The 115,343-nt window shown below is 51.0% G+C and carries 92 protein-coding genes (2 of these 92 running past the window's edge); 78 read left to right on the top strand and 14 right to left on the bottom strand.

The genetic code is table 11. The annotated features are described in order from the left end of the window. Both sufB and BUB30_RS04710 read right to left on the bottom strand, forming a co-directional pair. On the bottom strand, positions 1-666 hold the beginning of the coding sequence (sufB, locus tag BUB30_RS04715) for a Fe-S cluster assembly protein SufB (protein ID WP_073131528.1). 780 nt of this gene lie to the left of the window's left edge; only the first 666 of its 1,446 coding nucleotides appear in the window; the start codon lies at positions 664-666; the stop codon falls past the left edge of the window. A 109-nt stretch (positions 667-775) separates the two neighbouring features. Continuing rightward, positions 776-1,240 (bottom strand): Lrp/AsnC ligand binding domain-containing protein, encoded by a 465-nt coding sequence (locus BUB30_RS04710; protein ID WP_073131526.1) that lies wholly within the window; start codon positions 1,238-1,240, stop codon positions 776-778. Between the two features lie 618 nt (positions 1,241-1,858). On the opposite strand from BUB30_RS04710, the gene BUB30_RS04705 reads away from it, so the two are divergent. The 4 genes from BUB30_RS04705 to BUB30_RS04690 all read left to right on the top strand — a co-directional run bounded on the left by BUB30_RS04705 (position 1,859) and on the right by BUB30_RS04690 (position 6,573). Beyond that, positions 1,859-3,547, top strand: a complete 1,689-nt coding sequence (locus tag BUB30_RS04705) for an AMP-binding protein (RefSeq protein ID WP_073131524.1) — start codon at positions 1,859-1,861, stop codon at positions 3,545-3,547. A gap of 160 nt (positions 3,548-3,707) precedes the next feature. After that, the gene (locus BUB30_RS04700; RefSeq protein WP_073131522.1) at positions 3,708-4,139 is read left to right on the top strand and encodes a TerB family tellurite resistance protein; all 432 of its coding nucleotides are present in this window, start codon (positions 3,708-3,710) and stop codon (positions 4,137-4,139) included. A 230-nt stretch (positions 4,140-4,369) separates the two neighbouring features. Next, complete coding sequence (locus BUB30_RS04695; RefSeq protein ID WP_073131520.1) at positions 4,370-5,803, top strand: nicotinate-nucleotide adenylyltransferase; 1,434 nt, start codon at positions 4,370-4,372, stop codon at positions 5,801-5,803. Between the two features lie 236 nt (positions 5,804-6,039). Next, positions 6,040-6,573 carry a Uma2 family endonuclease gene (locus tag BUB30_RS04690; RefSeq protein WP_073131518.1) on the top strand — a complete coding sequence of 178 codons (534 nt, stop codon included), beginning with the start codon at positions 6,040-6,042 and terminating at the stop codon, positions 6,571-6,573. Positions 6,574-6,661: 88 nt separating this feature from the next. Here the strand turns inward: BUB30_RS04690 and BUB30_RS04685 are convergent, their stop codons facing one another. Continuing rightward, complete coding sequence (locus BUB30_RS04685) at positions 6,662-7,672, bottom strand: agmatinase family protein (protein WP_317044191.1); 1,011 nt, start codon at positions 7,670-7,672, stop codon at positions 6,662-6,664. A 76-nt stretch (positions 7,673-7,748) separates the two neighbouring features. Further along, the gene (gene sixA, locus BUB30_RS04680; RefSeq protein ID WP_073131515.1) at positions 7,749-8,252 is read right to left on the bottom strand and encodes a phosphohistidine phosphatase SixA; all 504 of its coding nucleotides are present in this window, start codon (positions 8,250-8,252) and stop codon (positions 7,749-7,751) included. A 227-nt stretch (positions 8,253-8,479) separates the two neighbouring features. On the opposite strand from sixA, the gene topA reads away from it, so the two are divergent. The 4 genes from topA (at position 8,480) to BUB30_RS04660 (ending at position 14,328) form a co-directional block, all read left to right on the top strand. Next, entirely contained in the window at positions 8,480-10,990 is a 2,511-nt protein-coding gene (gene topA, locus BUB30_RS04675; RefSeq protein WP_073131514.1) for a type I DNA topoisomerase, read from the top strand. A 141-nt stretch (positions 10,991-11,131) separates the two neighbouring features. After that, on the top strand, positions 11,132-11,824 hold the full coding sequence (locus tag BUB30_RS04670) for an SIR2 family NAD-dependent protein deacylase (RefSeq protein WP_073131512.1): 693 nt from the start codon (positions 11,132-11,134) through the stop codon (positions 11,822-11,824). Between the two features lie 64 nt (positions 11,825-11,888). After that, positions 11,889-13,529: a CotH kinase family protein gene (locus BUB30_RS04665; protein WP_178377026.1), complete on the top strand. Its 1,641-nt coding sequence runs from the start codon at positions 11,889-11,891 to the stop codon at positions 13,527-13,529. 31 nt (positions 13,530-13,560) lie between these two features. Continuing rightward, complete coding sequence (locus tag BUB30_RS04660) at positions 13,561-14,328, top strand: type III pantothenate kinase (RefSeq protein WP_073131509.1); 768 nt, start codon at positions 13,561-13,563, stop codon at positions 14,326-14,328. 14 nt (positions 14,329-14,342) lie between these two features. Here the strand turns inward: BUB30_RS04660 and BUB30_RS04655 are convergent, their stop codons facing one another. Together BUB30_RS04655 and BUB30_RS04650 are read right to left on the bottom strand one after the other, a co-directional pair. Beyond that, the gene (locus BUB30_RS04655; RefSeq protein WP_084137903.1) at positions 14,343-14,693 is read right to left on the bottom strand and encodes a hypothetical protein; all 351 of its coding nucleotides are present in this window, start codon (positions 14,691-14,693) and stop codon (positions 14,343-14,345) included. A gap of 6 nt (positions 14,694-14,699) precedes the next feature. Further along, a complete protein-coding gene (locus BUB30_RS04650) occupies positions 14,700-17,162 on the bottom strand; it encodes a penicillin acylase family protein (protein ID WP_073131508.1) in 2,463 nt (820 codons plus the stop codon). Positions 17,163-17,281: 119 nt separating this feature from the next. Between BUB30_RS04650 and BUB30_RS04645 the strand changes: the two genes are divergently transcribed. The 43 genes from BUB30_RS04645 (at position 17,282) to BUB30_RS04430 (ending at position 66,191) form a co-directional block, all read left to right on the top strand. Continuing rightward, on the top strand, positions 17,282-17,821 hold the full coding sequence (locus BUB30_RS04645; RefSeq protein WP_073131507.1) for a KdsC family phosphatase: 540 nt from the start codon (positions 17,282-17,284) through the stop codon (positions 17,819-17,821). A 9-nt stretch (positions 17,822-17,830) separates the two neighbouring features. Beyond that, positions 17,831-18,661, top strand: coding sequence for a 3-deoxy-8-phosphooctulonate synthase (gene kdsA, locus BUB30_RS04640; protein WP_073131505.1), 831 nt, complete (start codon positions 17,831-17,833; stop codon positions 18,659-18,661). 171 nt (positions 18,662-18,832) lie between these two features. Then, a complete protein-coding gene (cysC, locus tag BUB30_RS04635) occupies positions 18,833-19,426 on the top strand; it encodes an adenylyl-sulfate kinase (protein WP_073131503.1) in 594 nt (197 codons plus the stop codon). A 64-nt stretch (positions 19,427-19,490) separates the two neighbouring features. Further along, positions 19,491-20,396, top strand: coding sequence for a sulfate adenylyltransferase subunit CysD (gene cysD / locus BUB30_RS04630; RefSeq protein ID WP_073131501.1), 906 nt, complete (start codon positions 19,491-19,493; stop codon positions 20,394-20,396). Positions 20,397-20,596: 200 nt separating this feature from the next. Then, a complete protein-coding gene (gene cysN, locus BUB30_RS04625; protein WP_073131499.1) occupies positions 20,597-21,853 on the top strand; it encodes a sulfate adenylyltransferase subunit CysN in 1,257 nt (418 codons plus the stop codon). Positions 21,854-21,953: 100 nt separating this feature from the next. Further along, positions 21,954-22,235, top strand: a complete 282-nt coding sequence (locus BUB30_RS04620; RefSeq protein ID WP_084137902.1) for a GxxExxY protein — start codon at positions 21,954-21,956, stop codon at positions 22,233-22,235. Between the two features lie 37 nt (positions 22,236-22,272). Then, a complete protein-coding gene (gene cysQ / locus BUB30_RS04615) occupies positions 22,273-23,061 on the top strand; it encodes a 3'(2'),5'-bisphosphate nucleotidase CysQ (protein ID WP_073131496.1) in 789 nt (262 codons plus the stop codon). Positions 23,062-23,251: 190 nt separating this feature from the next. Beyond that, positions 23,252-24,199 (top strand): GDP-L-fucose synthase, encoded by a 948-nt coding sequence (gene fcl, locus BUB30_RS04610; RefSeq protein WP_073131494.1) that lies wholly within the window; start codon positions 23,252-23,254, stop codon positions 24,197-24,199. 36 nt (positions 24,200-24,235) lie between these two features. Beyond that, on the top strand, positions 24,236-25,354 hold the full coding sequence (gmd, locus tag BUB30_RS04605) for a GDP-mannose 4,6-dehydratase (RefSeq protein ID WP_073131493.1): 1,119 nt from the start codon (positions 24,236-24,238) through the stop codon (positions 25,352-25,354). A gap of 114 nt (positions 25,355-25,468) precedes the next feature. Further along, entirely contained in the window at positions 25,469-26,263 is a 795-nt protein-coding gene (locus tag BUB30_RS04600) for a polysaccharide biosynthesis/export family protein (protein ID WP_073131491.1), read from the top strand. Between the two features lie 2 nt (positions 26,264-26,265). Next, positions 26,266-28,698 carry a polysaccharide biosynthesis tyrosine autokinase gene (locus BUB30_RS04595; protein ID WP_245804030.1) on the top strand — a complete coding sequence of 811 codons (2,433 nt, stop codon included), beginning with the start codon at positions 26,266-26,268 and terminating at the stop codon, positions 28,696-28,698. A 36-nt stretch (positions 28,699-28,734) separates the two neighbouring features. After that, complete coding sequence (locus tag BUB30_RS04590) at positions 28,735-29,592, top strand: ABC transporter permease (protein ID WP_073131488.1); 858 nt, start codon at positions 28,735-28,737, stop codon at positions 29,590-29,592. Positions 29,593-29,601: 9 nt separating this feature from the next. Beyond that, positions 29,602-30,927, top strand: coding sequence for an ABC transporter ATP-binding protein (locus tag BUB30_RS04585; protein ID WP_084137901.1), 1,326 nt, complete (start codon positions 29,602-29,604; stop codon positions 30,925-30,927). After that, complete coding sequence (locus BUB30_RS04580; protein ID WP_073131484.1) at positions 30,917-31,909, top strand: NAD-dependent 4,6-dehydratase LegB; 993 nt, start codon at positions 30,917-30,919, stop codon at positions 31,907-31,909. Before BUB30_RS04585 ends, BUB30_RS04580 begins: the two co-directional genes overlap by 11 nt. A 72-nt stretch (positions 31,910-31,981) precedes the next feature. Beyond that, positions 31,982-33,010, top strand: a complete 1,029-nt coding sequence (neuB, locus tag BUB30_RS04575; RefSeq protein WP_073131482.1) for an N-acetylneuraminate synthase — start codon at positions 31,982-31,984, stop codon at positions 33,008-33,010. Further along, positions 33,003-34,178 (top strand): UDP-N-acetylglucosamine 2-epimerase, encoded by a 1,176-nt coding sequence (gene neuC, locus BUB30_RS04570; protein WP_073131481.1) that lies wholly within the window; start codon positions 33,003-33,005, stop codon positions 34,176-34,178. The genes neuB and neuC overlap by 8 nt, the downstream gene beginning before the upstream one ends. A gap of 5 nt (positions 34,179-34,183) precedes the next feature. Then, on the top strand, positions 34,184-35,620 hold the full coding sequence (locus BUB30_RS04565; protein WP_073131479.1) for an MBOAT family O-acyltransferase: 1,437 nt from the start codon (positions 34,184-34,186) through the stop codon (positions 35,618-35,620). A 9-nt stretch (positions 35,621-35,629) separates the two neighbouring features. Further along, positions 35,630-36,751 carry a hypothetical protein gene (locus BUB30_RS04560; protein ID WP_073131476.1) on the top strand — a complete coding sequence of 374 codons (1,122 nt, stop codon included), beginning with the start codon at positions 35,630-35,632 and terminating at the stop codon, positions 36,749-36,751. Positions 36,752-36,779: 28 nt separating this feature from the next. Next, complete coding sequence (locus BUB30_RS04555) at positions 36,780-37,820, top strand: sugar phosphate nucleotidyltransferase (RefSeq protein ID WP_073131474.1); 1,041 nt, start codon at positions 36,780-36,782, stop codon at positions 37,818-37,820. Then, a complete protein-coding gene (locus tag BUB30_RS04550) occupies positions 37,817-38,521 on the top strand; it encodes an acylneuraminate cytidylyltransferase family protein (RefSeq protein WP_073131472.1) in 705 nt (234 codons plus the stop codon). Before BUB30_RS04555 ends, BUB30_RS04550 begins: the two co-directional genes overlap by 4 nt. A gap of 53 nt (positions 38,522-38,574) precedes the next feature. Then, positions 38,575-40,155: a capsular polysaccharide export protein, LipB/KpsS family gene (locus tag BUB30_RS04545; RefSeq protein WP_178377025.1), complete on the top strand. Its 1,581-nt coding sequence runs from the start codon at positions 38,575-38,577 to the stop codon at positions 40,153-40,155. Positions 40,156-40,167: 12 nt separating this feature from the next. Next, the gene (locus tag BUB30_RS35875) at positions 40,168-40,710 is read left to right on the top strand and encodes an acyltransferase (protein WP_084137900.1); all 543 of its coding nucleotides are present in this window, start codon (positions 40,168-40,170) and stop codon (positions 40,708-40,710) included. A gap of 1 nt (position 40,711) precedes the next feature. Continuing rightward, complete coding sequence (locus tag BUB30_RS04535; protein ID WP_073131469.1) at positions 40,712-41,527, top strand: FkbM family methyltransferase; 816 nt, start codon at positions 40,712-40,714, stop codon at positions 41,525-41,527. 16 nt (positions 41,528-41,543) lie between these two features. Then, positions 41,544-42,761 carry a glycosyltransferase gene (locus BUB30_RS04530; protein WP_178377023.1) on the top strand — a complete coding sequence of 406 codons (1,218 nt, stop codon included), beginning with the start codon at positions 41,544-41,546 and terminating at the stop codon, positions 42,759-42,761. After that, positions 42,762-43,565, top strand: a complete 804-nt coding sequence (locus tag BUB30_RS04525; RefSeq protein WP_073131465.1) for a glycosyltransferase family 2 protein — start codon at positions 42,762-42,764, stop codon at positions 43,563-43,565. Continuing rightward, positions 43,481-44,500, top strand: a complete 1,020-nt coding sequence (locus tag BUB30_RS04520) for a glycosyl transferase (RefSeq protein WP_143164761.1) — start codon at positions 43,481-43,483, stop codon at positions 44,498-44,500. The genes BUB30_RS04525 and BUB30_RS04520 overlap by 85 nt, the downstream gene beginning before the upstream one ends. A 26-nt stretch (positions 44,501-44,526) precedes the next feature. Further along, positions 44,527-45,417, top strand: a complete 891-nt coding sequence (locus BUB30_RS04515; RefSeq protein ID WP_073131462.1) for a glycosyltransferase family 2 protein — start codon at positions 44,527-44,529, stop codon at positions 45,415-45,417. Between the two features lie 3 nt (positions 45,418-45,420). Continuing rightward, positions 45,421-46,542, top strand: a complete 1,122-nt coding sequence (locus BUB30_RS04510; RefSeq protein ID WP_073131461.1) for an acyltransferase family protein — start codon at positions 45,421-45,423, stop codon at positions 46,540-46,542. Continuing rightward, positions 46,542-47,372, top strand: a complete 831-nt coding sequence (locus BUB30_RS04505) for a glycosyltransferase family 2 protein (RefSeq protein WP_073131459.1) — start codon at positions 46,542-46,544, stop codon at positions 47,370-47,372. The genes BUB30_RS04510 and BUB30_RS04505 overlap by 1 nt, the downstream gene beginning before the upstream one ends. After that, complete coding sequence (locus tag BUB30_RS34515) at positions 47,372-48,859, top strand: glycosyltransferase (protein WP_084137897.1); 1,488 nt, start codon at positions 47,372-47,374, stop codon at positions 48,857-48,859. The genes BUB30_RS04505 and BUB30_RS34515 overlap by 1 nt, the downstream gene beginning before the upstream one ends. Then, positions 48,860-49,996, top strand: coding sequence for a glycosyltransferase family 4 protein (locus BUB30_RS04490; RefSeq protein WP_073131457.1), 1,137 nt, complete (start codon positions 48,860-48,862; stop codon positions 49,994-49,996). Further along, positions 49,993-51,081, top strand: coding sequence for a glycosyltransferase (locus BUB30_RS04485; RefSeq protein ID WP_073131455.1), 1,089 nt, complete (start codon positions 49,993-49,995; stop codon positions 51,079-51,081). The genes BUB30_RS04490 and BUB30_RS04485 overlap by 4 nt, the downstream gene beginning before the upstream one ends. Then, on the top strand, positions 51,078-52,202 hold the full coding sequence (locus BUB30_RS04480; protein WP_073131453.1) for a glycosyltransferase: 1,125 nt from the start codon (positions 51,078-51,080) through the stop codon (positions 52,200-52,202). Before BUB30_RS04485 ends, BUB30_RS04480 begins: the two co-directional genes overlap by 4 nt. A gap of 92 nt (positions 52,203-52,294) precedes the next feature. Continuing rightward, positions 52,295-53,281, top strand: coding sequence for a GNAT family N-acetyltransferase (locus BUB30_RS04475; protein WP_073131451.1), 987 nt, complete (start codon positions 52,295-52,297; stop codon positions 53,279-53,281). A 3-nt stretch (positions 53,282-53,284) separates the two neighbouring features. Further along, on the top strand, positions 53,285-54,514 hold the full coding sequence (locus BUB30_RS04470) for a hypothetical protein (RefSeq protein WP_073131449.1): 1,230 nt from the start codon (positions 53,285-53,287) through the stop codon (positions 54,512-54,514). A gap of 61 nt (positions 54,515-54,575) precedes the next feature. Next, positions 54,576-55,571 (top strand): polysaccharide deacetylase family protein, encoded by a 996-nt coding sequence (locus BUB30_RS04465; RefSeq protein ID WP_073131447.1) that lies wholly within the window; start codon positions 54,576-54,578, stop codon positions 55,569-55,571. Then, positions 55,564-56,760 (top strand): glycosyltransferase family 4 protein, encoded by a 1,197-nt coding sequence (locus BUB30_RS04460; protein ID WP_073131445.1) that lies wholly within the window; start codon positions 55,564-55,566, stop codon positions 56,758-56,760. The genes BUB30_RS04465 and BUB30_RS04460 overlap by 8 nt, the downstream gene beginning before the upstream one ends. Before the next feature lie 312 nt (positions 56,761-57,072). Beyond that, on the top strand, positions 57,073-57,975 hold the full coding sequence (locus BUB30_RS04455; protein WP_084137896.1) for a helix-turn-helix domain-containing protein: 903 nt from the start codon (positions 57,073-57,075) through the stop codon (positions 57,973-57,975). An 85-nt stretch (positions 57,976-58,060) separates the two neighbouring features. Next, positions 58,061-59,044: an aldo/keto reductase gene (locus tag BUB30_RS04450; RefSeq protein ID WP_073131443.1), complete on the top strand. Its 984-nt coding sequence runs from the start codon at positions 58,061-58,063 to the stop codon at positions 59,042-59,044. A gap of 222 nt (positions 59,045-59,266) precedes the next feature. Further along, on the top strand, positions 59,267-60,715 hold the full coding sequence (locus BUB30_RS04445; RefSeq protein ID WP_178377022.1) for a TolC family protein: 1,449 nt from the start codon (positions 59,267-59,269) through the stop codon (positions 60,713-60,715). 2 nt (positions 60,716-60,717) lie between these two features. After that, positions 60,718-63,945, top strand: a complete 3,228-nt coding sequence (locus BUB30_RS04440) for an efflux RND transporter permease subunit (protein WP_073131439.1) — start codon at positions 60,718-60,720, stop codon at positions 63,943-63,945. After that, entirely contained in the window at positions 63,942-65,093 is a 1,152-nt protein-coding gene (locus tag BUB30_RS04435) for an efflux RND transporter periplasmic adaptor subunit (RefSeq protein ID WP_143164760.1), read from the top strand. Before BUB30_RS04440 ends, BUB30_RS04435 begins: the two co-directional genes overlap by 4 nt. Before the next feature lie 48 nt (positions 65,094-65,141). Beyond that, positions 65,142-66,191 carry an NAD(P)-dependent alcohol dehydrogenase gene (locus BUB30_RS04430; RefSeq protein WP_073131435.1) on the top strand — a complete coding sequence of 350 codons (1,050 nt, stop codon included), beginning with the start codon at positions 65,142-65,144 and terminating at the stop codon, positions 66,189-66,191. A gap of 138 nt (positions 66,192-66,329) precedes the next feature. Here BUB30_RS04430 and BUB30_RS04425 read toward each other — a convergent pair whose 3' ends face one another. Beyond that, on the bottom strand, positions 66,330-67,640 hold the full coding sequence (locus tag BUB30_RS04425) for a cytochrome P450 (RefSeq protein WP_073131433.1): 1,311 nt from the start codon (positions 67,638-67,640) through the stop codon (positions 66,330-66,332). A gap of 693 nt (positions 67,641-68,333) precedes the next feature. Between BUB30_RS04425 and BUB30_RS04420 the strand changes: the two genes are divergently transcribed. From BUB30_RS04420 to BUB30_RS04395, 6 genes are all read left to right on the top strand, one after another. Next, positions 68,334-69,710 (top strand): alginate export family protein, encoded by a 1,377-nt coding sequence (locus BUB30_RS04420; protein ID WP_084137894.1) that lies wholly within the window; start codon positions 68,334-68,336, stop codon positions 69,708-69,710. Positions 69,711-69,727: 17 nt separating this feature from the next. Further along, positions 69,728-70,975 (top strand): CmpA/NrtA family ABC transporter substrate-binding protein, encoded by a 1,248-nt coding sequence (locus BUB30_RS04415; RefSeq protein ID WP_073131432.1) that lies wholly within the window; start codon positions 69,728-69,730, stop codon positions 70,973-70,975. A 52-nt stretch (positions 70,976-71,027) separates the two neighbouring features. Next, positions 71,028-71,900: a nitrate ABC transporter permease gene (ntrB, locus tag BUB30_RS04410; protein ID WP_073131430.1), complete on the top strand. Its 873-nt coding sequence runs from the start codon at positions 71,028-71,030 to the stop codon at positions 71,898-71,900. A gap of 11 nt (positions 71,901-71,911) precedes the next feature. Then, positions 71,912-72,733: an ABC transporter ATP-binding protein gene (locus BUB30_RS04405; protein WP_073131428.1), complete on the top strand. Its 822-nt coding sequence runs from the start codon at positions 71,912-71,914 to the stop codon at positions 72,731-72,733. Positions 72,734-73,211: 478 nt separating this feature from the next. Continuing rightward, on the top strand, positions 73,212-73,580 hold the full coding sequence (locus BUB30_RS04400) for a nuclear transport factor 2 family protein (RefSeq protein WP_073131426.1): 369 nt from the start codon (positions 73,212-73,214) through the stop codon (positions 73,578-73,580). Positions 73,581-73,734: 154 nt separating this feature from the next. Next, on the top strand, positions 73,735-75,735 hold the full coding sequence (locus tag BUB30_RS04395; RefSeq protein ID WP_073131424.1) for a WG repeat-containing protein: 2,001 nt from the start codon (positions 73,735-73,737) through the stop codon (positions 75,733-75,735). Positions 75,736-75,978: 243 nt separating this feature from the next. Here the strand turns inward: BUB30_RS04395 and BUB30_RS04390 are convergent, their stop codons facing one another. The 3 genes from BUB30_RS04390 to BUB30_RS04380 all read right to left on the bottom strand — a co-directional run bounded on the left by BUB30_RS04390 (position 75,979) and on the right by BUB30_RS04380 (position 79,722). After that, on the bottom strand, positions 75,979-78,351 hold the full coding sequence (locus tag BUB30_RS04390) for an ABC transporter permease (protein ID WP_073131422.1): 2,373 nt from the start codon (positions 78,349-78,351) through the stop codon (positions 75,979-75,981). A 161-nt stretch (positions 78,352-78,512) separates the two neighbouring features. Further along, on the bottom strand, positions 78,513-79,124 hold the full coding sequence (locus BUB30_RS04385; protein ID WP_073131420.1) for a hypothetical protein: 612 nt from the start codon (positions 79,122-79,124) through the stop codon (positions 78,513-78,515). A 58-nt stretch (positions 79,125-79,182) separates the two neighbouring features. Beyond that, positions 79,183-79,722 (bottom strand): hypothetical protein, encoded by a 540-nt coding sequence (locus BUB30_RS04380; RefSeq protein WP_073131418.1) that lies wholly within the window; start codon positions 79,720-79,722, stop codon positions 79,183-79,185. 286 nt (positions 79,723-80,008) lie between these two features. Here BUB30_RS04380 and BUB30_RS04375 point away from each other — a divergent pair, with 286 nt between their 5' ends. The 10 genes from BUB30_RS04375 to BUB30_RS04325 all read left to right on the top strand — a co-directional run bounded on the left by BUB30_RS04375 (position 80,009) and on the right by BUB30_RS04325 (position 97,598). Continuing rightward, complete coding sequence (locus BUB30_RS04375) at positions 80,009-81,925, top strand: helix-turn-helix domain-containing protein (protein ID WP_073131416.1); 1,917 nt, start codon at positions 80,009-80,011, stop codon at positions 81,923-81,925. A 60-nt stretch (positions 81,926-81,985) separates the two neighbouring features. Continuing rightward, the gene (locus BUB30_RS04370; RefSeq protein ID WP_073131414.1) at positions 81,986-82,840 is read left to right on the top strand and encodes a CPBP family intramembrane glutamic endopeptidase; all 855 of its coding nucleotides are present in this window, start codon (positions 81,986-81,988) and stop codon (positions 82,838-82,840) included. 164 nt (positions 82,841-83,004) lie between these two features. Next, positions 83,005-83,652 (top strand): hypothetical protein, encoded by a 648-nt coding sequence (locus BUB30_RS04365; protein WP_143164759.1) that lies wholly within the window; start codon positions 83,005-83,007, stop codon positions 83,650-83,652. Between the two features lie 1,401 nt (positions 83,653-85,053). Beyond that, complete coding sequence (locus BUB30_RS04355; protein ID WP_073131408.1) at positions 85,054-88,110, top strand: SusC/RagA family TonB-linked outer membrane protein; 3,057 nt, start codon at positions 85,054-85,056, stop codon at positions 88,108-88,110. A 31-nt stretch (positions 88,111-88,141) separates the two neighbouring features. Then, the gene (locus tag BUB30_RS04350; protein WP_073131406.1) at positions 88,142-89,746 is read left to right on the top strand and encodes a RagB/SusD family nutrient uptake outer membrane protein; all 1,605 of its coding nucleotides are present in this window, start codon (positions 88,142-88,144) and stop codon (positions 89,744-89,746) included. Between the two features lie 13 nt (positions 89,747-89,759). Next, entirely contained in the window at positions 89,760-91,379 is a 1,620-nt protein-coding gene (locus BUB30_RS04345) for a cadherin repeat domain-containing protein (RefSeq protein ID WP_073131404.1), read from the top strand. A 426-nt stretch (positions 91,380-91,805) separates the two neighbouring features. Then, a complete protein-coding gene (locus BUB30_RS04340) occupies positions 91,806-94,634 on the top strand; it encodes an alpha-amylase family glycosyl hydrolase (RefSeq protein WP_073134783.1) in 2,829 nt (942 codons plus the stop codon). 23 nt (positions 94,635-94,657) lie between these two features. Then, entirely contained in the window at positions 94,658-96,526 is a 1,869-nt protein-coding gene (locus BUB30_RS04335; RefSeq protein WP_245804029.1) for a glycoside hydrolase family 13 protein, read from the top strand. A gap of 418 nt (positions 96,527-96,944) precedes the next feature. Further along, entirely contained in the window at positions 96,945-97,397 is a 453-nt protein-coding gene (locus BUB30_RS35920) for a DUF6934 family protein (protein ID WP_394333993.1), read from the top strand. Positions 97,398-97,412: 15 nt separating this feature from the next. Next, a complete protein-coding gene (locus BUB30_RS04325; RefSeq protein WP_073131400.1) occupies positions 97,413-97,598 on the top strand; it encodes a hypothetical protein in 186 nt (61 codons plus the stop codon). Positions 97,599-97,737: 139 nt separating this feature from the next. On the opposite strand, the gene BUB30_RS04320 is transcribed toward BUB30_RS04325, so the two are convergent. Further along, the gene (locus tag BUB30_RS04320; protein ID WP_073131398.1) at positions 97,738-99,060 is read right to left on the bottom strand and encodes a vanadium-dependent haloperoxidase; all 1,323 of its coding nucleotides are present in this window, start codon (positions 99,058-99,060) and stop codon (positions 97,738-97,740) included. A gap of 292 nt (positions 99,061-99,352) precedes the next feature. On the opposite strand from BUB30_RS04320, the gene BUB30_RS04315 reads away from it, so the two are divergent. The 6 genes from BUB30_RS04315 to BUB30_RS04290 all read left to right on the top strand — a co-directional run bounded on the left by BUB30_RS04315 (position 99,353) and on the right by BUB30_RS04290 (position 103,325). Further along, positions 99,353-100,081: a LytR/AlgR family response regulator transcription factor gene (locus tag BUB30_RS04315; RefSeq protein ID WP_073131396.1), complete on the top strand. Its 729-nt coding sequence runs from the start codon at positions 99,353-99,355 to the stop codon at positions 100,079-100,081. Positions 100,082-100,501: 420 nt separating this feature from the next. Beyond that, a complete protein-coding gene (locus tag BUB30_RS04310) occupies positions 100,502-101,107 on the top strand; it encodes a sugar transferase (protein ID WP_073131394.1) in 606 nt (201 codons plus the stop codon). After that, positions 101,094-101,714: an acetyltransferase gene (locus tag BUB30_RS04305; RefSeq protein ID WP_073131392.1), complete on the top strand. Its 621-nt coding sequence runs from the start codon at positions 101,094-101,096 to the stop codon at positions 101,712-101,714. The genes BUB30_RS04310 and BUB30_RS04305 overlap by 14 nt, the downstream gene beginning before the upstream one ends. Beyond that, positions 101,711-102,337: an acetyltransferase gene (locus BUB30_RS04300; RefSeq protein ID WP_073131390.1), complete on the top strand. Its 627-nt coding sequence runs from the start codon at positions 101,711-101,713 to the stop codon at positions 102,335-102,337. Before BUB30_RS04305 ends, BUB30_RS04300 begins: the two co-directional genes overlap by 4 nt. A 41-nt stretch (positions 102,338-102,378) precedes the next feature. Next, complete coding sequence (gene xrtF, locus BUB30_RS04295; protein WP_073131388.1) at positions 102,379-102,921, top strand: exosortase family protein XrtF; 543 nt, start codon at positions 102,379-102,381, stop codon at positions 102,919-102,921. Beyond that, positions 102,918-103,325, top strand: coding sequence for an exosortase F system-associated membrane protein (locus BUB30_RS04290; RefSeq protein WP_073131387.1), 408 nt, complete (start codon positions 102,918-102,920; stop codon positions 103,323-103,325). Before xrtF ends, BUB30_RS04290 begins: the two co-directional genes overlap by 4 nt. 54 nt (positions 103,326-103,379) lie before the next feature. Here BUB30_RS04290 and BUB30_RS04285 read toward each other — a convergent pair whose 3' ends face one another. Together BUB30_RS04285 and BUB30_RS04280 are read right to left on the bottom strand one after the other, a co-directional pair. Beyond that, positions 103,380-104,783, bottom strand: coding sequence for an FAD-binding oxidoreductase (locus BUB30_RS04285; RefSeq protein WP_073131385.1), 1,404 nt, complete (start codon positions 104,781-104,783; stop codon positions 103,380-103,382). Positions 104,784-104,907: 124 nt separating this feature from the next. Beyond that, positions 104,908-105,990 carry a nickel-binding protein gene (locus tag BUB30_RS04280; protein WP_178377021.1) on the bottom strand — a complete coding sequence of 361 codons (1,083 nt, stop codon included), beginning with the start codon at positions 105,988-105,990 and terminating at the stop codon, positions 104,908-104,910. A gap of 618 nt (positions 105,991-106,608) precedes the next feature. Between BUB30_RS04280 and BUB30_RS04275 the strand changes: the two genes are divergently transcribed. From BUB30_RS04275 to BUB30_RS04260, 4 genes are all read left to right on the top strand, one after another. Beyond that, positions 106,609-108,360, top strand: a complete 1,752-nt coding sequence (locus BUB30_RS04275; RefSeq protein WP_073134779.1) for a cellulase family glycosylhydrolase — start codon at positions 106,609-106,611, stop codon at positions 108,358-108,360. Positions 108,361-108,896: 536 nt separating this feature from the next. Beyond that, positions 108,897-109,358, top strand: coding sequence for a (2Fe-2S)-binding protein (locus BUB30_RS04270; RefSeq protein ID WP_073131381.1), 462 nt, complete (start codon positions 108,897-108,899; stop codon positions 109,356-109,358). An 8-nt stretch (positions 109,359-109,366) separates the two neighbouring features. Beyond that, the gene (locus BUB30_RS04265; protein ID WP_073131379.1) at positions 109,367-111,544 is read left to right on the top strand and encodes a molybdopterin cofactor-binding domain-containing protein; all 2,178 of its coding nucleotides are present in this window, start codon (positions 109,367-109,369) and stop codon (positions 111,542-111,544) included. Between the two features lie 184 nt (positions 111,545-111,728). Next, entirely contained in the window at positions 111,729-113,516 is a 1,788-nt protein-coding gene (locus BUB30_RS04260; protein ID WP_073131377.1) for a DUF885 domain-containing protein, read from the top strand. 66 nt (positions 113,517-113,582) lie between these two features. On the opposite strand, the gene BUB30_RS04255 is transcribed toward BUB30_RS04260, so the two are convergent. Continuing rightward, on the bottom strand, positions 113,583-114,746 hold the full coding sequence (locus BUB30_RS04255) for an FG-GAP repeat domain-containing protein (RefSeq protein ID WP_073131375.1): 1,164 nt from the start codon (positions 114,744-114,746) through the stop codon (positions 113,583-113,585). A 141-nt stretch (positions 114,747-114,887) separates the two neighbouring features. On the opposite strand from BUB30_RS04255, the gene BUB30_RS04250 reads away from it, so the two are divergent. Continuing rightward, positions 114,888-115,343 carry the 5' portion of an NAD-dependent epimerase/dehydratase family protein gene (locus BUB30_RS04250; RefSeq protein ID WP_073131373.1) on the top strand. Its footprint extends 210 nt past the window's final position, so 456 of the gene's 666 nt are visible here — the first part of the coding sequence; it begins with the start codon at positions 114,888-114,890; its stop codon lies beyond the right edge, outside the window.

Genomic DNA, 115,343 nt, shown 5'->3' with positions numbered 1-115,343 from the left:
TCTTTCGAACTGACCTGTGTTGGCGGCATTGATGCGGAAGTACGTCGACAATTCCATCGGGCAGCGCACACCTTTGGGGATGTAGCAGAAAGATCCGTCTGTGAATACCGCAGAATTCAGTGCGGCGAAATAGTTGTCGTTCACAGGGACCACAGATCCCATGTATTTCTTCACCAATTCAGGATGTTCCTGAACGGCTTCACTGAAAGAGCAAAAGATGATGCCCAGCTCGGCGAGTGTTTCCTTATAAGTAGTAGCGACGGAAACGCTGTCGATCACGGCATCTACCGCGATACCGGTAAGGCGTTTTTGCTCCGTCAAAGAAATGCCCAGCTTCTCGAAAGTTTTGATCAACTCAGGGTCGACATCTTCGAGATTTTTGGCTTTTGCTTTTTGTTTGGGAGCAGAATAGTAAATGAGGTCCTGGTAATCGATGGGAGGGTAGGTCACGTTGGGCCATTTGGGCTCCTTCATCTTGGTCCACTGGCGAAAAGCGCTCAAACGCCACTCCAGCAACCATTCAGGCTCGTTCTTTTTGGTGGAAATAAACCGTATGATACTCTCGTTGAGACCCTTAGGCGCCGAATCGGTTTCTATATCTATAGTCCAGCCATGTTCGTACTCCTTCGAGGTCAACTCCTCTAAAACCTGATTGTCTTTACTCATAGCAGTCTATTTAGACTAATTTTAAACAACCTACAAAAGTATAACAAAAATGCCATTTTTAGGTTCTTTGAGGCCCAGAAGTTTTCGTTATGAGGAGTACCAACCACCGTCAGGTGAGGTTCAAACTCCTGTCCAGGCTCTCTTCCAACGATATCATGGTCTCCGTCCGTTCGATGCCTTCCACTTGCTGGATCTTGTCGTGTAACACCTGTTTGAGGTGATTGGTGTCCTTGCAGTGGATCTTTGTGAACATGCTGTAGTTTCCGGTGGTGTAGTGGATGTTCGTGATCTCGGGGATGGCTTTGAGTTTGGCCATCACCTGGTCATAGAGGGCGCTCTTCTGAAGGAAGATGCCAATGAAGGCTGTGATGTCGTAGCCCAGCTTGGCATAGTTCACTTTCAGGGTTGTTTTCTCGACAATACCGGCTTCTTCGAGCTTATTCATGCGGACGTGGACGGTGCCCCCGGAGACAAATGCTTTCTTGGCTACTTCCGTATAAGGCTTTTTGGCGTCTTGCATGAGGATTTCGAGGATCTTCAGGTCGACATTGTCAACTTTATAATTTTCGGCCATGTAAAATTTGAGTTTTGACTATAATTCAAAAATATGAAATTAAATTAAAAAATATACAATTATTCAAATGTTTCATTGTTTAGCATAGCAGCTTTTGCGTTACTTTGTTAAAGATTTTACAACGCACACACATTTATCACACAACAAAACACAACTTGTAGGGTGTTGAAATTTGGCAGACAAGCCCTCCGGTCTCGGGGGTGGAGACAACGGGATAAAGTCCAGCCTTTGGCGACCTAACTGCTCCGTGGAGGTTCGAACCCTCCCTCTACAGCAACCACACACGCACACACACAACAACATTGTAGGGTGTTGAAATTGGCAGACAAGCCCTCCGGTCTCGGGGGTGGAGAGTACGGAAGAAAGTGTAAGCACCCTGATCCCAGTAACTACTACCAGGATCAGGTCTGTCACCTAACCGCTCCGTGGAGGTTCGACTCCTTCCTCTACAGCTAGCTCAGTTTAGGTTAATGAGTTATTCAGAGCTGCCCGTCCCGGTTTCGGGGCGGGTTTTTTATTTTATTCCTTTCGCATATTCGCTATTGATTTGCTGGCAAACAATCGTTTGCTTTGAATCTGATAAAAATTGAAGGATTTCCCATTTTTTAGTCCCTGTCTATGAAAGATTTCCCCTGGTTCAAAAATTACCCGGAAGGCGTTGCTCGCGAAATAAAATTATACGACTATCCTTCACTGCTGGCCTTCTTCGACGCCGGTTTCAAAAAATACAGCGACCGCGTAGCCTATGAAAACATGGGCGTGACAATGACTTACCGCCAACTGGACGAGCTTTCCACCAACTTTGCCGCCTATCTGCAGCAAGACCTCGGTTTGAAAAAGGGTGAACGCATCGCGATCCAGATGCCCAATATGCTGCAATTCCCTGTGGTCTTCATCGGTGCCTTGCGCGCAGGGCTTATCGTGGTGAATACCAATCCCTTGTACACCCCTCGGGAGATGGAGCACCAGTTTAAGGATGCGGAGATTTCGGCCATTGTCATCGTCTCCAATTTTGCCTTCCACCTGGAAAAGGTATTGACCACCACGAAAATAAAACACGTCATCATTACGCAGCTTGGCGATATGCTGGGCGGCTTGAAGGGAGCGCTGGTAAATTTTGTGGTGAAGAACATTAAGAAGATGATCCCGGCCTACAATGTACCCCAGGCCATTGCTTTCAAAACGGCCATGAAGAAAGGCGCTTCGCTGAAACTGAAACCGGTGGAAGTCGATCTGAAAGACATTGCCGTGCTTCAATACACAGGAGGCACAACCGGCATTGCCAAAGGCGCTCAGCTTTCACACGGAAACCTGATCGCCCACAATTCCATGATCACCGAGTGGTTTAAGCCCTACATGAACAAGAACGCCGACAACCTGATCGTGACCGGCATTCCGATGTACCACATCTTCGCCCTGAGCGTGAACGGGTTGCTGATGTTTAGCACCGGTGTGAAGAATGTGCTCATCACCAATCCCCGCGATATGGAGGGATTTTGTAAGGAATTGAAGAAACATAAGTTTACCATCCTCACCGGCGTGAACACGTTGTTCAATGGCATGTTGAACAATCCGCATTTTAAAGATTTGGATTTCTCCCACTTGCATGGTGCGGTTGGCGGCGGCATGGCCGTTCAGGATGTTGTAGCGAAAAAGTGGAAAGAGGTGACCGGCACCGCCCTCGTAGAAGGGTATGGCCTCAGTGAGACTTCGCCGGTGCTGTGCTGCAATCCGCTGGACGGCAAACACCGACTGGGTACGATCGGTCTGCCGGTGCCCAGCACTGAAGTGGCGGCGTTTGATGAAGCGGGCAATCAGTTGCCCCAGGGCGAAACCGGCGAACTTTGCGCGCGTGGCCCGCAGGTGATGTCGGGCTATTGGAAAAAAGACAATGAAGGTGTTTTCTTCCCCGGCGGCTGGTTCCGCACGGGCGATATAGGCCTCATGGATGCCGACGGATTTTTCAAGATCGTGGATCGCAAGAAGGACATGATCAAGGTTTCCGGCTTTAATGTGTTTCCCAACGAGATCGAGAATGTGGTGGCGGGCCATCCCAAGGTGTTGGAAGTGGCGGCCATTGGCGTGCCCGATGCGAAGTCGGGGGAGGTGATCAAGATCTTTGTGGTGAAGAAAGACCAGAGCCTCACGGAAGAGGAGTTGATAAAATATTGTCATGAAAACCTGACAAACTATAAGGTCCCCAAGCACGTTGAATTCCGGAAGGAGCTCCCGAAGACCAACGTGGGTAAAATTTTGCGGAGGGCCTTGAAGGAGGAAGAAGAAGCAGCCCACCACGCGGTGGCATAACGCGCGTTTCTTTGCGCCTCCGCGCCTGCCGAAGCTTTAGCGAAGGTGAGGCGTTGAAAATTTTACCGTCAGGTTGCAAAAGCACAAAGTCTGAAACAAAGACGTTTTTTATTCGGGCAGAGTTCGGTATTTTAGTTTCTGATCCTTAATTCTACTGTATATGATTGGCTTTTTCGAACATCAGTACCTCTCGTACAAAAAAAATCACATTAAGAACCTCCTTGCCCTGGCCAAGGCAGATGGGCACATGCACCCCAAGGAGGAGGCTTTGCTGTACAAGATCGCGAAACGCTATGGGTTGAAAGACCGCCAGGTGCGGGAGCTTTCGGAAACGGAGGAGAGATTTGAGGTGAATGTTCCGGATAATCACAACGATAAAATGAACCTGCTTTACGATCTCATCCTGATGGTGTATGCCGACGAGGTGGTGGACCAGCACGAGATCGAATTCTGCGAAGACGCGGTGACGCGCTTTGGTATGAAGAAAGAATTGGTTGGATGGTTATTGCAGGAGTTCGAAAGAGGCACACCTCCGCCCCCTGAAGAGTGGGAGGAGATCAAGCGCGAGGCGAAAGCGAACTTTGTACTGTAGGTACCTTCACCGTTGCCGGGTTGGGTTGAACACTAAATGTGCGCCGGTAATCGTTTGAATTTTATGAAAATCACTGCCCGATCCTGAAGGGAACCTTAATGGCTTGGAATGCATTTAAATCTTGCACACCCGAAATGCGGGAGCCCCAGTTTGTCGGAAGATTTAAATGTTATTACCTTTCAACGATTGGACGATTAACGGTAAATTGAGGAGGAAAGCAGTAGCAGGTTATGGATGAATACAGAAAACTCACTACCCAGGAGAAAGCCCTTCGTATCAACCTAAGCAGAGCCATCTATGGGTCTTTCGCCGAGATCGGCGCAGGACAGGAAGTAGCAGCCAATTTCTTTAAAGTAGGAGGAGCCTCCGGAACGGTGGCCAAAACCATGTCGGCCTACGACATGAAGTTCAGCGACGCCATCTACGGCGTGGGCGATCGCTATGTTTGTGAAGAGCGACTGATCCGCATGTTGGATCACGAATACGTGCTGCTCCCCGAGCGGCTACCACACCGCATCGAGACCACCCGCTTTTTTGCCTTTGCCGACACCGTAGAGGTGCTCAACTACGACCGCACCAACCAAGGTCACGGCTGGATGGGATTGCGTTTCCAACTCACCCCCCAGAGCGAGCCAAACGATTGCGTGCTGCACTTGAAAATGCACGACAACGATCCCCTGCAACAGCAATATGCGCTGGGCATTGTGGGAGTGAACATGCTGTATTCCTGTATGTTCCTGAATAACCCCGAAGAGATCCTGATGTCGCTGATCGACGGGTTGACCGCGCGACGGATCGAGATCGATATGTTTCGCCTGAATGGACCGGATTTCAAACACGTCGACAACCGGCTCATGGCATTGAAGCTCGTGAAGAACGGCCTCACCAAAGCCGCCATGTTCGGCCCCGACGGCAACGTGATGCAGCCTTCGGATGAACTTTATAAAAAGAATGTATTGGTATTGCGCGGCCGTTTCCGTCCGCCCACCCACGTGAACGTGGATATGCTGTTGGCTTCGCGCCGGCATTTCAAGCATGAATCGGATGTGGATCGCTCCAATATCGTTTTGATCTCGGAACTGACGCTCAACGACCTTAGCCCCGACGGCAAGATCGACGAACGAGACTTCCTGCACCGTGCCGACATTTTGTGTTCGCTGGGACAGAACGTGCTGATCTCCAACTATTTTGAATATTACCGCCTGGTAGAATACCTGTCCAAGATCACACGAGGGAAGAAGATCGGCATCACCATGGGAATCTTTGCGTTGCAAAAGGTTTTTGAAGAAAAGACCTACGAAAATCTTCGCGGCGGAATCCTGGAATGCTTTGCGTCGTTGTTTGGCACCAATGTGAAGCTATACATTTACCCGGCGTGGCAGAACAACGAGCTGTTCACCCTGAAGAACTTCGAACAAACCCTGCCGCCAAACCTGAAAAACCTTTTCCGCTTTCTGATGGACAACAACAAGCTGGAAGAGATTCAGGAAGCCAACGTGAAAAACCTGCACATCATTTCCGACAATGTCCTGGCCATGATCAAGAAAGGCGAGCCGGGCTGGGAAAAATTTGTGCCCCACAAAGTGGAAGAGGCCATTAAGAACTTTGGCTTGTTCGACTATCCCAAAGAGCAGGCCACCAACCAGGTTTCGGTGGGCGGTTAGCATTCGATTCCATCTCACGGTAAGAGGATTTCCCCGTCCCTGTAGTCCAAATTGACAGGATTATTTTGCAACGTTATGGCTACGCTCCATGGCAAATTCAATTTTTATTTCTAAAGAATAACTGGCAAGACGGTGTACAACGGCTGGGGTGGCTGTTTTGTACTTGAGATAAGCATTTAATTGAAATTTGGTGGCGTGTTTGTTTGGTGATCTGGGGGAAAAGAGTAGCTTTGGATATGCAACGACGGGAGGAAGAATTGATGACAACGATGGAGCTATACAAAATGCTCCCGGAAGGATTGCGTGCAGAGATTATCGATAGCCAAATTTATATGTCACCCGCTCCGTTTATGATACATCAACGGATCCTCAACAAAATCAATAACAAACTTTTCAACTACCTGGAAGAAATGGGCCACGGTGAAGTCGTGATTGCACCCATGGATGTGTTCTTTGAGGAGGAGAAAACGTCTGTTCAACCCGACCTGGTGGTTTTGTTAGACACGAACCCTGCCGTTCGGGAAAATTTCGGACATATTCATGGAACGCCGGACTTGCTGGTAGAGGTGCTTTCGGACGGAAGTCAGGCCTATGATCTCATCCTGAAGAAGGAACTCTACGAACGCTTTGGTGTGAAGGAATATTGGGTTGTTGACCCCTTTTCGAAGCGGGCCCACGTGTTTCAATGGATCGATGGCATCTTTGTGTTGGCGGGCGATCGGATCGGTCACATTTATTCGCCGTTGCTGAAAATTGATCTGAAGTTTTAAATCACCGGATTCTTTCCGTCTACGTCCAATCACTACGGCTGGAAAATTTGTCGTCACGATCGCGCCGCTGATTAGGTATTTGCTGCTATTACGATTTGCGTAGTGCAAGCTTTCCTTGGGAGGCGCCCATCCAGTGGCAAAGTTGATAGAGCAGGCGTGCGCCGACATTAGCGTCCCAGTCGTCGTTGCCGGGGGCCACTTCGTTCAGGTCGAAGCCGATGATCTTTTTTCCGGAGAGGACCAGTTTTTTTAGAAGATATGTTACCTGTTGAAATTCCAGGCCGCCAGGGACCGGCGTTCCCGTGTTGGGGCAGAGTTTAGGGTCGAGACCGTCGATGTCGAAACTGATGTAGACCAGGGGAGGAAGTTGTTTGATGATCTCGTCACATTGGGCGTACCAGGTTTTTCCCTGGTAGGCATAGGCCTTGAGGTCGTCGTCGAAAAAAGTGGTGATGCGTCCCATAGCCCGGTGGATAACATCCATTTCTTCGGCGCAATAATCGCGCACTCCCACTTGAACGAGCTTTCCGACGGCGGGAATTTTCAATGCGTTGTACATGATGGAGGCGTGCGAATGGGTGAAGCCTTCATAGGATCTGCGCAGATCGGCGTGGGCATCGATCTGGAGGATGCCAAAGCGGGGGTGTTGTTCACTCAGGGCTCTAAGAAAACCCAAGGGTGTGCTGTGGTCGCCGCCGACCAAGGCGACGAGCTTTCCTTGTTTCAGATAACCTTGTGTGACCGACTTGATGTAGATGTTGAAGTTTTCGCAAGCTTCGTTGATTTTTGAGAGTACGACATCGTCGGGCGAAATGGTTTCGCCGTTTTCAATGCGGGCGAGGTGTTCGCGTGACCAATTGCGCAGCTTTTTGTTTTCTTCCAGCATGTCGGCAGGAATAGGGAGCATGCTTACGCCGAGTTTCCAGGCGTCGGGGATGTCTTGGAGGAAATGGTCCACTTGAAGGGACGCATCCAGGATGGCTTGCGGTCCGTTCGCCGTCCCGTCATGATAGGAAACGGTGACTTCCCAAGGTGCGGGAACGAGGATGAGTTCCGCGTTGTCGGGAGAAAAGGGGAGACCGAAAATATTCCCTTTCATTCCGGGACCGTTTGGGTCGAAACGTTGTATGGCTTCTTCTTTGGAGAGCATGGACGGCAAAAAAATTAAGAGACGATCAATCCGGTTGTAAGATGCCGGGGTGGGTGTAGTTTTCAAGTTCGCCGTTCCCCTGGCTCACTTCTTTCCAGGAATGAATGTTGAATTTAATGACCGCCACGCCGCCGGTGGCCATGTCGCCGATCTCGGATTGTGTGAGGTACTCGGTCACGTAGGTGATGACGGGATTGTGGCCGACAATTAATATAGTGTTAAACCGGTCGTCGAGGCCGCTGAGAAACTGGAAGAACGTGCGCGACGAAGCTTCGTAGAGTTCTTCGACGACGGAAATCTTCTCGGTGTCCATCTTCATGGCGTCGGCCACGAAGCGTGCGGTGTCTTCGGCGCGTTGTGCTGCGCTGGTCAGTATGCAATCGAAGGAGATGTTTTGCTGATACAGGTGGGTGCCGATGACAACACATTCGCGCAGGCCACGGGGCGTCAGCGAGCGGTCTTTGTCGGACTGGCCAGACTGTTTTTCGGCACTTTCAGCATGGCGCAATAAATAGAGGTGTCGTGTCATACCGGGGTCAGAATAGCAGTATGGTTGGGCTAATCGCTTCAATATTAAGCAGCCTAAATTAAAAAAGTTGAAAAAGAATGTTGAAAATATGCTAATCACGTGAAGGTCAGCCTCTAAATAATAGCGCGCAGACCATCCGTTCATCCCCGTTTGGGGCGTGGAAGGAGGGGTCAAATTTGATTTTTTAAAAATTTACTGATATTTGAACCTCTTGAAAGTTAAGCAGCATGTCAAAAAATCTAGTAATAGTTGAATCTCCGGCGAAAGCAAAGACCATTGAAGGTTACCTGGGTAAGGACTTTAAGGTGGCGTCGAGCATGGGACACATTCGCGATTTGCCGAAGGGAAGTGGGGCCATCGACATCGAAAATAACTTCGAGCCCACCTATGAGGTGAGCGCCGATAAAAAGGATATTATCTCCAAACTCAGAAAACTTGCCGACGACGCCGATATGGTTTACCTGGCGAGCGATGAGGACCGCGAGGGGGAAGCCATTTCCTGGCACTTGAAGGAAGTGCTGGATCTGACCGACGCCAAGACGCGGCGCATCGTATTCACAGAAATAACCAAGAAAGCGATCCTCAACTCGCTGGAAAGCCCTCGCGGCATCGATATTGACCTGGTTAACGCGCAACAGGCCCGTCGTGTACTTGACCGGTTGGTTGGTTACGAGCTGTCGCCCATTCTCTGGAAAAAAATCAAAACGGGTTTGTCGGCCGGCCGCGTGCAGTCGGTGGCGGTGCGTCTGGTGGTGGAGCGCGAACGCGAGATCACGGAGTTCAAGGCCAAGTCGTCCTTCAAAGTGAACGCACTTTTCGACCTGGGCAAGGGAAAAAACCTTGTCGCAGAGCTCTCGGAGCGTTTCGATTCTGAAGAAGAGGCCATGGCCTTCCTGGAATCGTGCAAAGGAGCAAAGTTTTCGATCGCCGATTTGCAAACGAAGCCCTCCAAACGTTCACCGGCACCTCCCTTCACCACGTCGACCTTGCAACAGGAAGCGGCCCGCAAGCTGGGCTTCTCGGTGGTCCAGACCATGATGGTGGCGCAGAAGTTATACGAGGCCGGTAAGATCAGCTACATGCGTACCGACTCTGTGAACCTTTCTGACGAAGCGCGCAACGGTGCTCAGAAACAGATCACGTCAGCGTTTGGCAAAGAATTTTTTCAATCGCGTGTTTATAAAACCAAGTCGTCGTCGGCACAGGAAGCTCACGAAGCGATCCGCCCGACGGATTTTTCGGTGAACGATCCCGGCATGGACCGGAATGCACTCCGCTTGTACGACCTCATCTGGAAACGTGCGATTGCATCGCAGATGGCCGACGCAGAATTGGAGAAGACGACAGCGACCATCAGCATTTCCACCAACCCCAGAACCCTGATCGCATCGGGAGAAGTGATCAAGTTCGAAGGATTTTTGAAAGTATATATGGAGTCGGGCGACGACGACGATGAGGAGGAGAACAGCAAAGTGCTGCCGCCCCTCACTATCGGCCAGCAGTTGACTTTGGATGAGCTTGTGGCCAAGCAAGTATTTACCCGCCACCCGCCCCGTTACACGGAAGCGAGCCTCGTGAAAAAACTGGAAGAGCTTGGCATCGGCCGGCCTTCCACCTATGCGCCCACCATCACCACCGTGCAAAAGCGCGGCTATGTAGTGAAGGAGGCCCGCGAAGGTGTTGAAAGAAAATATACCGTACTTTCCCTGAAGTCGGACGACATCTCACGTGTGGTCGAAACGGAAATTACCGGCGCAGAAAAGAATAAGCTTTTCCCCACCAACACCGCCATGGTGGTGAACGATTTCCTGGTGGATCACTTTCCCGACATCACCGATTTTTCATTCACCTCGGAGATCGAACAGGAGTTCGATGAGATCGCCGATGGCAAGCTGGACTGGAAAAAGATGATCGACAACTTCTACCGTCCCTTCCACAAAAAAGTGGCGCTGACGGAAAAAGTGGAACGCTCGTCGGTTGGTAAAACAAAAGAATTGGGTGTCGATCCAAAGACCGGCAAGAATGTGTATGCGAAGCTGGGAAAATTCGGCGCCTATGTTCAGATCGGCGAGAACCCCGACGACAATGGCGGGGAGAAACCAAAGTTTGCCAGTCTTCGTCCTGGCCAGTTCATCGAGAACATCACGATGGCAGACGCGATGGAGCTTTTCAAAATGCCCCGCGACCTGGGCTTGTTCGAAGAAAAACCTGTAGTGGTGAGCATCGGCCGGTTTGGGCCGTACGTGTTGCACGACAAGAAGTTCGTGTCGATACCCAAGGACATCGACCCTTATACCATCACTCCCGAGAGAGCCGTCGAGCTGATCGAAGCCAAGCGCATTGCCGACGCCAACAAGACCATCAAGCTTTTTGCGGAAGATCCCGAGATACAGATCCTCAACGGTCGCTTTGGTCCCTACATCAAAGCGGGCAAGAAGAATGTGAAGATCCCGAAAGACAGAGAGCCCGCCTCCCTCACGTATGAAGAATGTGTGGCCCTTGCCGCGGACGCACCGGAGCGAAGAGGAAGATTTGGCCGCAGAGCGCCTGCCGAGACGGCAACAAAAACGGCCGCCAAAACGGCGACCAAAACCGGGGAAGCACCCAAGAAGACTACAAAAGCAACGGCCGTTAAAAAAACTGCGCCGAAGAAAGTGGCCGCAAAGAAAACCGCTGCCAAGAAAACTGCCGCGAAAAAGACAGCTGCAAAAAAAGCGGCTCCTAAAAAGAAGAAATAATCTATCCATCGAAGTCACGCAAAGAAAGCCCAGCGCTTTCTTTGCCCTGACTTTGCTCTCCGTGCCCTTGCTGTAAAAAAGCGGATCTCCGTTCAGATCCATCGCACAAAATCGTATTTTCGTCCTCATCCTTTTTATTTTATGAAAAAGAAACTGGTGGTGCTTAGCGGTGCCGGCATCAGCGCCGAGAGCGGAATACCTACCTTTCGCGATTCGGATGGCCTATGGGAAGGTCACAACGTGATGGACGTGGCTACGCCCGAGGGATGGCAGAGAAATCCCGCCCTTGTGCTGGACTTCTACAACCAACGCCGCAAGCGCGCCCTCGAAGTGAAGCCCAACCGTGGACACGAGATCCTGGCGGAGTTGGAAAATTATTTCGACGTTACCGTGGTGACTCAGAATGTTGACGACCTGCACGAGCGCGCCGGCTCTTCGCACGTGATCCATCTTCACGGCAGCTTGTTTGAATCTCGCAGCACCAAGGACGAGACGTTGGTCTATCCCATCCGGGGCTGGGAGCTCAACCTGGGCGATGTATGCGCTAAAGGTTCACAGCTCCGGCCGAACATCGTGTGGTTTGGCGAGATGGTGCCTCTCATGGAAGTAGCGGCAGACCACGCCGCCAATGCCGACTTCTTTGTGGTGGTGGGCACGTCGATGGTGGTGTATCCTGCCGCGGGCCTGATCAGTTATGTTCCGCACGATGCGTTGAAGTTTGTGGTGGACCCCAAGCTTCCGGAGATGGGGAACATCCCCAGCCTGCAGATGGTTGCCGAAAAGGCGAGTACGGGCATGGAGAAGGTGAAGCAGGCGTTGATGGGTTTGGCCTGAGCGATCGGCACCCGTTTTAATTTTACCTGGAGGAATGGTAGATTCGGGTAAACTTAGACCCGACATGCTGCGAACGATCCTATTTCTTATAGTGCTCTGCGGAGCCGGACAATCCATCATCGCCCAAGACAACATCGTTGCGTTCACGACGTCCAATCTTCCCGTGATCGTCATCCAGACTCATGGTCAGGACATCCTGGACGATCCCAAGATCGAGGTCGACCTGGGGATTGTCGATAACGGTGTGGGTATGCAAAATTCCGCGACAGATGCTTTCAATGTATACGACGGCAAGATGGGTATCGAGATCCGCGGTTCGTCGTCGCAGATGTTCCCTAAAAAGCAATACGGTGTGGAGCTTCACGATGATCTGGGCAAAGACAATGAAACCGCGTTGTTTGGTTTTCCCAAGGAAGAAGACTGGGTGTTTTTTGCGCCCTACAATGATAAAAGCCTTATGCGTGACGTGCTGGCCTACAAGATGGGTCGCGACCAGGGACGCTATGCGCCGCGAACAAAGTATTGCGAGTTGGTTTTGAATGGAACGTATATGGGTGTGTATGTCGTGATCGAGAAGATCAAGCGCGACAAAGGTCGTGTGAACATCAACAAGCTCGATCCCGAAGAGATCAGTGGCGACAACCTTACCGGGGGCTACATCATCAAGATCGATAAGTCGACGGGGGATGGCGATGGGGGATGGTACTCCGCCCACAAGCCGTATCCGAGCGCCTGGCAAAGCACCAACTTTCAATACGAAGAACCCGCATACGACGACATTGTTCCCGAGCAAAAGACCTATATCCAAAACTACATCGCGCAGTTCGAAGGCGCGCTCGCCGGCGATGGCTTCAAGGATCCAGTCAACGGCTATGCTAAGTATATCGATGTAAATTCCTTTATCGACTACATGTTGATCCAGGAGGTGACCAAGAATGTGGATGGCTACCGGCTCAGCACTTTTTTCTACAAACAGCGTGATTCCGATGGTGGCAAACTATCGATGGGTCCCATCTGGGATTTCAACCTCGGTTTTGGCAATGCCGATTATTGCACCGGTGGCACGCCCGACGGCTTCGTCTTGGGTTTCAATGCGGTTTGTTCCGACGACACGTGGCAAATCCCCTTCTGGTGGACACGGTTGCTGGAAGACGAGGACTTCAAACAAAAATTAGCCGCGCGCTGGACGGAGTTGCGCGCCGGAAAGTGGCAAGAGCCTGTTTTGTTGGCGTATGTTGATTCAGTTGCCAACGTGCTCAACGGGGGAGCCCAACAGCGCAACTTTGAAGCGTGGTCAGTGCTGGGAAAAAAGATATGGCCCAATTTCTTTGTCGGCAATACCTACAAGCAAGAGGTCGACTATTTGAAGAACTGGATCAGCGACCGGCTCGCCTGGCTTGACCAGAACCTTCCGCAGTTGGTTACAGACGCGGAGCAACCCCCCCTAAACCAAGCCGAAGTGAAACTTTACCCGAACCCTTTCCGGTCTGCACTCACGCTGGAATACACGCTTCAGAAACCGGGCCAAGTGAATCTTCAGCTTTACGATGGGTTGGGCCGGGCTGCACAGAGCATCACGCTGAAGTCGGAACAGGCCGGTCATTATCAATACACCTGGCAGGTGGATGTGCCGGGAGGTTTTTATTATTACCGCTTGCAACAAGGTGCCAGCGTGCTGGGACATGGCAAGCTGAACAAACAGTGAAGCAATCGATTTTTTTTCAATACAGTGAATTATGGTATTAGCGTTCGACATTGGTAACTCCGACATCACGATAGGATTGTACAAAGACAGCGCCTGGCAGCACACGTGGCGTGTGCCCTCGCAGGCTGACTTGCCGGAAATGTTCTATGCGATGAAAGTGCGCGACTATTTCCTGGAGAGCCGGATCGGGCTGGACGAGGTGAGCCGTGTAGCGATCAGCAGCGTGGTGCCCGATCTCACGGGAAAGCTGGTGCATGCCGCGCGGACGTTGTTTGAAAAGGATCCCCTCGTGCTGGGACCAGCGGTGTACGAAAAGTTGCCGATAAAAATATTGCGTCCCTATGAGATTGGCTCAGACCTGGTTTGTAACGCTTTTGCAGCCTACACTTTTTTTAAACGCAGTTGTGTCGTGATTGATTTTGGAACGGCCCTGACCTTCACCACCCTGTCGCAGGATGGGGAGATATTGGGAGTGTCGATAGCGCCGGGGTTGAAGACGGCCATCAAGTCGCTGTCACAAAATACCGCGAAGTTGTTCGACGTTCCCTTGATTATGCCAACGTCGGTTTTAGGAAGAGGGACCGTGCATGCTATTCAGGCGGGCGTGTTGGTGGGGTATGAAGGCATGGTGAAACATATGCTGCAGCGGATTCGCACGGAGCTGAATGATGATAGCCTGAAGGCTGTTGCCACCGGTGGGCTTTCGTCTATCATTCCCTCGCTAAAAGAAACGTTCGACCACATCGATCCAAACTTAACCTTAAATGGACTGAGATTGATAGGCGAGGTATTTGCGTGAAGTGGACGCGGGGCTTAATACCACCGCATCTTCCGCTTGTACTTTAACAAGGCTCCCGTCAGCGTAGCAAACCCACCGACCAATCCACCGATCAGGGCCGTCACCAGCATCAGCACGAGTTTACTTTTAACGGTGAGGATTGTAGCCACGCGGGTGGACAGGTCAGACACGGTGTGCGCATCAGCCCACCAGGCTTTCAGGAACCACAACAGTGCGATGGCCAGGAATCCCGCCAGGAAATTTGCATTCGACTTGAAAAAATATCCCATGGCCAATGCCACCACGGCAAGGCTATACCATGGCAGGAACAGTTGGACGATAAACGCGGAGACCAGGATGGCAAGGAATTGTATAACGAACTTCATAAATGGTTACGGATGGAGTTGAGTTGAATATTTGATTCTGCCGTCGCGGGGGTCGCGCAGGAAGGGGATCGAGAAGTATTGACCATCCACCCAAGGCTGAAGCATATCGACATAGTGGGCGCTGCCCAGGTTGCCCGATTGACCTCCGGGATACACGGCCCACATCTTGACCCCGGATTTCTCCAGGCTCACGATCATGCGCCAGGACGGCCCGTGTGTACGTGAATGCGCGTTCACAATGTCACGATTGCCACCAGCCTTTATATATACACGCAAGGGCTCCAGGCGAGTGAGATGTCCCACATAGCCGTCTTTGTATTCGCCCCACGCCGCAGTGGTTTGTCCATGATCACTCTTCCACTTCTCCATCGACGCCACGCTTTGTGAAAACGCTTTACGGATCACTTCGGTAGCCGTTTCTTTTTCAGGCGTCTTCACGATGTCGAAAAAAGAGAACGTAGGGTTCTCCTTCAGCAGGTAGATCGTGTTGAAGGTGGTGGGGATTTCCAGCGTGTGGCCGGCCATCTCATCCCAGATCAACGGCATCAGGCTGTTCCACCAGGCTTCGTAATAGGAAGCTCCTTCGGAAGCCTTGTCGTTGTAGCGATTCCACGAAACCAATATTTGCCGGGCTTTTTGTTCTGCTGGCGTGAGCGAGGCCGAGTCCAGTGCTTTTAGAAAATAGGGGAGGCTTTCTTCGGCTTTCAGGTTGAAATTGTCGGTTTGCAATTTCATCATGTCCTCCGGGCGGATGTGGTCCAGACCGGCGAGCGTTTGGTTGATGCGGCGGTTGCGATAGGCCTCGAAGCTGGAGGCGGTGATGTAGTACGGGTAAGTGCCATCCACGGGGTATTGATTGGCGGAGCTCACAAATCCCCGTGCCGGATTTTTGTCCATGATATTTTGATCGTTGGGAATAAACGCGTTCCACCCGTTGGAGCTTTTGCTTCCGTCGAGCAGAAACTTCCCTTCCTGTTGGCGGCGCACCGGGAATTTTCCCTGGACGCGCATGGCGATGTCGCCAGCGACAGAGGCAAATACAAAATTTTGAGCGGGCGATTCATATAAATCCAAAGCCTCCATGTAGTCGTGGTGGTTCTTGGCGCGGTTGAGTTTATAGAACGCGAGGAATTCGTTTGAAGGATCGTGCGAGATCCAGCGGAATGCATAGTATTTTGGATTGCCTCGTTCGCCGAAAGTGTCGTCGTAAGTCACCGGTCCCCAGTGCGTGTAGAGCACCGTATCGTAGTAAGCGGGGCCATCTTTCACCACGAATTTCTCAACCGTTCTCTTTGTGTCCACCCACTGGCCGTCGAGCAGGTATTTGTCATGCTTGTTGTCCTGGAAAGAAACTTGGTACCAATCCACCAGGTCGCGCTGCGCATTGGTCACACCCCATGCGATAGAATCGGTACAGCCGATAATGATGCCAGGGGCACCTGGAAGGGAAGCGCCCATTGTGTTGACGCCGGGGGCGTGGAGTTGAAGGGCATACCACAAAGACGGAAGATTCAATCCGAGGTGAGGATCGCTGCAGAGGACGGGAGATCCCGTAGCGGTTTTGCTGCCGCTCACCGCCCAGTTGTTGCTCCCGGTGGTGGGGTCGGAGCTGGGAAGTTTTTTGACTTTGATCGGTTCGGCGGGAAGTTTTTTGAGTTGGACCAGTTCGTCGGGAAGCGCCAGTGGCACCGTGTCGAGGGTTACCGGTTTGAATTTCCAGCCGTTTGGCTTGTCTACGATCGGGTCGCTCACGGGCTCACGGTCGGGGTAGAGCGCCTGCAGCACATCGAAGCCGAACATTCTCAAGGCGTTTGTCATTTCCATGTCCTTGTCGCGCATGTTCAGGGTCTGGGCCATGCTTTTGAGGAGCAGCGCGCATTTTAGCGGCGTCCAGGGCTCGGGTTTGTAGTGCAGGAGCTTGTATTCGAAAGGCAGGGTTTTGTAGTCGAGTGTCTGGATATAGGCATTGACGCCTTCCGTATATTTTTCAACTATTTTGTGCGTCACGGGATCGCTTTCCAAGGATTTTAAGGCGTGTTCGGCTGCAAAGGCCAGGCCCAGTCGTCGCTGGCCGCGATCGTAGTTCAGGACGGCGTCGCCAGGGCCACGACCGATGATCTCGGTGAGGCGGCCGGCGGCGGCATGGGTTTGGAATTCCATTTGCCAGAGGCGGTCGTGGGCGGTGATGTAGCCTTGCGCGAAGTAGAGGTCTTCTTCGTTTTGGGCAAAAATGTGGGGCATGGCCAGGCTATCGAACAGCACGTTCACCTTGTCGTGCAGGCCTGGGATGGGCATTGCATCGGCGATTTGGGGACCGGAATCCTCCAGGTTTGCCCAGAATCCCTGAAAAGGGTCCAGGAAACGGCCCACGGGAGGCACCGGCGCATTCTTGATGGTCCAGGGACGATCCAACGCATAAACAAGCCCTACGGTGATGGCCAGGCAAAGAAAAAATTTGAAGACACGCATAATCCGGGATTAACGGCTTGCATCCAGAGGAGAGGTTCGGGGAATGCAGCGGAAACAGGGAGGTAAAATAAAAAGCTTTTCCTAATTTTCGGAACACATCACCGAAAATTAACAAACGTTTGAAACTCATCTTATCCCCCTACAGCAAGGAACTCATCAAAAAGGCCGGCAACATCAAGGCCATTTTCTTTGATGCCGATGGCGTGTTGAGCGATGGCAAGATCATCTACGACGAAAACGGCAAGGAGACCAAGAACTTCAACGTGAAGGACGGATTCATCATCACGCACCTGAAAAAAGCAGGCATTCTCACCGGTATTATCTCCGGTCGCGATTCCGGCGCCACCGCCAAGCGGGCCGTTGAATTGAAACTGGACTTCTGCCACCAGGGCATCCTCGACAAAGCTTCCGTGTTTGAAAAACTGGTGAAGCACTATAAACTCAAAATGAAAGAAGTGGCCTACATTGGCGACGACATCAACGACCTGCCTGTGCTGCGCCTCGCCGGCCTCAGCGTTTGCCCCAGCGACACGTTCGACTACATGAAGCAGGAAGTGGACCTGGTGACGCGCGCCGGTGGCGGACAAGGCGCCTTGCGCGAAGTGGCCGACCTGGTGCTGGCCGCCCGCGGCGAAATGGAAAAAATTATAAGAGGATAGACCATGAGAATGAATACGTTTGAAGAAACCGTGAAGGTGACCGACACCATCACGCTGGGAGGTGACCGCATGGTTTTGTTCAGCGGGCCTTGCGTGGTCGAAAGCTACGACCTCTGCCTGGAGACCGGCACGCGCATGAAGGCCATCTGCGAAGAACTCGACATCGACTACGTTTTCAAATCCTCGTTCGACAAAGCGAACCGCACCGCGTCTACCTCGTATCGTGGCCCGTCGCTGGAAGGCGGACTGGAAATACTGTCGCGCGTGAAGCAGGCGCTTCATGTGCCGATCGTTACGGACGTCCATGAATCGTATCAATGCGCCGAGGTGGCCACGGTGGTGGATGTGCTGCAAATACCGGCTTATCTGTGTCGCCAAACTGACTTGCTCAAGGCTGCGGCCCGCACGGGCAAGGCCGTGAAGGTGAAAAAAGGACAGTTCATGGCGCCGGAAGACATGAAGTATGCTGTGGACAAAGTGCGCAACGAAGGCAACCCCAACGTCTTTTTGACGGAGCGTGGCAGCAGCTTTGGCTATCACACTTTGGTGGTAGACATGCGTGCCCTGCCGATCATGCGCAAGTTCACGCCCGTGGTTTTCGATGTGACCCATTCCATCCAACAACCGGGTGGAAGAGGATCGACCTCTGGCGGGCAACGAGAGTTTGCACCCTTCCTGGCTCGCGCAGCAGCCGCAGCCGGTGTGGACGGATTTTTTATTGAAACGCACCCTCACCCGGAAAAGGCCCTCAGCGACGGACCCAACATGATCCCCTTGCGGGAGATGGAAGATTTTTTGAGGATGCTGCAGCGCTATTGGAAAATGGGACGTGAAGAATAGAAAAAACACATCATGCACTGCAACGGTTGCCAGACGGTTTTGCGTTTGCCAACAAGCGTTAGTGAGAGATACTTTTCAAAATCCTCACCTTGTAGTTTTATCCATTACTTCTACCTTTGTCCGAAATACGCTATAGGATAAGTAGACTTTGGCGTAGACCAGCTCAGTCCCATGAATCATCTGTATCCCATTAAGACGAAAGTCAGCAAACACCAGCGCGAGCAGGTATTGAACCAACGTGCCTCTGTGATCTGGTTTACGGGTTTATCCGGATCGGGGAAGTCGACGCTGGCTGTGCAATTGGAGGCACAGCTCCACGCTTTGGGATTTAAGACCTATTTGCTGGACGGCGACAACATCCGCACCGGCCTCAACAAAGACCTGACCTTTACCGACGAAGGCCGTGTGGAAAACATCCGTCGCATCGGCGAGGTATCCAAATTGATGACCGATGCGGGTATCATCGTGCTGTCGGCCTTCATTTCGCCATTCAATGCCGACCGCGACCAGGTGAGGGACATTGTGGGAGTCGAAAACTATATCGAGATCTTTGTCGATGCCCCGCTGGAAGTGTGTGAGCAACGCGACGTGAAAGGATTGTATAAAAAAGCGCGGGCAGGGGAGGTGAAGAATTTCACGGGCATCGATTCGCCGTATGAGACACCTGTCCATCCCGATCTGACCGTTCCTACCGGCGAATGGAGCGTGGAGGAGTCGATCGGGAAGCTTATGGCGTTTATTTTACCACGTGTAAAATTGAGGTAACGGGAAATGTCATGAACGCGTAATAGCAAGAATGAAAGAACAGAATTTTGTAATAACACCAGGAATGAGCCAATATTATTTAAGTCATTTAAAAGAGCTGGAAGCGGAAGCGATCTTTGTGATCCGTGAAGTGGTGGCGCAGTTTGAGAAACCGGCGTTGTTGTTTTCCGGAGGCAAGGACTCCATCGTGCTGGCCTTTCTGTCGCGCAAAGCTTTTGCCCCTGCGCGCATACCCTTTCCGTTGGTTCACATCGACACCGGTCATAATTTTCCGGAGACTATGGAGTATCGCGACTGGCTGGTGAAAGAGCTGGATGTGAAGCTCGTGGTCGGCTCCGTTCAGGAAAGCATCGATAAGGGCAGGGCGAAAGAGGAGACCGGCTTCAATGCCAGCCGCAATGCCCTGCAGACGGTTACCTTGCTGGATACCATCGAACAAAATAAATACGATGCCGCCATGGGTGGTGCGCGTCGGGATGAGGAAAAGGCCCGTGCAAAAGAACGCTTCTTCTCCCACCGCGACGAATTCGGACAATGGGATCCGAAGAACCAGCGTCCTGAACTCTGGAACCTGTTCAACGGCCGCAAACACATCGGCGAGCACTTCCGGGTGTTTCCCATCAGTAACTGGACCGAGATGGATGTGTGGCAATACATCCAGTCAGAAAACATTCCCATCCCCAGTCTCTATCTGTCGCACGAACGGGAAGTGGTTGAGCGCGATGGTGCCATCCTTTCCATATCGCCGTGGTTGAAATTGAAAGACCATGAAGTGCCAACGCGCAAAGTCGTGCGCTTCCGCACGTGTGGTGACATGCCGATCACAGGGGCGGTGGAGTCATATGCGGACACCGTCGAGAAGATCATTGAAGAGATTGCTGCTTCCCGTAAAACCGAGCGGGGTACGCGTCATGATGACAAGCGTTCGGAGACGGCGATGGAGGATCGGAAAAAGAGTGGATATTTTTAAGAGACTTTGCGATAAAAATAATTTTAACCGCCTTGCTTCGCTGAAGTTCGGGCGGGCCCTCCTTCGCTGAAGCTTCGGCGGGCCCTCCTTCGCTAAAGCTTCGGCGGGCCCTCCTTCGCTAAAGCTTCGGCGGGCAAAGCAAGCAAGCAAGCAAGTAAGTAAGCAAAGTCAATACAAAGTTTTTAAAGGCATTAAGGTTTATGAGTAACGTGAATAATCAGCTTCTTCGGTTTACAACGGCGGGTAGTGTGGATGATGGAAAGAGTACCCTTATCGGGCGCTTGTTGTATGATAGCAAATCGATTTTTGAAGATCAGTTGGAGGCCGTGGAAGCTTCCAGCGCGAAGAAAGGATTTGACTATGTTGACCTTTCGTTGCTGACGGATGGGTTGAAGTCGGAGCGGGAGCAAGGCATCACGATCGATGTGGCGTATCGCTACTTTGCCACGCCGAAACGCAAATTCATTATTGCCGACACCCCGGGCCACATCCAGTATACCCGCAACATGGTGACCGGCGCCTCAACGGCCAACCTGGCCCTGATTCTCATCGATGCGCGCAAGGGCCTGGTGGAGCAGACCCATCGCCACTCGTTTATTGCGTCGTTGTTGAAGATCCCTCACGTGATCGTGTGTGTGAACAAGATGGACCTCGTGAATTATGCCGAGGACGTTTACGATAAGATCGTTGAAGACTACAAAGCCTTCTCTTCTAAACTGGAGATCTCCGATATTCAGTTTGTTCCCATCAGCGCGCTGGTTGGCGACAACGTCGTGCACCGTTCTGAAAATATGGAGTGGTATCAGGGCGCTACCTTGATGCACATGCTGGAGACTGCGCACATTGAAAGCGACTACAATCATATCGACAGCCGTTTCCCCGTGCAATATGTGGTGCGGCCGCAGTCGAAGGAGTATCATGATTTCAGGGGTTATGCAGGCCGCGTGGCCGGGGGAATATTCAGACCCGGTGAAGAGGTGGTGGTGCTTCCGTCCGGATTCACCTCGAAGATCAAATCCATTTCTTTGGGGAATGAGGTACTGGAAGAAGCCTTCGCGCCCATGTCCGTGACCATGACCCTGGAAGACGAGATCGACATCAGTCGCGGCGATATCATTGCCAAGCCCAACAATCACCCGCATGCCGATCAGGACATCGACATGATGTTGTGCTGGATGAACCAGCGACCGATCAGCCTGAACACAAAACTCTACGTGCGCCACAACACCAAGGAAGTGCGTGGCGTGTTGAAGGAGATCCAATACAAGCTTGACATCAGCACCTTGCACCGCATCGAGAACGTAGATCAATTGACAATGAACGAAATCGCGAGAGTGAAGATTCGTACAGCGCAGCCGTTGGCCTTTGATAGTTACCGGCGCAATCGGATCACGGGTAGCGTGATTTTGATTGATGAGGGAACGAATGAGACGGTGGCGGCGGGGATGATCGTGTAGGCGACGGAATTTTTAACCGCCCTCCTTCGCTGAAGCTTCGGCGGGCAAGCAAAGTTAACGCAAGGAAATGTCTTTGCGTTTTTTTTTTTTGCCTTAGCTCCTGGCATGCGTTGTTCCAATTGTATGCAGGGACCAGATTTTGAATAAAAATTATGTTATCGATATCCTTGTTGAAGACGAAATAATATTGGAGTTAAAAGCTGTGGCAGACGTTCTGCCGATCTACGAAGCTCAACTCATCAGTTATATGAAACTTGCTCAAAAGAGGTTAGGATTTCTTATTAACTTTAACGTCCCCTTGCTAATGCAGGGCCTCAAAAGATTCGTAAACAAACCTCTAGTCGTACAAACTGTCAAAGTGCCAAAGCACCCTTTGCGTTAACTTTGCGCCCTTTGCTTCTTTGCGGTTAAATTTGACTATGCACGCACCCACTTTACTAGCCGCCGCCATCGATGCCGCAGAAAAAGCCTGCGCCGAGATACTGAATGTCTATCACTCTAGCGACTTCCAAGCCGAAGCCAAAGGCGATAACTCCCCACTAACCCTCGCGGACCGAAAAGCGCACCAAGCCATCACTGCCATCCTCCAGGCCTCTTCAACCTATCCCATCCTCAGCGAGGAGGGCCAGGCCATTCCCTATGCCCAACGCAAAGACTGGGACTACTTTTGGATGGTGGACCCCCTGGATGGCACGAAGGAATTCATCAAACGCAACGACGAGTTCACCGTGAACATCGCCCTCATCCACCAGGAACGGCCCGTGCTGGGCGTAGTGGCCGTGCCCGTCACCGGCGACGTTTTCTATGCGGCCGAGGGCCAGGGCGCGTTTGTGAAAAGGAATGGCGCCGTGGTGTCCCTTCCCCGCAGGCCAACGCCTGACCTTCATCAGCCGGGATTGCGGGTAGTGGCCTCCCGGTCGCACATGAGCCCCGAAACGGAGGCTTTTATGGAAAGGCTCACGGCCCCCGAGCTGGTTTCGGCTGGGAGCAGCCTGAAATTTATGCTGCTGGCCGAAGGAAAAGCAGATGTCTATCCCCGTTATGCACCCACGATGGAGTGGGACACCGCAGCAGCGGATGCCATTGTGCGCGAAATTGGGTTGGTGGTTAGGAGTCAGGAGTTGGGTGGGGGTGTTAAAGCGGGGATGGAGCGCCCGTTGAGGTATAATAAGGAGAACCTGTTGAACCCTTCTTTTTTGGTGTGCTGATTTTTCAGGGCATTTATTACCTGTTTTCTGCCAAAAGCGTGTCCTGGTGAATGAGCGCGGAGATCTTTATTGGCGGTGGAGAGACGGGTTTTTCTTCAAAGTGTGGTCCCGGAATGGCGTTTTGGGGTGGTAAAATCTTACAAGGCTGGTATATTTGCACCGGAATTAACTTAAGAGGAAATACCTTAACATGGATAAGAATGCAAAGATATATGTAGCCGGACACCGGGGCATGGTGGGGTCCGCCATCTACCGGAAGCTGCAGAAGGAAGGCTATACCAACCTTTGTGCGGCAACTTCAAAAGAGCTCGATTTGAAGGACAAGGTCGCGGTAGACCGTTTTTTTGAAAAGGAGCAACCCGAATATGTGTTCCTGGCCGCTGCCAAAGTGGGCGGTATCCTGGCCAACAATAACTTTCCCGCCGATTTTTTGTACGACAACCTGATGATCCAGAACAACGTCATCGAAGCGTCGTTCAGGAATGATGTAAAAAAACTTTTGTTCCTCGGCTCATCCTGCATTTATCCCAAGTTTGCCCCGCAGCCGATCCACGAGGAAAGCTTGCTCACCAGCCCCCTGGAACCTACCAACGAGGCTTACGCCATTGCTAAAATTGCCGGCGTGAAGCTTTGCCAGGCTTATTTCAAGCAACATAACCGCCATTTTATATCCGTGATGCCCACGAACCTTTACGGTTACGGCGACAACTACCATCCACAAAACTCGCACGTGCTGCCGGCCTTGCTGCGCCGTTTTCATGAAGCCAAAGAGCAGGATTTGGATGAGGTGGTGATCTGGGGCTCGGGCACACCCCTCCGGGAATTTATGTTTGCCGACGATCTGGGTGCGGCGTGTTTGTTCCTGATGCTGCACTACGATCAGCCCGATATCGTCAACGTGGGTACCGGCGAGGAAGTGTCCATCCTGGACCTGGCCCATACCATCGCCGAAGCGGTGGGCTTCAAGGGCCGCATCGGTTTTGACAAAACCAAACCCGATGGCACACCCCGGAAACTTATGGATTCGGAGCGGTTACACAAACTCGGCTTCCGGCATCAAGTCAATTTAAAAGAAGGCATCCGGATCACTTATCAGGATTTCCTGGAGAAGATAGCATCCTATAGTCTTGTGAAATAAACTATACCCGACGGGTCAACCTTAACTTATTGCAAAGTGAAAAAAGCATTTATAACCGGCATCACCGGCCAAGATGGAGCCTATCTGGCGGAGTTCCTTCTCGAAAAAGGCTATGAAGTTCATGGCTTGAAAAGAAGATCGTCTCTTTTCAATACCGCCCGCATCGATCACATCTACCAGGACCCGCACGACAAGGGTGCGCGCATGAAGCTCCACTTCGGCGACCTCACCGATTCGACCAACCTGATCCGACTGATCCAGGAGATACAGCCCGATGAAATTTACAACCTGGGGGCTATGAGTCACGTGCGTGTGAGCTTTGAAATGCCCGAGTATGTAGCCAACACCGATGCCATCGGCACCCTGCGTATCCTGGAAGCCGTGCGTTTGCTGGGCCTCTCGGAAAAGACCCGCATCTACCAGGCCTCCACGTCGGAGCTATACGGTAAGGTGCAGGAAATCCCACAGTCGGAGAGAACCCCTTTCTATCCACGTTCGCCCTATGCTGTGGCTAAAATGTACGCCTATTGGATCACGGTGAACTATCGCGAGGCATACAACATGTATGCCTGTAACGGGATCCTGTTCAACCACGAGTCGCCCTTGCGTGGCGAAACGTTTGTGTCGCGCAAGATCACGCGCGCCGTTGCGCGTATGGTGTTGGGCCTGCAACAGAAAGTATACATGGGCAACATCGACGCCAAGCGCGATTGGGGCCATGCCAAGGATTATATCGAGGCCATGTATCTCATCCTTCAGCAACAAAAAGCCGATGACTATGTTATTGCCACGGGCGAAACCACATCGGTTCGCGATTTCATGGTGCGCGCCTTTGCACACGTGGGCGCGTCGCTCGTCTTCAAAGGTCAGGGTGTGAAAGAAGTAGGCATCATCGATGAAGTAAAGAACGTCGTAGAGGGCAATAGCCTGAAAGCCGGAGATGAAGTGGTGGCCATCGACCCCCGCTACTTCAGGCCTACGGAAGTAGACCTGCTGCTGGGCGACCCGACCAAGTCCAAGAGCATACTGGGTTGGAAGCCGAAATACGATGTGAACGCGCTGCTGCGTGAAATGGTAGACGCTGATTTGGATTTGATGCGTGGGGAGAGCCATTTGAAGCAGGGTGGATTTAGGGTGTATAATTTTCACGAGTAGGAGATAGGCGGGGCTAATGGCCTGCTGAAGCCTGCCAATGGTCGCAGGCCGGGCCTATAGTTTGGACTTTTGTAAAGTATATTTGCCGTCACTGGCGGTTTAAAAACAGAATAAATGACCCGTAATTGGCTCCTTTTTGGACTTGCCCTTATTTTTTTCAGCGCTTGCGTCCCCAACAAAAAGCTGGTGTATTATCAGAAGGATGATTTGAAGCATCGGAAAAATATTCCGCGGGATACGGTATTGCGAAAACATACCCTGAACATCCAGGAGTACCGTATTCAGCCGCTGGACATGGTAAGCGTAAGCTTTGAGACCTTGACCGATGAAAATGACACATTTGATTTTCTTGGGAAGCTCTCTCCACAAACCCGTATGTCAGGTGGGGTAAACTCAGCGCAGATGGGTGGTATTCTGGTTGACCGGGAGGGCTATATTGAATATGCCGTTTTAGGGAAGATCAAACTTGCCGGTCTTACGCCGTTTCAGGCCGAAGATTCCATTCGGGCGGTGGCATCAAAGTATTTGCCCAACGTGATCGTGAGGTTGCGATTGCTCAACTTTCGTTTTACTGTGCTCGGAGAGGTTAGCAAGGAACAGACGGTGGTGTCTCAAAATACCAGACTCACCATCAGTGAGGCGCTAGGCTTGGCGGGAGGACTTTCCGAACTTGCCGACCGGACGCTGGTGAAGGTGATCCGACAACGAGAGGGGATAACCGAGGTATACTATATCAACTTATTGGAGGAGGAATTTATAGAGTCTCCGCATTACTATGTGCAACAGAATGACGTGATCGTCGTGCCGCCGTTGAAGCAGCGCACATTCAGAAAGTATTTTACATCCAACCTTGCCATCATTACGACGGCGATTTCTTTTGGTCTACTTATTCTTACCCTTACACGATAACGTTGAATACAAGTCAATCGACATCTGATTTTCCCGGAATGGACCCTGCCGGCGCTAAGGAAGAAGGCGGGGGGATTTCGCTTAACATCAAGCGTGTGCTGGAGCGGATTCTCCGGTTCTGGTATTTCATTGTGCTATCATTGGTGGCGGGGCTTACCGTAGCTTTTATTGTTAATCGCTACAGCGCGCATATTTACCCGGTCAAAGCGTCTATCATTATCAAAGAGAATGAAGAAAACGCAGGCGCGAAATTCCTATATAACAATGCACTGATCAACCCGCACCGGAATTTCTTAAACGAAATTTATATCATGAAATCCTTTCCACTGTTGCAGGAGGTATTGGAAGATCTACGGTTTGATGTTTCGTTTTACAGAGAAGGAGATATCCTGACCACCGAATATTATGACCCGAATTTTCCGGTTGTAATTTCCATTTTGCCCGGAAGCAAAAGGCCGTATGGCAAGTCTATGTACTTCCAGGCGATGGATCAGCATTCGTTTTCCTTACAATATATCACGTCCGACGATGATCACGGTGGGAAGGAATTTGCCCCGTTGGCTTTCAACGATACCATTGCCATCAATGGTTATCAACTGTATGTAAAATTAACGGGATCCGTTGAGGCCCTCATCGATAAGAAATTTGTAGTCCAGTTCAACGATCCGCTCGGGTTGGCGAAACAATATTCCAGTAAGTTGAATGCAAACTGGGCGGCGGTAGGTGCTTCGGTAGTAGATCTTGAGATCAAAGGGCCTGTTGCCCAGAAAGAGATTGATTTTCTGAATAAATTTATTGAGCGGTATCAGTTTTATGATATAGAAAATAAAAATAAAGTGGCTACGATGGCTATCCACTTTTTAGATGAACAATTGTTGGCTATCGGGGATTCACTGAGACACTATGAAGATCAGGTGGAGGATTTTAAACGTAGAAATATTATTACCACCCTGGAAGAGGAGACGAACCGACTCTATGCGAAAATCAAGGACTACGATGAAAAGAAATTCCAACTGAAGCTAATTGATAACTATTACACGTATATCTCCCAACTTTTAGAAAATGATCAATACGATGGTGTATTTACACCCGCCAGTGTTGGCATAACCGATAACATCGTGGTTGGTTTGATTACTCAAATTATCGAACTACAGACTCAGGTTAATATCTATAAGAGTAACCTGGATAAAGGGGTTGACAAACTTCAGGACAATCCACGCCTTGCGGAAAAACTGGCACGCATCGAGTACCTGAAAAGGGATGTTCTGAAGACCATCGCCAATAGCCGTGCGACCCAGGACATCAATGTCAAATTTATCGATAGACAGATCGGGTTGGTGAACGACCAACTGTCGAAACTACCCAGTACGCAACGCGAGCTAGTCACCATAAAACGGAACTATTCGCTGAAGGAAAATCTATACGTTTTTCTGTTGCAAAAGCGCACAGAAGCCGGGCTGTCGAAAGCGTCCACAACATCCGATATTGTTGTCGTTAACCCTCCGATGGCCGGTGGTTCAATCACGCCCAAGGTGGGGCAAAATTATGTTTTTGCTGCCGTAGCAGGTATAGCGCTTCCCCTGGCTGTCTTTGTTTTGCTGGAACTCTTGAATAGCCGTATCCAATCCAAGGATGATATTGAAAAGCTCACCAGCATTCCTATCATTGGTGTCATCGGTCATAACTCGGCCAAAGACCCGCTCATTGTCTTTAACAAACCCCGGTCGGCCCTTTCCGAATCGTTTCGAGCCTTGCGTTCGAATATGAACTATTTCACGGGAAATAAAGAGAAGCAGGTTTTTATGGTTACCTCTTCGATACCAGGGGAAGGAAAATCGTTTACAACCTTGAACCTGGCGACTGTTTTTGCATTAGCCGGTAAACGGACCATCATTGTTGGCGCGGATTTAAGGAAACCAAAATTGTTTGATGATTTGTCCCTGAACAATAGTGTTGGCTTAAGTCAATATCTATCCGGTATGGCTACGCGCGAAGAAGTGACCCAAGCCACCCAAATCGAAAATTTGTTTCTTATATCGGGTGGCCCGATGCCACCGAACCCAAGTGAATTACTCCTTCGTTCGGCCATGGGAGACCTGATTGAGGAATTGAAGAAGCAATACGATTTTATCGTTATGGACACGCCGCCATTGTCTTTTGTGACGGACGCGTTTGTGCTCTCAAAATTTGCTAACCACAGCTTGTTTGTCGTCCGGCAGGATTTTACGCCCAGAGAATCCCTGCGGGCAATCGACGAATTCTATGAGGCCGGTAAGCTTGCCAGAATAAGCGTTTTGTTCAACGATATCCGAAAAACGGGATTGGGTTACGGATATGGATATAGCTATGGTTACGGTTATGGCTATGGCTATGGACACGGTTATCACTATGGATCGTCCAAAAAGGATAAGAGCGACGGATATTACAGCGATTAAACAAAGTATCGAAGAGCCCGAGAAGGGGTCATTTTTATGAAGACTATGCAGCAAGATGAAAAGTGGGATACCATTCTCAGACCTCGAAGCGGCTTGTTCGTGTTTCCTTGGCGTGACGTGTTACGATACCGGGATTTGCTTTACATGTTTGTCAAACGCGATGTCGTTATCATTTACAAGCAAACCGTCCTAGGACCTGTATGGTTTTTTATACAGCCCATTCTTACTACGGTTATTTATATTGTCGTTTTTGGCGGAATTGCCGGCATTTCTACGGATGGTGTCCCCAAGGCATTATTCTACAGCGCGGGCATCGTGGTGTGGAACTATTTTTCGGAATCCCTGACCCTCACGTCGAGAACCTTTACGGACAATGCGAATTTGTTTGGAAAGGTCTATTTCCCGAGGATTATTGTTCCCATTGCTAAGGTTCTGTCCGGTCTATTAAAGTTCTTTGTCCAGTTCTTGTTTTTTGTGGTGGTTATGGTTGTGTACCTTTTGAAAGGCACTCCCATTCAAATGCACTATCACATCATATATTTCCCGCTGCTCATCCTCCTGATGGCGGGTCTCGGATTGGGTATCGGTATTGTGTTTACTTCCATGACGGCGAAGTATCGCGACCTCACTTTCCTTATTCAATTCGGCGTCACCCTAATGATGTACGCCACTCCCGTGATTTATCCACTCTCTTCAGTCCCGGAGAAATATAAGTCTTATATCCTGTTGAACCCGGTCACGCCGATAGTGGAAGGATTTCGCTATGCTTTTATGGGAGCGGGATCTTGGTCATGGGGAGGTTTAGCGTACACCGCCTGTTTTATGGTCGTTGTTCTTTTCTTGGGGATGGTGACCTTTAGTAAAGTCGAGAAGACATTTATTGACAATGTTTAGCATTTTCGTATGAGTACTGTTATAGAGGTTGATAATTTGGGTAAGCTCTACCGACTCGGTGAAATAAGCACGGGTACGTTGAGCCATGACCTGAAGCGTTGGTGGGCGAAAACACGAGGCAAGGAAGATCCCTATGCTAAAATTGGGAGCGTCAACGACCGAACAAAGCGTGCTGTTGACAATGAGTATGTATGGGCCGTGAGGAATATGAGTTTTCAAATACGGCAGGGCGACATTGTGGGTGTGATCGGAAAAAACGGTGCCGGTAAATCTACGTTATTGAAAATATTGTCCCGGATCACGGCGCCTTCGGTGGGAGAGGTGAAAATAAAAGGAAGAGTGGCCTCGCTCCTGGAAGTCGGAACGGGATTTCATGCCGAGATGACCGGCCGTGAGAACATCTACATGAATGGAACCGTGCTCGGAATGCGACGCCATGAGATCGATCGGAAATTCGACGAAATTGTGGATTTCGCCGGGGTGGCGAAGTACGTCGATACGCCGGTGAAAAGGTATTCGTCCGGTATGATGGTACGTCTGGGGTTTGCTGTGGCGGCGTTCCTGGAACCGGAAATTCTTATCGTGGACGAAGTGCTGGCAGTGGGGGACGCTGAATTTCAAAAGAAAGCTATCGGCAAAATGCAGGAAGTGAGCCGCGGCGATGGAAGAACGGTTTTGTTTGTGAGTCACAGTATGCCGTCCATTAAAACACTTTGCAAGAGCTGCATCATCCTGGGGCAAGGACAATTGGAATATCAGGGCGACACAACAACCGCTGTAGAAAAATATCTTAACCTCAATGTCGACAGCATTTCCGAGTTTCCGGCTATCCTGGATCGCGAGACCTTGCGCAGAAACCTGGATGGTGTGAAAGACGGCACATCACCCTTTCTTACGCTTCGCCAGGTTTCGATCTTAAACGGGGAGGGCAAGCCAACGTCGTCCTTCACATCGAAAGAATCGATCAGCATCAAATTTGATTTCGATATTCATTTCGTGGCTCCCGATTTCAGGATTGTGATTTCCGTGGTAGACAATGACAACAATGCCATTCTGAATTCACAGTTAACGGACTCCGCCGTTCATGAAAACACGATACGTCCCGGATCGTACTCGGCTATCTGCCATTTCCCAAAGGATTTTTTTGCCACCAATACGTATATGCTCACGTTGCATTTGATCAATGTGAAGAAAGAACATTACGTCTACAATGGCGTTGTCAAATTCAAGGTGCAGTACGAGAATCCAAAATATGTTTATGCTCCTTTTGATCTGACCTATTTCAGACCCCAACTGGAGTGGGAACTCATGAAGAAAAGCGACGATGAAAAATAAAAAGGTTTTAGTTACCGGTGCCGACGGTTTCATTGGCAGTCACCTCACCGAGAAGCTTTTGCAAAAAGGCTATGACGTAAGAGCGTTTTGCTACTACAACTCTTTTAACTCGTGGGGATGGCTGGACACCTTGCCCAAGGAGACCCTTAGTAAAATTGAAATTTTCACGGGAGATATACGCGACCCGAATGGCGTGCGCACCGCCATGCAGGGCGTTGACATGGTTTTCCACCTGGCGGCGTTGATTGCCATACCGTTCAGCTATCATTCGCCCGACTCCTATATCGACACGAATGTGAAGGGTACTTTGAATGTACTGCAGGCGGCCCGTGATTTTAAAACGGAACGGGTGCTCATCACGTCCACATCCGAAGTATATGGAACTGCACAGTATGTTCCCATCGATGAAAAACATCCCCGGCAACCACAGTCACCCTACTCGGCGTCTAAAATTGGTGCCGACAGTTTAGCCGAATCGTTCTACCGAAGCTTTAACCTTCCGGTAACCATTGTAAGGCCCTTTAATACTTATGGCCCACGCCAGTCGGCAAGAGCCATCGTACCGACGGTGATCACGCAACTTCTCAATGGGAAAAAAGAGATCATGTTGGGTGACCTGACACCGACACGTGATTTACTTTTTGTCGAAGACACCGCCGCGGGATTTGTGGCCATTGCAGAGGCCGAGGGATTGATCGGGGAGGACTGTAACCTGGCCACAGCCAGCGAAATTGGAATCGGTGACCTGGCGCGGGAAATCATCAGGCAAATAAACCCTTCGGCTACCATCTCTTCTGATGATCAGCGCCTCCGTCCGGAAAAAAGCGAAGTGTTCCGCTTATTCGGAGCCAACGAAAAGATCATGAAATACACTTCGTGGAAACCCCAGCATACATTGGAGAGTGGCCTGAAAGCTACCATCGCTTGGTTTAGAGACCCAGAGAATCTGAAAGCGTATAAGGCTGATATTTATAATGTTTAGGACATACGGCAAACCGATCATCTAAAAAGGAGATGCGGCCATGTCGGTGAACAATGAACGAAGACAACGAATATGGAAAATAAGACCTTAATCATAGCCGAGGCGGGAGTGAACCACAACGGCGACCTCGATCTGGCGAAGCAACTCGTCGACGTGGCCGCCAGCGCCGGCGCTGATTTTGTGAAGTTCCAAACTTTTACAGCCGAAAAATTGGTATCGCCCGCGGCCGTAAAGGCCGCCTACCAGCAAAAGAATTTTAGCGGGCAGGACAATTCCCAATTGAACATGCTGAAAAAGCTGGAATTGGATGAAGCAAAGCACCAGGTGTTGATGAACTATGCGCGTGAACGCGGTGTAGCCTTTCTGTCGACAGCCTTTGACCTGGAGAGTGTTGATCTGTTAAATGACCTGGGCATTCCGCTATTCAAGATTCCCTCGGGCGAGATGACCAACCTTCCACTGATCCAAAAGATAGGACGGCTGGCTAAGCCGGTGATCCTCTCGACGGGCATGTGCAACCTGGGTGACATTGAAGCCGCGCTGGAAGCGCTCTATAACGTTGGAGTAGCCAAGAAGAATATCACGGTGCTGCATTGCAACACGCAATACCCGACCCCCATGAACGACGTGAACCTCAAAGCCATGCAAACCATCGCGCAGGCTTTTGATGTTGCGGTCGGCTATTCAGACCACACCACGGGCATAGAGGTTCCCATTGCGGCGGTTGCGCTTGGGGCTACCGTTATCGAAAAGCACTTTACACTGGACCGGAATTTGCCCGGCCCCGATCATAAAGCATCTTTGGAGCCGGCTGAATTAATCGACATGGTGCGAAGCATCCGGAACATCGAGAAAGCACTGGGTTCGTCTATAAAACAACCTTCCGAATCTGAAAAACCGAACATCCAGGTTGCGCGCAAGAGCATTCATCTGGTGGCGGATAAGCGTGAAGGTGAACTGATCCAAGACCACGATCTGGTCATGCTTCGTCCGGGCGATGGGATATCGCCGATGCAGTATGAATCAGTTTTGGGATTGCGTGTTTTGAAGGATCTGCCGGCAGGACACAAACTGGCATGGAAAGATTTTAAATATGAGTAAACGGAAAATATGCGTGGTCACAGGGACGAGGGCCGAATACGGTCTGTTGTATTGGGTCATCAAAAGCCTGAACAACGATCCGGAGGTTGCTCTGCAACTGGTGGTCACCGGCATGCACCTCAGCCCCGAATTTGGGCTGACTTACCGTCAAATAGAGCAGGACGGCTTTCCGATCTCCAGAAGACTTGACATTCTCCTTTCCAGCGACACCCCTGCGGGTATCACAAAATCGATTGGTTTGGCCAACATCTCCTTTGCCGACGCCTTTGCCGAACTTCAACCGGATCTGGTGCTGGTTTTGGGAGACCGTTTCGAAATCATGGCGGCAGCCACGGCCGCGCTGGTGGCGAGAATACCCATTGCGCATTGCCATGGTGGCGAACTTACAGCCGGTGTCATAGACGACGCTTTCCGACATGCCATCACCAAGATGGCGCACCTTCACTTCACGGCAACAGAAGATTACCGCCGTCGCGTGATCCAACTCGGTGAACATCCCGATACGGTGTTTACGGTGGGGGGCTTGGGGATCGAAAATATCAAGCGGCTGGAATTGCTTTCCCGCGAAGCTTTTGAAGAATCCATCGGGTTCAAATTGAAAACAAAAAATCTACTGGTCACCTTTCACCCGGTCACATTGGAAAATGCTTCCGCGGGTCACCAGTTCCGCGAATTGGCGGATGCCCTTCTGCAGCAGGAGGACACGGGAATCATCTTCACGATGCCGAACGCCGACACCGACGGAAGGATCGTAAAAGCGATGATCCATGAATTCGTAGACCAACATGGCGACAAGGCGATAGCCTTTGAAAGCCTTGGCCAGCTCCGGTATTTGTCGGCGCTCCGTTATGTAGACGGTGTGGTGGGCAATTCCTCCAGCGGGATCATTGAGGCGCCCTCCTTCCATATCGGCACGATCAACATTGGCGACCGACAGCAAGGCCGCACCAAGGCGCAAAGCGTTTTGGATTGCTCGCCAACCAAGGCATCGATCCAACAAGCCTTGAAAACGCTATACTCCGATCCTTTTAAGAAAAGACTGCCGATGGTTGAAAATCCCTACGACGGCGGCAATGCTTCTGAAAAAATATGCGACGTGTTAAAGCACGCGGAGCTAAACAATATATTGAAAAAGACGTTTTACGATGGGCCAAAAAGTAATCCCTAGAAACAATGCTTTTTAACTCCCTTCAATTTGCTGTTTTTTTGCCCGTTGTATTCCTGCTCTATTGGTTTGTCGCCAACAGAAATCTGTTGGTGCAGAATCTTCTGTTGTTGGTGGCGAGTTATTTTTTTTATGCTTGCTGGGACTACCGCTTTCTGTTTTTGCTGGTGTTCTCAACCTTTCTGGATTATTTCACAGGTATAAAAATTCACGAGGCGGAAAATAAATCCCGGAAGAAATTCTGGCTGTGGCTAAGCATCTCGGTGAATTTAGGATTTCTGGGTTTCTTCAAATACTATAACTTTTTTGTAGCCTCTTTTGCCGAAGCGCTGGCGCATGCCGGTGTCCAGGTAAACGTCTGGAGCTTGAATGTGATCTTGCCGGTGGGTATTTCATTTTATACTTTCCATGGGTTGTCGTACGTAATCGATATCTATTACGATCGCATCAAGCCCGAGAAGAACTTTATCGACTATTCCGTATTTGTCAGTTTCTTCCCCTTGCTTGTGGCGGGGCCCATTGAACGGGCAACACACTTGCTGCCCCAGATCCGGAAGGAGAGGACGTTTGATTACGGGACGGCGGTAGACGGGTTAAGGCAAATCTTGTGGGGGCTTTTCAAGAAGATTGTCATTGCTGACAATTGCGCGGAGTATGCCAACCTGATCTTCAATAACCCTGATCACTATTCGGGCAGCACAAAGGTGGTGGGTGCTATCTTCTTCGCGTTCCAGATTTACTGTGATTTCTCGGGATACTCTGACATCGCGTTGGGCACGGCACGTCTTTTCGGTATCGACCTTCTTCGCAATTTTGCCTTTCCCTATTTCTCCCGCGACATCGCCGAATTTTGGAGGCGCTGGCATATCTCCCTTTCTTCCTGGTTTCGCGATTACGTTTATATCCCTTTGGGAGGAAGCCGGGGTGGGAAGCTTATGCGCATCCGGAACACGTTTATCATTTTTATACTCAGTGGTTTCTGGCACGGCGCCAATTGGACATTCATTGTGTGGGGCACACTCCACGCATGTTATTTTCTCCCGCTCTTGTTAACGGACCGGAATCGCGCCAATCTGGAGATTGTGGCGAACGGCAGGTTGCTTCCCACGCTTCGGGAGGCGTGGCAAATGGCTGTCACCTTTGGGCTAACGGTTTTGGCGTGGATTTTTTTTCGCGCGGAAGATGTCAGGCATGCGCTTTCTTTCATTCAGGGAATTGTATCGCGCTCGTTGTTCACCATACCCCAGGTGAAACCGATAAATATTATCCTGTTGACTATTGGATTTCTGATCGTCGAATGGTTAGGCCGGGATCGTCGCTATGCCATCGAAAAACTCTTTACAGGAAGTCCCAGGTTTTTTCGTTGGTCGTTCTACTACTCGCTTGTCCTGGCCACCTATTTTTTTTCCGGGAAAGAGCAACAGTTCATATACTTTCAATTTTAAGGGGATGATATGAAGCGATTTCTGAAAAAACTAATACTGTTCATAGCTCCCTTTTCCCTATTACTTTTTCCGTTGGGGGTGCTCATGTATTCCAAGGAAGTATTCCTAAATGTCAAATCCGTTACCCGTAGCGAGGAGAAGTATGTGTTTGGGCTGGCCTATTCAGAGATAGGACGGCAATTCAAGTTTTTGAATGTCCAGGAGCGGGAGCGGTTTGATATCCTGGCACTGGGATCATCCCGGGTGATGCAGTTCAGAAAGGAGATGTTTTTGCAGCGCTTCTACAATGCCGGGGGAGCTGTCCAAAATATGGAGGAGTATGAAAGCTTTTTAAGAGCCCTGCCCACTGGAAAGTTGCCTCGGTTAATAATCCTCGGGTTGGATCAATGGATGTTTAACGTCGACTACCGGAATAATTATAAGAATCCGGCCGATGGTCAGTCCTGGACCGATGTGACGGCCGTCGACAAAAACGTTCACGAAAAAGTGAAGACGTTTGTGGTTGATGTCTTTCAAGGGAAGGTTAAAAATATATTGGCCTTGCCAGGGTATAAGGTATATGGGGTAAACGCGGTTTCCGAGACCAATGGATTTCGGAACGACGGAAGCTATTTTTACAACGGCGCCGTTCAAAAATTGGTAGCGCACGACACATCCTATAGGGATTTTGCCTTTAAGGAGACCATGTCGCGGATCAGCAAGGGATGTTGCCGGTTTAACTACGGCGATGCCCTTGATGCAGCGGCCCTGGATACTTTGAATAGCTTGCTTGCTTTTTGCAAAGCGCAGCAGATTGAGGTAATTGCTTTTTTGCCACCATTCGCCCCAACGGTATTTCAAAAGATGAAAGATCTGGGTAAGTATGGTTATCTTAAAATGATTTATCCGCAAATCAGCCCAGTGTTTGAAAAATATGGTTATGAGGTCTATGATTTTAGTGATGCGATGGCGTTGGGCAGTTTGGAAGGAGAAGGCATGGTAGATGGTTTTCACGGCGGCGAGGTGGTCTATTCCAGTATCCTGGTCAGCATGATCGAACAAGGTTCAAGAATACGCGCCTATACAGATCTGCAGCAAATTAAAGCAGATCTAAAAGGCGCGGAAAATAGCTTTATCGTCTATAAATATTAGGTAGACAAACAATATAATTCATCAACGCATGAACACAGGTGATTACCTTATATCCGAAACGGCGACCTTGCTGGGATGTTTGCAGCAGCTTAATAAGTTAAAACGAGATCTTAACCTGTTCGTGGTCAACGCTGAGGGCAAACTGCTGGGCAGCGTTACCGATGGCGATATACGACGAGGAATTCTGAGGGGCACAGGGCTTGACGATTCCGTTCAGCATGTCATGAATGCCTCGTGTAAATACCTGGTCAAGGACAAGATCGATCTACACCTCATCAAGGAGCAGCGAAACAAGGCCATAAAAATTCTCCCGATTGTCGACCAGCAGATGAGAGTAATAGACCTGCTGAGTTTCGATAAAGTCAGTACCGCGCTACCCATTGATGCGGTTATTATGGCAGGTGGCAAAGGAACCCGGCTTTTGCCACTGACCCAAAAGACGCCCAAGCCTCTGTTGGCAATCGGAGATAAACCTATAATTGCCTACAACCTGGAGCGGATTATGCGCTTTGGTATTAAGAATATTTTTATCACCGTAAATTATTTAAAGGAACAGATCTATGACTTTGTAAAGTCGGACAAAGCCTTCGATACGGTTCGATGTATCGAAGAGCATCAGGCATTGGGAACGATCGGTGCACTTTCTCTAATACAAGAGTGGCAAAACGAGTACGTCTTGTTGACCAATTCCGACCTTTTGACCAACATCGACTATGAGGATTTCTTTTTTGATTTCTTGCAATCAGGATCCGATATGATGGTGGCCGCCATTTCATACCCCATCCAAGTCCCTTACGCCATATTGGAGACACAAGGAAAGGCGATCAAATCCTTTAAGGAGAAACCCGACTACACGTATCAGGCCAATACAGGTATTTACCTTATTAAGCGGCAGCTTTTAAAGTATATTCCCTCCAATGGTTTTTTCAACGCGACAGATTTTATGGATACACTGCTCGAGAAAGGACATTCCATTTCGTACTATCAATTGGTTGGATATTGGTTGGACATTGGCAAGCACGAAGATTTTAAAAAGGCACAAGAAGATATTAAGCACTTGAGGTTTTGAACGAGATATTGGTTGTTATTCCTGCGCGTGGAGGTTCAAAGGGAATCCTACGGAAGAATGTTCGGCTGCTGGGAGGCAAGCCCCTGATCCACTATTCCATTGAAATAGCAAAGGCATTGTTTCCGGAGGAACATATTTGCGTAAGTACGGACGATGCGGAAATTAAGGAAGTGTCGGAGAAAATGGGAATTAAAGTGCCGTTTATCAGACCGGAGGAGTTGGCAACAGATACCGCTTCCACACAAGATGTTATCCTTCATGCGCTTGATTTTTATGCGAATAGATATTTGCGCCAATACAAGGGGGTTTTGTTGCTTCAACCGACCAGCCCTTTTCGGAGGGTGGAACAAGTGCAGCAAGCAATAGATCTTTTTAGATCGGAGTTGGATATGGTGGCCTCTGTGAAACGGACAAAGTCCAACCCCTATTTTAATTTATTCGAGATGAATAGGAAAGACGGGCTCATCTATAAATCAAAGACGGGCAACTTCACCAGGAGACAGGATAGCCCAACGATTTATGAGCTGAACGGGTCGATCTATGTGATGAATGTTAGCGCGCTAAGAAAGGGACCAATAGGTCAATTCGAGCGAATTGCGCCTTATGAAATGGGCGAAGAATATTCAGTTGATCTGGACGAAGAAAAGGATTGGCAATGGGCCGAATGGATTTTAAAAACAAAAGGTGATTATATTTTATGATGGCGAGACTTAAGAATTTGACGAGTAGAATCATAGCCAGGTTCCCAAATACATTGTCATCTGAATTCAAATTGTTTTCCAGGGAGAATGCTAAATTCTGGAAGAGAATCGGCACGTTCAGGACAGTGGGAAATAAGGTTGTGATTTCTGAACAAGCTGTGGGAGGTAGTTTTTGGTCTTTGGTGGTCTCGATATCGGCTTCCCTGGTTGCCGCGGCTTATGGTGCGAAGGTTGTCTATTTGATAAAGGTGCGAGGGAAGCGGAGAGGAGCGTTTCATTTCCAACGGACGTTTGGCAATTGCGAGTTTGTGTTTCTTGAGGATACCTTTCAACGAAAACAGGAATCGATTAAAAAGGAGTCTGCTGATATCTATAAAGGACTGACCAATACCCGGGATATCCTTGATATAGTCTATAAGGGAATTCCGATCGGAGAGCAGGTGTATGATGCTGTGATCAAATACAAGCATGCTACGCTCTGGCGCGTAAATGAGAATGTTTTGACGGAGATTGAAAATTCCATCACCTGCATTGAAGCTATATTGGAAGTATTTCAATCCTACGATGTCGTTGCCGGGATGTTTACGCATACCACGTGCTCTTATCATGGTGTTGCCGTGCGAGCTATTCTTTCGCAAGGAAAACCGGTGTTTCAAGGGTTTGGAGGGTCGAATGCGTTGTATCGTTATAACTATATGCTTAACGGAAAGGGTCAATTGGATATCCACATCAAAATCCCGGTTGATTTCTTTAAACAGGTGATGGCGACGCGCAAGGATGTACTGCTGGAGCAGGCCACCCTTTACTATAAAAAGCGATTTGGCGGCGAAATCAATGATTGGGACGCTATGAGAGCGTTTGCCCCAGGAAAAAAGCTCTATAATAATCGTGTCGAATTCTTTGCGGACTATCCAAAGCTCAACCCTGAGAATAAGAATGTCTTTATCATGTTGCATGCCATGAATGATGACCCGCATGTTCAAGTTCAAAGGATGTTCAAGGATTATTATGAGTGGTTTGCAACGACGCTTAAGATTGCAAAAAACAGTCCTGCGACAAACTGGATATTCAAGCAGCATCCCATGATAAAATTTTATCCTGACGATGCCAATCTCTTGGGATTGTTCGACCAATTGGAAGATGTTTCAAATATCGTCTACATTGATGAAAACGCGCCGTTCAATCAGGCATCAGTCCCCAATGTGGCCGATGCCATTATCACCTGTGCAGGTACGGCCGGGCTGGAGTTTTCTGCACTTGGGATTCCAGCGATAATTGCGGCAAGAAATTCATATTCCGGTTATGGAATTTGTCACGAGCCGGAGACCCTCGCGGATTATCATAAAATGCTGAACAACGTGAATCGATTGGAACCGGTTGAGCCCCTGAAAAGAGAAGAAGCCAAGGTTTTGTTTTACCTGATCTACAACAGGCTAATCCCCAGTTTTCAAACGGGCTTTTTCCCCTATATGAACAATGATCAAATGAAAGCCCTCACAGAGCCGGAGGCCAGGGATCTCTATTTGAAGGCGCTGAAGAACAATGCGAATTCCGATTTTCGCGATTTATTCAGTTTTGTCATGTCAGATGGCACAAAAAGCGAAACGGATTTATACCTCAATATTTCGAACTAAATGTTAAGAAGTATGCTTTCGAAAGTTTATGCCCGGATCAAAAAGATTTTTGAAAAAAAGAGAACGTTTGGAAACGGAATCAAAATCGGGCGAAACGTTCGCGTGGCAGATGATGCCAAGGTTGAGATCAGATTTGGCGGATCGATTGAGATAGGGAACGGCAGCGAGGTGCTGGATGGCGCGCTCGTGTTGACCTACGGGGGAAATATTTCTATCGGAGTGAACTGCAGCATCAATCCCTATACCATTATCTATGGCCATGGCAATACCAGGATCGGTGACAACGTGTTGATAGCAGGGCATTGCATGATCATACCCAACAATCATAACTATAGAAATAAGAACAAACTTATATGGGAGCAGGGTAACTCGTCAAAGGGAATTGCCATTGGGAACGACGTTTGGATTGGCCATGGATGTAGTATCCTGGATGGCGTTACCATTGGCGACGGGGCCGTGATTGCCGCCGGAAGCGTGGTGAATAAAGACGTACCACCCTATGCGGTTTATGGGGGAAGTCCTGCCAAAGAAATATCTAATAGAATACCCGAGTAATATGAATATTGTACGTTTGCTTCTCCATAAATATAGAACGATCCGGTACCCGGAATATCGGCAGAAGCATGCCCTAGACAAGGAGTATCGAAAACTGCTGACATATCCTCGGTATCAATCGGGAACCTTTGAGCTCATGGGCAAGCTTGTAAAATTTGTGGACGGCCCTTCCTGTCATTTTATTCACAAAGAGATCTTCAAAGAAGAGATATACCGATTTGAGGCTACAACCGATAAACCCTTTATCATCGATGCCGGCGCAAACATCGGACTTGGCGTCTTGTACTTTAAGAAAATATATCCCCAAGCAGAGATTCTTGCATTTGAGCCCGATAAAACCGTTTCCAACGTGTTGCTGGAAAATATCCGGACGTTCAGCTTCTCAAATGTTACCGTGATCGATAAAGCGCTCTGGAACGAAAACACAACGCTGAGGTTCCATAGTGAAGGCGCCGATGCCGGACGAGTATCGACGGGATCCGACAGTGAAAATGTGATAGAAGTCCATGCCGTTCGACTTCGCCCTTACTTGCAGCAACGTAGGGTCGATTTTTTGAAAATGGACATTGAAGGAGCGGAGACCACCGTGTTAAAGGATTGTGCCGACCTTTTGGGAAATGTGGATCGCATTTTTGTGGAGTATCATTCCTTTGTGGGAAAGGAGCAAAGCCTGCCGGAGTTGTTGGCGCTCTTGAAAGACAGCGGCTTTCGGTTGAGCATTAGCTCGCCGGGCCTGAGCTCAAAGTCCCCTTTCATGAAAAGAGACACCTACGCAGGCATGGATATGCAATTGAATATTTATGGCTTCAGAAACTAAGATCTTGCATATATGCATGTCCGATCAGGGAGGTGCGGCGACCGCAGCTTTGCGATTGCATAAGGGACTATTGGATTTGGGGATGCCTTCTTCGTTTCTGTCCCTTCAGCGTGGTGGGATACACCAATATCCCAATCAATATCAATTTCAGAAAAAAACGACCAGGCTAAATTTGGGACAACGGATTCGGCGAAAAATAGCACCCGTCCCGACACAAGCACAGCAGAATGCAAAACTTCTGGAAGGACTCCAGGGGCAATATGAGACGTTTTCATTTCCTCGAACTGATTTTAAAGTCGAGGATGATCCGCGGGTTCAGGAGGCCGACATCATCAATCTTCACTGGATATCGTATTTTATCAACTACCCAACGTTCTTCCCGAAAATTAAAAAGCCTGTGGTGTGGACGTTTCATGATATGAATCCGTTCATGGGAGGATTTCACTATCGCGGGGATTTTGAACGCAATCCGGCATTTTCAAAATTGGAGGATCAATTGAAGCAAGAAAAGCAATCGATCCTCGAGGAACACAAGAATATCACCGTGGTGACACCATCCCAATGGATTGGTGAAGCGGCGCGACAAAGCCCGGCGTTTCGCTCCAAGCCTTGGCATCACATTCCATACGGACTGGACACGTCGATATTTAAGCCCCAGGACCAGGCGTATTCGAGAACCGTGTTCAATTTGCCATTGGATCACAAAATAATTCTTTTCGTGACCGAACGGATCTCGAATTTTCGCAAAGGCTTTGACTTGCTGATCGAATCCCTTAAAAGCGTAAACAGCTCGCAGCCTTATACCATTGTCGCCATTGGAGAACGGACAGAGGAATTAAAAACTCTCCCCCAGGTTGTTTCGCTTGGAAAAATCCACGACGAGTATTTGTTAAGTGTTTTATATTCTGCCGCCGACATTTTTGTGTTGCCATCGCGGGAGGACAATTTTCCCAACGTAATGCTGGAGGCGCTTGCCTGTGGCACACCCATAATGGCGTTTAATACCGGCGGTATGCGCGAGACGATTCAACACGGGAGCAATGGCATTCTCGTGGACGCTATTTCTGCACGGGAGTTAGGTGCCGCGCTGAATGCCTATTTACAAAATAGCCATCGGTTTGACCGGGATCTCATTCGTCAGGCGGCTGTCGATCAATTTGCATTATCGGTTCAGGCCTCCCGCTACGCGACCCTCTATCAATCATTGGTTTCAAGTTCTACTCAATCCCGTTAGATGGCTGTTGAAAAAACTATATTGAGTATCATCATCCCGACTTTTCAGGCTGGCAATACATTGGCGGCTTCCCTGGAGAGTATTGTGCGACAGCGTTTTCACGGATATGAGGTCTTGGTCATGGATGGTGGTTCAACAGATGATACAAAAGCCATAGCAGAAAGGTATAGTCATGAGCACCCGAATGTTCATTTTTATAGCGAACGCGATCGCGGGATCTATGATGCGATGAATAAAGGTATCGACAAATCTTCGGGCGATTGGATTTACTTTCTGGGAAGTGACGATGTCCTGTTTGATGAAACGGTTTTGGAGCGGATCTTCGATAACTTGGAAAATATAAAACAAGATGTTCTGTATGGCCAGGTGCTCTTGTCGGAAAGTAATACGCTATACCTGGGCGAATTTGATGCGGAGAAATTGGTTTTCAGGAATATTTCCCACCAGGCCCTTTTTGTCAGACGAACCGTATTCGAAAAGATCGGAAAGTTTGATCTTCGCTATAAGATTTGTGCGGATCACATCCATAATGTAAAGTGGTTTTTTGACGATCAGGTAAAGAAGAAATATGTCAACATCGTCGTTGCAAGATTTTCACAACAAGGAATCAGCAGTCAGCGCGATGACGTAGATAAAGTACGGGATTTACCTGGACTGGTTATGCAGCATGCAGGATCGTGGAAATATTTTAAGTTTTACCGGATACGTCCACTGGTGAATTGGTTCAAAAAAAAGAAAGACTTATGCAAAAAATTGTTTTTACGCTTTGTTCCAACAACTATCTTGCGCATGCCAAGACGCTAGGGGACTCATTGCGTGCGACGAACCCGGATGTTGAATTTATCATTGGCTTGACGGACAAACTGAGCCCTCAAATTGACTACACTTTCTTTGAGCCGTTTCAGATCATTCCCTATGACGCGATAGGCGTTGATTTTTTTGAGGAGATGGTGCATCAATACAACATCATCGAATTTAATACTTCTGTCAAACCGTTCTACTTCGAGTATTTGTTCCAAAAGTATGGAGCGGATTCACTCGTGTATTATGTGGATCCCGATATTGCCGTATATGGGTCGTTTGAGGAGATGAACAACCTTCTGCTGACCAATAATTTTCTGGTGACACCGCATATTCTCAAACCCTTGCTTGAACCTTCCCCCTTCGAGACGGTCTTTCTGAATGTGGGCGTGTATAATCTGGGATTCATTGGAATGCGTCATTCCGAGACGACGACGCTCTTTTTAAAATGGTGGCAGCGCCGCCTTCGTGAGTTTTGCTACATCAATTTTTCGAAGGGTCTTTTTGTTGATCAGCTATGGGTGAATTTTATTCATTTGCTTTTTGATAAGGCATACATCCTGCCCTCACCAGGCTATAATATGGCCTATTGGAATATGTATGAAAGAAAACTATTCGTTTCTGATGGAAAATACTTTGTGAATACATCGGATACGCCACTGGTGTTCTTTCACTTTAGCGGGTATGATTTTTCCAACAATCCACTGAAGTGCACAAAAGACAAAAGATCGGAGTTTACCCTTGAAAACCGACCAGATGTTGCGGATCTGTTTAAGCAGTATGGCGCTTGGGTAAAGGATAATCGTTATGAGCAGCTTTCGAAAGTTGCGCCATTGTTGCCCTTCAAGCCACTGAAAATAAAGCGCACTCAGCGGCAGAGGATCGGGTACTTTCTGGAACGACATACAACTAAACTCATCAAGCGGATTTTTTATTGATAGAAGAAATATCCTGGTAATACTTTATGGAAAAACCACTGAAGATTTCGATTGTTACGGCCAGCTATAATCAAGGCGAATTCTTAGAGCGAACGATTTCGTCCGTTCTAAGCCAGGGGTATGCTAACCTGGAGTACATTATTATTGATGGCGGGAGCACGGATAATTCAGTGGAGATCATAAAAAAGTATGCGCACCACCTGGCCTATTGGGTGAGTGAAAAGGACGACGGTATGTACGATGCCCTGAACAAGGGCTTTGCACGGGCGACCGGCGATGTTATGGGATGGTTGAATTCGGATGATATATTGCTAACGGGAGCGCTCTTCACCGTTCATGAAGTTTTTACTACATTTCCTCAAGTAAAGTGGGTGACCGGAATGCCTGTTTCGATCGATGAACGCGACCGGATCATTTCGTTCCAGCCCGTTCAGGCGTGGTCTAAGATAAAGATCGCATCCGGACAATATCAATGGATACAGCAAGAGTCGACCTATTGGCGAAGAGAATTGTGGGAAAAGTCCGGTGCACGGCTCGACAGCAGCTTCAGTTTGGCAGGAGACTTTGAATTGTGGGCGAGGTTCTTTCGCTACGAAAAACTATTCAGCGTTCACATTGCCATGGCAGGCTTCCGAAAACGAAGCCAGGGGCAAAAGTCACTGGAGGGCATCGCCACCTACAATCAGCAAGTCAATGCCATTTTGAAACGGGAACAAGCGTTGCTCTCCGGTGCCGAAAAGCGAAAGGTGCGGATCATCCGGGTGACCCGAGCGCTGATTGATAATTTGCTTCCGGAAAAATGGAAGAAGAGAAGCGCAGGGGTGATGCGAAGGCTGCAAGAAGTTACACCGGTGATTTCGCGCGACAGGGCATCGAATGCCTTGATCATTCAGGGAGAAACAAAAAGGACAACTTAACACATGAGCGTGGCAATACCGGGTGCGCAGTTATCGACGCAGGGCAAGCGAATTGAGCAATTGACGTTCACACGATTTGTGGCTGCCGTGGCCATCGTGATCTTTCACGATGGCTTGGAGGTATTTCCTTTTTATTTGCCTGGCATTCACACCGTGTTTTCAAATGCGTTTACCGGGGTGAGCTACTTTTTCCTATTGTCGGGTTTTGTCATGGTCATTGCCTACACGCAAGTCCCGCCAAAGCCTGTATCCTTTGCGGGCTATTATGTGAATCGGTTTGCACGCATCTATCCCGCTTATTTTCTAGCCCTGGCGGGCGTCACGTTGATTTTTATTTTCTCCAACACTCCTGTGGGCGGCCTATCCGTGGTGTTCGGTTTCCTGTTACTGCAAGCGTGGGTTCCGGGCTATGCCGTCACGCTTAACGTTCCCGGTTGGTCCCTCTCGGTGGAATTTTTCTTCTATCTCGTTTTTCCTTTTCTTTTCAATGCGTTTTATAGGAAAAAAGAAAATTACAAAATCATCCTCTGGGTAGTCATGGCCATGTGGCTCGTAACCCAAATCATTTCGAACGTGGGGCCAGCTATTTTTTCATCGTCCCCAATCGTCAAGGACATTTTTTACTATCACCCACTGATGCATATCAATGAATTTGTGATCGGAAATTTCTTTGCCTTGTTTTTTTTGAGACACACCGAGGCGCGGTATTTTGGAAATCATGCCATAAAGATCTTTCTGCTGCTGATCGTTATCGTTGCCTTTATGTTAATGTCCATACCACTCAACGTTCATAACGGGTTGCTGGCTTTATATTTCGTCCCACTGATCTTGTTGTTGGCCTATGACAAGGGGCCTCTTTCTGATTTTTTCAGCAAGCCGGTGGCCGTATTGTTGGGTGAGATCAGTTATGGCATTTATATTTATCAAAAACCGGTTCGATACGTAGTGTTCAAGCTGTACTCCGTCTTGGGGATCCACCAAAAAGAATTATGCTTTTACGGCTTTTTGCTGGCGCTCATCGTGTGGTCGTATCTGTCGTATCGCTTCTTTGAGCAGCCTGTGCGCAAAGCGATCCAAAGCCGGTTCAAGTCGCGAAGTGTTCCATCTGTAGCACCGGTAAATTGATGAAAGAAACCCTTCCTAAAATCTCCGTGATCACCCCCAGCTACAACCAGGGTTTGTATCTGGAAGAAACCATGCTGTCGGTGTTGACACAGGAATATCCCAACCTGGAATACATTGTCATCGACGGTGGCAGCACCGACAATTCTGTATCCATCATCGAAAAATATGCGTCGCGGCTGAGCCATTGGGAGAGCGAGCGCGACCGTGGCTTTGGTCACGCCATCAACAAGGGGTTTGCCAAGGCGACCGGCGACATTCTGTGCTGGCTGAATTCGGACGACATCCTACTCCCGGGTGCGTTGCTAACCGTGGGAACCTACTTCAAGGCACACCCCGACGTCGGGTTGATCTATGGCGACCGTCACATCATTGACGATGCCTCTAAGCTTATCTATCGCCGTCGCTATTTCTTTTATTTGCCCGGACAACTCCGATATGCCAAAACCTTCCCACAGGAATGTACCTTCTGGCGGCGAAGCGCTTTTGAGAAAGTTGGCGGAAACCTTCATGAAGAATTGAAGTATGCGATCGACCTCGAACTCTGGTGCAGGTTGTCGCAGGTAACCGCCATCCGGCACATTCCCGTGTTCCTGGGAGCGTTCCGCGATCAGCCACAATCCAAAAGTGCCACCTTGCTGGAGGTGGGCAGGAAGGAACGCGAAAGTATTATTGCGTCGTACTATAAAAGCTATCCCTCGGCCGTGCGATTGAAAGTTTACCAGGTTTGGCTGGGGACTTTGCGCAGGCTCTACCGGGCGCTGGGCCTGGAAGCGGGGAAACGCAACAGCGTCTTGAAATTGAGGGACGAGATCAGTAAACAAGAAGGATAATGGATGACCGCATGAACGCTCCTTTCTTCTCCATCGTCATTCCCACCTACAACCGCGCCGACCAGTTGCCCGTGGCCATTGCCAGCGTGCGGGAACAACCCTTTGAGGATTTCGAGATCGTGGTGGTCGACGATGGAAGTGCAGACAACACGCGAACCGTGGTGGAATCGATAGGCGATGCGCGCATACGGTATCATTACCAGACCAACGCTGGCGTGACGATGGCCCGCAATGCCGGCGCGGCGTTGGCACGGGCTCCATACCTCATTTTCCTGGACTCTGATGATCGCTTCACGCGGGGCTATCTCACCAAGCTTCACCAGGGCTTTACTTCCGGGACGTTCCGCATGGCTTTCGGCTTTGCAAAATACTATGACCCTTCCGGCAACCTCGTGCGCAACCACGTGCCGGCAAAAGACAACAACAAACTTTACCCTCCACTCACCGGAGCGTATGCTATCGATCGGGAATTGTATTTGGCCATGGGCGGCTACGATAGCCAGATGGCCTTTTCCGAAAACACAGAGTTCTTCCTGCGTCTGCAGGTGGAAAAGCGCGTCACGGAAGATGTCGTTTTCCTCGTGCCCGATGAAGGTGTATTGGTCAACTTCCGCGATACCCGCGAGCGTTTCAATGCCTATTCCGCCGCGCGATATCGTAGCATCGGCTATTTTCTAAAGAAGCATGCGGCTTACTTCACGCAAACCCCCGCCGCCTTTGTCGACTATAAAAGCGTTTACGCGGTCGGAGCCTTCCAACATGGCGAATATGCTGAAGCACGACGCACCATGCGGCAAGTGATTGGGAAAAAACCGACGCGATGGAAATCGTATTTCCAGTATTTGTTATTTGCCATCCCGGCGTTGGGGAAATGGTATTGGAGAAATCCCGACGCCACAAAGGAGAAGGAAACTGAAAATAACCCACAGAATCAAACCAAGCGTATGAATGGAATAGGCCAGGACATCGGTCGCTATACGGCCAGTCGGAGCGCTTTGAAAAGGCTGCGCACGTTTCTTTTTCATCCCGGATGCCGCTTCATGGTGATGCATCGCCTGTGTAACCGGTTTCCAGCGCTTCATCCCGTCGGCCTGTTGGCCCGCTTGTGGCATAAGAGACTGAAAGTAAAATTCGGTTTTCAAATTCCGTACACCACATCGATCCAACCGGGATTTTTTCTCGGCCACTTTGGGGGTATTGTCATCAACAAGCAGGCAAAGATCGGCCGCAATTGCAATGTTGCCCAAGGCGTGACCATTGGCCAGGTGAACCGCGGCGAAAAAGTGGGATGCCCCACCGTTGGCGATCGCGTCTGGATTGGCGCCAACGCTGTTGTTGTGGGAGGGGTCACCATTGGGAACGATGTGCTCATCGCACCGCTCACCTATATCAACTTTGATGTGCCAGACCACGCGGTCGTCATAGGCAATCCCGCAAAAATAGTTTCCCAGAGCGGCAGCGCCGGATACAACAATAACCTGGTGTAAATGAAAAAAGTCCTCTTTGTTATTGACACCCTGGAGATGGGCGGCGCCGAAAAAAGTATTTTGGAGATTGCCTCCCGTTTCAAAAACTACACGCCCGTGGTTTGTCACATCTACCCGGGCGATGCGTTGAAAGGGGCTTATCTCCAACAGGGTATCGAGGTCATTGGGTTGGACGTGCCGGGTCATTACAACTTTGGTGAAGCGGCACGCCGGCTGCAAAGCACCATTCTTTCCGTGCAGCCCGCGATTGTGCACTCAACCTTATTCCGCTCCGACATCGTCGCCCGGAGACTCCGGAAAAAAAATGGCTTGCCGCTGATCAATAGTCTCGTCAACAACACCTACCACAGCAGCCGGTTTAAAACGGCGAGCATGCTCATGAAGATGAAGCTCAGAGTGCTGCAAGTGCTCGATGCTTTTACCGCCCGCAAAGCCGATCTGTTTTTCTCCAACTCGGAAGCGATCCGTCAAAGCAATGCGAGATCGTTGGTCATACCTTTGGATAAAATCAAGGTCATCTATCGGGGACGCGATATAGAAGATTTTTCGAACGTGCCACCGGAGGCGGTAGCAACCTTGCGGAACGTTTGGGGACCTCATCGACGCATATTGCTGAACGTAAGCCGTCTGTTGGAACGAAAGGGGCAGATGGATTTGATCCTGGCCTTCAAACAAGTGCACAACCAATTTCCGGATGTAACCTTGCTGATCGCCGGCGAGGGGCCGTTCCGGAAAGTGTTGGAAGCGAAGATCCGTGCCGCCGGTTTAACCGACAGCGTTCAGTTGCTGGGAACGCGGAACGATGTGCCCGCGCTCTTAAAATTGGCTAAGGCATTTGTGTTTCCCTCACACTATGAGGGACTACCCGGAGCGCTCATCGAAGCGATGATGTCGCATACACCCATTGTAGCCTCTGGCATTCCCGAGAACCTGGAGTGTGTGCAGGAAGGCGAAGCGTTCATCTTTCGACCCGGCGATGTTAACGACCTGGCGAAGAGTATCCTGGCTGCCCTGGGGGTCCACGGAGCCGCGGCGCAGCGCGCTGAAAATGCCTATGCGGTAGCGCGGCAGAAATTTGATATAACGTCCATTGCCGCGCAATACGAAGCGGCCTACGATAACCTCTTGCAACGATGAGGATACTCCAGGTCATCCAAAAAAAACAACTGCGAGGAGCCGAAGTGTTTGCCTGTCAACTGGCACAGCACCTGGTCGACCTGGGCCACGACGTGAAAGTCGTCAGCCTGCTCGATGGAGACGCCCGGCTTCCCTTTGCCGGGGAGGTGACGGTGTTGCATGCCAACGTAAAAAAGCGATTCACCGATAGGCAAGGATGGAAGCGTTTGGCGCAAGTCGTAAAAACGTTTCAACCCGACGTCGTCCAGGCCAATGCCGGCGACACGTTGAAATATGCCATCCTGTCGCGGTATTTTTTTGGATGGAACGCTCCGGTGTTGTTTCGCAATGCCAGCATGGTGAGTTCCTACATCCGGTCGTCGCTGATCCGGAGGTTCAACGGATTTCTGTTGAAGCATGTCCATCACATTGCCTCGGTGAGCGAAGCCTCGCGCGAAGACCTGGTAAAAACCTTTCCGGCGACGGCAAAAAAAGTAACGGTCATTCCGATAGGCATAGAAGAAAGAAAGTATACCCGTATTGACCGCGACCCCGGATACAGCTACCTCGTTCACGTCGGCGGATTTTCATTTGAAAAGAATCACCGCGGCTTACTGAGGATATTTGCCGGTGTGAAGCAAAAACATCACGCCGTAAAATTATGGCTCATAGGCGATGGCCCGTTGCGGCCGGAAACGGAAGCCTATGCAGCAGAACTGAAACTTCAGGACCACGTCCAATTTCTTGGCTATCGCGACAACGCGCTGGACTATATCGCTTCGGCCGATGCCTTGCTTCTTCCCAGCATCATCGAGGGCTTGCCGGGTGTGGTGTTGGAAGCGTTCTATACGCGTACGCCGGCCGTGGCCAATCATGTCGGTGGGATCGGTGAGGTGATCGAGAACAGAAAGACCGGGTGGCTCATCGCCAAAGACCATGAAACCGAATTCGTCGATGCCGTGTTGCGCGTCCTCGAACGACCGGAGGAAGCGAAGGCCAACGCGGAACGGGCACATGCGTTGGTGACGGAAAAATTCACAAACACTTTTCTGGCCACGCGATTTGCTGAAGTCTATAAGCAGATGATGAAAAATAAAACACCATGAACAGCGATAAAATAAAGATTCTGCATATCATAAAGTCGCTGGGTAGGGGAGGCGCCGAAATGCTGTTGCCCGAAACGCTCAAGCTGCATGACAAAACGCAATTTGAATTTCACTACATCTATTTCCTTCCCTGGAAGGATCAGATGGTGGAGAGCATTCGCCAACAAGGCGCCAAGGTGACCTGCTTCAAGGCCAACAACAATCTGCAGTTGATGACGAAGGCCCGGCAAGTGGCGCGCTATGTAAAAGAAAACAAGATCCAGGTCATCCATGCCCACTTGCCCTGGGCCGGTATCCTGGCGCGTCGCGTCGCGAAGATGTGCAGCATCCCCGTGCTCTACACCGAACACAACAAACAAGAGCGCTACCATTGGGGTACACGCACCATGAACCTGCTCACCATGAATGCGCTGAACACCGTCATCGCGGTGTCGGCCGACGTGGCCGAATCCATTCAAAAGCACAAACCCAATCTTAAAATTCCTGTGCGCACCATCTTGAATGGGGTGAACACCTCACACTTCAGACGCGACCAGGTCAGCAGCACCGAAATCCGCGACGCCCTGAACATCCCTGCGAAAGCTCCCGTGATCGGCACCATCGCCGTTTTTCGTTTTCAAAAACGACTGGACGTGTGGATGGAGATGGCCGCTGAGATCTTGCGCAAATTCCCGGAAACACATTTTATTGTCGTGGGCGATGGTCCCCTGAAAAACGAACTTATGGCGAAGCGCGACAGCCTGGGATTGGCTACACGGCTTCACATGCCAGGACTGAAAACAGAAGTGCGTCCTTATTTGGCGGCTTTCGATCTCTATATGATGTCCTCTGTTTTTGAAGGCCTCCCCATTGCCCTGCTCGAAGCGATGGCGATGGAATGCCCGATCGTCACCACCGATGCCGGGGGCATCCGGGAAGTGATCCGGCATGAAGAAGACGGTCTCCTTTGCGGCGTAGAAAACCCCCAAGAGCTCGTGACGTTGGCCACCGGGCTCCTGTCGGACGATCGGGTTCGGTTGGGATATGGCACGCGGGCGCGGCAGCGGGTGTTGGATCATTTCAGCATGGAGAAAATGGTGGCGCAACTGGAGGCGCTCTACCGGCAGACCGCGTCCCGTTAAACCCCTTTCGTGCCCCATTTACCGGGTTTCGTCCCACAACTGCTATCAGAACGCTATATTTGCTGTTTATAAACAAGTCAAACGGTTGACCCATGGAAATTCGCCCGGCGACAGACGCCGACATACCGGCCATCGTAACTCTGCTGAAACAAAGCCTGGGCGAAAGTCTCATGCCGAAGTCGGACAGGTACTGGCGCTGGAAGCATGTTGAGAACCCGTTCGGGCCCTCCCCGGTGCTCTTGTGCCTGGAAAATGGGGAACTTATCGGCGTCAGGGCCTTCATGCGCTGGGAGTGGTATCGTCAGGGCCAACGGTTCAAGGCCGTCAGGGCGGTGGACACGGCAACCCACCCTGATCACCAGGGCAAGGGCATCTTTAAAAATCTCACGCTCTCGCTCGTAAAATCCTGTACCCAGGAGGGCGACGATTTTGTGTTCAACACCCCAAACCAACAAAGCAAGCCGGGCTATCTTAAAATGGGATGGATGGAGGCAGGCAGGCTACCGGTACGCCTCGGCATCCGGCGGCCTTTCCACATGCTGAAGAACATCGTGGCGGGCAATGGCGCCGGACTTCCCGATGAGACTTCCGACCTGGCGAACCACCTCAATCATCCCCAGTTGGCTGAACTGTGTCAGGACCACCTGGCGCAAATGAACGACACGACAACGCACATATCGCCCCACTACCTTCGCTGGCGCTACCAGGATGTTCCGGTAGCCGCCTATGTGGCCGCAGCAGAAGAAAAAAACGGCAAACTCACCGGACTGCTTGTGGGCCGGATCAAAGTCTCGCGCTTGGGCCGGGAACTCCGCGTCACGGATTGCTTTCTCCGGGGCGACAACGCGGGCAAAGATCTGATGAAGCAACTGCGTACCCATAAAAAAAAATGGAACTACGATTATATCACCGTGGCAGGCACCTTGTCGCCCGCAGCCACGCGCTTGTTCGCCCCCGGCACCGTGAAGTTGTCGAAGGGACCCATCGTAACGGTCAGGCCACTGGCGTTGACAAACCTGGGCGCGTTGATGAATTTTAACCAATGGTCGCCCTCGTTGGGCGACCTTGAACTATTCTAACGTATGCTCGGAGGCATCCTCATCCTTTTCCTCACCGGCGTCATCGCTTTTTCAATTATTGATACATTGAAAAAACGGCACCCGTTTGTCAACGTGAGTTTTTTGAGGAATCTCTTTTTCTATCACACGGCACTCGCCTTCGTCTATTATTTGTATGCCTTGTTCAACCCGTCGGATTCCAACTTTTACTATGAGAAAGTGACGAACGATTTCCGGGGCGACACCTGGGCTAGCTTCTATGGGACCAGTACTACCTTTATCGAATTTATCGGCTACCCTTTTATAAAGTACCTGGGCTTTAGCTATGAAGCGTCCATGGCCTTGTTCGCGTTTTTTGGATTTATCGGGTACCTCTACCTCTATCTTTTTATCCGCGAGAACATCAAGTTCAATCACCGGTTTTTAGGATATGACTTGTTGGCGCTGATCTTTTTTCTGCCCAACGTGCACTTCTGGTCTTCGTCCTTTGGAAAAGGGTCGGTGATCTTTATGGGCATAGCGTTGTTCTTTTATGGCATCTCACACATCCGTGGCCGCTGGATTTCGGTTGCCATCGGCGCCTTCATCATCTACCACGTTCGTCCGCACATCATGCTGGTGATGCTCGCTTCTTCCGGTATCGGTTTTGTTTTTACCAACAAAGGCATCTCTGTTCCGCTGCGGATGACGTTTCTTTTTTGTGTTACCGCGGCCTTCTTTTTTATTTACCGGGATGTGTTCACCATGGTGGGTGTGGATGAACAGGAATTTGTGACCCAAGGCATCGATCTCTCTCACCGTGCCACCGAACTTGCGAAAGCGACCTCGGGTGTGGACATCACCAACTACAGCCTCCCCATGCAATTGTTCACCTTTCTCTACAGGCCCCTGTTTGTAGATGCGCCGGGGGTCTTGGGGTTGATCGTTTCCTTTGAAAATGTTTTTTATCTTTTGATAACCTTCCAGTTGATCAACGCTAAAGGCCTCCAGTTTTTAATACGCGGAAACTTCCTGGTCAAAACGGCATTCTTCAGCTTCCTCACGGTGTCCATTGCCCTGGCGCAGGTGAGCGGTAACCTTGGTCTGGCCATACGCCAGAAAAGCCAGGTCATGCTGCTGTTCATGTTTGTGGTCATTGCCTTTCTGGATCAAAAGAAAATGGCGGCTTATAAACAAGCCCAACGACAGCGTTTAAGACGAACACCGAATACTGCCGCGGAAGAGAACCTGGCCGACCGGCCGATGCCTACTTAAATTTTTCTGATATGACTTACCCTTGTATTCTGACCGTCAAGTGCAGCGACCTCCTTTACCTATGAACCCCGGCACCCTCATCATCTCCCTCGACTTCGAACTCCACTGGGGTGGCTTTGAAAAATGGCCGCTGGAAAACTGTCGGCCGTATTTTCTCAACACGCGCAAAGTCATCCCCGAAATGCTGGAGCTTTTTCAGCAACACGATGTGCACGTCACCTGGGCCACCGTGGGCATGCTTTTTCATTCAGACAAGTCCTCGCTGGAAAAAAATATACCCGCATTAAAACCTACGTATGCCCAGCCGGAATTGTCGGCCTACCAGTACATCAAAACAAAAGGCATCGGCACCGACGAAGAAGAGGACCCGTTCCATTTTGCCGGAAGCCTGGTGAACCGCATCCAGCAAACGAACGGGCAAGAGTTGGCATCGCATACTTTTGCGCACTACTATTGTAATGAGGCCGGACAGACGGTCGAACAATTCAAGGCCGATCTCGGTGCCGCACAACAGTCGGCTGCAGTCCATGGGACCAAGCTGCGGTCGCTTGTGTTTCCCCGCAATCAATTCAATGAAGAATATTTGAAAGCCTGCTACCAGCAAGGCTTCGTGGCCGTGCGCGACAACCCCCGCGACTGGTTCTGGAATATTCAAAGCACCCAGGGCGAGTCGATGTGGAAGCGCCTGAACCGGGGCTTGGATGCTTATTTACCGGTGGGCAAGGCCAACACCTATCCCTTGGCGAGCGTGGAGCGAACACCAGGCCTGCCGTTGTGCATCCCCGCCAGCCGGTTGTTGCGTCCGTACCGGCCAAAGGAATTGTTCCTCAATGCCATGAAGATCGCGCGCATCCAGGCCGAGATGGAACGTGCCGCGCAACAGCAGCTGGTATATCACCTGTGGTGGCATCCTCATAACTTTGGAAATTATCCCGCGCAAAGCATGGAAGGCTTGAAGCGCATCCTCGATACTTTTGCGGTCTGCCGCGAGCGCCATGGCATGACCAGCCTTTCCATGGGCGAGACCGCGGACCTTATCCTGTCGCAACATGAATAACAAAAGGCCAGTCCTGCTTCGCATCACCACGGTCCCCATTTCATTGCACCTCTTGTTGAAGGGCCAGTTCCGCTATATGAAGGAGCAAGGCTATGACGTCTACACGCTCAGCGCCGACGGCCCCGAGATCCCCGAAGTGGAGAAGGAGGGCGTGCCGCACCTGATCTTGCCCTTCACCCGGAAAATAACGCCCCTCCAGGACTTGGCTTGCCTGGCGAAGCTCATCCGCCTCATCAAACGGATCAAGCCGGACATCGTGCACACCCATACACCCAAGGCCGGTCTGCTCGGCATGATGGCGGCGCGTTGGTGTGGGGTGGACGTTCGCATGCATACCGTGGCCGGTCTTCCCCTCATGGAAGCCACGGGCGTGAAGCGAAAAGTGCTGGAGATCACGGAGAAGATCACCTATGCCTGCGCCAACCACGTCTATCCCAACTCAACGGGTCTGAAGACGTTCATGCTGGAGGCGTTGAACACCACGCCGCAGAAAGTTTCCATCATCGGCAAGGGAAGCAGCAATGGCATCGACACCTCGTTCTTCCAGCGAACACCCGCCCTGGAGGAGCAGGCACGCACCTGGCGGCAGCAGCAGGGCATCGAAACCGGCGACGTGGTCTTTTCCTTTGTGGGGAGGATCGTGCGCGACAAGGGCATTGTGGAGTTGGTGGAGGCCTTTAAAACGCTGAAGGCAAAGCAGACCGCCGCAGGCAAGGTGTCGCGGCTGTTCCTGGTTTTGGTTGGTCCATTCGAGCAGGACTTGGATCCCCTGCCTCCGGAAGTCCTCGCGTTCTTGCAGCAGGACAAGTCCGTGATCCTGGCGGGCTTTCAACGCGACGTACGCCCCTGGATCATGGCTTCGGATGTATTCGTGTTTCCCAGCTACCGCGAGGGATTCCCCAATGTGGTGATGCAGGCATGCCTGCTCGGGGTGCCCTGTGTGGTGTCGGACATCAACGGGTGCAACGAAATCATTCAGGAGGGTGAGACCGGTCTCATCGTGCCCCCGAAGAACAGCATGGCCCTGGTCACGGCTATGGAAACCTTGATGCAGGATGGGGAGAAGCGCAGCACATTCGCCCTCCGCGCCCGCGACTATGTGGCTACGCATTTCGATCGCGTACACGTATGGATGGCCATTCAACGGGAATATGAGCGCCTCATGGCCGAAGCAAGCTCGCGTTCGTGAGTATTTCGCAAAGGTTAAGAAATCCGGCACACCATTGGCAAGACACTAATCGTATTTGAAGTGGCGTTATCCGCCTCATTCGGAAAACAAGCCTAAGAGGCTTTCAGAACAGACGGTTTTGAAAGCCTCTTCCTTTTTAAGGCCATCCTAAAGCTGATCAGTGTTCGCTTTTTTGTGGAACAAACTCCTCAGCGGTGGGGAAAAGTGTGGATCAATGCCACCAGTCCCCGCGAAATTACCGACGCGAAATAAGTTCTAACCTTTCATCAATCTCCCTCGTAATAGACTATTTGAATTTTATAACTTTGACGCATGCAGAAAAAAGAGACGCTGGCAGATTTTTACAAGCGTTATCCTCAAAAGGCCCGGCCCGAAGACGAGGCTGGAGCGGTGCAGAATGAACTGGGCCACTTCAACGTTAGCTCACGCGAATTCTGCAAGAAATTTGCCCCCTACAACCGCCGCGATTTTTATAAGATCTCGCTCATCATCGGTGAGGGGATCTTGTATTATGCCGACAAGGCGATCGAGATCAATCGCACCGCGCTGGTCTTCTTCAATCCCAACGTGCCCTATTCCTGGGAGGCCACTTCCGAAAAACAAGCCGGCTATTTCTGTCTGTTCACCGAAGGGTTTATCAACGTCCACCGGAACAACAGCCTGTTGGAGTCGCCCCTGTTCCAGATCGGCGGAAACCCGGTGTTCTTTATTAATAAAGAGCAGCAGGACCACCTGAGCCAGATCTACCAAAAAATGCTTCAGGAGATCGATTCGGGCTATATTTATAAGTATGAGCTGTTGCGCAACTACGTGCACCTCATCATCCACGAAGCCCTGAAATTGCAACCGGCCGACGCCTATTTTAAATACGCCAACGCCTCGTCGCGCATCGCCGCCTTATTTATTGAACTCCTCGAGCGACAGTTTCCCATCGATTCCCCCGATCATGTGTTGAAGCTGCGCACAGCAAACGATTACGCCGAACGATTGTCTGTTCACGTCAATCATTTGAACCGCGCCGTGAAGGAAGTAACCGGCAAGACCACCACCGAGCACATCACCGAACGGGTCATCAAAGAATCCAAGGCGCTGTTGAAGCATACGGGCTGGAGCGTCTCCGAAATCGCGTACGGATTGGGGTTTGAGTATCCCGCGTACTTCAACACCTTTTTCAAAAAACAAACACACCTTACGCCGACTTCTTTCCGGCAGTGAGATTGTTTGAATTTTATAAGTATTGGTTTGAAATGTATAAGCCTTCAGGGCCACCCCACGGGTAGCTTTGTCGTATACAGAGCATATGAAATACAGAACACTGGGAAACACAACCGAAAAGCTATCCGCCGTTGGTTTAGGATGCATGGGGATGAGCTTCGCTTACGGCCCGATCGACAACACTGAATCGATCGCCACACTGCACCTGGCGCTGGACCTGGGAATTAATTTCTGGGATACGGCCGATATGTATGGAAAGGGACACAACGAAGAGCTCATTTCGCAAGTGCTCGTGCCCAATCGCGACAAGATCTTTATCGCCACAAAATTTGGCTTCCGCAGCCGCGAAGACGGCTCCACCTATTTCGACGGCTCCGTGGCCCACCTCAAGAAGGCCGTGGAAGACAGCCTCCGCCGCCTGAAGATCGACACCATCGACTTGTATTACGCACACCGTATCGACCCGAACGTGCCTGTCGAAGAAATGGTGGGCGCCATGGCTACGCTGGTAAAAGAAGGCAAGGTGCGCTACCTCGGCTTGTCTGAAGCCTCCGCGGCCTCCATCCGCAAAGCACACCGCGTGCACCCCATCACAGCCCTGCAAAGCGAGTACTCGCTGCTGACACGTGACGTGGAAAAAGAGATCCTGCCGCTGTGCCGCGAACTGGGCATCGGGTTCATTCCCTATAGCCCGCTGGCCCGTGGACTGGTGACCGCCACCGTGTCCGACACCAACAAGCTCGCTGCCGATGACTTCCGCAGAACACTGCCGCGCTTCAACGACCAGCACATGGACAACAACCGCAAGCTGGTGGATGCGTTTGCCGCCTTTGCCAAGGAAAAACAATGCACGCCCTCACAACTGGCCCTCGCATGGGTGCTGGCGCAAGGCGAAGACATCATCCCCATACCGGGAACAAAACGCAGAAAATATCTCCAGGAAAACGCCGATGCAGCCGACGTAGCCTTGCTGCCGGCCGATTTGAAAGCCATCGAAGCCTTGCTGCTTAAATATCCCGACACAGGACAGCGGTATAGCGAAGGATCGATGAAACTGGTCAACCATTGATCAACCCAAAAAAGTATTCGGCCCACGCCGAAAGCATGAATAAGGTCCGTGACAAACGGCTGCACGTATGAAAAATTAAACATGTTTATCAAGAGGAGAAAACCACCATTCGAATCGATACCCCCTTCAACGAGTTTACACGATCCCGGAAAACGATTGCACCACCCACCGGAGGAAGCGACAAAGAACAGCGGTTCTGCTTCCCGGTATAGCAAGTCCAATATGAATAGAACGATTACCACCAGCGTATCGCCCTCACGCCAGGGCTATGCGTTTTTATTTTTAGTTTGGGCGGGATGCTTTTTGTCCGCATTTTCGCCACAAACCCTGCACGCGCAGGACACGGGCGTGTTGAAATTATCAGAAGCGATCACCGAAGGCCTCCGGAACTATCAAAGCATTCACGCCAAACAGCAATACCTGGAAGCATCCGAAGCGCTGTCGAAGAATGCCCGCAATGAATACCTGCCCAACGTCATCGCCTCGGTACAGCAAAACTACGGCACGGTGAACGGGCAATTCGGTCCCCTCGGTGCGGTAGGGGTGCTCGGCGTGTCTTCGGCAGGACCTACCTCCGCCGATGAAAGCTGGAACGCCGCCTTTGGTGCGCTCTATCTCGTGAACGCCAACTGGGAAGTGTTCAGCTTTGGCCGCGTGCAGTCGCGCATTCAACTGGCCGACGCGCAAGTGCGTCGCGACTCGGCCGACCTGGAGCAGGAGCGATTCATTCACAGCGTGAAGATCGCAGGCTCGTACCTCAACTTGCTGGTCGCCCAGCAATTCATCCGCAACGCCGAAGCCAACCTGCGCCGCGCCGAAGCCGTGCGCCAGAATGTTCGTGCCCGGGCGTTGACAGGACTCAACCCCGGGGTGGATTCATCCCTGGCCAACTCGGAAGTGTCGCGGGCCAAGCTTTCACTGATCGAGATGCGAACCAACGCGCAGTTGGTCACCAACCAGCTGTCGCAGTTGCTCAATATGACAGCAGACTCTTTTGTGTTGGATACCACGTTCGTAGGAAATACACCGCAGAACTTCAACACCGCCTTGGAACTGGCCAACAATCCGCAAGTAAAATTTTATCAGGCGCGCATCGAGCAGGCCAACAGTGCCGCCCGTGTGGCGAAGCGCAGTATGTTGCCCGGCGTCAATTTGTTTGGTGTCTACCAAGCGCGGGCTTCAGGCTTTCAGTATAATTATTCGCCGGAGTTTCCCGATCGCTACAGCACCGACTATGGCAAGGGCGTCAATCCTTCGCGCTACAACTACGTGGCGGGGGTGAGCATCGCCTGGAACCTGGTGAGCCCCATCAAGGTGCGACAACAGGCGCGTGCCCAGCGGTTTGTGAGCGAAGGGTATCGCTACGAATACGAGCAGATCAACACGCAGCTCAAAAACCAACTTATCTTTTCCGATCAACGCATCACCAACAGCCTGCAAAGCTTGCAGGAGGTGCCGCTGCAATACCGCGCTGCATCCGATGCCTATCTTCAAAAATCAGTCTTGTACAGAAACGGCCTCACCACCATCGTCGACTTGCAGATCGCCATGCTGGCCCTGAACAAGGCGGAGGTAGACCGAAGTGTCGCCTATATCAATGTGTGGCAAGCCTTGCTGTTGAAAGCAGCGGCTACCGGTGATTTCGATTTATTCATTAACCAGGCTCCGTAAGTATGAACTTAATACGCTTAGCACTTCGCAAACCCATTTCTATTCTGGTGTTGGTGGCCGGCCTGCTCTTCTTTGGCATCGGCGCCGTACGCTCCATCAAGATCGACATTTTCCCGGCCATGAACCTGCCCGTGATCTATCTCTCGCACCCCTACGGGGGATTTACGCCGACGCAGATGGAGGCTTATTTTGGAAAGCAATATGTGAACATCCTGTTGTATGTGAACGGTATCAAAAGCATCGAGACCCGCAACACGCAAGGGCTCACGCTGATGAAGATCACCTTCTATCCCGGCACGAACATGGCGCAGGCCGCAGCCGAGTTGAGCGCGTTTGCCAACCGCATTCAGGCCATCTTTCCACCGGGATCGCAGCCACCCTTTATCATCCGCTTTGATGCGTCCACGTTGCCGGTAGGGCAGTTGGTGTTGTCCAGCGAGACACGATCGAACAATGAGTTGATGGACCTGGCCAACGTGTACGTGCGCGCATCCTTCACGTCCATCCCAGGCCTGGTGGCCGCACCGCCTTTTGGTGGAAACCTGCGCACCGTGGTGATCAAGGCCGACCCTGAATTGCTCCGGTCGCACAACCTCACGCCCGACCAATTGGTGGAGGCGCTCCGCCTGAACAACCAATCGGCGCCTTCCGGGGGCATGAAGATCGGCGACATCAACTACATCACCCCGACCAACAACCAGATCAAAAAGATCAAAGACTTTGAGCGGATCCCCTTGTTCAAGGGCGACGTGCAAAACCTCTACCTCGGCGATGTGGCCACCGTAGAAGACGGCGCCGACATCACCACGGGCTATGCCCAGGTGAACGGCAAGCGCTCCGTGTACCTCAACATCGCCAAATCGGCGGATGCCTCTACCTGGGAAGTCGTGCAGAAATTGAAGAACAACCTGCCGACGTTCCAAGCCCAATTGCCGGACGACGTAAAGCTGTCCTACGAATTTGACCAGTCCACCTATGTGATCAACGCCGTGAAGAGTCTTATTTCCGAAGGGGCGATCGGTGCGATCCTCACGGGGTTGATGGTGCTCTTGTTCCTGGGCGACCCGAGAGGCGCGCTCATCGTGATCCTCACCATCCCCACGTCGATCATCTCTGGTGTGTTGTTCCTCCAACTGTTCGGGCAGACCATCAACATCATGACGTTGAGCGGGCTCTCCCTGGCCATCGGTATTCTCGTGGACGAATCGACGGTGACCATTGAAAATATTCACCAGCACCTCGACATGGGCAAACCCAAGGCGCTGGCCATTTGGGATGCGTGTAAGGAGATTGCCTTCCCCAAACTGCTGATCCTGTTTTGTATCCTTGCCGTGTTTGCCCCCGCGCTCACCATGGTGGGCATTCCCGGCTCGCTGTTCCTGCCCTTGTCGATGGCCATCGCGTTTTCGATGATCACGTCCTATTTGCTGTCGCAGACTTTTGTGCCCGTATTGGCCAACTGGATCATGAAGGGACACAAGCCGAAGGAAGGAGAGGAGGAAGTGCACTACAATGCTGCGGATGCTGCCGATCTGAAAGTGAAAATGCTGGAAGCGCAAGAACACGGTGGCAATGGCAAGCTGAAAGGCTTTGCGCGCTTCCGCCACAACTTCCTGGAGTTCCTCGACCACATCATGGCCCGCCGCAAAATGGTGGTCACCGTCTACCTGATCGTGGCCATCGGCGCCGCCATCACGTTGCTGAACACCATCGGCCGCGACGTGTTGCCCAAGGTGACATCAGGTCAATTCCAGGTGCGCCTGCGTGCCCCGGATGGAACGCGCATCGAGCGCACGGAACAAAAAACGATCAAGGCCATCAGCATTCTCAAAGAGTTGGTGGGAGAGGAGAACATCGGCATCACGTCCGCTTTCATCGGGCAGCACGCGCCATTGTTTTCCATCAGTCCCATCTACCTGTTCACCAGTGGCTCGCAAGAGGCCGTGTTGCAGGTGGCGTTGAAGGAGTCGTATGAAGGCAACATGGACGAACTGAAGGATAAATTCCGGACCAAAATGAAAGAGGCCCAGCCCGATGTACGGGTCTCATTCGAACCCATCGAGCTCACCGACAAGATCCTGAGCCAGGGGTCGCCCACACCCGTGGAGGTGCGCATCGTGGGACGCAACAAAAAACTGAATGAACAGTATGCCAAGAAAGTGGTGGCCAAGCTGAAAGAGATCGACTACCTCCGCGACATTCAGATCGCGCAGCCCATCAACTATCCTGCCCTCAACATCAACATCGACCGCACCCGTGCCGCACAGTTGGGGGTGGACATGACCGATATTTCGCGTTCGCTCATCACCACAACGTCGTCGTCGCGCTACACAGAGAAAAACGTGTGGCTGGATGAAACGTCAAACCTGAGCTACGCGGTGCAGGTTCAAATACCCGAAAACCAAATTACCTCGGTAGATGAATTGGGCGAGGTTCCGATTCTCCGGAACCAATCGCGTCCGGTGCTCAGCGACGTGGTCACCTTCGAGCAGGACACTACGTATGGTGAAGCCGACAATCTTGGCGCGCTGCCATCCTTGTCCGTGACCGCCAACCTGCGCGGCACCGACCTGGGTACGGCCACCGCCGACGTGAAGAAGGCCCTCCAGGGCCTGGGCGAGATTCCCCGCGGCATGGTGATCGAACCCATCGGGCTCAGCCTGGTGCTCACCGAAACGCTCGACAATTTGCAGTCGGGTCTGTTGGTAGCCATCGTGGTGATCTTCCTGATGCTTTCGGCGAATTTTCAGTCCTTTAAAGTATCGGCCGTCGTGCTCACGGCCGTGCCCGCGGTGATCCTGGGTGCGCTGGGCATGTTGCTCCTCACGGGGTCCACCCTAAACCTGCAATCCTACATGGGCATCATCATGTCGGTAGGGGTGTCCATTGCGAACGCCGTGTTGCTCATCACCAACGCCGAACAGCTGCGCCTGCACAACGGCGACGCCCTGTTGTCGGCCCGCGAAGCAGCGGCCCTGCGGTTGCGTCCCATCCTCATGACCACGGTGGCCATGGTGGTGGGCATGATCCCCATGGCCATTGGCCACGGGCAAGGTGGCGACCAGGTGGCGCCGTTGGCACGTGCCGTGATCGGCGGGCTGCTCGCGTCTACCGTAGCCGTTGTCGTGGTGTTGCCCCTCGTGTTTGCATGGGTGCAAGGCAAGACCACAACCCAATCCGTATCCCTCGATCCTGAAGACAAAGACAGTAAATTTTATATCCCGTCATGAGACAGACTATGAACCACCAAACCATATACTTCAATCGCTTTGCCGTGCTCACCAGCCTGGCGGCCATCACCCTGGCGTCGGCCGTCCTCGTAGGGTGTGGTGCATCGGCGGGCAAACCCGAAAAAGAAGCTGCGGCACCCGCGGTAGAAGTGCTTTCCGCCCAACGGCAGAAGCTGGCCACTTCGCTGCACATTCCCGGCGAGTTGATCTCCTTTCAACAAGTGGACCTGTATGCCCGCGAAAATAGCTTTGTGAAAAAGATCTATGTCGACGTCGGCACGGAAGTGAAGGAGGGCCAATTGCTTGCATCGCTGGAAGCACCTGAGATCACCTCGCGCCTTAACGGTGCGGCATCACGTCAGAAATCGCAGGAAGCCGTGTATTCGGCCAGCAAAGCCAACTATGAACGCTTGCTCGAAACCAGCAAAACGCCAGGCACGATCTCACAGAACGATCTCGACCAGGCCCGCGCAAAAATGAACTCGGACTACGAGCAACTGGCCTCGGCCTCGGCCTTCCAAAATGAGGTCGTGAACACGCGCAACTACCTGGAGATCCGCGCCCCGTTTGGTGGCGTCATCAGCGCGCGTAATGTGAACCCCGGCGCCAACGTGGGCCCTGCCGGCAAGGGTTCCGAAAAACCTCTGTTCACCCTGCAGGAACAACAACACATGCGTCTCGTGATCTCCGTACCCGAAGCCTACACATCCTACCTGGCCACCGGCGACGATGTGGACTTTAAGGTAAAAGCCCGCAGCAACGAAACCTTCCACGCCAAGATCACCCGCCACGCCGGCGCACTCGACACAAGATTGCGCGCCGAACGCGTTGAGATGGATGTGATGAACAAAGACAAGAAATTACTCCCCGGCATGATCGCCGACGTCACCATTCCCCTGGATAAGAACGACAGCACGTTCGTCGTTCCCAAGTCGGCCGTGGTGAATGCAGCGGAAAATATCTTCGTCATTCGCATCAAAGACAACACCGTGGAGTGGGTAGACGTAGAGTTAGGTCGCTCGGCCTATGGCCTGACCGAGATCTATGGCAAACTGGAACCGGGCGATCAACTCGTGCGGGTTGCCAGTGAAGAGATCCGCAATGGATCGACGGTGCCCGGTGTGAAAGTAGTAGCCCAACAAAAGTAAAAGAGAAGAACGAACCCATACATTTCCTAAAAACCCAAAACCTAAAACATGATCGCAACAAAAGCATACGCAGCTCAAAACGCTGCGGCACCCCTGGCACCGTTTAATTTCGACCGGCGCGATGTGGGTGTGAACGACGTACAAATTGACATCCTCTACTGTGGCGTCTGCCACTCCGACCTGCACCAGGTGCGCGACGAATGGGGAGGCTCCATCTTCCCCATGGTCCCCGGCCATGAGATTGTAGGCCGCGTCATAAAAGTAGGCAGCAACGTAAAGCGCTTTGCCGCAGGTGATCTCGCCGGCATCGGCTGCTTCGTCGACTCCTGCCGCACGTGCCCTAACTGCCAGGCAGGCCTGCAACAATACTGCGACAACGGCATGACCGCGACATATAACGGACTCGAGCGTGTCACCAAGAAGCCCACCTATGGCGGCTACTCCACACAAATTGTAGTGGACCAGGATTACACGCTTAAAGTATCCAATAAACTCTCAATCGAAGGCGTGGCCCCGCTGCTCTGCGCCGGCATCACAACGTACTCACCGCTTCGCCATGTTGGCGTAGGCAAAGGTCATAAAGTGGGTGTGCTAGGTCTGGGAGGACTGGGCCACATGGGCGTGAAGTTCGCCGCCTCCTTTGGCGCCGAAGTCACTATGCTCAGCAGTTCGCCTTCCAAAGAAGCCGATGCCAAGAAATTGGGTGCGCACCACTTCGCGCTCACGTCCGACAAGAACAAGATGAAATCATTGACCAATCATTTCGATTTCATCCTCAACACGGTGTCTGCTCCCCACGATTACAGCACTTACCTCAACCTCCTCAACACCAGCGGCACCATGATCGTGGTGGGCGTGCCCCCGACTCCTTCTGCCGTCCCCGCCTTCGAACTCATCATGCGCCGCCGCAGCATCATCGGTTCCCTCATCGGAGGCATCCCGGAGACACAGGAGATGCTAGATTACTGTGCGGATCATAACATTGTTTCGGATGTGGAGGTGATCGATATGCCGTATATCAATGAGGCGTATGAGCGCATGTTGAAGAATGATGTGAAGTATCGGTTTGTGATCGATCTCGCATCGCTGAAAAAATAGACCACAGCTAAAATTCATTTTTGAACCGCAGAGGCGCAAAGTACGCAAAGAGGAATCTCCCTTGCGTATTTTGCGCCTTTGCATTTCTTTGCGTTCTTTTTGCGCCCTTTGCGCCTCTGCGGTTTAATGTATTTGCACCTAAACAGTCTTCACCTTCAGCATCACTTTATCCGGCCGCAGCGTAACCAATGGCTTAATATTGGGTTCGATATTGCCCGGCTCGACATGAAACATCTGAATGAACGACTGTAGAAAGATCACCATCTCCGCCATGGCGAAATTGTTACCGATACACAGGCGAGGACCTGCTCCGAATGGATAGTATATTTTCTTAATGTCCTTATTATGCTCTTTTGAAAATCGGGAAGGCTTGAATGACAGTGCATCACTCCATTCATGGGCGTCGCGATGCAACCCGTAGTAGAAGATGACGATCACCGTTCCCTTTGGAATAGAAAAATCTGCGTACGCATCGTTTTCCAACGCCACCCGGTCACTGATCCAGGCGGGTGGATATAGGCGCATGCTTTCCCTGATCACATTATTCAGCGCTTCGTTCCCAACGACTTGATGCAATTCAAGAGACCGCGATGCCTCTCTCGCCATCCGTAATTCATCAGGATGATGCGCCAGTAAGTATAACGACCACGATAGGGCATTGGCAGTAGTCTCATGACCTGCAATCAGAATGATTAAGATCTCGTCGATCACCTGCTCTTCGGTCATGGGTTGACCGCTTTCTTCGTAGCGTGCTTCGAGTAGCATATCGAGCAGATCGTTGTGCCGGCCTTGGTCCTGTTTTCGTTGCCGGATGAGAGAGCGGATTACATCCCTGGCGCCTGCCGCCTTATCGAGATTTTCGCGTAGTTCACCAGACAAACGAAACCACCAGCGTTTATGAGGATTGCGCACCTCTCTCATGACATACTCCTGCACATCACTGATGAAGGTGGCCAGTTGTTGTCGCTGCGCTGCCGGTACGTTGACCGTAAACAACGTGTTGATAACGATGTCGAAAGCGAGTTTGTGCAGGAGTGGGTATACATCCACATCGCCCGTAGGGAACGTTAACAGGAACTCGTCGACCGTGCGCTTTATGGTCGCATAAAGCGCATGTATTTTTTCGGTGTGAAACCCCGGCTGAATGAGTCTCCGCTGTTTCAACCAGTAGTCGCCGTTGGCGGTAAGCAGTCCCTTGCCCAGAAATTTGCCCAGATATTCAGTCTGTATCGGTGACTTATGATAGTTACGATGATTTGATTTCAGAACATATTCGATCAAACCGGCATCTTGTGTGGCAATCATGCGCATCATGCCGAGGTTGACAGAATAGGTTCCGTTGAATCGGCTCATGCTCTCCTGCATGGTCCCGATAGGATTTTTGGTCTGCTTGTATGTGCGGACCATGGATGGAAAAAATGAGTAGCCCGGAGGAATGGATTTATTCATAGCGCGTATTCAAATGTCAAGTTATCATTTATCCTGGCGATGCGGAGTAGCCTGTCGAAACGAATAGCGAAGGCAGCGGCTGTTGCTGATAATGTTGAACTGGGACAAACTAAACACGTACATCGCAATCGATTTTCTACGTATTTAAATCCGTTTCGGTAATTTTATACGTATTTTTACGTGTTTATTACGTAATAATTACTTACTTGTATTACGTAAAAACACGTAATACACATGGTAGCACCCCCCACGACCAAAGCAACCAACATCAATTTATTGAATTTTAAGACTGTCCCTTTGCGGACTTTTCATACCCCCGTCCTTTGTTTTTTTGGCTGGTTTTGGCTCGCAGGATTTCTTTTTGCTTCAGCAACAGTCGCTTTTCGCGAAAGCCTTTTTATGACCGGCATCGCCGTTACGATGCTATCATTTGTCTCGCTTGCCTTTAGTCTTTCTAAGAATGCCCAACTCGTGTTGGTGTTGAACCCGAAGACACGGATCTGTACGGGAAGAAGATATGGCCTAACCTATAACCTAAGATATAACACAGTGAATCCAGAAATTAATTGAGATAAATCAACTCCAGGGAGACTGTTACCAGGTAATGGATCCCTAAAAATAAAGAGTCCCCTTTCAGAACTGCGAATTCTTCCAGGGGACAATCATTTAGTTGTGACACTAAAAATCAAAAATATGGATAAGAAAACTTACTCACCAATTTTAGCCCTTCTTTTTTGCCTGTGCCTGACCAGCCAGCTGAAGGCACAATTCACGGTTTCCGGACAGATAAGAACACGAACTGAACTACGCGACGGACAGGGTACACCTTCCGTTCGAGACACGGTTCCTGCTATGTTTACTTCGCAACGTACGCGTGTCAATTTCGGTTATGCAGGGTATCGTTTTAAGTTGTATGCTTCCCTACAAGATGTCAGAGTATGGGGACAAGATGCCTCATCGATAAACCGCACCACGAACGATGCTTACGATGGGTTTATGGTTCATGAAGCGTGGGGTGAAATCAGCCTGGTGGATACAGGCAAGGTCGTCAAAAACTTCACATTGAAAATAGGACGCCAGGAGTTGGTATACGATGATGTGCGACTCCTCGGAAATCTTGACTGGCTTCAGCAAGCCCGAAGACACGATGCGGCTTTGCTTAAATTTGAACATAATGGTTGGACGGCACATTTAGGTGCGGCTTACAATCAAAATGCCGAACGGAAATCGAATACGATCTACAATGGAACGCCTACGGGTTATGCGGCCAGTACGAATGGTATGAGCACCCTCTATAAATCCATGCAGTTCTTATACCTCGCTAAAAAACTTTATTTTGGAAATGTATCTTTCCTTGCCTTCAAGGATGACTTCAGCAAATTTCACTTTGCAGCGGCCGACGTTGACAAAAAGACTCCTATCTATGATAGAGGCGTTTGGAGCCGATATACCATTGGTGGTAACGCCTTTGGAACGGCTTTTAGAAAACTGACCTTTGCCGCGAGTGCTTTTTATCAGGGTGGACAATATCGTGAGGGCACAGCATTGGATGAGTATCTTCTTTCATTATCCACCCTGTACGCAGCCGGAAGAAAATTTAGCCTCGGACCGGGTGTGGATGTCACCTCCGGAAATAATGGATCTGATCCCACAAAAAAATATCAACGCTTCGATCCTTTATACGGCACACCGCATAAATTCTGGGGCTACATGGATTACTTCTATGTTGCCGATGGCTTTGGATCCAGTGGTCTGGTGGATTATTATTTCAAAACCAAATTCAAACCTAAAGACAACCTCACGCTTTCCCTGGATGCACATCGTTTCGTACTTCCAACGGCAGTGACAAATGAAGTGGGCACAGCGTTAGATAAAGCGCTGGGTACGGAGCTTGATTTCGTATTCAATTATGGATTGACAAAGGCGATCAACATTGAAGGTGGATATTCTTCCATGTTCTCAACGTCCACTCTCGTTTCGACGAAGGTGAAAAATGTAAAAAATGCTGACACGTTTTCGAGCTGGGCTTACCTGATGATCTCGATCAAACCTGAATTCATTCTGAAGTAACCTAAACCGAAACGATCATGAAAAACATAACCTATTATTTAAAAGCAACTTTCTCCTGGTTCGTGCTCCCCTTTATCGTATTGGTACTGGCTTCAGCCGCGCCGGTTAAAAATGATGTGAGTGAAAAAGAGGTCATTCGGCTTGGATTTATTCCCCTGACGGATTGTGCGCCAATCATTATGGCCAAGGAGCTTGGCTTATTTGAAAAATACGGTGTAAACGTGGAGGTAACGAAAGAAGCTTCCTGGGCGAATGTCAGAGATAAAATTTTAACCGGTGAATTGGATGGAGCCCATTGTCTTTTCAGCATGCCATTTTCGGTCTACACAGGGATAGGAGGTAAGGCAGGCTCGGAAATGAAAGTGGCGATGATCCTGAATAACAACGGTCAGGCCATCACCTTGTCGAAGGATTTTTGTGGCAAAGTAGGTTTTAAACAGACCGGCAAAGTGGCGTCTGTCGTGGCGGCTAAACTGAAGGCTGATAAAGAAGTTACATTCGCCATGACCTTTCCAGGGGGTACCCACGATGTCTGGCTGCGCTATTGGTTAGCGGCTGCGAACGTTAGCCAGAAGACTGCTAAGATCATCACGATCCCGCCACCTCAAATGGTGGCCAACATGAAGGTGGGTAACATGGATGGTTATTGTGTTGGGGAACCGTGGAATGGGGTCGCGGTTAAGCAAGGGATAGGGTTTACAGAAATTTCCACGCAGGATATCTGGAAGCATCACCCTGAAAAAGCGTTGGTGGTAAACAAAAAATTCAGCGAAACCAGACGCGAAGATCTGAAAAATGTAATGAAGGCTGTGCTGGAAGCATGCAAGTGGCTGGATAACCGCGCGAACAGAAAAAGAGCAGCAGAGATCATTGGCAAATTGCCGTATGTAAATGCTCCCGCAGATGTTATTGAAGCCAGGCTTATGGGGGATTACAATTTAGGATGTGATCAGGGAATAGAGATCTACAGGGACAATTACATGCTTTTCCACCGTAATGGTGAAACCAATCTTCCACGAAAATCACATGCGATCTGGTTCATGGCGCAGTACATGCGGTTTGATTATCTCAAAGAAGCGCCCGACTACAATGCGATTGCCGATAAACTTATTTTGCAGGACCTGTATAAGGAGGTGGCCACGAGTATGAAGATCAAAATTCCGGAGGATGATATGAAACCTTTTGTCATCGATCTGGATAAGGCAAAGTTTGATCCGAACGCGCCCGCTGATTATTTGAAGCAAGTGAATAGCATTAATCAATAGGAATCAGATTACCCTTCGTCAACAGGACGGAGGGTAACTAAAAAAAAGCAGTATGAAAAGAGCAATTGACATCCCCACCGCTGTGGCGGGCGAATTGACAAAAGAGAATAATGCTTCCCCTTCGTCATCCAGGTGGCAACCTGTTTTGAGAAAAATGGCATCGGTACTGGTTGGCCTTTCCTATAACCTTTTGGGATTTGTCGGGCTGATCGGATTTTGGTATTTCATCAGCCTGATCACAAAAGGAGAACTTCCCGGCCCTAAAGCTACGTCGGTCGTTTTTTTGGAATTGATAAGCGACCCCTTTTACGACTATGGACCGAACGAAAAAGGCATAGCCTTGCAATTGTTTAGTTCGTTAAGCCGGGTATTTACGGGATTTTTATTGGGATCGTTCATCGCCATACCCATTGGAGTGTTGATGGGTTCCAACTCTTTTTGCCGGAAAGTATTTTATCCCATCGTGCAGATTTTGAAACCCGTGTCTCCCTTGGCCTGGTTCCCCATCGGCCTCGTTGCATTCCAGTCGGCAAGCCATGCAACGGTCTTTATCATTGTGATTACATCCCTATGGCCCACGCTCATCAATACATCTTTTGGAGTAGCTTCCATTCCGGACGACCATAAAAATGTAGCCAAAGCCTTTGGGTTTTCAAGGTGGAAGTACCTCACAAAGGTCTTAATTCCCTATAGTCTTCCGCACATGATCACGGGGCTACGACTGAGCATCGGCGTGGCGTGGCTGGTGATCGTGGCGGGTGAAATGCTTTCCGGTGGAATGGGCATAGGATTTTTTGTGTGGGACAGTTGGAATGCTTTAAGCCTTGAACGCGTGATCTCGGCAATACTGATCATTGGGTTGGTAGGATTGCTGCTCGACTGGGGCTTCTCGTATTTGGAAAAGAAAGTGACGTATTCAATCTAACTGAAATTAGTATGAGCTATCTGAAAATTGAAAATATGGAAATAGCCTTCCATACGTTGAAAGGCAAATTTGTAGCCGTGAACGATATCAACCTGGAAGTTGAAAAGGGACAGATCATTTCAATCATTGGCCATTCAGGTTGTGGGAAGTCGACCATCATGAACGCCATAGGAGGGATGGTCTTTCCAACAAAAGGAAAAGTGGTATTAAATGGCAAAGAAATAAAAGGGCCCGGACCTGACCGTGGCATCGTTTTTCAAAACTATTCCCTGCTTCCGTGGCTGACCGTGTATCAAAATATTTTCGAAGCGGTGGACGCCGCATTGAAAAATAAGAGCAAAGCAGAGAAGCATGAAGTAGTTGAAAAGTATCTGAAGATGGTGAACCTCTGGGAACATCGGGAGAAGTATCCAAAGCAAATTTCTGGTGGCATGAAGCAACGTGTTGCCATCGCCCGGGCATTCGCCATTGATCCGGAGGTTCTTTTACTAGACGAGCCGTTTGGTGCACTGGATGCATTGACCAAAGCTTCCCTTCACATCGAGCTATTGAAATTATGGAACCTGACGCATCGCTCTAAAACGATTGTTATGGTAACTCACGATATTGAAGAGGCCGTATTTCTTTCCGATCGGATTGTCGTCATGAACAACGGTCCGGCCGCGACGATTCGCGAGATTGAGGAAGTAAATTTGCCGCGTCCCCGGAATAAAAAAGATACGGTGAATCTTCCGGAGTATCGAACGATTCGTGAACGACTGCTCAGCTTGTTGGTAGAGAAAGTGGCATTGGAAGAATCCGAGTTCTATAAAGAAGAAGAGAAGGCGGCATAGGATATTTCCAAAAGGAACTCCACGGCCCTGTCCGCCAACTGGCGGACTGACCACGGTGATAGCGTGGCAGTCACGCAAAGGATAGCGATGAAGCTATCGTCGTGGTTGAGGGCAACAGCGGGAGAGGTCAAGGCTAAAGCCCGGATCTTTTAAGGCTTTAGTTCTGACAAGGTTCGCGAGCCATACTTTGAATGTGGGAGGCCGAAGAACATTTGGCGGCCCCCTCGGAGGCCTCGGGTCGGGCTATCCGTTCCAAGTCCGTCCACGCTTGAGCCCGCGCACTTCGGGCTTTCCACTACTATCCCTGGCCGGACATAGAATGATGTAGAGAAAAATGCTCACTCCGTCGCCCCTGAAACACAGGCGAACAAGCCTCTCCGAATCTCAAAATGGATATATCCTCAGAAAACAAGGTGCATCACGCTCATAGATCATGGCACGATATTGTATCTTCACTATTCAATAAAGCCCAACCGCCATGACCCAGGAAAACGAAATTCTCATCTCACCCGTCACCGCCCGCGAAGTAGTACTCCTCTTCATCCAATCCCTCAACGACGAAGACTTCGCCACCGCCCGCGAACAACTCCACGACGACATGACCTTCACCGGCGTCCTCGGCACCCGCGAAGGCGCCGACATTTATATCGAAGACATGAAAAAAATGCGTCTGAAATACGACGTCAAAAAAGCTTTCGCCGACATCACCGATGTCAGCGTTTTCTATGACATCACGATGTCGGGCGTTACGGTGTTTTGCAGTGGGTGGTATCGCGTGGAAAATGGAAAGATCAGCTGGTTCAAAGTAGTCTTCGACCCACGACCGGTGCTGGAGCAAAAGAAGTGATTTAAACACCATAAGAATCCCACTGAAGGGGCTGATGAACCTGTGCAGCCAAAAATGATGTTTATGGTTTGCCTCTCTGTCATTTTTGACAAAACTCTTCGATGAGCGAGGGACTCCTAAAGTGTGTATATTTGCTGCACTTTTTGCATAACAAATGAGTTCCTGGCCCAAGCATACACCCGTTCTTCTGGCAAGCTTTCTTTCTATCTTCGTCGTGACGGCATACTCCCAGCAAGAGACCATTGACAGCCTTACGACAGTTGAGACCCACTATAGAAATGGCAAGATCAAGGACAGAACGACCGTCCGCTATATCCATTATTATCTCTTTGACCATCGGAGTGAAAAATACCGAAGAAGGCTCCATTGTACCGTTCGCGATAATTTTGATAAACGGGGTAGGCTTGTGCGAAGGGATTCTTTGCCGGCAAGGGATAGTTTGCTTTTTTGTGAGAAATACTTCGGAGCAGATGGCCTTTTAAAGACAAAGATTTTTTATGAGAAGAATGCTGTCTCTCCTCGCAAGGAAGGAACTTTCAAGCGAACCTCAGACTATAAGAAACTCGACGCATATTCCTATGATGAGAATCGCGAAGTGAGAATCGAATACTCAAAAGAAAGAACTCCGAAATTTGAAGTGCAATTAGAGGCGGGTCGATATACGTTTAGTAGCAATTCCTATGAGGCCGGATACAGGCGATTTAAACACTTAAAGTACGCGATTGTTGTTCGCAGAAAAAGATATATAGAGGTACGCGGGTTGGATCCCATCCATAGAACCACACTTTTTGTATTGAAGTTGAATGCGTCAAATCCACTCATACGGTCGGCCAACTTGAACCTTGATTCGGTTTTCAACAAGTGGAACGTGATGAGGTTTTTAACCCCGAGGGTCGGGGTTATCCCGGATTTGGGGTTGATCACTTATTATGAAGAAAAACTTCGAAAAACGCGTATCCTGGATTTGAGTTTCAATGCCATCATTCGCGAACCCGTTGAGCGTGTGACTGTGTTAAGGCCTCCAGGAAAACGAAGCTATCTCTTGATTTGTCAGGAAAAGTGCGGTCTATTTACGGCGAGGGGCAAGGCCATCATACCGCCCCTGTATGATGCCATTGATCACCAGGGGGACTATCTTATAATACGCAAGGACCAACAGAGTGCATGTTTTGATTATCGTGGAAACATAATCATTCCATTCAGAAAAAATGCGGGTTATCACATTTCAGAGGACAATATGGCTGTTGTCGATAAGCATTCTAGCTCAAAAGAACACGGGTCCTTGCTGATAAACATGGTATCGGGTGATACTGTCTATAACGGCCGGGTACTATCTTATTATAATAATTTTGGTGTCGTTTATGAGGAGAGAGGGAATAGTGTAGTCAACGCAAAGGGCGAATGGATAATACATCCTAATGAACGTATCAGGGACATAAAGGTCACTTCGGACGGTATGGCCTTTATAGAATTAACTAATCCTAGATTTCATTCGCTTTCCGGCAGCGAGAGGTCGTATTGGCTTGAGAAGTACGAATTGAAAAAGCCCGACTCCGCGCATGAAAAAAAAATCGATTTGTTTGCCCGTTATCCGGATTTTCAACCGTGGAAATACAGATATGTACTGTTCAATTTAAAAACCGGGAAGATCGATACGCTTGCGATAGATCATGGCGTATTGGAAGAAAATCCGACTTATAGCCTTAGCCGGGCCGGAGAAAAATTCATAAACGGTTATATAAAGATAGAACTGCATCCTCAATGGTCACAGGGACGTTCTTCGTTCTTATCGCTCGACGGCGAAGTGATCAATCTTCCGCCTCGCTTTACTAAAATAAAATCCGAGATGAATGCGCACAAACAGGCCATCGTTGTACAGTCCAAGAAAATCGACACTCCCGGAGGGCAACGGAACGAGGAGTTCGAAGGTGTAATCGATGCGTCGGGCAAGGTGATAATTCCTTGCGATTTTTCCGTTTGCGACGAGGATCCGTATGGATATGGGTATATCGTTTATGGGGATAGTTGCTATGGACTAATTGATTTTGAGGGAGAATGGCTTATTCCATTGGAACCACGTTATGATGACGTGCAAAGAAAAATACGCGAAGCGGAAGATGATTTTTTCACTTATTCGACTGATCAGATATTTTAGTTTTGGTCACACTACCCGCAACGGCAACTATCAAACGTTACGGAACCGTTGTGAGACCATTGCCCGTCCGTGTCAAGCTATAGATAAGTCATAGATGGGGCCGTACGTAGACGAACCATAGGTAGGCCAGGGCCATAAAAAGCTCAGAATAAGTCTAGACAGCCCAAACCAAAAGACTCCGTACCACAGCCACAGCCCTTGAGGCTTGTGCTATAAAAATAACGCAGAAAATTCCTTCAGGATCTATTCCGATCGCAACGATTTCACCGGATTTGTCGTCGCCGCTTTGATCGACTCAAAGCTCACCGTCAACCAGGCAATGATCAGCGCCGACACAAAGGCGATAGCGAAGATCGTCCAGTCAATATCCACATGAAAGGCAAAGCCGTTTAGCCATTGACTCATCCCATACCAGGCCAGCGGCACGGCGATGGCCGTAGCGATGAGGATGGGGCGGGTGAAGGTCGCTGACAATAAATAAACCAACTGGAATCCTGAAGCACCAAGCACTTTGCGTATTCCCAATTCGCGCGTGCGTCGCTCGGCGAGATAAGCCGATAAACCGTACAGCCCAAGACAAGAGATCACAATGGCCAACACGGCAAAGACATTGAACAGGTTGCCCAACCGTTGCTCGGACGTGTATAATTTGGCAATATCCTGGTCCACAAAATTGTAGTTGAAGGGATAGCTTGGGTTGATCTCTTTGCACATTTGCTCCAGCGCCTTGATGGTGTTGTCCGTTTCACCGGGCAGCGTGCGGACGATGGCATATCCTCCCCAAGTATTGCGATTCAGGAACATCGGACCGATAGGCTCCTGAACAGGTTTGAAGTTGAAGTCCTTCACCACGCCAATGATCGTGAGCTCTCTGTTCCACACCGTGATCCTGGTTCCCACGGCGGACTCCAACGGCATGTCCATCGTTTTTAGTGCGGCTTGATTCACGATGATACTCGTGGAATCGGCCTTGGCATTTTCAGTATAACCATGGCCCTCCACGAAGGTGGCCTTAAAAACCTCTTCGAAGTTTTCGTCGATGGCCGTGTTGTAGAACAGGGGCTGCGAGTTCGGGTCCTTTCCTTTCCACTCCACGCTGACCGTGGCGCCGGAAGAAGATGTCGGCAGGCCAGAGATAAAGGAGTATTGACTGGTCAGCCGGTTGCTGGCGAGCTTGGTGCGCATCGATTCATATTTGCCCCACATCTCGCCGGTCATGGGCACATACAGCAGGTTCTCCTTGTCGAAGCCCAGGTTCAGGTGTTGGATGTATTTCAGTTGGCGATAGACGATCGCGGTGCCGACGATCAGGGAGATCGACACGGCAAACTGGATCACCACCATGGTGTTCCGGAACAAGCTTCCGGAGCCACCGCCGTTGAAATTTCCTTTCAGCACCGTGGCCGGAAGAAATCCCGAGAGGTAGAGCGCCGGGTAACTGCCCGCCAACAAACCGGTGACGACCGTGATACCCAACAGCCCTGTGATGAGCCTCACGTTGGTAAGATCAAGGGAGAGATTTTTTCCACCCAGTGTATTGAAATAGGGGAGTGCGAGATAGATCAGCAGCAAGGCCAGCACCAGCGAAAGCAAGGCGACGATCAACGACTCGGCGAGGAACTGTCCCACGAGGTGAGGCCTTATGGCACCCACCACTTTGCGCAGCCCAACTTCTTTTGCCCGTCGTGCGGCGCGCGCGGTGGCGAGGTTCATAAAATTCAGACATGCCACCACCAGGATGAAGACGGCCACCACCATAAAAATGTATACGTTCTGTGCGTTGCCGTGACCGGGAAGGTCGGCCAGGAAATTGGAATAGAGATGGATCTTCGCCAGCGGTTGCAGTATGAAGCTTACCTTTAGTACGGTTTCGTTTTTCTTATAGACGTTTTGGATCTTTTTTTCCAGGTCCGCAATGCCCGCCTTCGACTGCGGGGCTTTGCTGCTCAGTCTAAAGTAGGTGTACCAATTGTAGTTGTCCCAAATGTTCTTTTTGAGGTCGTCGTTTGTACGGGCCAGGAAGCGCATGGGCACGACAAAATCGACGTGCAAATGAGAGTTGTCGGGGATGTTGGCCATAACGGCCGTCACCGTGAAGTCTTCTTTGTTGTCTTTGCGGATGGTTTTTTCGAGCACGTCGGTGGTGCCGAAATATTTGAGGGCCATTTTTTCGGAGATCACAATGCCCTCCGGGTTCAGCAAGGCTTTTTCGCGGTCGCCCTTGATCAGGGGAAAGCTGAACATCTTGAAGAAATTCGAATCGGCAAAAACGAGACCATCCTCTTCGAACTTGATGTCACCCACCTGGATCAGCTCGCGATTCACGCTGGAGATACGCACCACGTCTTCCACTTCGGGGATCTCGTTCTTTATCGCCTGTGCCAACGGGGCGGGGGTTACGGCGGCGTGCACCTTCATCTCGGGCAGGGTTGCCGTGATCCGGTATAGCCGCTCATAGTCGTTGTGGAACCGGTCATAACTCAACTCGTCATTGACCCACATCCCGATAAGCGCCGTACACGTGATCCCCAGCGCCAGGCCGAAGATGTTGATGAACGAAAAGCCTTTCTGGCGGAGTAGGTTTCGGATGGCGACTTTGAAGTAATTACGGAACATAAGCAGGTCGGTTTTGTGTTGCTAAGACGCCCAAAGCTACCAGAATGTTGCACAGGGAGAAAATTATTCTGCAGGACTTTGACGATCCCGCTTGCTTCAGCGGAGACCTTACCCATCCACGACACCGGATGTTCTCCGGCAATGCGCTCTTTTACTGTATTTTATTCAATCTTTCGCGCGCCTTTGGGGACCTTGCCATTCCAAAATTCCTCCCGTTGTGCAGGGTCACCTAAATCCATAATAAATTTAGTCCAATGCCCGTGAATGTCGTTAACGGCCATACTCCATTCCCCTGAAACATCGTCCCGGAATTGCCAGAGAATGTGATAGCCCTCCCGGTTGGAGAATCCTTCATGGTCGGCTTGAATTATGCCTTTTGTGCTCTGCCATATCATTGATTTGAGTTCGCCAACGATGGACCAATTCTCCTCATTGTCTACGCTATTCAGGATTTGAAAAGCGTAAATTACCTTTACCTCGTTGAGATACTCTGTTAACCACGTGGCGGCCGAAGTGGGTTTATAATCTAATACCTCCTCCTGAAACTCCTCGATTTCTTCTTCACCGAGCTCTCCCTCAAGAACAATATTTTTTTCAATCAGAATGATATCCCGGTCTTTTGCATCCTTCACCAGCAAGGTTGTCCAATCTTCTTCGTCGCCGTCATCAACTTCAAGCGTTGCTTTTAGATTCTGCTCGCGTAGGTAGTCACGTAACTTCGTAACGGGTATCGCTGGATTTGTCTCGCCTAAGACACGGATATAGTGGGGCATATCGTTGGTTGCTTGATTTTTTTGCAGTTGTCGGTTTGAACGAAGGTTAGTTCCAAATTTAATATGTGAAATTGGAAACGTTATCCCGGATGAATTTTATCAAGCTTTCAGAAATCGCTGTGCGATGCCGATCGTGCCATTTTTCAATCCCTTCCCAGTCACCATCGATCATCGGCAGTGCGATGCCGGGGAAGCCAAAGAAATTATAGCCCTCAATTAGCCTGGCTTTATCTTTGTCGTCTTCGCTGTCCACATACTTGACACAGTCTCCTATGAAGACCATCATTTCGAAGTAGTAGATGTCGTGGAGGAACCGAATGTATTCTGGGAATATGCCCCAGAGTAGCTCCCGATCCTTATACTTTCGGGGATCTGAATTGTAGATCGCGCTGATTTTATCTTCGGCCCTCGTAACCACGAGTTTGACCAGATCAACCGGGGCCGTGGAGAGAATTAATTCTTCTGTCATGGGCTCCGGAATAATTCCCAATTCCACTTTTGCATAATGCACGTCCTTGGGATCGTCCGAAGCGAGCATGGCTTCAAGTCTTTTTATCCTGAGCTCGTTGACTAATTGTTTCTTTCTTTTTTTATCCATAACATAATTTAAAATCCCGTTGCCGCCAATGGTGAAGGGCTATCCGGGAGCGTTTCACAGGGGGCGGCCGTTGTGGGCGATTGTAAGGTCCGTTCCTATCCCGTCAACAAAAATGTAAAAAAATCCATAAGGCAGCTCACGATTCGGATGAGAGGGCCAGAAAAAGGGTCAGTCAAATTTGCAAAAAAAACGCTGCACAGATGTTTCAATAATTCCAGCTTGATCCCCACGCTAATCCCCCAAACCTCGTATATTCGCTGTTCGGGAAATGTTTTAATCGGAAAAAATGCCGGCGCCTACCAACCTCGTGAGCAGACTAGACCGCACTTCGCGGCCCTATTTTTTTGCGCTTTTCCTGGTGTTGGCGTCCTTTCATGTGCGCGCACAAATCCGTATAGAAGTCATTAAGCACCCCAAGTTTATCCTGAAAGATTCCAGCCTGTTCATTTCCGGTACCTTCAATAACTGGAGCCCCGGCGAGGAAAACTTCAAGCTCACCCGGCGCCCCGACGGTGTCTACTATTTCGACCTCCCCGACACGCTCACCAGTTTCGAATACAAATTCACACAGGGCGGCTGGCAGATCGTAGAAGGTTATGCCGACGGCAAGATCCTGCCCAACCGGGTCTATAACCGGCAGTTGGAAGACAATCCCCACCTGATCCGGGTCGTCATAGAAGGGTGGGAGAAGCAACCCGAATACACCCTCATCGTCGACAAGGTGCCCGAGAGCACTCCGTTCGACGCATCGCTTTATGTGACGGGAAATTTCAACAACTGGAACCCCGGCGACAAGAACTACAAACTCCGCAAACAGATCGACGGCAGCTACCAGGTGCTCATTTACTTTAACGGCGAACGCATCGACTACAAGTTCACCCGCGGCACCTGGAAATCGGCCGAGAGCAGCTCGGGGGGACGCACCATGGCCAACCGCTCCACCAACCGCCGCTCGGCCACGGGCAAGATCAGGGTGGAGATTGCAGGCTGGGAAGACATCTCCGGCGGACTCCAGCTCTATTCCATCTATGACCTGTTGCTATTGTTTTCCGTGTTCCAGGGCTTGCTGCTCATCGTCACCATTCCTACCATACAGGAGTACAACCGGGAGGCTAACCGCTGGCTCATCCTGTTGATCGGCTTCACGTCGGCCATCCTGCTTATTAAAGTGGTGTCGGGCTACCCGGAAGTGGAGCATACGCTGCCCAAGCTGCAGCTGATCCCGGATTTTATTTTGTTTGTGTACGCACCGTTGTTCTATGCCTATATCCAGCGCCTGCTGTTCCAGTCGCGAAATCAGCTTCGACTGGTCTTTTACGTGCCGGTGTTTGTCCAGTTTTTTGTTTACATGGTCTATTTTCTCATGGACCAGCCCGCGTTTCAGGCCAAGCTCATCGAACCGGAGTCCGAGTTGCGGATCATCCGTTTCTGCATGTCGTCGGTAGCCCTGGGGTTGAACATCTATTATTGGGTAAAATGCCTGGGGGCCATCAATTTTTATAAGGTGAACTACCAGAACAGCAACTCCTACGAACAAAACCTGCAATACCTCAACACGGTGCTCTTTATCCAGGCCGCCTGTTTGGTGGTGTGGTTTGTCACGTTTGTGGCAGCCGTGCTGGCCTGGATGTTCGGATGGGAAATTTCAAACGTCATCGACATCAGCATCGACACCCTTTGGATGACCTTTTCCGTGATCACCTTCTTCCTCGGCTACTTCGTCATTCACGAACCCGACATCTTCCGTCTACCCCAGACCCTTTCACAAGTCGACGAACTCAACAAGGTGGAACTTGATCACCAGGTGATCGATTATCTCAATCACATCGGCAAAGAGAAAGAGGAGGTATCCATGGAGAACCTCGACATCCTTAAGGAGAAGGTCACCAGCTACATGGAGAAATACCAGCCCTACACCAACCCGAAGCTGTCGCTTGTTGAACTTGCTTCGCGTCTTAAGCTTCAGCCGCATATTCTTTCAAAGGTTATCAACAGCGGTTTTGGCATGAATTTCTTTGATTATATAAATACTTATCGCATCGATGAATTCAAGCGTAGGGTGGAGGATCCGCAGTACAAAAACTATACCCTGCTGGGGATCGCGCTGGATGTAGGATTCAATTCGAAGACGGCGTTCAATCGTTCATTTAAAAAGATCACCAGTCAAACGCCGAGTGCGTTTTTTAATACGCTGAAGGAATAATCGAAGGGCCATCATCCCCTAACGATTGGTCCTTTAAATCCTAAGTAATTTTATTTGCAAATGATGTTGTTGAAGGATTTGAGTCAAATGGAGAAAAATAGGGGTCGTTGGCTTTTGTACTTTTTTCTCTTTTTGATTTTGTTGATTGTTCTCAAAGGGTTGCTGGTTTACGTTTACCTCATTTTGTCGTTGAATGACTATCAGGCAACAATACAATTGCCGGTTACCGAGATAACCGCTATTGTGGTAACCTGCATTCTAGGGCCTATTTATGAAGAAGTTATATTCAGACTTCCATTAAAATTTAATATAGTATTCGTTAGAGTGTCGCTTTGCCTTTTCTTGGCCGATCGTATCTTTCGCTATGAAACGGCGCATTTATTCTTGGGGGTTGGACCGTTTTTATCGTCGCGCGTCTTCCTATTTGTAGTGCTCGCTTCGACGTGTGTGTTTCTGACGTATCAGTCAGCGGCCGTTGAAAAACTCCAAACCATTTGGGAGAATAAGTTTTTGTGGATTTTGGTGATTTTACAACTTATTTTTGGATTCGCACACCTGGGCCAGTTTGATTTCGACATTAGTGGGACCAAGCGCTTTGTTCCTGTTATTGTTTTAATTTTTTCTGTCATGGGAGTCTTTTTCGCCGTGATAAGAATGAAGCTCGGAATGGTTGCTGCCATCATCTTTCACTGTTTATTCAACGCTATGTACTTGATTGTAGATGTCGGGGCAGTGTGGCGAAAAGTTCGGGATCCGTTCGGGCGTATTGAAGAAAAGGTTCGTGAAGAGGGACGACATCATATGGACAGCGCGCTCCATGCGCTGGAAGACCGCAATCGAGCTGCAAAAAAAACTGCCGATAGTTTGCAGTCAGTGATTGATAGCCTGAAGAATAGAAAAAATGCGAAGAACTGACAACCTTCGCAGGTTTGTTGCGGGCAAATTTTGCCGAAGAGGGTTGATGTGGGATGTTAGATATTCAGACGTTAGATTTAGAGGATGTTAGGTGTCAGCGTGCCGCGGGCCAGTTTTGCCAGTTACTTTTTAAATCCGAGCAATAGCGTACCATGCCGTTAAATGTGAAGAACTATACACTCATCTTGATCGCGGGACTGCTCATCAGCTCTTGCGCCATAACGAAACCCTATCAAAATCCACAACACGCCGTTTATGCGAAAATACTGACCCCTTACGAAAAGAGCCTGATCGATCGAAAAGGAGAGATAACAAAAGACATTGAACTGTACGATCCGCTCGATATGAATTTGTGGAAGGCTATGTTGAAAGGGACCCTGAGAATATTTAAAACCGAAGACCCGGAAGTCTTTAATTTTGTCGAGATCGGCCCCTGGGTGACCATGACGCGCGGCGGCAGCCACCTGCTGACCAGTTATCACATAAAAGACACAACCTTAAATGATAGTCTCGGAAATACATTGTCAAAAGTGGTGTACTACGAAGACAGGCTGGGAAAATATTCCCTGGAGAAGAAATACACCTCAAGAATGATTCACCACCAGCTCATACAACATGTCGAACTCTTTATAGACACGGCCTTGGTAAGTGAATTCGACATGAGGATCCTTGATTATGAGATCCCAAAATCCGACTCACAAAAACGTAAAGTAGTGGTGGGAGTGTGCAATGATTACTGGGAAGGAAAACTTGTGCGGACGAGAATGTACGACAATGAGGGGAACTTGATAAAAGAGAGCAAGTGGGAGTAGCAGTAGCAGGGGAGGAGCCAGGAGTTAGAGACTTTGTATAGAGGGACCTTTTGTAGCTTATCAGTAATGGAAAAATTGAAGATAAATTTGGTTGAATACTTTTTGGCCGTTACCCTGCTGACATTGTTCAGTTCAACTGAATATTTGATCATACCCGAAATCGCAAACTATGAAGTGTTTTCATATATTTTGGGAGGAGGATTAATGCTATATGCAATCCTCTTTCTGATTATCTTCTCAATTGAGCTAGTATTTAAGATCGGGAAAGATTCCCTAGCGCCGATAAATTTTGTCATTTATTTTACTTGAGGTAATTTTATTTATATTTTCCGGGAGCTCGTTAATAATTTCCTTATTTGATAAAAAGAATGTTCATCTGTTCTTATTATTCCAAAGCAGTCCCTTATTCGCCAGAGTAATACTCTTGTACTATGGGAGGTTTCGCGCATCCACGCGGTCGGGAAGACCGTGAAGCCAGGCAGTACCGTCATGTCGCAGGCACAAGCTTTTTAAAAACCTACGCCCGTAGTCCAAGACATCCCGAATTCCGAAAGCACTGAAACCGGATAAGCTGCGCACGAACTAAAACGAACACGGGCAAACACCGAAGGCCGCGCGCCCGATTTCAAAGGCATCACCACACGAATCCGAAGCGCTTTCCACGGGATTCCTTGGGCCACTTGCGAAGCTCGAGGAAACGCGTGCCTGCGGAATGACGTGCTTGTCGGAAGGCCCGGCAGTACTCGTCATGTCACAGGCACAGGCCTTTTAAAAACCTACGCCAGTAGTCCAAGACATCCCGAATTCCGAAAGCACTGAAACCGGATAACCTGCGCATGAACTAAAACGAACACCGGCAAACATCGAAGGCCGCACGCCCGATTTCAAATGCATCACCACACGGATTCCAATGCGCTTTCCACGAGATTCCTTGGGCCACTTGCGAAGCTCGAGGAAACGCGTGCCTGCGGAATGACGTGCTTGTCAATACTGCCAGTGCGTATTCCAGAATAGCTGGTGCCGAACACTGACCCCGAATTTTTCGACTCCTGGCTCCTGAATTCCCCCGTTGTTCTAAACTTGCGGGATCGATTCCGGAACCACGTACCACTTTACACTTCCAGCATTCAGTCCCCACCCAAAATCAGGTTCCACTTTAAGAAATGGAACCTGCTTCAATCCCTTTCAATAATCTGATTATCAGTATTTTATGAAAGCGGCACCCCCTCCGTTGTAATGCATTTTCATTTTTGCTCAAAGTGGGCCGACTCAGGGCCTGGCGAGTGGTACGTTGCAATCGTTTCCTAAGAGAATTCAAACGGGTGCGGCCGGCTCCAGACGGTGGGACCCCGGGTCCTTTTCGGGAACCGCAAACAAAAAAACTTAACCTAATCTAAATCTATGAGAGAACTGTTTACAACACGATTTACGTGGATGACGGCAATGTTGCTCCTTACCAGCACATTGGCGTGGGCACAAAGCAAGGTCGTAACAGGTAAGATCACATCCGCCGAGGACGGTGCTTCCTTGCCGGGGGTGAACGTCCTGGAAAAAGGAACTTCCAACGGAACGGTCACCGATTCCAATGGCCACTATTCCATCAGCGTTACCGATAACGCAACACTTATTTTTTCCTTTATCGGCTACAAATCGCAGGAAGTGATCGTGGGCGGCCAGTCGGCCGTCGATCTTACCCTCCAGGTCGATGTCACCTCCCTTTCGGAAGTCGTGGTGGTGGGCTATGGCCAACAGGAAAAGAAAGACGTAACGGGCGTGGTCGCTACCGTGGATTCCAAGTCCTTTAATAAAGGGGCCATTGTTTCGCCAGACCAATTAATGAATGGCAAAGTGGCCGGCGTTCAGATCTTGCCGTCGGATGGCCAGCCGGGATCGGGTTCCAGCATCCGCATCCGGGGGGGTACTTCCATTAATGCTAGCAACGAGCCTCTCTATGTTGTAGACGGCATTCCCGTGGTTTCGGATGGAACCGCCGCCGGCCGCAACCCGCTCAACTTCATCAACACCAACGACATCGAGACGTTCACGGTGTTGAAAGACGCGTCTGCGGCCGCTATCTACGGATCGCGTGCTGCCAACGGCGTTATTCTCATCACCACCAAGCGTGGCAAGAGCGGCGCCCCGACCCTGAGCTATGATGGCTTTGTGTCGGTGGGAACCGTGGCCAAGAAATACGACGTCTTCAACGCTGACCAGTTCCGTTCTGTGGTGTCCTATTATGCACCGCAAAACCTGAAATACATGGGCAATCCCGAAGCCGCTGATGTGGCCGATCGCGCCTATAACACCAACTGGCAAGACCAGATCTTTCAAACGGCAGTAGGGCAGAGCCATAACCTCTCGCTGTCGGGCGGCACGGACAAAACGAACTACCGCGTTTCGCTGGGTCATCTCCAGCAAGACGGTATCATCAAGACCTCCTACACCAAGAAGACCAACATCGGCGTCAACTTCTCTCAACTCGCCCTGGACGACGCGTTGAAAATCGACGTGAACGTGAAAGGCGCTGTAACGGAAGACTTCTATTCTGCCGATGTTATCGGCGCTGCGATCTCCTACGATCCTTCGCACCCGGTATATGATGCCAAAAGCCCTTTTGGCGGCTACTATGAATACTACGATTCCATCGGCGGCAAGCGCGTACCCAAAGTGAACTCGCCGAACAACCCGGTGTCCAGCCTCATGCAAAGTAAGGACGTGGGCTCGGTGTTGCGCAGCTTGGGCAATCTGCAGTTGGACTATAAAGTGAAAGTCGTTCCCGGCCTGCGCTTCAACGTCAACCTGGGCTATGATGTGACCCGCGGTCAGCGCAAGCAATTCCTGCCCAGCACCCTTAAGGCAGAGAACAGCCCCGACACGGGCAAGGTGGTGATCCAGAACCCTTATAAGAACAGCATGCTGTTTGAGGGTTACATCAACTACACGCGCGACCTGAAGTCGATAAAAAGTAAAGTGGATGTAACGGGTGGTTATTCGTGGCAAAGCTTCTATGCCGAAAATCACGGCTACACCGCTACGCAGTTGAGTACAAACATCTATGGCTACAACAACCCTGGCGTAGCGCGCAAGACCATTCCCTTCGATCCCCTGAGCACAACGGCCATCCCATCCCTGGGTGAGAACCGGCTCATCTCGTTCTTTGGGCGGGTCAACTATTCGTATGATGAACGATTCTTGTTGACGGTGAACCTTCGTCGAGACGGGTCCACGCGCTTTGGCCCCAACAACAAATGGGGAACGTTTCCTTCCGCTGCTATCGGTTGGAGAATTGCGAACGAAAACTTCATGCAGAACCAGAACATCTTCAGTGACCTGAAACTGCGCGCGGGCTATGGTATTACCGGTAACCAGGACATTGGAAATTTCCGCTACCTGGGCACCTACACGCCGAGCGACCCGCAAGCGAACTATCAATTCGGTAGCGCTTATTATACCACCATCCGCCCTTCGGGTTATGACACCAACCTGCAGTGGGAACAAACCGCATCTTCCAACATCGGTTTGGACTTTGGTGTGTTGCAAGGCAGACTTTCGGGATCCATCGAAGTCTATCAAAAGAATACAGACAAACTGTTGTTTACCCGTGCGGTGGCACCCGGTGCAAACCTCACGAACACCATCCTGACCAACATTGGTAAAGTGCAAAACAAAGGTGTCGAACTCTCCCTCGACGCGGTGGCCATTTCCACGCCAAGCCTCACCTGGAACGTGGGCTTCAACGCCGCCTACAACACCAACAAGATCACGCAACTGGACGGCAACAACGACCCTGATTTCCCGGGTTATGCCGCCGGCGATAACATTGCGGGTGGTGTTGGAAACAAGGTCGAGATCCTGCGCGTAGGCCAGCCGGTAAATGCCTTCTATGTATTTGAACATAAGACCGGCGCGGATGGCAAACCCGTGAACGATAACCTGGGTGCTGAGGACAAGACCAACATGTATGTGGATCAGAACAATGATGGTATCATCAACGAAAAAGATCTCCGTCCTTTCCACCGCCCGGCACCGCGTGTGCTGATGGGACTCACCTCGCAGTTGAACTACAAGAACTTCGACTTCAGCTTCACGTTGCGGGCGAACCTGGGCAACTATGTCTACAACAACGTAGCGTCCAACTCTACGTTCCAGCGCGCCGGCGACGCTTTCCGTCCCCTCAACCTGATCACGAATTCGCTGCGGGCCAATTATTACACACCGCAGTACTTCTCTGATTTTTATGTAGAGAACGCCTCCTTCCTGCGCATGGACAACCTCACCCTGGGGTATTCGGTGAAGCAGCTCACGAAAGCCAACATCCGCGTGTATGCCACGGTGCAGAATGCGTTTGTGATCACCAAGTACAGCGGTATCGATCCTGAAGTATCCGTTTCGGGCATCGACAACAACCTGTATCCGCGGGCCAGAACGTTCGTGTTTGGTGTGCACATCGGACTCTAATCCTCATTCATAACAACAGACATTATTCTATATGGAAAATAAAAAGATATTACGAATAGCGTTCATCGCCCTTTTAGGCGGGGTGTTTGGCTGCACCGACCTGGACGTAACGCCCAAGAATGCCGCGGTGGGAGATGTGGTTTTCACCGACCCTGCGGCCTATAAGCAATCGCTTGCCAAAGTGTATGCCGGCCTGGCCATCGGTGGCCAGTCGTCGGGCGATGGCAACTCCGACATCAGCGGGATCGACGGCGGGTTCTCGCAATACATCCGCATGTATTTCAACCTGCAGGAGCTTCCTACCGACGAAGCCGTGATCGGCTGGAACGACGGCACCATCCAAACCCTGCACTTCCAGAACTGGACCTCGCAAAGCGAATTCATCAACGCCATGTTCAACCGTGTTTATTTCCAGGTGTCGATGGCCAACGAATTCCTGCGCCAGACCACCGATGATTTGTTGACGGCGCGTGGCGTTACCGATGCCATGAAAGCCGACATCAAACAATACCGCGCCGAAGTACGCTTCCTCCGCGCGCTCAGCTACTGGCACGGTCTCGACATGTTTGGCAGCATTCCGCTGGTGCCCGAAACAAACCCCATCGGCACGGATGCTCCCGGTCAGCCGGAGGGCGGCAAACAAGATGTATTCAACTACATCGAAAGCGAACTGCTCGCAGTGGAACCCGACCTGGGCGGAGCCAAGAAGATGGAATATGCCCGCGTAGACCAGGCGGCTGCCTGGATGCTGTTGGCAAAATTGTATCTGAACGCCGAGACCTATATCGGTACAAAGAAGTATACCGAGTCGCTCACGTATTTGAACAAGATCATCGCTTCCAATGCCTACACCCTCGATCCCGTATATGGCAATCTCTTCCTGGCCGACAATCATAAGTCACCCGAGATCATTTTTCCCGTGGCCTTTGATGGAACCTACACGAAGACCTACGGAGGCACCACCTTCCTGGCCCACGCGGCCGTGGGAGGCGACAAGATGAAACCTTCGGACTATGGCATCGACGGCGGCTGGGCTGGTCTTCGCATCACATCGAACGTTGTGAACTTGTTCGGACCGGCCGACGGTCGCGGCAACTTCTTCACCGATGGCCAATCGAAGGACATTCCTGCAACACCCAACACCAGCTTCAACCAGGGCTATGCCCATCCGAAATTTCAGAACGTAACTTCCCAGGGATCCCCGGGAAGCAACAGCACATTTGCCGACACCGATTTCCCGATGTTCCGCTTAGGCGATGTTTACCTGATGTATGCTGAAGCAGTTTTGAGAGGAGGCTCGGGTGGCGATGCCGGCACAGCCTTGGATTATGTCAACCAGCTTCGTGTCCGCGCCTATGGCAACACGAACGGAAACCTCCAGGCTGCCGACCTCACGCTCAGTTTCATCATCGACGAACGCGGCCGCGAGCTCAGCTGGGAATGCCACAGAAGAACCGACCTGGTTCGCTTTGGCTTGCTGACCGTGAACGATAGCAACGACCCGCGTGCCATCTGGGCCTGGAAAGGCGGCGAGAGCGCAGCCGGAAAACAAACACAAGCTTTCCGCAACGTGTTCCCCATCCCTGCAGCAGCCCTGACGGCCAATACCAAATTAAAACAGAATGACGGTTACTAAAACTGACAGAAACATGAAAAAGCTATTTCTATATTTTTCGCTCATTTTTGCCGCCGCGCTCTATTCCTGCCAGGAAGGCGTTGAGAACGTGGACGGGCAACTCAGTTTTCCGCCGACCATCTTGAGCTCCAGTCCGACCGTTAGCGTGAAGATCGGCACGTTCGATCTGAAGGCCGTTTTAGTGAGCGGCGCCCCGCTGACGTCGGGAACGCTGACCCTGAAAGATAAAGACGGCAATACCTTGTATACGATGACAGAAGGCCTGAGCGGAACAAAAGATTCCCTCGTGGCCAAGTCGAGCGACTTCAATTCTGCCGCGCTGCCGTTGGGTGACTATACGATGGAGATCTCCGCGGTAAACACCCGCAACCTGACCACGACGAAGTCGGTGGCGTTCGCCGTTTCCCAAACCTTGTACCCGGCCAAGAACACGAAGATGTACATCGCCGGTGAGTTCAACGGCTGGGGTGCAGCGGAACTGACGCTGATCAGTGACTTTACCTGGGAGATCAAGAACATCGATCTGCAAGGCAAAGCCTGGAAACTGAAAAACACGCCCGACTGGACCGACGAAGACTGGGGCGATCCCGGCTGCGACGGTTTGATGAACTCCAACAAAGCCGAAGGTGGCAATGGCAACACGGATTGTAAATTCTCGGGCCTTGTCAACGTGACCTTCAACGACCAGACCCTCACGTATTCCGTGAAGCCCGCCGTGAATTTCAAGACCAACCTTTCGGGCCTCTTTGTGTTGGGCAACTTCAACAATTTTGAAGGCGACGAGAGCAAGTTCCAATTGAAAGCCGACAACAGCTGGGAACTCGCCGAAGTGCGGCTGAAGCCCAACGACGAATTCAAATTTTCGGAGAGTCCTTATTTCAAAGGAAAGAACTATGGCGATTCAGGAACAGAAGGCAAAGCAGCCGAATTTGGACCTAATTTTGTTTGGGCCGGAGCCGACGGCTTCTATAAGGTAACGTTTAACGACGCCACCCTGAAGTATACGATCACCCTGGTGCGCTATCCCTATCCTGATAAATTATATCTCGTAGGCGATGCCTCTTCGGCAGGTTGGAATCCCGGTGCATCCATTCCGTTTATCAAAACAGCGGATGGCAAATTTGAAATGTATGCCTGGCTGAAGCATACCAACACCGACGGCGGATTCAAGATGTTACAGATCCAGGACTGGCCCGGCGCATGGGGCAAGAGCACCGACGGTAACCTCGCACAAGATGGAGGCAACAACATCCAGGTGCCTGTCGATGGATTCTATCGCATCACCGCCGACTTCCTAACATTGAAATACACCACCACCCTCACCACGTGGGCGGTAGTGGGCGATGCCACTCCCGGTGGATGGCCAGCCAGCGATCCCGACCCGGGCGTGTTAACCCTCACCGGCGGCATCGGAACCTACACGCTGTCCATCGACAACATGGTACTCACCGGCGGCACGCATGAATTGAAGTTCCGGGCCAACAACAGCTGGGACATCAACCTCGGCGACGGCAATGCCGACGGCGTCCTGGAATATGGCGGCGGAAACATCAAGTCACCCGGCGACGGAACTTACTTAGTCGAGCTCATACTCGCGCCGACAGGCTACACGTACAAGCTCACGAAAAAATAATGTTTGCGAAAAGTTGGTAGGGGAGAGACACATCCAGCGCTGGCTGCTGGATGCTCTCACCCGCCAGCTTTTTTCTCCCAAAAGGAACACCGCCCATGTTGGTGTTCTTCACCAACATGAATCTGGAGGGAACATAATGACGAATAAAGACACACTTGAATGCAAACACCTAAGCAAAAGCATTTAAAAATTTCAACAACATAAAACGGATTCCCCACACCCTCTTGTTGGTGTCCCACCAACAAGAATTCGAAGGGGTACCCACCATCACACACACAAACACATTCTGATCACACCCTCACAGACAAAGACATTAAAAATTTTAAACAAACCACAACGATCCCCTTATTGGTGTCTCACCAACAAGAATTCGGAGCCCAACCACACCCACTCCCAAGCATGAAAACTCAAAGAAACCTCAACGGCATGAAACGGCTACTTATACCATTATTTCTACTATACACCCTACAACTCACCCATGCCCAAATCGTAACCACCGTCCCGGCATTCCCCGTGGCCGACCAACCCGTCACCATCACGGTAGACGTCTCCGGCACCAGCCTCGACAAATTTGCCTGGAACAACGACACCAATCCCGTCTACATCTGGACCTGGCTCAAAGACAGCAACGGCAATTCCGTCGACGCCCCCACCAACGTGAACCCCGCCACCTCGCCCGGGCAAGATGCAGCAAAGTGCTACCGGTTAACAACCAACCCCGATAAATACACCATCACCTTCACACCGACAACCTTTTTCAACAAACCCGCCTCCGCCATCACCCAAATCGGCCTGAAACTAAAAAGCCGCGACTGGAGCGAGAACAAACAGACGGACGTCGACAAATACATTACCATCACCACCGGGTTCTCCGTGAAGTTCACCACCCCAACCCAAACCACCTTTTTTGTGAACACCGGCGACCAGATCCCCATGACACTGAAGGCTTCGGCCACAGCCGACCTCGAAATAAAAGTGGGAGGCGTTTCAAAGGCCACCATCCTTCAAAACACAACCCTGAACTATACCCACACGGTAACCGAGACCGAGGGATCGGTCACTGTGGAGGGATCGGCCAACAATGGAACCGACACCAAGACCAGCACCTTTTCGTACTATGTCCGCACCACCACGGCCAATGCTCCGCGCCCCGCAGGCATTATCGACGGCATAAATTATGACAGTGGCGACCCAACCCACGCCACCCTCAGCCTGCTAGCCCCTGGCAAAACTTCGGTGTACGTGCTCGGTGATTTTAACAACTGGGCCATCGACGAGGATTATAAAATGAAAAAAGACGGCGAGCATTTTTGGCTCGCGCTGAACGGACTCGTGGCAGGAGAGGAGTATGGTTTTCAATACCTGGTGGATGAGTCGATCAAGATCGCCGACCCCTATGCCGATAAAGTGCTGGACCCGGATGATCAATATATCCCGGCAACGACCTATCCCAGTTTAAAGCCTTATCCTTCGCAAGCCCTCAACACGCAATGGTACTTCAACCGCGTGGCCGTGTTGCAGACGGGACAAACACCGTTTGCGTGGACGGCCTCGGGCTATCAAAAACCCGCACCGGAAAATCTCGTCATCTATGAGTTGCACATCCGGGACTTCTTTGGCGAAAACGCCCGCAACTACCAGAGCCTCATGGACACCATCGGCTATTTCAAAAAACTCGGCATCAACGCCATCGAACTGATGCCCATCACCGAATTCAACGGCAACGACAGCTGGGGCTATAACCCCACGTTTATGTTTGCGCCGGATAAATATTACGGCAGCAAAAATAAGTTCAAAGAATTTATAGACATCTGCCACCTCAACGGCATTGCCGTGATCATGGACATGGTGTTGAACCACCAGGATCTTCCCAATGCCTATGTGATGATGGATTTTGACTTCACGGGCATGAAACCCAACCCCACCAACAAATGGTTCAACGTGACGGCCACCCACCCGTACAGCGTTTTCTTTGACATGAACCACGAAAGCAAATACACGCAGCAATATGTCGATACCATAAACTATCACTGGCTGAACGAATATAAAGTTGACGGCTTCCGCTACGACCTGTCGAAAGGATTCACCCAAAAGAATTCCGGCAGCGACGTGGCGGCCTGGTCTGCATTTGACCAATCGCGCATCGACATCCTGAAGCGCATGGCGGCCCGCGTCCGCACCCACACGCCCGATGCCTACCTGATCCTGGAACACTTTGCCGACAACTCCGAAGAAACCGTTCTCGCCGCCGACGGCCTCATGCTCTGGGGAAATGAGAACTATGCCTACACGCAAAGCGCCATGGGCTTTAGTGCGGGCTCGGATATTTCGTGGGGGTATTACAAGACCCGGAGCTGGACCGATCCGCGACTGGTGTCCTATATGGAGAGTCACGATGAAGAACGCATGATGTATAAGGCGCTGAACTATGGGAATTCATCCGGTACCTATTCGGTGAAAACCCTGGCCACCGCGCTAAATCGCATGAAAGCAGCCGCCACCTTTTTCTACACGTTGCCCGGGCCGAAGATGCTATGGGAATTTGAGGAGCTGGGATATGATCAAAGCATCAACCGTTGCAGCGACGGCACCATCAGCAACGACTGCCGCGTCACGGCCAAGCCCGTGTTGTGGAACTATCAGACCGTGCCCGAGCGCGACGCCCTGCACGACTATGTGGCCGACCTCCTCCGGCTTCGAAACACGTATAGCGTCTTCACAAAAGGTGATGCCACCGTTACCACGGGCAATCAATTGCTAAAACAGATCACGCTAATGAACAATCCCTACACCGCGACCCCTGCGGATGCCAGCCAGATGAATGTTCAGATCGCAGGAAATTTTGACGTGACGCCTCAAAACGTCAGCGTAACGTTCCCGCACACCGGCACGTGGTATGACTACATCAAAGCCACGCCACTGTCCGTAGCCAGCAATTCCATCAGCATGACCCTGCAACCGGGGGAGTACAGACTCTACACCGACGTGGCTTTGAAAACCATTACCGGGGTAGAGGAGGAGCGTCACACACTTTCCTATACGGTCTACCCCAATCCATCCACCGGCGTGTTGCAGATCGAAGCTGCCGATAAAAGCGACCTCGACGTTCGCGCTTTCAACACCCTGGGACAGCCGATGGCGCTCCACAAAGTTGACCGGAATCATTGGGATGCCACGTCCTTCGCTCCGGGCCTGTACATTTTAAAGATCGGGAAGGGAACGACGCAGTACACCACGACCATCATCAAAAATTGACCACCTCACTTTATCCCCACGCCATGAAACCAACGATACCCGCGTTCATGAAAATAGTTTTCACACTTTGCTTGGCCTTGTGTTTACTCCCGGCCAAAGCGCAGTCACCCGACGTGTATCCGCCGCATTGGTGGGTGGACATGAAATGGAACAAAGTGCAATTGCTGGTCCGAAGCACGCAACCGGATTTCAACCAGTCCGATGTCCGCATCAACTATCCGGGCGTCACACTCGACAAGATCGATCGTCTGGAGAACGCCCACTACTATGCCCTCGACCTCACCGTGGCGCCCGGCACAAAACCGGGAAATGTTTCCATCGATTTTATCCGCAAAGGAAAAACCAAGTCCGTGACCTGGGCCCTTCACCCGAGGCGGGCCGGCAAGGGTAAAGATTTTGCTCAGGGCGTTGATGCCGGCGATTTCATCTACCTGCTCATGCCCGACCGCTTCAGCAACGGCGACGTCACCAACGACCACGTGGCGGGTATGCGCGATCAGACCCTGAACCGCGATTCCATCTATCATCGTCACGGCGGCGACCTCCAGGGCGTGATCGATCATCTCGACTACCTCCAGGGCCTCGGTGTGACCGCCCTGTGGATGACACCCGTCATCGAGAACGACATGCCCAATCGCACCGAGCACGGCTATGCCATGACGAATCATTACAAAGTGGACCCAAGGTTAGGGGGAAGCGACGCTTATAAAAAACTAAGCGACGAACTGCACAAACGGGGCATGCGACTCATCCAGGATGCGGTTTACAATCACGCCGGGTTATATCACTTCACCGTACAGGACAAACCCATGAAAGACTGGCTCCACGAATGGCCAGCCTATACCAACACCAACTATCGCGACGGTGCCTGGATGGACCCCCACGGCACAGAGACTGACCGCAAGCGCATGGCCGACGGATGGTTCACCCCCATGATGCCCGACCTCAACCATGAAAATCCCTACATGGCCAACTACCTCATTCAAAATGCCCTGTGGAGTGTGGAAGAATTTGGAGTGGATGCCTGGCGCATCGACACGTATATCTACAACGGCCTGGAATTTATGAACCGCTGCAACGCCGCGCTGTTGGAAGAATATCCCAAGCTGCACTTGTTTGGCGAAACCTGGGTGGGAAGTCCGTTGAACCAATCCTACTTCATGGAGAACAACCTCATGGTTCCCTTCAAGAGCAATCTCCCGGGCGTCACCGATTTTCAGACGGCCTTCAACATCGCCGCCGCCCTCGACAATCCCAACGACGGACTGAACCGGTACTACACCATGCTCACGCACGACTTCGTCTACAAAGATCCCATGAAGCTGGTCACCTTCCTCGGCAACCACGACATGAATCGCTTCTACACGCAAGTGAAAGAAGACCTCGCCAAGTACAAGATCGGCCTCGGTTGGCTGCTGACGACTCGGGGCATTCCTCAATTCTACTACGGCGACGAAGTGCTCATGAAAGGCGCCACCTACCCCGCCGACGGCTGGGTTAGGCTGGACTTCCCCGGCGGCTGGAAGGGCGACAAGAAGAATGCTTTCACGCAAGAGAACCTCACTCCCCAGGAGCGGGAAACCCAGGCCTATGTGAAAGCCCTCGCCAACTACAGAAAATCCTCATCCGCCATCAAAAGTGGCAAACTCACACAGTACGTCCCCAAAGACAATGTCTACGTCTATTTCCGTCACGACAACACGCAAACCATCATGTGTGCCATCAACCTGAACGGCACCGAGAAAACCCTGCAACTGTCGGACTATGCGGAACGGACGAAAGACTTCCAGGGCAGCAAAGACGTGCTCACGGGAAAAACCTCCAACGGCACCTTAACGATCCCGGCGATGACCATGACGATCGTTGAACTTACGAAACAGCAGAACGAGTAGCGATAAAAAGAATAACACAAAAGTGCTCACCGGGTCAATCTCGGTGGGCACTTTGCATTTAATGAATTTTGAATTTTCCAGGCGGCCCCCCTCGGAGGCCTCGGGGCCGGGCTATCCGTTCCAAGTCCGCCCGCCCTTTGCACGCTCATTTTAAAACCCAGATTAAATATTTGCCGGTGTCTCACCGACAAATCACACTCCCAGTCGCCAACGCACTTCGGGCTTTCCACTTCTATCCCTGGCCGGTGTACATTTAAAGTTTTCGGCGATCAATTTTACTAAAAGCCACGACCGAAATCTTTTCACTTTAAAATCGTCTGATTTTAAACTGCAATTTCCTTTCAGTTGTAAAGATTATTCTTGCAAAAGACTTGATGCCGGTAACGGTCCCGTTGTGTGAGGTTTGAAGTGTTAGCTTATGGATTTGCCCTATTATTCCCTGCGATCGGCGCGTAGCCGTTTATGGTGCACTTTCTACAGTGAAGGGCCCCGCGGTAGAATTCTTAAGGCCATCCGATTTGTGATGGTTCAGGCATCCCCGGCAGTATTTAATGTGACGCTCGGGGATGTTAAGATCGAGTTCGGCGAAGTAGACACACTAGTAGTTTCAAATAATGGTGACAGAGATAAGATTTTGAGAACAGTGGCGGAATCAATAATCCTGTTTTGCAGACGTTACCCACAAGCATACGTTTTGGTTAGTGGGAATTCGCCGGTAAGAAATAGATTGTATCGCATGATCATCTCCAACCGAATAAACGAAATACGTCAATATTGTGAAATATACGGCATGATCGGATTGCGCGGCTATCCATTCCGTGAAAGCCAAAATTATAACGGTTTTTTAGTGAAGGGTTTGAGAAAACGCTAACTTTAACATACACACATGAGCACCGCAGCATCAAAAAGAAATTCAAAAAAAATCGACCCACAAAACAAGGGTAGAAAAATCTATATTACGAAACGCATCTGGTATTACGAAAACGATCCGTTCGATGAGGCCGCCAAACAACTCTTAAAGGGATTCGATTTTTCCCAGATCATGGATGATAAGTCGGGTTCTGAACAATAAACTCCTCGTCAAGGAGATTTTGAGTCATAGACGAAAACTCGATAAAAAAAGATTGATGCCACAAGAAAAGCTTCGAACCCCATCGGTGTTCGAAGCTTTTTTGTTTGAATTTTCGCTCTAAAAAATAAGCACGAAGATTCTAATGATCGTGCCCCACTTTAAACGGCAGGCTATTGACCATATTCCCAACCGCCTTACCTTGAATGAGCCCATCAGCCGCGGTCTTGTTGTAGTGAATTCCAGCGAGCACGCGCGACCATGCGCCATCTTCTGCATATTCGGCCAGGGTGTTATAGGATCGTGCGCCAAAGGTTGCCTCATGTGTGCGGTCAACAAAAGCACACTTCTTGCCGAAGAAGCTTTCCAGCACCACCGACGATGCCTTGCCAATCACAGTGTGGGCCGAAGCATACTCCGGGTGTGGCGGGGTAGGGACCACCGTGTTCCAGGTGGTGAAGCCCATGACGTTTCGAATGTAGGAGATGGGCCGGATCACATTATAGCGATATTTTGTTTTGAAAACGGAAATGATGGCATCCCGAAGCGCGATGCCGTGCTTCGCATAGACCAGGGCCGCTTCGTCGAGCTTTAATTTTTTCAGGATGATCAGTTGCGTCGCGATATTCGTGAAGTGAGCCGTGCCATTAAAGTTGCCAGGGATGTCGGCCCAGGTTTTTGCCGTGATGATGTCGGCGGGGGTGAGCGATTGCGAAAGGGTGTAGGAGAAGTTCACCATGTTATAGAAATCAGAACCAGGCTCTTCGGAATAGGGCGGCAGCGGGAAAGTTGTCGGCTGTGTTTGGGCGGCTATGCCGGGTGTGAACGATCGGTCATTTCCCACATAGGGCGATGCTGCCGGTAGAAAGGCAGGAGGTGTCGGTATCCACAGGCCGGGGCCGACGGGAGGGACGTAGGTGTTTGGCTGGGGCTTGTAGGCTTCATGACTGCCATCGGTCTTCGACCATTCAAAGATCGCTTCCGCCACGCTCCGGCCGAAGTTGGCCGAGTTTTGCAGCACGGTGGCGTGGGCCTCGCCTTGAAACTGTGTGTTGAATGCGTCCTCCAATGAATCGATGGTGACCTTGTTTGCAGCCGACGTGCTTTCGAACAGGTTCCGGATCATGCTGGCCATCGCGGCGTTGGCGCTGGCCGGCCAATAATACGACTGGCAATCAGCCGGCACCACGGTGGTCGGTCCACCCACGAAAGGCAAGATCGATCGATACCCCGGCATACCGGGCACGATCGACTCATAGAGAGAAAGTCCCGTGTAGGCAAACGCACGACCGGTTACTCCCGGACTGTAACCCGCTGTCGTCTTCGTTAATTTCTGTTGCAGATTGATCCATGTGGTGGCTACGGTAGACGAATATTTTTTTGCTGCGGGTTGTTTCCAATGCTCCTGGCAGGTGGAGAAGACCAGAAGACAAACCATCATTAAGAAGGAGAGGTACTTTTTCATAAGCGGTTTTTTTTGGGGAGTGAATGATCATGGAAGTTACTATGCCCCGGGGACGGATACCCACATTTGAGCCGGACGGCACGCTTTTAGCGCCAGATGCCGCCTGGCGATGAGACCCACCAGCACACGCAGGCCTTGCGTGATCGCTGGCACGCCGGGATCACGCGTCGTTGCTGTCATTTTGCGACGAATGCCATTGGTCTACAAACTTCGTTATCCGACCGACTCCCGTCTCAAAGTTGACGTGGGTTATGCTTATATTTAAGTATATCCACGTCCTAAGCCCCTCTCTATGCTACACCACAAAAAACTTATTTGCCTGGCGGTGGATGACGAACCACCGGCCCTTTCCCTCCTGGAGCAATACATCGATAGCGTGCCGCAACTTGAACTGGCCGCCGCCTGTAACAACGCCGTAGATGCCCTGGCTGCACTGCAACACCACACCATAGATCTGCTTTTTCTCGACATACAAATGCCCCAGTGGCTGGGTTCGGATTTTATCAGGACACTGAATTGTCCACCGAAGATCATCTTCACCACGGCAGGCAGCAAATTTGCCGTAGAAGGTCTCGAAGTGAATGAGGTCGATTACTTGCTCAAACCCATTTCTTTCGAGCGCTTCATGAAAGCCGTGAACAAGGTCATGGAAACCCATCTCTCCACTGCGCCAACACAAAACCTGTTCACCGAAAAAGAAAGCGCCGACCCGCATCTGTATTTTCGTGCCGACCGAAAAATGATAAAGGTGAGTCTGGCCGATATCCTATACATCGAAAGCCTGAAGGATTACATCCGCGTGGTCACTCAAACCAAAAACATCATCACGCGGAAATCCATTTCGTCGCTCGAAGAAACCTTGCCGCCGCAGGCATTCATTCGCATCCACCGTTCCTTCATCATCGCCTTGAACAAAATAGATTCCTACAACAGCGAAATGGTGGAGGTCGCAAAGAAGAAATTACCCATCAGCAGGATGTACAAGCATGAGGTGGGAAGGCTGCTGAAGTTGGAGGCGTAGAATTATTTTAGCGAAACCGGTCCGAAAAAAGAGCAGGGCAATTCCGCACTGCCATGCGAAAAATTCTTTCGCCCGAAGGCGTATTGCCATTCAACGCCAGGGCTATACAAGGCGGGTATGCAGTAATATGGCCGTATTCCCGGACGCAAGCCAGGATTTGCTATGCAACCCGGCGTCATTCAACGCACAAGCTGTCCCGCTTGCTACTGAATCGCAAAGTGTCTGTAGAGAACCCACTGGCGCTTGGAAAGATACGCTGAGTGCCCGGATGGCCGAAGGCATCTACCCTCCGCCATCCGTTTTGTCTCCCTGCCATCAGCTTCACCCATGTCGATGATTCCCAGCATCTTGCCGCACCATCACCCCCCGCGCCAAATGACCAAAAAATACGTAATTTTACCCCGTTAACTTTGCCACAACTTGTATACTCGCGTAGTCAAACCATTTTTCGATCATTTTTGCTCCTTCATCATCTTAGTGGTCGCCTTGCCTATACTGCTGATCTGCATCCTCATGCTGCTCATCGCCAACCGTGGCAAGATCTGGTTCACGCAACCCCGGCCCGGGAGGAACGGCAGAATTTTTACGGTGGTGAAATTCAAGACCATGACCGACGAGTGCGACGCACACGGCCATTTGCTCTCCGACGAAAAGCGTCTCACGGCCATCGGGAAGTTCATCCGGAAAACTTCCCTCGACGAGTTGCCGCAGTTGTTCAACGTTTTGAAAGGCGACATGTCTTTTGTGGGACCCCGCCCGTTGCTGGTGGAATATTTGCCGCTCTACAGCGCCGAGCAGGCGCGCCGCCACGAGGTGAAGCCCGGCATTACGGGGTGGGCGCAGGTGAATGGACGCAATACGGTGTCGTGGCCAAAGAAGTTTGCCTATGATGTATGGTATGTGGAGCATATTTCGTTGGGATTAGATTTGAAAATCTTATTTTTAACGGTCCTCAAAGTTTTTAAGGCCGAAGGCATCAGTAGTGAGACATCTGTAACAATGGAAAAATTTCGTGGGAACCAATGATGTAATTCTTCAGGGAGGCGGCGAACACGCCCGTGTGGTGCTCGACAGTCTTCTGGCACAAGGGGCCAATGTGATCGCCCTGTTCGATCCCAAGTTTTCGGGAACCCTGTTTGGCGTGCCACAACGCGGCGCTTACGATCGGTCCTTTCGCGCCGACGCCCACGCCATCGTGGCCATTGGCGACAATGCCGTGCGCAAGCGGGTGGCGGAAGATACCATTCACCGGTTTACGAGCACGGTCCATCCATCGGTTGTCATGTCGCCGTTTGCCGAGGTTGGTCCCGGCAGCATGATCCTGCAGGGGGCGATCATACAGGCACAGGCGCGTATCGGCGAGCATGTTATTGTGAACACGGGCGCGCAAGTGGACCACGACTGTGTGGTGGCCGACTTTGTGCACCTGGCGCCGGGCGTCATCTTGTGTGGTACCGTGCGGGTGGGCCAGGGGGCTTTTATCGGCGCTGGGGCAACCATCATCCCCGGCAAAAAGGTAGGAGCCTGGGCAACGGTGGGGGCAGGCGCCGTGGTGCTCGACGATGTGCCGGAATATGCCGTAGTGGTTGGAAATCCCGCCCGTGTTATCAAATATAATACCCCACCGTTATGATACCGCTGTTGATCTATGGCGCCGGAGGATTAGGCAGGGAGGTGCTGTCCCTGGCGCGCACCGTCGGCTTCAAACCCATTGGCTTCCTCGACGACGCCATTGCTCCCCGCACCGAGATAAATGATCTTCGTGTGTTGGGCAGCGTGGAAGTGTTGCAAGCCTTTCACGATCCCATACACCTGGTCCTGGCGTTGGGCGATCCGGTCAGCAAGGCCAACGTGGTCAAGCGCATCGATCCGGCGAGGGTCGTCTATCCCATCTTGAAGCATTCTTCCGTCATCCTCCAGGATGAATATGCCATACAAATCGGAGAGGGCAGCATCCTCTGCGCCGGCTGCGTGCTCACCAACGATATCGTGTTGGGCAAACACGTGCTGCTAAACCTCAACTGCACGGTGGGGCACGACACCCGGATCGGCGACTGTTCCTCCATCATGCCCGGCGTGAACATTGCGGGTCAGGTCACCATCGGCGAGGCGGTGCTGATCGGGGCGGGAGCCAACATCAAGAACCGGGTGCGCATTGGCGACAAAAGCAAGATCGGCATGGGCGCCGCGGTCATCCAGGACATTGGTCCGGGCGTGACGGCCGTGGGGGTTCCCGCCAAAGTGGTTTTGCGTTAGGTCATTGTCATTTGGATAGGAAGCAGAAAAAAACAGAACGCATGTCCATGTCACTACAGGAATTTAAACCGACCATTTTTTTTCTTCTCAAGTTTGTAGGGATCTATGTCGTGGTCAATTTGCTGTATGGTGTGTATGTCTCCAGCTACCGTCCGCAGGTAGACGGGGCCACCCGTGAAGCCACGCGTCAAACATCGGGGATCTTGAATGTGTGCGGCTGGCCCACGCAAATCCGGGACGAAGCGAAATTGCCCATCACAAACCTCGTGTTTGAAGACCATAATATTCTGGCCGTCTATGAAGGGTGCAATGGCATCAACGTCGCCATCATTTTTCTGGCCTTCCTGTTTGCCTTTGGTCCCATAAGCCGCCCGTTGTGGTGGTTTGCGCCACTGGGTCTGGTCATTCTGCACGTGGCCAACCTCGGGCGACTCGGTTTGTTGTTTTTGGTGGCCGTCTACATGCCCAACGCGATGTACTTCACCCACAAATATTTATTCACGGCATTTCTTTATGTCGTTGTATTCGTCTTGTGGATCTGGTGGGTAAGAAAATATTCGGGTGTTAAACGGCAAAAAGCATGAAGGCCTATCGCATCGCCTGGGGTGTTTTCAGTGTCGCGGGACTCGTTGCCGTGTTTCTTTTACAACGCGTGGATGTGGCAGCGTGGGTGGGCTTTGGCAGTTCGGAAATAAGCCACTTCCTGTTCAACCGCACCCTCCGTTTTTTTCTGAACGATGCGTTGACCATCGGGCTGATCTATGCTTTGTTTGAAGAACGCAAATACGTGATCTTCGCCATCTATGTGCAGTTGATCGGACTGGTCTTTTTCCTGTTGCCGTATTTTGTGCTGAAAGTATATTACCCCTCCTATAATGGGCCGCTGATTTCGTTCCTGCACCGGCTCGTTCTCAACCCCACACTGCTCATGCTGCTGATCCCGGCGTTTTACTATCAGAAATTTGCTGCTCCCGGCGGAAAAAAATAATCTCCTGCGCCCGGCACGCGATGGTGCATGGGCGCAGGAGATGTTTAGAAAGGATCAGGGTTTTATATTCTGGTTGACGCTAAACAGATTTTTCGGATCGTATTTTTTCTTTAAAGTAACCAGCCTGTCGTAGTTGTCACCGTAGGTGGCTTTGATACGGTCCTGACCTTCTTCCATCATGAAGTTGATGTAGGAGCCGCCGGCGCCATGGGGACGGAGGTCTTCCCAATAGTGGCGTGCCCAATCGGTGATGCGGTCTTTGTTGGCCGGATCCGGATCGATGCCGGCGATCACCATGGTATAGGTGCTGTCGCGATAGTTCCAGGCCGTGTCCTTGCGTCCCACTTTGGCGGCGGCGCCGTTGGTGGGGTAGAGGTGCATGGTCGAGAACATGCTGGGCAGGTTCGAGCCGTATTTCAGGTGAATGTCGATGGCCTTGTCGGGCAGGGTGTTCACGTGGTCGCCTTTCCAGTACCATTGCATGCCGGCGGGATAGAGGGCGTCGAACAAGCTTTGCAGCACGGGGTGGGGAATAGGTCCGGCGAAGTCGAGGGCGGGTTTTTTAAAGGCGCGGATAGGCTTGAATGCATTTTCAGCATCCTCCAGGGCACCGGTGTAGCACCAAACAATGCCGCACATGTTCTTGGATTGCAACTCCGGTGGGAATGGGGCCACGGGGGGCACCACCAGGAAAGCAAAGAAGCCATAGAGGTCATCGGGAGCTTTCCGCATGAGGTCGTCAAACCACTTCATCATTTCCTTGGCGTCGTCCAAATGCCACAGCATGGGGCCGCCATAGACGGTGCTCACGGGATGGGCCTTGAACAGGAAGGAGGTGACCACCCCAAAGTTTCCACCGCCGCCGCGGATGGCCCAATACAGATCTTCATTTTGTTTTGCATTTGCGGTAACAAACGAGCCGTCGGCCAGCACCAGGTCGGCTTCCAGCAGGTTGTCGATGGTGAGGCCATAGCGCCGGGTCAGGTATCCCAGGCCGCCGCCGAGTGCCAGCCCTCCAATGCCGGTAGTACCGTTCACCCCGCAAGGAACGGCCAACCCAAAGGCGTGGGTGGCGTGATCCATGTCGGCCAGCGTACAGCCACCGTCCACACGCACGGTCTTGTTGGCCGCGTCTACGCGGATGCTCTTCATGAGCGAAAGGTCGAGCACCACGCCGTTGTCGCAGATGCCCAGGCCGCCGCCATTATGGCCACCGCCCCGGACGGCCAACACCAGTTTTTGATCGCGTGCAAAATTCACGGTAGCCATCACATCGGCCACATCGCGGCATTTCACGATGAGCAGCGGGTGTTTGTCGATCATGCCGTTGTACACTTTCCGGTCCGTGTCATAGGAGGCGTCGTTGCGGGTGATGACCAGGCCGCGCAATTGGGTGCGCAAAGTAGTTAGGGCTTGCTCATCGAGGGTTCTGGTCTCGTTTTCTAGTGTTGTGATCATAGAGGATTTTTTGTTAGGGTTGAACTTTGCATTCGGTACTTGAAATGCGAAACAAAGGAGGCAACCTCGGGGGAGGTAATCCACCAATACCTATTCATTCTTCAGCACTTTCTGATCAGCGGTCTCAACCTTTATGGTTTTCCGCGTAGGAGGAGGGGTTGCAACCGAATTTTTCGTGGAAGCACTTGGCAAAATAGGAGGCGTTGTTATAGCCCACCTCCAGGGCGATCTCTGAAATGTTGCCGGCTTTTTGTTTGATGAGCGACATCGCCTTTTCCATGCGCAGCTCGCGCAACAGATCATTGGGTGGGCGGCCAATGAGGGCGGTAACTTTCCGATACAATTGGGGGCGGCTCATGCCGATGTCGCGGCTCAGCGTGTCGATCGTGAACCGCTCGTCGGCCAGGCGTGATTCGGTGATCCGGAGCAGTTCCAGGATAAATCCTTCTTCTTTCGTGCTCAGCAACTTCACCGTATCGGCCCGGTCGTCCTCCAGCAGTTCTTCCTCCAGGCAAAGCTGTTTCACCAGCGACGACACCAGGATCTCTTCCTCGCGGGCCACGGTGCACAGGCGCAACGCCAGTTGCACCGCTTCCTCAAACAATTCCGAGGTTTCCGTTACGGGCTGCCCCGCACTCAGGCCGATCTTGAAATGGATGGGAGGATTTGCCTGTGCGATGGCTTCGCTCTGGCGGACAAGTAACTCAAGCTTTATCTTTTTCGCACAGCGTACAGCGTTCACCGAGTCATTGAACACGCCGATGAGATGATCGTTCGCGGCCCACTTGATGACACGACCATGAAAGGCGGCGATTTTCTCCAAGGCCAGTTTGCGTGCCTCCGTGGGATGTGCACCCTGTTCATGCCATAGCGACACGGCAAGAATATTCCGGTATCCCAAATCCAGTGAGCCGTCGGCATGATGCATGGGCCCGTTGTCGACCTGGTGGCCGTCGCCCATCACCAATTTGAAGAAATCGGGATCGACCTCCACGATGGAACACGCCAGGTGACCATGCGATTCTTTATGCACCGCCTCGCACGCATGGCGATCGGGTGCTTCGATCAGACAATAGATGGTGCCTTCTTTCGGATTGATCCAGAACTTGTGATACTTCACATGATGTTTCTCCTGCACTTCCAGGTCGGCCAGGTGAGCCAACACCACTTCGTCGAAAGTGGCGACTACGTTCTTATGGAAATCCATGTAAAGCGGCATAGTATTTTCAATAAAAGGAATACCTTAAAACCGGGCTTTGTTTCAGGATAGGGGGGTGAACTGAAATGAAGTTACGGTTTCGCCGGGGCTTTTGGTAGTCGATGTCCATTTATTTTTTGAGCAAAAATGCCGGTACCGGATTTCAGCGACCCCAATGGAAGGGACCGAATTCCGAGAGAAGGACCGCGTCATGTCGCAGGCACAAGTTTTCTTAAAAACTTCGCCAGTAGTTCAAGACATCCCGAATTCCGAAAGCAGTGAATCTGGATATACTTCGCACGGAATAAAACGAAAACCGGCAAAACACCGAATATGCCACGCCCCATAACGAACCCGGCAAACACCGAATGCACCACACCCCATTCAAATGCTGCGCAGATCCAATAAGCCATCCACGGGTTCCTTGAAATCGTGTGAAGCCAGATGAGGTTTGTGCCTGCGGAACGATGTGCGTCGATGACCGCGTCACGTACTTCGGAATTTCCGCTCGTCCTTCCTCAGAATACAACCCAAAATAAATTCCTACATTTACTTTCCAGCCTGAACCCGCCGCGCACCAGGCAGGGTGTTGTTTGGGTATGGATGTACTTCTACAACTCAAACGAAATGAATCTCCGAAAACGCATTGCATTCCTATCCGTAGCTTTACTCACAACGCTCACCCTAACCCTCCACGCCCAAGGCTTCCTCAAAACCGAAGGCAAATACATCGTCAACGATAAAGGTGAAAAAATAATCTTCCGCGGCATGGGGCTGGGTGGATGGATGCTGCAGGAAGGCTACATGCTGAGAGTTCAAGGCATCGGCCAACAGCAACATGTAGTCCGCGCCAAACTGAACGAGCTGGCCGGCAAAGAACAAACCGACGCCTTCTATAAAGCCTGGCTCACCAACAACACCCGCAAGATCGACATCGACTCGTTGAAAGCCTGGGGGTTCAATGCCGTGCGCCTGCCGATGCACTACAACCTCTACACCCTTCCCATTGAAGAAGAACCCACACCCGGCCAGCAAACCTGGCTGGAACAAGGCTTCGCCATGACCGACAACTTGCTGCAATGGTGCAAGGCCAATCAGATCTACCTCATCCTTGACCTCCACGGTGCCCCTGGGGGCCAGGGCAACGACAACAACATTTCCGATCGCGACCCGGCCAAACCGTCGCTGTGGCAGAGCGAAGCCAATCAGCAAAAGATGATCGCCCTCTGGCGCAAGCTGGCTGCGCGCTATGCCAACGAACCGTGGATCGGTGCCTACGATATCATCAACGAACCCAACTGGGGATTTGAAAAACCGGAAGACAAAAACGGCTGCGGAGAAACCGTCAATGCACCGCTGAAGAAGTTGATGATGGACATCACCAACGCCATTCGCGAGGTGGACAAAAATCATATTGTCGTCATCGAAGGCAATTGCTGGGGCAACAACTACAACGGCATCCTGCCGCCGTGGGACAAGAACATGCTCATCAGCTTTCATAAATATTGGAACTACAACGACCAGGCTTCCATATCGCGCATGCTCGACTTTCGCGAACAATATCAAACGCCAATCTGGCTGGGCGAAACGGGCGAGAACTCCAACGTATGGTTCCGCGATGCCATCCACCTGATGGAATCCAACGACATCGGCTGGACGTGGTGGCCGCTCAAGAAGCTGGGCGGCAATAACCCCCTCGAAGTGAAGGTGCCCGCCGACTATCAGAAGATCATCGACTTCTGGGCCAAACGCGGCCCGCAACCCACGCCCGCAGAAGCCTCAAAAGGATTGACAGAACTGGCCAACAACATAAAACTCGAAAACACCATCTACCACCCCGACGTGATCGACGCCATGTTCCGCCAGCCACACACGGACGCCACCAAACCGTTCAAGCCTTTCACCGTCAAGGCCGGCGCCACGTTGAAGGCCGTGGATTATGACCTCGGCAGAAATCGGTTTGCCTACTATGACAAAGATACGGCCAACTACTGGGTATCTACCGGCGGCAAACACACCGATGGCAACCGCGGCCACGCCTATCGCAACGATGGAGTAGACATCACCGTGGAACCCGGTTCAGTCGGCAACTATTTTGTGGATCATATCGAAACGGACGAGTGGCTGCAATATACCGTTAAGGCTACACGCAACGGTGCGCAACCCACTTCCTTCGTGGTAGCTTCGGAAGATGCCGGCGGCAAGATCAGCGTTGTTGTTAATGGTGTTCCTTACAAAAAGGAAATCCTGGTACAGGCCACGGCCGGTAAATGGCAGGCGATCGAAGTGAAGGACCTGGTGTTTAAAAAAGGAGAGAATGTTATTCGTGTTAAGGCGGTTGCCGGAGGGTATACGTTTAAAGGCATGAACTTTAAATAAAAATTTGAAGGATAAGGAAGTAAGGAAGGAAGGAAGTACTTCGCACGTTCTGCAAACGCACGTCGTTCCGCAGGCACACACGTCATCTGGCTTCGCACGATTTCAAGGAACCCCGTGGATAGCTCGTTGGATCTGTGCTGCATTTGAATGGGCGTGGTACATTCGGTGTTTGCCGGCTCGTTCTAAGGCGTGCCGTATTCAGTGTTTGCCGGTTTTCGTTTTATTCTGTGCGAAGTATATCCAGATTCACTGCTTTCGGAATCCGGGATGTCTTGAACTACTGGCGTAGGTTTAAAGAAAACTTGTGCCTGCGACATGACGCGGTCCTTGCTCTCGGAATTCGGGATGTCTTGAACTATGGGCGTAGCTGTTAAAAAAACTTGTGCCTGCGACATGACGTGATGGGCCTGGCGCGTAGGCGAGAACCTCAGCCCTTTGATGCCGCCTGCCATTCACCTCCCGCATCGACCAATGACCACAATCCGCTCCCAAAAAAGCCGCCCTTTTTACTATCTTACCTAACAAAAAAATACACCATGGCAAACTACAAGTTACAAATCAACGGCCGGACCCTCGAAGCCGACGTGGATGCGGACACCCCGCTTTTGTGGGTGTTGCGTGATCACCTGGGACTGGTGGGGACCAAGTTCGGTTGCGGCATCGCGCAGTGTGGTGCCTGTACGGTGCACGTGGATGGCAAGGCCATGCGCTCGTGCTCGCTCCCGGTTTCGGCGGTGGGAGCGAAGAAGGTAACGACCATCGAGGGGCTCTCTGAACTTGGCGATCATCCGGTGCAGCAGGCCTGGGATGAGGTGGATGTGGCCCAATGTGGCTATTGCCAGGCCGGGCAGATCATGACCGCGGCCGCTTTGCTGGCACAGAATCCCAAACCTACCAACGAGCAGATCGAGAACGCCATGCATGGCAACATTTGCCGTTGTGGCACCTATCACCGCATTCTAGAAGCCGTTGCATTGGCCTCCACAAAACTTAAATAACCCTCGCCATGACCTCGATACCAAAAACAAGTCGACGTGATTTTCTGAAGCTGGCGGCAGCCGCCGGCGGTGGCCTTGTGCTGGGCTTTCATTGGGAAAGTGCCGAAGCCAAGATCATGAACGTGATCCATGGCGGCACGGTAGCCGGCAGCGACATTTCGTTCAACAGCTACCTGTCCATCTCCCCGGATGACGTCATCACCATATTCTCCCCGAACCCGGAGTTGGGGCAAAATATAAAAACGTCGTTCCCCATGATCGTCGCCGAGGAACTGGACGCCGACTGGACAAAAGTCCACGTGCAGCAAGCCATGCTCGACACAAAAAAATATGAACGCCAGGTCACCGGCGGCAGCGGCGCCATTCCCCACAGCTGGGAACGCCTGCGCAAGGCCGGCGCCACCGCGCGCTACATGCTTATGGAGGCTGCGGCCAAGCGATGGAGTGTTCCCGCGTCGTCGCTCACGGCAGAGCATGGCGTCGTCTATCATAAGGAGAGCGGACGCAAGGCCACCTATGGCGAACTGGCCACCGATGCTTCGGCCATCGCTGTGCCTGCCGACGTGAAGCTGAAGGATAAAAAGGATTTCAAGTTGATCGGCACGGCCGTGCGCAATGTCGACAGCAAGCAGATGATCACGGGCAAGCCGTTGTATGGCCTGGATTTCTACCGCGAGGGCATGCTCTTCGCCATGCTCCAACGCCCGCCCGCCTTTGGCACAAAAATAAAATCCGTCGATGCCGCAGCGGCCAAGGCCATGCCCGGCATTGTGGACGTGGTCACGTTCAAGAACAATGTGGCCGTGGTGGGCAAATCCACCTGGCAGGTGAATAAGGCGCGCAAGGCGTTGAAGGTCGAATACGAACCCGATGGCGCGGCAGCGTTGGAAAGCACCACCGATCACGATCAGATCTTCAAAAAGCTTTTGGACAGCAGCGACCCCAACGTAGTGTCGGTAAAGCGCAAAGACGGCGACGCCGATGCGGCATTCAAAACAGCTGCGAAAGTGATCACCAAGGAATATCAATGTCCCTTCCTGTCGCACAGTCCGCTGGAGCCCATGAACTTCTTTGCACACGTGCGTCCCGATGGCGTCGAACTGGTGGGGCCGTCGCAAACGCCGGACATGGCGCGCAACGAGACCGCCAAATTGCTCAACATACCACCGGAACAGATCACCCTGGAACTCACACGGTTGGGAGGTGGCTTTGGCCGGAGATTGAAAGCCGATTATGTGCTGGAGGCCGCCGAGCTTTCCAGCCTCATCAAGGCGCCCGTGAAAGTGATCTGGACACGCGAAGACGACATGACCGGTGGCAGCTATCGCCCGGCCGTACGCTATCGCTTTTCGGCCGCCTTGGATGCGAAGGGCAACCTGGTGGGCTACAAACTGAGAGGCGTGGGCATCAATGCAGGCAACTGTACGCGGGAGGATAACTTTCCATCGGGTGCTGTAGATAATTTGCAGATCGAATCCATAGAACATAAATCGCCCATCACCACGGGGGCATGGCGCGCGCCGATCACCAACTTCCTGGCGTTTGCCGAGCAGGCATTCATCGACGAGGTGGCCATGGCGGCGGGTAAAGACCCGGTGGCCTTCCGGCTTGACCTGCTGGCCAAAGCCAAGACCACCCCGGTGGGCGCCATCAAGTACGACATCGACCGCATGAAGGGCGTGATCGACCTGGTGGTGGAGAAATCGCAGTGGGGCAAAAAGAAGGGCGTGTCGCAAGGATTCAGTGTCTATTTCTCGCACCGTTCGTATGTAGCCCAGGTGGCGGAGATCGAAATGAAAAAGGGAAAACCCGTGCTGGAAAAGATCCATGCCGCGGCCGACTGCGGTGTGGTGGTGAACATCAGCGGCGCCAACCAGCAGGTACGGGGTGGCGTGACCGACGGATTGGGTCATGCCCTGTTTGGAAGCCTCACCTTCAAGGACGGGGCCGCAGAGCAAAAGAACTTTAACAACTACCGCCTTATCCGCATGAAGGAAGTGCCCGCCATCGATGTCCATTTTGTGAACAACGGCATCGATCCCACCGGTCTTGGCGAACCCGCGCTGCCACCTACGGGTGGGGCGGTGGCCAACGCCTTGTTCAAGGCCCTGGGCAAACGGCTTTATAATCAGCCGTTCACCAAGCAGGAAGAACTGAAAGGGGTGAGTTTGGGTGAGCGTTTGTGAGAGCAAATGAACACGAAAACAGAAAGGAAAAAGCCGGTATGCAACCGGCTTTTTCTTTTTGGCGTCTTCACCCCGGGCGAAACTTTATAGTGACGAAAAGATTTCGCGCCTGTGAAAATCTTTCTTTACTTTGAGAACGACACGTTAATAACTCAACCCCATCCATAACCTAAACCTCAACTCTATGCGAAAACTCGTTTTGCTAAGCCTCCCTGTGCTGTTGTTCATGGCGGCCTGTAACAAGGCCCCCAAATCGGAAGTAGCGGCGATCAAGCCCACACTCGACACCCTCGTGGGCGAGTTCTACGAAGACTACCTGAAATTTTCACCCCTCAACGCCACCGTTATCGGCGACAACCGCTATGACAGCTTGTTGCCCAACACGTTGACGGCCGACTATCGCAACCAGGTAAAAGAACTCTATTCCCGCTATCGCGACCGCGTCACCGCCTACGATCGCGAAAGCCTGTCGGAAGACGATCAAATGAACTACGATGTGTTGCTGTGGGAGTGCGACATTGCGCTGGACGGCCTCAAGTTCAAGGACTACCTCATGCCGGTAAATCAATTCTCGGCCATGCATTTGTTCGTGGGGCAGATGGCCAGTGGCGCCAGCATTCACCCGTTCAAAACGGTGCAAGACTATGACAACTGGCTCAAGCGCTTGCATAAATACGAAGCCTGGTGCGACACGGCCCTGGTGAACATGAAGAAAGGCATCGCCGAAGGCTATGTGCTCCCCAAAGTGCTGGTGCAGAAAACTATTCCCCAGTTTGCTTCGATGGACCATGGCCCGGTGAAGGACCACTTGTTCTACGCGCCTATCAAAAACCTGCCCGCCGATTTCTCTGCCGACGACAAAGCCCGCCTCACGAAGGCTTATACCGAAATGATCGAAAAGCACATCATTCCGGCGCACCATAGGATCAAAGAATTCCTGGCCACCGACTACCTCAAAGCCGCCACCGACAAATCGGGCATCGATGCCATTCCCGGCGGAAAGGATTATTACAACTACCTGATCCGACTCTACACGACGACCACAAAACCTGCCGACGAGATCTTTGCGCTGGGTAAAAGCGAAGTGGATCGCATCACCAAGGAAATGGAAGCCGTGAAAGAGCAAGTTGGATTCAAGGGCGACCTCCAGGCCTTCTTCGTGAGCCTGCGCACAAAAAAGGAACTGACCCCGTTCACCAAGCCCGAGCAAGTGATCGCCCACTTCAACGAGATCCACGAGCGCATGAAGCCCAACCTCGCCAAACTGTTTTCCAAAACGCCGAAGACACCTTTCGAGGTGCGGCGCACGGAAGCGTTTCGCGAAGCATCGGCCAGCGCCGAGTATAATCCAGGCTCCAAAGACGGCTCCCGCCCCGGAGTGTTTTATGTGCCCATTCCCGACGTAAAGAAATACAACGTGCTTTCCGACGAAGACCTGTTCCTGCACGAAGCCATTCCCGGTCACCACTACCAGATCGCGCTGCAAATGGAAAATACAACGCTCCCGAAATTCAGGACCATCACCAACTACAGCGCGTATGCCGAAGGCTGGGGGTTGTATTCCGAGTCGCTCGGTAAGGAATTGGGATTGTATACCGATCCCTATCAATACTTCGGTATGTTGAGTGCAGAAATGCACCGCGCCATCCGCCTCGTGGTCGACGCCGGTATTCACACACAAGGCTGGACACGCGAGCAAGCCATTCAGTACTCGAAAGATCACGAAGCGAGAACGGAACAATCTATCGTGGCCGAGATCGAGCGCTACATGGCCATCCCGGGTCAGGCGTTGTCTTATAAAATCGGGCAATTGAAAATCCGCGAGCTGCGTGCGAAAGCGGAGAAAGAACTCGGCGATAAATTCAACATCTCCGAATTCCACAATCAAGTGCTGGATTCGGGTGGAATACCACTCAATGTGTTGGAAGGAAAGATCGACCGTTGGATTGCTTCGTTGAAAAAGCCGGCGTAAGCCTGATTAAATCCAATAGACCTTTAGTCGAAAGCGTTCCAGGTTAGCCGTTAACCTGGAACGCTTTTATTTTGCGGGTGAATGATTCCAATAGATCTTCAGATTATGCGACGCTCTTCCGGCCGCGATGATCTCTTTTTTGTCGTCGCCGTTCAGGTCGGCCACTTGTAGATCTTCGCAGGCGATTTCATTGTCATCAATGGAAATTGTGTTCCATTGTGTGTAGGTGTTGTTGGTGGGAACAAACATTTTTATGCCGGTCTTTTTATCGGCGTCCGGTTCACGCCAACCCACCACTACCTGGCTATTGCCCAGGCCCATTAGATCGCCCACGGCCAGCGCATGGCCCTGGTTGAGTGCGGTGGTGAGCACGTTTCGCGAGAACGTGTTGGTTTTTCCGGATGACGTGTAGAACGTAAGGTCCGTTCCGTGCATGGGCTCGACGGCGGCGATGTGCGTTTCGTTTCCAGAGATCGTTCGCCGTACTTCACCAAAACTTTTATCGGCGACAACCACCGGCCCGGGCTTCCACGTTTTGCCATCGTAATAAAATGCTTTGATCCCTTCTTTGCCGCCGACATAGATGGACTCATTTTTCCGTTCCGGGATGACATCGAGGTTGTGGGTGAGGTGCATGGAGCGGTCGATCAGGGCGTACTTCCATTTGCTGGCATCGTCGCGTTGCTTCGCCGGGGGAATGTAGGCCAGCACTTTCACGCCTTCTCCGGACCCATTGGCATTTCCCCGGCCATGAAGGGGCACGACCACGAGGTGGAATTGGGTGGGGCCGACCTGCACCCAACGCATGCGGTGCACGGTGGGCTCGTGGTGAAGCGCGGTGGCTTTCCAGGGTTGGGTTGGATCGCTGGGGCGGGAAAGATAAAAGACCGCTCCGGACTTCACCGTATCGGCCGTCTCGGAGGGGTTCCATTGCGCGCCCACGGCCACTTCCACTTTGCCATCCCGATCGATGTCGCGGGCGGCGATGCAGACGTTGTCGGATTCGGTGAGGTTTTCAGCCATCACAAAGCGTTTCCAGTCACCGTTGCGATACCAGACGAATTGTTTTTTGTCGGCCAATAAAATATCCGGCTTCCCGTCTCCGTCTACATCGCCGATGGCCAGGCCATAGCCGATGGAAACAGCATTGTCGACTACCTGGGGTTGAAAGGGAAGTTCCTGGGGGGTGAAGAGCCCTATCGCGAAAAGGGCAAAGAAATATCCGGGCATGGGGGTGGGGGTTGGTTGTTTTCTAATTTACCGCTAAGTACAGGTTCTTGCAAGAGGCTGTACGGCGATGGCCCGGGTGGAGGGGAATTGGCTTGATCAAGCGATTATTTTTAAGTAAATCATTAGTATAAACAAACAAAAATGAAAACCCCTGTAAGAGCGATCGTCACCGGCGTTACCGGCATGGTTGGAGAAGGCGTATTGCACGAATGTTTACAAGACAGCGCCGTGGAAGCGGTCTTGGTGATCACCCGCAAACCCAGCGGCGTGAGCCATCCTAAACTAAAAGAAATCCTCCACGCCGATTTTTTTGATCTCACGCCCATCCAGAACCAGCTCGCGGGCTACAACGCCTGCTTTTTCTGTTTGGGGGTTTCGTCCGTGGGGATGAAGGAACCGGAGTATACAAAAATGACCTACACGCTCACGATGCACGTGGCGACGATATTATCCAAACAAAATCCGGGCATGACGTTTTGTTATGTTTCGGGAGCCGGCACCGACTCAACCGAGAGCAAGGGCATGTGGGCACGGGTGAAAGGAAAAACGGAGAACGACCTGTTCAAACTTCCTTTCAAGCAGGCCATCGCTTTCCGG

It is taken from the genome of Chryseolinea serpens, from assembly GCF_900129725.1.
GTDB lineage: Bacteria > Bacteroidota > Bacteroidia > Cytophagales > Cyclobacteriaceae > Chryseolinea > Chryseolinea serpens.
The sequence above is the reverse complement of the archived record's forward strand: the minus strand, read 5'-3'. Positions and strand labels throughout refer to the sequence as shown.

Bases quoted from the DNA above. Each gene is read 5' to 3' on its own strand.
- BUB30_RS04710 (WP_073131526.1), bottom strand. From the start codon at position 1,240: ATGGCCGAAAATTATAAAGTTGACAATGTCGACCTGAAGATCCTCGAA.
- BUB30_RS04705 (WP_073131524.1), top strand. From the start codon at position 1,859: ATGAAAGATTTCCCCTGGTTCAAAAATTACCCGGAAGGCGTTGCTCGC.
- BUB30_RS04700 (WP_073131522.1), top strand. From the start codon at position 3,708: ATGATTGGCTTTTTCGAACATCAGTACCTCTCGTACAAAAAAAATCAC.
- BUB30_RS04695 (WP_073131520.1), top strand. From the start codon at position 4,370: ATGGATGAATACAGAAAACTCACTACCCAGGAGAAAGCCCTTCGTATC.
- BUB30_RS04690 (WP_073131518.1), top strand. From the start codon at position 6,040: ATGCAACGACGGGAGGAAGAATTGATGACAACGATGGAGCTATACAAA.
- BUB30_RS04685 (WP_317044191.1), bottom strand. From the start codon at position 7,672: ATGAAAGGGAATATTTTCGGTCTCCCCTTTTCTCCCGACAACGCGGAA.
- sixA (WP_073131515.1), bottom strand. From the start codon at position 8,252: ATGACACGACACCTCTATTTATTGCGCCATGCTGAAAGTGCCGAAAAA.
- topA (WP_073131514.1), top strand. From the start codon at position 8,480: ATGTCAAAAAATCTAGTAATAGTTGAATCTCCGGCGAAAGCAAAGACC.
- BUB30_RS04670 (WP_073131512.1), top strand. From the start codon at position 11,132: ATGAAAAAGAAACTGGTGGTGCTTAGCGGTGCCGGCATCAGCGCCGAG.
- BUB30_RS04665 (WP_178377026.1), top strand. From the start codon at position 11,889: ATGCTGCGAACGATCCTATTTCTTATAGTGCTCTGCGGAGCCGGACAA.
- BUB30_RS04660 (WP_073131509.1), top strand. From the start codon at position 13,561: ATGGTATTAGCGTTCGACATTGGTAACTCCGACATCACGATAGGATTG.
- BUB30_RS04655 (WP_084137903.1), bottom strand. From the start codon at position 14,693: ATGAAGTTCGTTATACAATTCCTTGCCATCCTGGTCTCCGCGTTTATC.
- BUB30_RS04650 (WP_073131508.1), bottom strand. From the start codon at position 17,162: ATGCGTGTCTTCAAATTTTTTCTTTGCCTGGCCATCACCGTAGGGCTT.
- kdsA (WP_073131505.1), top strand. From the start codon at position 17,831: ATGAATACGTTTGAAGAAACCGTGAAGGTGACCGACACCATCACGCTG.
- cysC (WP_073131503.1), top strand. From the start codon at position 18,833: ATGAATCATCTGTATCCCATTAAGACGAAAGTCAGCAAACACCAGCGC.
- cysD (WP_073131501.1), top strand. From the start codon at position 19,491: ATGAGCCAATATTATTTAAGTCATTTAAAAGAGCTGGAAGCGGAAGCG.
- cysN (WP_073131499.1), top strand. From the start codon at position 20,597: ATGAGTAACGTGAATAATCAGCTTCTTCGGTTTACAACGGCGGGTAGT.
- cysQ (WP_073131496.1), top strand. From the start codon at position 22,273: ATGCACGCACCCACTTTACTAGCCGCCGCCATCGATGCCGCAGAAAAA.
- fcl (WP_073131494.1), top strand. From the start codon at position 23,252: ATGGATAAGAATGCAAAGATATATGTAGCCGGACACCGGGGCATGGTG.
- BUB30_RS04600 (WP_073131491.1), top strand. From the start codon at position 25,469: ATGACCCGTAATTGGCTCCTTTTTGGACTTGCCCTTATTTTTTTCAGC.
- BUB30_RS04590 (WP_073131488.1), top strand. From the start codon at position 28,735: ATGAAGACTATGCAGCAAGATGAAAAGTGGGATACCATTCTCAGACCT.
- BUB30_RS04585 (WP_084137901.1), top strand. From the start codon at position 29,602: ATGAGTACTGTTATAGAGGTTGATAATTTGGGTAAGCTCTACCGACTC.
- BUB30_RS04580 (WP_073131484.1), top strand. From the start codon at position 30,917: ATGAAAAATAAAAAGGTTTTAGTTACCGGTGCCGACGGTTTCATTGGC.
- neuB (WP_073131482.1), top strand. From the start codon at position 31,982: ATGGAAAATAAGACCTTAATCATAGCCGAGGCGGGAGTGAACCACAAC.
- neuC (WP_073131481.1), top strand. From the start codon at position 33,003: ATGAGTAAACGGAAAATATGCGTGGTCACAGGGACGAGGGCCGAATAC.
- BUB30_RS04565 (WP_073131479.1), top strand. From the start codon at position 34,184: ATGCTTTTTAACTCCCTTCAATTTGCTGTTTTTTTGCCCGTTGTATTC.
- BUB30_RS04560 (WP_073131476.1), top strand. From the start codon at position 35,630: ATGAAGCGATTTCTGAAAAAACTAATACTGTTCATAGCTCCCTTTTCC.
- BUB30_RS04555 (WP_073131474.1), top strand. From the start codon at position 36,780: ATGAACACAGGTGATTACCTTATATCCGAAACGGCGACCTTGCTGGGA.
- BUB30_RS35875 (WP_084137900.1), top strand. From the start codon at position 40,168: ATGCTTTCGAAAGTTTATGCCCGGATCAAAAAGATTTTTGAAAAAAAG.
- BUB30_RS04535 (WP_073131469.1), top strand. From the start codon at position 40,712: ATGAATATTGTACGTTTGCTTCTCCATAAATATAGAACGATCCGGTAC.
- BUB30_RS04530 (WP_178377023.1), top strand. From the start codon at position 41,544: ATGTCCGATCAGGGAGGTGCGGCGACCGCAGCTTTGCGATTGCATAAG.
- BUB30_RS04525 (WP_073131465.1), top strand. From the start codon at position 42,762: ATGGCTGTTGAAAAAACTATATTGAGTATCATCATCCCGACTTTTCAG.
- BUB30_RS04515 (WP_073131462.1), top strand. From the start codon at position 44,527: ATGGAAAAACCACTGAAGATTTCGATTGTTACGGCCAGCTATAATCAA.
- BUB30_RS04510 (WP_073131461.1), top strand. From the start codon at position 45,421: ATGAGCGTGGCAATACCGGGTGCGCAGTTATCGACGCAGGGCAAGCGA.
- BUB30_RS04505 (WP_073131459.1), top strand. From the start codon at position 46,542: ATGAAAGAAACCCTTCCTAAAATCTCCGTGATCACCCCCAGCTACAAC.
- BUB30_RS34515 (WP_084137897.1), top strand. From the start codon at position 47,372: ATGGATGACCGCATGAACGCTCCTTTCTTCTCCATCGTCATTCCCACC.
- BUB30_RS04490 (WP_073131457.1), top strand. From the start codon at position 48,860: ATGAAAAAAGTCCTCTTTGTTATTGACACCCTGGAGATGGGCGGCGCC.
- BUB30_RS04485 (WP_073131455.1), top strand. From the start codon at position 49,993: ATGAGGATACTCCAGGTCATCCAAAAAAAACAACTGCGAGGAGCCGAA.
- BUB30_RS04480 (WP_073131453.1), top strand. From the start codon at position 51,078: ATGAACAGCGATAAAATAAAGATTCTGCATATCATAAAGTCGCTGGGT.
- BUB30_RS04475 (WP_073131451.1), top strand. From the start codon at position 52,295: ATGGAAATTCGCCCGGCGACAGACGCCGACATACCGGCCATCGTAACT.
- BUB30_RS04470 (WP_073131449.1), top strand. From the start codon at position 53,285: ATGCTCGGAGGCATCCTCATCCTTTTCCTCACCGGCGTCATCGCTTTT.
- BUB30_RS04465 (WP_073131447.1), top strand. From the start codon at position 54,576: ATGAACCCCGGCACCCTCATCATCTCCCTCGACTTCGAACTCCACTGG.
- BUB30_RS04460 (WP_073131445.1), top strand. From the start codon at position 55,564: ATGAATAACAAAAGGCCAGTCCTGCTTCGCATCACCACGGTCCCCATT.
- BUB30_RS04455 (WP_084137896.1), top strand. From the start codon at position 57,073: ATGCAGAAAAAAGAGACGCTGGCAGATTTTTACAAGCGTTATCCTCAA.
- BUB30_RS04450 (WP_073131443.1), top strand. From the start codon at position 58,061: ATGAAATACAGAACACTGGGAAACACAACCGAAAAGCTATCCGCCGTT.
- BUB30_RS04445 (WP_178377022.1), top strand. From the start codon at position 59,267: ATGAATAGAACGATTACCACCAGCGTATCGCCCTCACGCCAGGGCTAT.
- BUB30_RS04440 (WP_073131439.1), top strand. From the start codon at position 60,718: ATGAACTTAATACGCTTAGCACTTCGCAAACCCATTTCTATTCTGGTG.
- BUB30_RS04435 (WP_143164760.1), top strand. From the start codon at position 63,942: ATGAGACAGACTATGAACCACCAAACCATATACTTCAATCGCTTTGCC.
- BUB30_RS04430 (WP_073131435.1), top strand. From the start codon at position 65,142: ATGATCGCAACAAAAGCATACGCAGCTCAAAACGCTGCGGCACCCCTG.
- BUB30_RS04425 (WP_073131433.1), bottom strand. From the start codon at position 67,640: ATGAATAAATCCATTCCTCCGGGCTACTCATTTTTTCCATCCATGGTC.
- BUB30_RS04420 (WP_084137894.1), top strand. From the start codon at position 68,334: ATGGATAAGAAAACTTACTCACCAATTTTAGCCCTTCTTTTTTGCCTG.
- BUB30_RS04415 (WP_073131432.1), top strand. From the start codon at position 69,728: ATGAAAAACATAACCTATTATTTAAAAGCAACTTTCTCCTGGTTCGTG.
- ntrB (WP_073131430.1), top strand. From the start codon at position 71,028: ATGAAAAGAGCAATTGACATCCCCACCGCTGTGGCGGGCGAATTGACA.
- BUB30_RS04405 (WP_073131428.1), top strand. From the start codon at position 71,912: ATGAGCTATCTGAAAATTGAAAATATGGAAATAGCCTTCCATACGTTG.
- BUB30_RS04400 (WP_073131426.1), top strand. From the start codon at position 73,212: ATGACCCAGGAAAACGAAATTCTCATCTCACCCGTCACCGCCCGCGAA.
- BUB30_RS04395 (WP_073131424.1), top strand. From the start codon at position 73,735: ATGAGTTCCTGGCCCAAGCATACACCCGTTCTTCTGGCAAGCTTTCTT.
- BUB30_RS04390 (WP_073131422.1), bottom strand. From the start codon at position 78,351: ATGTTCCGTAATTACTTCAAAGTCGCCATCCGAAACCTACTCCGCCAG.
- BUB30_RS04385 (WP_073131420.1), bottom strand. From the start codon at position 79,124: ATGCCCCACTATATCCGTGTCTTAGGCGAGACAAATCCAGCGATACCC.
- BUB30_RS04380 (WP_073131418.1), bottom strand. From the start codon at position 79,722: ATGGATAAAAAAAGAAAGAAACAATTAGTCAACGAGCTCAGGATAAAA.
- BUB30_RS04375 (WP_073131416.1), top strand. From the start codon at position 80,009: ATGCCGGCGCCTACCAACCTCGTGAGCAGACTAGACCGCACTTCGCGG.
- BUB30_RS04370 (WP_073131414.1), top strand. From the start codon at position 81,986: ATGATGTTGTTGAAGGATTTGAGTCAAATGGAGAAAAATAGGGGTCGT.
- BUB30_RS04355 (WP_073131408.1), top strand. From the start codon at position 85,054: ATGAGAGAACTGTTTACAACACGATTTACGTGGATGACGGCAATGTTG.
- BUB30_RS04350 (WP_073131406.1), top strand. From the start codon at position 88,142: ATGGAAAATAAAAAGATATTACGAATAGCGTTCATCGCCCTTTTAGGC.
- BUB30_RS04345 (WP_073131404.1), top strand. From the start codon at position 89,760: ATGAAAAAGCTATTTCTATATTTTTCGCTCATTTTTGCCGCCGCGCTC.
- BUB30_RS04340 (WP_073134783.1), top strand. From the start codon at position 91,806: ATGAAACGGCTACTTATACCATTATTTCTACTATACACCCTACAACTC.
- BUB30_RS04335 (WP_245804029.1), top strand. From the start codon at position 94,658: ATGAAACCAACGATACCCGCGTTCATGAAAATAGTTTTCACACTTTGC.
- BUB30_RS35920 (WP_394333993.1), top strand. From the start codon at position 96,945: ATGGATTTGCCCTATTATTCCCTGCGATCGGCGCGTAGCCGTTTATGG.
- BUB30_RS04325 (WP_073131400.1), top strand. From the start codon at position 97,413: ATGAGCACCGCAGCATCAAAAAGAAATTCAAAAAAAATCGACCCACAA.
- BUB30_RS04320 (WP_073131398.1), bottom strand. From the start codon at position 99,060: ATGAAAAAGTACCTCTCCTTCTTAATGATGGTTTGTCTTCTGGTCTTC.
- BUB30_RS04315 (WP_073131396.1), top strand. From the start codon at position 99,353: ATGCTACACCACAAAAAACTTATTTGCCTGGCGGTGGATGACGAACCA.
- BUB30_RS04300 (WP_073131390.1), top strand. From the start codon at position 101,711: ATGATACCGCTGTTGATCTATGGCGCCGGAGGATTAGGCAGGGAGGTG.
- xrtF (WP_073131388.1), top strand. From the start codon at position 102,379: ATGTCCATGTCACTACAGGAATTTAAACCGACCATTTTTTTTCTTCTC.
- BUB30_RS04290 (WP_073131387.1), top strand. From the start codon at position 102,918: ATGAAGGCCTATCGCATCGCCTGGGGTGTTTTCAGTGTCGCGGGACTC.
- BUB30_RS04285 (WP_073131385.1), bottom strand. From the start codon at position 104,783: ATGATCACAACACTAGAAAACGAGACCAGAACCCTCGATGAGCAAGCC.
- BUB30_RS04280 (WP_178377021.1), bottom strand. From the start codon at position 105,990: ATGGATTTCCATAAGAACGTAGTCGCCACTTTCGACGAAGTGGTGTTG.
- BUB30_RS04275 (WP_073134779.1), top strand. From the start codon at position 106,609: ATGAATCTCCGAAAACGCATTGCATTCCTATCCGTAGCTTTACTCACA.
- BUB30_RS04270 (WP_073131381.1), top strand. From the start codon at position 108,897: ATGGCAAACTACAAGTTACAAATCAACGGCCGGACCCTCGAAGCCGAC.
- BUB30_RS04265 (WP_073131379.1), top strand. From the start codon at position 109,367: ATGACCTCGATACCAAAAACAAGTCGACGTGATTTTCTGAAGCTGGCG.
- BUB30_RS04260 (WP_073131377.1), top strand. From the start codon at position 111,729: ATGCGAAAACTCGTTTTGCTAAGCCTCCCTGTGCTGTTGTTCATGGCG.
- BUB30_RS04255 (WP_073131375.1), bottom strand. From the start codon at position 114,746: ATGCCCGGATATTTCTTTGCCCTTTTCGCGATAGGGCTCTTCACCCCC.